Genomic DNA, 115343 nt, shown 5'->3' with positions numbered 1-115343 from the left:
CTCACCGACGCCATGGCGGAGCTGCTGGGCCTCCCGGCGGAGCGCCTCGGGGCCGCGGGCGACTTCTTCGCGGCCGGCGGCAACTCGCTCCTCGTCATCAAGCTGACGGCGCGCATCCGCAAGCTGCTCAAGGTCGAGATCTCCCCGAGCCTGGTCTTCGACCACAGCACGCCCGCGACCCTCGCGGCGGCGCTCGGCGCCTACGCCCCGCCGGACGCGATCGAGGAGACGGCGAGCCTGCGCCTGGAACTCGCCGGCCTGAGCGAGACCGAGCGCGCCGGCCTCGCCGGGGTGGGCCCGTGACCGGGGTCGCGGCGCGCGACGCGGCGCGGCGCGCGGCCCTCGCCCGCCTGCTCCGGGAGGACGCCGAGGCGGCCGACGGCATCCCGCGGCACGCCGGGGGCCCGGCGCCCCTGTCGTTCCCGCAGGCGCGGCTCTGGTTCCACCAGCGCTACGACCCGGAGAGCCCGGCCTACCACTCGGCCCGGGCCTTCCGGCTCACCGGCCCCCTCGACGTGCCGGCGCTCGAGGGCGCGTTCCGGAGCCTGATCGCCTGTCACGACGTCCTGCGCACGGCGCTGGCGGATACCGCCGACGGCCCGCGCCAGATCCTGCACCCGCACGTGCCGTTCGAACTCGAGCGCGTCCCGGCCCTCGACGGTGACCCGGGCGCGGCGCTGCGCGCCTTGAGCCGCCACCCCTTCGATCTCACCCGCGCGCCGCCGCTGCGCGCGGTCCTGTCGGAGGCGGATCCGGCGGGCGGGCGCGTCCTCCTCGTGGTGATGCACCACATCGCGGTGGACGCGTGGTCGACGGCGCGGCTCTTCCGGGATCTCGCGCAGGCCTACCGCGCGGCCCTCGCCGATCCCGCGCGGATCGGGCAGCCGCTGCCCGCCCCGCGCCTGCGCTTCGTGGATTTCGCCGCGTGGCAGCGCGCCCGGTTCGACGGCGCGGCCGGGTCCGCGGCGATCGCGCGCGGGCGCCGCTACCTCGGCGACGCCGTCCCGGCCCTGGACCTGCCCCTCGACTATCCCCGCCAGCCCCTGGCGAACCGCCCGGGCGGGCGGGTCGACTTCATCCTGCCCGCCGACCTCGCCGGCGCGGTGGCCGCGTTCTGCCAGTCGCAGGCGTGCCCGCCCTTCGTGGCGCTGCTGGCGGCGTGGCAGGTGCTGCTCGCCCGCCTGAGCGGCCAGACGGACTTCGCCGTCGGCGTGCCGAACGCCGCCCGCACCCGCCCCGAGCTGCAGGACCTCGTCGGCTTCCTCGTCAACACGCAGGTCTACCGCGTCCGCCTCGATCCGCGCGGGAGCTTCCGCGATCTCTGCGCGCGGCTGCGCGGCGAGGCGATGGCGTTCCTGGCCGAGGACGACGTCCCCTTCGAGCGCCTCGTGGCGGAGACCGGGATCGCGCGCGACGCCGCGACCACGCCGGTCTTCCAGGCGGCGTTCAACTTCCGCCCCAGCCGGGATGCCGCCCCCCTCGACCTCGCGGGGGTCGCGGCGGCGCGGATCGACGTCGACGTGGCGAGCGCCAAGTTCGACGTCGCCCTCGACGTCGCCGCCGACGGGACCGGCATCGATTGCCAGCTCGAGTACGATGCCGGCCTGATCGCGGACGCCACCGCCCGGCGCTGGCGCGACGGGTTCCTCGCCCTGCTGCGCGCCCTCGTCGCTGCGCCGGACCGGCCCCTCCACGCGGCGAGCGCGCTCACGGCCTCCGACCGGGCGGTGATCGGCTCGGCGAACGCGACCGCCCGGGCCTACCCGGACGGCGCCGGCGACGTCCTCGCCGCCTTCGCAGACCACCGCGCGCACGACCCCGACGCGATCGCGGTGACCGACGCGCGGACCAGCCTGACCCGCGCCGGCCTCGACGCCCGCGCCACCGCCATCGCCCGACGCCTTGCCCGCGCCGGCGCCCGACCCGAGCGCGTCGTCGGCCTCCTCCTCGAGCGCGCCTGCGACCTGCCCGCCGCCTGGCTCGCCGTCCTCAGGACCGGCGCCGCCATCCTCCCCCTCAACCCCGAGCTGCCCCCAGCCCGCCTCGCCGCCCTCGCCGCCGAGGCCGACCTCCTGCTCACCCAGCCCGAACTCGCCGACCAGCACCTCGCGCTCGCCGACGCCGCAGGGCGAGCGCCCCTCGTCCTGGACGCCGATCCGGATGCCGACGCGGGCGCGGACGCGAACCAGAACGAAGACGCCGCCCGGCCCTTCGTACCCTTCTCGCCCCGCGCGCCCCACCCGGACGCGCTCGCCTACGTCCTGCACACCTCCGGCTCGACCGGCACCCCCAAGGCCTGCGCCAACACCCACGCCGCCCTCGCCAACCGCCTCGCCTGGATGGCCGACCACCTGCGCGTCTCCCCCCGCGACACCGTCCTGCACAAGACCCCCGTCTCCTTCGACGTCGCCGTCTGGGAGATCCTCCTGCCCCTCGTCACCGGCGCACGCCTCGTCCTGGCGCCACCCGGTGCCCACCGCGACCCCGACGCCATCGCCCGCCTCATCGGCCGGCACGCCATCACCCTCCTGCACTTCGTGCCCGCCCAGCTCTCGGCCGCCCTCGCCGCCGGCGCCCTCGACGACACCGCCAGCCTCACCCGACTGGTCGCCAGCGGCGAGGCCCTGCCGCCCGACCTCGCCCGCGCCGTCGCCGCCCGCACCGGCGCGCGGGTGCACAACCTCTACGGACCCGCCGAGGCCGCCATCGACGTCACCGCCTGCGATGTCGCAGCCTGGGACAGCGCCTGCGATGGCGCCTGCGACGGCGCAAGCGACAGCGCCTGCGCAGATGGGCCCGCCCCCGGGCCGCGCGTGCCGATCGGCGCGCCCATCGCCAACCTGCGCCTGCACGTCCTCGACGACGCGCTCCACCCGGTGCCGGTCGGCGTCGTCGGCGAGCTCTACATCGGCGGCCTCGGCCTCGCCCGGGGCTACCGCGGCCAGCCCGGCCTGACCGCCGCGCGGTTCGTGCCCGACCCGGAGGCCGGGCGCGGCGGCGCGCCGGCCGGGGCGCGGCTGTACCGCACCGGCGACCGGGCGGCGTGGCGGGCGGACGGGCAGCTCGACTACCGCGGGCGGGCGGACGATCAGGTCAAGATCCGCGGCCAGCGCGTGGAGCCGGGCGAGGCGGCCGCCGCGCTGCGGGCGCTGCCGGGTGTCGCCGAGGCGGCGGTGGTCGCCCGTCCCGGTCCGGACGGGGGGCTGCGGCTGGTGGGCTACGCGGTGCCGGCGGCCGGCGGCGTCCTCGACGAGCCCGCGCTGCAGCGGGCCCTGGCCGACACGCTGCCCGACGCGCTGCGCCCCGCCCGCATCCTCGCCCTGCCCGCCCTGCCGGTCTCCGCCAACGGGAAGCTCGACCCAGGACGGCTCCCCGAACCCGACTGGGCGGGCGCGGGTCGGCGCGGGCCGCGCACCGCGCGCGAGGCGGCCGTGGCGCTGGCCTTCGCGCAGGTGCTCGGCCTCGACGCGGTCGGGGTCGACGACGGCTTCTTCGACCTCGGCGGGCACTCGCTGCTCGCCACGCGCCTCGTCAGCCGGCTGCGCGCGGCGCTCGGCGTCGAGCTGCCGCTGCGCGCCGTGTTCGAGGCCCCGACGGTCGCGGCGCTGAGCGGGTGGATCGCCGCGGGCGGCGACGCGGCCGGTGAGGCGGCCGGACACGTCGGCCCCGCGCGCACGCCCCTCGTCGCGCGCCCGCGGCCGGACGTCGTCCCACTCTCCGCGGCCCAGACCCGGATGTGGCTGCTGTCGCGGATCGACGGCGCGCATCCCTACACCATCCCGATCGCGCTCCGCCTCACGGGTCCGCTCGACGCCGACGCGCTGCGCGCGGCCCTCGCCGACGTGGTGGCGCGCCACGAGAGCCTGCGGACCCGCATCGTCGCGATCGACGGGGCGCCGGCGCAGCAGGTCCTGCCGCCCGACGCGGCGCGGCCCGGCCTCGACCTGCGCGCGGCGGACCCGGAATCGTGGCCGGACGCGCTGTCCGCGGCGGCGCGCGCGCCCTTCGACCTGGCCGTCGACCTGCCGATCCGCGCGCGGCTGTACCGGTTCGGCCCGGACGCGCACGGGCTCCTCCTCCTGATCCACCACGTCGCCGCCGACGGCTGGTCGCTGACTCCGCTGATGCGCGATCTCGCGGCGGCCTACGCGGCGCGGTGCCGCGGCTCGGCGCCGGAGCGCCCGGCCCTGCCGGTGCAGTACGCGGACTACGCGCTCTGGCAGCGCGACCGTCTCGGCGACGAGGCCGACCCGGACAGCCTGATCGCCCGCGAGATCGGCTACTGGCGCCCGCAGCTCGCGGGGCTGCCCGAAGGCCTCGCGCTGCCCACCGACCGGCCGCGCCCGGCGACGGCGAGCCACCGCGGGCGGCGCGTGCCCCTCGCCCTCGGGCCGGATCTCCACCGCGCGCTGGCGGATCTCGCGCGGCGCGAGCGGGCGAGCCTCTTCATGGTGCTCCAGGCCGGCCTGTCGGCGCTCCTGACCCGCCTGGGCGCGGGCGAGGACATCCCGCTCGGGAGCCCGATCGCGGGCCGCACGGACGAGGCCCTCGACGGCCTCGTCGGCTGCTTCGTCAACACGCTCGTGCTGCGGACCGACACGTCCGGCGACCCGAGCGGCCGCGATCTCGTGGGGCGCGCCCGCGCCGTCGCGCTCAAGGCCTACGCGCACCAGGACGTGCCCTTCGAGCGCCTCGTGGAGGTGCTGAACCCGCCGCGCTCGCTCGCGCGCCATCCGCTGTTCCAGGTCATGCTGGCCCTTCAGGACGGCGTGCCGGATTCCTTCGATCTGGCCGGCCTGCGCGCCGTCCCGGATCCGGTCGGCGCCGGGGCCGCGCGGTTCGACCTCGCCTTCGACCTCGTCGAGCGGCGCGGGGCCGACGGGACGGAGGCGGGCGTCGTCGGCCACCTCGAATACGCCACGGACCTCTTCGAAGAAGCCGGCGCGACCCGCCTCGCGGACCGGTTCGCGCGGCTGCTCGCGGCCCTGGCGGCCGCGCCGGACCGGGCAATCGGGGATCTCGACCTGTTCGAGGCCGGCGAGCGGCGACAGGTCGTGACGGACTGGAACGCGACGGCGCGGGCGGTGCCGCCCGAGACCCTGCCGGCCCTCGTCGCCGCGCAGGCGGCCCGCACGCCGGAGGCCGTCGCCCTGGTGGCCGGTTCGGAGGTGATGCGCTACGCGGAGCTCGAGGCCCGCGCCAACCGGATCGCCCACGCGCTCATCGCCCGCGGGATCGGACCGGAGGACATCGTGGCGGTGGCGCTGCCGCGCGGGCCGGACCTCGTCGCGGCACTGCTGGGCGTGCTCAAGGCCGGGGCGGCCTACCTGCCCCTCGACCCGGGCTACCCCGCGGAGCGGCTCGCCCTCATGCTGGCCGATGCCCGGCCCGCCGGCCTCGTGACCGTCGACGCGTGGCCGCGGCCGGACGGCCTGCCCGCCCTGGTGCTCGACGCCCCGGACGGGCGCGCGGCGCTCGCGGCCGCGCCGGCCCGCGCGCCGACCGACCGGGACCGGGCGCGCCCGCTCGTGCCGGCCCATCCCGCCTACGTGATCTACACGTCCGGCTCCACGGGCCGGCCCAAGGGGGTCGTTGTCCCGCATGCCGGCCTGACCAACCTGCTGCACGACCTCGTCGATCGCCTCGGCGTGACGCCGGCGGACCGGCTGCTCGCCGTCACCACGGTCGGCTTCGACATCGCGGGCCTGGAACTGTTCGGGCCGCTGCTCCGCGGCGCGCGCGTGGTGCTCACCGGGCGGGACGACGTGCTCGATCCCGGGCGTCTGGCGCGGCTCGTCCGCGAGGCGGGCATCACGCTGATGCAGGCCACGCCGACCCTGTGGCGCGGTCTCGCGGAGACGGACGCCCTGCGCGGCGTGCGGGTGCTGGTGGGCGGCGAGGCGCTGCCGCCCGACCTCGCGGGCGCCCTGAGCGCGCGGGCGGCGCGGGTGACCAACCTCTACGGCCCGACCGAGACCACGATCTGGTCCACGGCGGCCGAGATCGTGCCCGGCGCGGAGGCCGTCACCGTCGGCGCGCCCCTGTGGAACACGCAGGCCTATATCCTCGACGGCGGCCTGCGGCCGGTCCCGCCGGGCACGGTCGGCGAACTCTACCTCGCGGGCGCCGGGCTCGCCCGCGGGTATCTCGGGCGGCCGGGGCTCACGGCCGAGCGCTTCGTCCCCTGCCCCTTCGGGCCGCCCGGCGCGCGCATGTACCGGACCGGCGACCGCGCGCGCTGGCGCGCGGACGGGGCCCTCGACTACCGCGGCCGCGTCGACCACCAAGTGAAGATCCGCGGCGTGCGCATCGAGCCCGGCGAGGTCGAGGCGGCGCTGATCGCGCAACCCGGCGTCGCGCAGGCCGTCGTGACCGCGCGGCAGGACCGGCCCGGCGACGCGCGGCTGGTGGCCCACGTCGTCCCTGGCCCCGGGGCGGCGCTCGACCCCGCGGAGCTGCGCCGGGCGCTCGCCGCGACGCTGCCGGACGCGATGGTGCCGGCGGCCGTCGTGACGCTCGATGCCCTGCCGCTGACCCCCAACGGCAAGGTCGACCGCGCCGCCCTGCCGGCGCCGGAGCCGGTCGCCGACCCGGCCGCCGACCCGCCGCGGACCGGGACGGAGCGCCGCCTCGCCGCTGTCTGGGCCGAGGTGCTGAACCTCCCCTCGGTCGGGCGCGGCGACAACTTCTTCGCCCTGGGCGGGCACTCGCTCCTCGTCGCCCGGGTCGTCGCGCGCCTGAGCGAGGCGCACGGCATCGCCCTGCCCCTGCGCGCCGTCTTCGAGGCGCGCACCCTGGCGGATCTCGCGGTCGCGATCGACGGCCGGGACGCGGGTGGCGCGGACGCCGACATCGACGCGATGAGCGACCTCCTCGACGCGCTGGAACACGCCGAATGACTGACACCGGCCCCTCGCGGGACGACCAGCTGCGCGCCCTGGCGGCGCGCTTCTCCGCGCTGCCCGACGGCAAGCGCCGCCGGTTCGTGCAGGACCTCGCCGCGCGCGGCCTCGACGCGGACCGCCTGCCGATCCTGCCCGCGGAGGGCGGCGACGCGGGACCGCTCTCCGACGCGCAGCGCCGGTTCTGGCTCCTCTGGCAGCTCGACCCGGAGAGCCCGGCCTATCACATCGTCGGCGCGCTGCGCCTGACCGGTCCGCTCGACCCCGAGGCGCTGGACCGGGCGTTCGCCGGCGCCGTCGCCCGTCACGCGGGCCTGCGCGCGCGCTTCCCCCTGCGCGACGGGGAGCCGGTGCAGCAGGTCGACCCGGCGGGCACGTTCGCGATGGCCCGCCACGACCTGACCGGCTGCGACGCGGCCGAGGCGCGGGCGCGCCGCGCCGCGATCGAGGCGGTAGTCGAGCGGGCGCCCTTCGACCTCGCGCGCGGGCCCCTGCTGCGCGCCGCCCTGGTGCGCGAGGCGCCGGATCGGCACGTCGTCTTCCTGACCCTGCACCACATCGTCGGCGACGCCGTGTCGATGGACCTGCTGATCGACGCGGTCGCCACCGGCTACGGATCCGACGCGCCGGAGAGCGCGGCCCCCGCCATCACCTACGCGGATTACGCCGCCTGGCAGGCGCGGATGCTGGACGCGGGCGCCCAGGCCGCGAGCCTCGAGTTCTGGACGGACCTCCTCGGCACGGAGCACCCCGTCCTCGCCCTGCCCGCCGACCGGCCGCGCCCCGACGTGCCCAGCTTCACCGGGGAGACGCTGACCTTCCCGCTGCCGCCCGCGACCGCGGCGGGCATCCGCGCCCTGGCCCGCCGCCGCGGCGCGACCGCGTTCCACGTCCTCGCCGCCGGCTTCGCGATCCTGCTCCAGCGCCTCGGCGGCGAGCGCGCTCTCCGCCTGGGCGTGCCGGTGGCGAACCGCACCCGGCCCGAGACCGCGGGCGTGATCGGCAGCTTCGCCAACACCCTGGTGCTGCCCTTCGCGTTCGACCCGCTGGACAGCTTCGCCGCGTGCGTGGAGGCGACGCGGGCGCTCCTCGTGGAAGCCCAGGCCCATCAATCCGTGCCGTTCGAGCGGCTCGTGAGCGCCCTGAGCCCCGACCGGCATCCGGGCCGCAATCCCCTGTTCCAGGCGATCGTCCAGCACCTGCAGGAGCGCCCGCTCGCCACGATCCGCGTCGGCGACCTGTCGGTCGAGCGCGTCCCCCGCGCCACCGGCAGCGCCCACGTGGATCTCGGCCTGACCACGCTGGAGGAGGCGCAGGGCGGCTTCACCGCGCACCTCACCTACGCCCGCGACCTGTTCGACGCGGCCACCGTCGCGCGCTGGCGCGACCATTTCCTGACCCTGCTGGGCAGCCTCGTCGCGGCGCCGGACGCGCCGATCCACGGGGCGCCCCTGCTCACACCGGGCGAGATCGCGCGGCTGAACCCGCCCTCCGCGCCGCCCGAGGTCGACGGGCAGCCCGTTCACGTGACCATCGCGGGGTTCGCGCGCACGGACCCCGAACGGACCGCGGTGATCTTCGCCGATCGCGCCACGAGCCGCGGCGCGCTGGACGCCGAGGCGAACCGCCTCGCGCACCGTCTCGCCGAGGCCGGCATCGGCCCGGACACGGTCGTCGCCGTGATGCTGCCCCGCTCGCCCGGCCTGCTCGCCGCCTATCTCGGCGTGCTCAAGGCGGGCGGCGCCTACCTGCCGCTCGGGCTCGACCTGCCGGACGCGCGGATCGCCGCGATGGTCGCCGACAGCGGCGCGCGCGTCCTCGTCACGGATCGCGCCCATGCCGGCCGCGGGCCAGCCGGGGTCCGGCAGATCCTGATCGACGCGGACGCGCCGGACGCGGAAGCGGGGCCTCCACCCCCGGTGGCGCTCCACCCGGAGAACCTCGCCTACCTGATCTACACCTCCGGCTCGACGGGGAAGCCGAAGGCGGTGGCGGTCGCGCACGGCCCCCTCGCGATGCACGTCCGCGCGACCGCGCCGCTCTACGAGATGGACGCGGACTCCCGCGAGTTCCACTTCATCACCTTCAACTTCGACGGCGGGCACGAGCGCTGGCTGACGGCGCTCGCCTGCGGCGCCAGCCTCGTGCTCCGCGACGACGCGCTCTGGTCGCCGGCGGAGGTGTTCGCGGCGTTCCGCCGGCACGGCGTGACCAATGCCGGCTTCCCGCCGAGCTACGTCCGGGAACTGACGCGCTGGGCCGAGCAGGAGGGCGGCGCGCCGACCCTCGACCTGCTCTCCTTCGGCGGCGAGGCGATGCCGCGCGACGAGCTCGCGCGCGTCAACCGCGCCCTCGGGCCGCGCCGCCTCATCAACGGCTACGGGCCGACCGAGACCGTGGTGACGCCGCTCGTCTGGAAGGTCCCCGCCGGCACGACCTGCGACACGCCCTACGCGCCGATCGGCAGCCCGGTGGGCGACCGGACGGCCTGGATCCTCGACGACGCGCTGCACCCGGTGCCGGTTGGGGTGGTGGGCGAGCTCTACATCGGCGGCACCGGCCTCGCCCGCGGCTATCTCGCACGCCCCGGCCTGACCGCCGAGCGCTTCGTGCCCGACCCGTTCGGAAGGCCCGGCGCGCGCCTCTACCGCACCGGAGACCGCGCCGCACGCCGCCCCGACGGCGCCCTCGACTACCGCGGACGCGCCGACGAGCAGGTCAAGATCCGCGGCCAGCGCGTCGAGCCCGGCGAGGTCGCCGCCGCCCTGCGCGCACAACCCGGCATCGCCCAGGCCGCCGTCGTCGCCCGCCGCAGACCCGACGGCCCCGCGCGGCTCGTGGCCTACGCGGTGCCCGCGCCGGGCGCGCACCCCGACCCGCAGGAGCTGCGCCGCGCCCTGGCCCGCGCCCTGCCCGAGGCCCTGGTGCCGGCCGCGATCCTCCTGCTCGACGCCCTGCCGCTCTCGACGAGCGGCAAGCTCGACGCCCGCGCCCTGCCCGAGCCCGACGCGGACGTGCCCGCCCGGGACGCCGACCCGCCGCGCACGGCGACCGAGCGGCGCCTCGCCGATCTCTGGGCCGCGGTGCTCGGCCTGCCCAGGCCCGACACGCTCGCCCGGTCCGACACCTTCTTCGAGCGCGGCGGCGATTCCATCCTCGCCCTCCAGCTCGTCACGCGCGCCCGTCAGGCCGGCCTGACGCTCACCCCCCGCGACGTGTTCACCCACCAGAGCCTCGCCGCCCTCGCCGCGCACGCCGAGCGCCAGGGCGCACGCCCGGCGCTCCCCGCGCGCGACGCGGCGACCGATCCGGGCCTCGAGGCCGGCCCGGTGCCGCTGACCCCGATCCAGAGCTGGTTCCTGGCCGCGCCGATGCCGCGGCGCGCGCACTGGAACATGGCCGTGCTGCTCGTCCCGCGGGCGCGCCTCGCGGCGGACCGCGTCGCGGAGGCGCTCGCCGCGCTGTCCACCGCCCATCCGGCCCTGCGGCTGCGCTTCGCGCAGGCGGCCGACGGCGGCTGGCGGCAGACCTGCACCGCAGCCGACGCCGTCGCGGCCGCCGGGTCGCTGTGGCGCCGCGAGGCCCGGGACGCGGCCGCCCTGGCGGCGCTGGCCGAGGCCGCGCAGACGAGCCTCGACCTCGCCCGCGGGCCGGTGCTGCGCGCCGTCCTGGTCGATCCGGCCCCGGACGGCGGGCAGCGCCTCCTTTTCGTCGCCCACCACCTCGTGGTCGACGCCGTCTCCTGGCGCATCCTGGTGGCGGATCTCGCCCTGGCCCTCGCGGGGCGGACCCTGCCGGCGCCCGCGACCTCCTTCCCCGCCTGGGCCCGGCACCTCGACGCCCTGGCCCGGGATCCGGCCGAGGCCGACCGCCGCCGCGCCTGGGCCGAGGCCTGGGCGGCGCAGCTCGCGCCGCCCGCATGGGGCCTCGAACCTGCCCGGCCCGACGCCCCCAACGTCGAATCCGCCCAGACCGAGATCGCCGACAGCCTCGACGCCGACGCCACCGACGCCTTCCTCCGCCGGGCCGGCCGGCCCTACCGCACGCGCCCCGACGAACTCCTGCTCGCGGCGCTCGCGGTGGCGGTGTCGCGCCGCTGCGGCGGGCGAGCCGTGCGCGTCGTGATCGAGGGCCACGGTCGCGATGCCGACGCCCTGGCGGACAGCTTGGCGGACAGCTTGGCGGACGCGGCCGGCGAGGCGGCGCGCCACGACCTGAGCCGGACGGTGGGCTGGTTCACCACGCTGGTGCCGCTGCGGCTCGACCCCCTCGGCGGCGAGCCGGACCTGCCGCCGGACGACGCCGCCCGCGGCCACGCCCTCGGTCTCCTCCTCGGCCGCGCCCTCTGCCGGGTGAAGGAAGCCCGCCGCGCCCTGCCCCAGCCCGACCTCAGCCACGACCTCCTGCGCCACGGCCCCGTCGCGGACCTGCGCCACCGCATCGCCGCAACCCCCGAGCCCGGCATCCTCCTCAACTACCTCGGCCAGATCGACGCCGACCGCGCCGACCCCGACGCGCCCTTCGCCCTCGCCCCCGAGAGCGCGGGGCCCATGCGCGACCCCCACAGCCCCGCGGGCGCCGAGCTCACCCTCACCGCCCTCGTGCGCGCCGGCCGCCTCCACCTCGCCTGGCGCTTCAGCCCCGACCGCCACGACGCCGCCGCCATCGCCGCCATCGCCCGCGATACCCGGCACACCCTCCAGGCCCTCGTCGCCCACTGCGCCGATCCGCGAACCCCGCGCCGGCCCACCCCCGCCGACCTGCCCCTCGCCCGCCTCGACCAACCCGGCCTCGACGCACTCCTCGCCAACCACGCGCTGGCCCCCGATAGCCTCGCCGACCTCTACCCGCTCACCCCCCTGCAGGAGGGCCTGCTCTTCCACGCCCGCCTCGCCCCCGGGGACGCGGCCTACCGCAACCAGGTCCGCCTCGACCTCGAACCCCTCGATCCCGACCGCTTCGCCCGCGCCGTCCGCGCCACCCTCGAGCGCCACGACGTCCTGCGCACCGCCATCCTCGACCCCGCCGACGGCCCGCCCCTCCAGGCCGTCCTCGACCCCGTGCCCCTGCCCCTCGCACGCCTCGACTGGACCGGGGCGCCGTCGAGCCAGGATGCGCCGCACGAGGACGCCCCGGACGAGGATGCCCGCGCCGACCGCCTCGCCGCGCGCCTCGCCGACCGCCTCGCCGCCCTGGCCGCCGAGGAGCGCGCCCGGCCCTTCGACCTCGCCCGGGCCCCGCTCCTGCGCCTCGTCCTGGTCCGCACCGGACCGGACCGCCACCACCTCGTGCTCACCGTCCACCACCTGATCCTCGACGGATGGAGCACCGCCCGCCTCGTCGCCGAGGTGCTCGCCCGCTACCGCGGAGAGGAACCCGAGCCCGTCACAGGACGCTTCGCCGACTACCTCGCCTGGCTCGCCCGCCAGCCGCGGGCCGCCGCCGAGCGCTTCTGGCAGGACGCCCTCGCCGGCCTCGACGCCCCCACCCGCCTCGCCGACACCTTCGACCCACCCGGCACGCCCGGCGCCCGCGACGGACAGCGCCCGCCCGGCCACGGCGAAGTCCGGCATCACGGCGAGGTCCGGCACCGGGTGCCGCCGGCCGCCGCCGGGCGGCTGCTCGCCCGCGCCCGGGCCGCGCACCTCACCCTCAACACCTGCGTCCAGGCCGCCTGGGCCCGGCTCGTGGCCGCCCGCACCGGGCAGGCGCGGGTCGCCTTCGGCACGACCGTGGCCGGGCGCCCGGCCGACCTGCCCGGGGCCGAGACCGTGCTCGGGCTGTTCATCAACACCCTGCCGGTGGTCGTGGACCTCGACCCGGCCCAGCCCCTCGGCGCGTGGCTGGCGGGCGTGCAGGAGGCCGGTCTCGGCCTGCGCGAGCACGGCCACCTGCCCCTGGCCGCCATCCAGCGCCTCGCCGGCGCCGCGGGCACGGGCATGGGCACAGGGACGGGCACAGGGACGGGCGGCCTGTTCGACAGCCTCGTGGTGTTCGAGAACTACCCCGTCGACCAAGCCCTCGCCGCCGCGCGCCACGGACGGGACGGCGACGGAAACGGAAACGGCGACGCTGCCGACCCGCACGCCTTGCGTCTCGGCCCGGCCATCGTCGCCGAGACCACGCACTACCCCGTCACCCTGGTGGTCCACCCGGAGACCGGCCCCGACGGGACGCGGCTGGCCCTGCGCCTGAGCTACGCCGCCGACCGCCTGGGACACGCGGATGCCGAGGCGCTGCTCGCCGCCTTCGTGGCCCAGCTCGCCGCCCTGGCCGAGGCCGACCCGGCAACCCCGCTCGGGGCGCTGCCGCCGCCGCTGCCCGACAGCGACCGGGCGATGATCGGCTCGGCGAACGCGACCGCGCGGGCCTACCCGGACGGCGCCGGCGACGTCCTCGCCGCCTTCGCAGGCCACTTGGCGCACGACCCGGACGCGATCGCGGTGACCGACGGGCAGGGCGCGCTCACCCGCCGCGCCCTCGACAGCGCGGCCTCCGCGCTGGCCCGCCGCCTCGCCCGCGCCGGGGCCGGTCCCGACACTCTGGTCGGCGTCGGGCTGGAGCGGTCCTGCGCGCTGCTCGTCGCCTGGCTCGCCGTTCTCAAGACGGGGGCCGCGATCCTGCCCCTCAACCCCGAGCTGCCGCGCCCGCGCCTCGTCGCGACCGCCCGCGAGTCGGCCCTGCGCCTCCTCGTCACCGAGTCCGGCCTGGCCGCGCGGATGCCCGGGCCGGCGGAGCTTCCGGACCTGCAGATCCTCACCCCGGATCTGGCAGAGGCGGCGGACGATCCCGCCCTGCCGGCCGCGGCGGCGCACCCGGACGCCCTGGCCTACCTCATCTACACGTCCGGCTCGACCGGCACGCCCAAGGGCTGCGCCAACACCCGCGCCGCCATCGCCAACCGCCTCGCCTGGATGCGGGCCCATTTCGCGGTCGGCCCCGCCGACGTGATCCTGCACAAGACCCCGGTCTCCTTCGACGTCGCCGTCTGGGAGATCCTCCTGCCCCTCGTCAGCGGCGCACGCCTCGTCATGGCGCCGCCGCAGGCCCACCGCGATCCGGACGCGCTGGCCGCCCTGATCCGGCGGGAGGCGGTGACGATCGTGCACTTCGTGCCCGCCCTGCTGGAGGCGTTCCTGGCGTCCGGCCGGCTCGCCGCCTGCCCGAGCCTGTCCCGCATCGTGTGCAGCGGCGAGGCGCTCGCCCCCGACCTCGCGGCCGCCGTCCGCGCCCAGAGCCGGGCCGACCTGGCGAATCTCTACGGGCCGACGGAGGCGGCCATCGACGTCAGCGCCTGGACCTGCGGGCCCGAGCCGGACGCCCCGCGGGTGCCGATCGGGCACCCGATCGCCAACACGCAGCTCCACGTCCTCGACGACGCGCTGCACCCGGTGCCGGTTGGGGTAGTGGGCGAGCTCTACATCGGCGGCACCGGCCTCGCCCGCGGCTACCTCGGACGCCCCGGCCTGACCGCCGAGCGCTTCGTGCCCGACCCGTTCGGAAGGCCCGGCGCGCGCCTCTACCGCACCGGAGACCGCGCCGCACGCCGCCCCGACGGCGCCCTCGACTACCTCGGACGCGCCGACGAGCAGGTCAAGATCCGCGGACAGCGCGTCGAGCCCGGCGAGGTCGCCGCCGCCCTGCGCGCGCAGCCCGGCATCGCCCAGGCCGCCGTCGTCGCCCGCCGCAGACCCGACGGCCCCGCGCGGCTCGTGGCCTACGCGGTGCCCGCGCCGGGCGCGCACCCCGACCCGCAGGAGCTGCGCCGCGCCCTGGCCCGCGACCTGCCCGAGGCCCTGGTGCCGGCCGCGATCGTCCTGCTCGGCGCCCTGCCGCTCTCGACGAGCGGCAAGCTCGACGCCCGCGCCCTGCCCGAGCCCGACGCGGACGCGCCCGCCCGGGACGCCGACCCGCCGCGCACGGCGACCGAGCGGCGCCTCGCCGATCTCTGGGCCGCGGTGCTCGGCCTGCCCGGCCCCGACGCCGTCGCCCGGTCCGACACCTTCTTCGAGCGCGGCGGCGATTCCATCCTCGTCATGAAGCTCGTCGCCGCCGTCCAGGAGAGCCTGGGACCGCGCCTGCCGCTGCGCGCGGTCTTCGATCACCCGACGCTGGCGGATCTGGCCGCCCGGATCGACGCAGACGGCAGCACCGGCGGGGCCGGGGTGGCCGACCTCACCGACATGGAGAGCTGGCTCGACGCGATCGAGACGGCGGCAGGAGCGACGCGGACATGACCCTTCAGGCCACGCAGATCGCGCGACGCTTCGCCCGGCTCGCGCCGGAGCAGCGCCGGGCCTTCCTCGCCAAGCTCGCCGAGAACGGGATCGACTTCGCCACCCTGCCGATCGTCCCGGCGGACGGCGACAGGACGGCGCTGCCGCTCTCGGCGGCGCAGCGCGGCCTGTGGCTGACCTGGCAACGCGAGCCCCTGAGCCCAGCCTACAACCTGACCGGCATCGTCGAGATCGCCGGGACCCTCGATCCGGCGCGGCTCCAGGCCGCCGTCGACGACCTCGTGCGGCGCCACGAGCCGCTGCGCACCACCTTCGGGCTGGATCCGCAGGGCGAGCCGTGCCAGCGCGTCCACCCGGCCGCCCCGGTCCCGATCCGGGTCCGCGAGGGGCTCGGCGCCGCCGGCAGCGACGCCCTCGCGGAGGCCCTGGCCCGCACGCCGTTCGATCTGGAGGCCGGCCCCCTGCTCCGCGTCGAGCTGCACCGCCTCGGGGACGGCACCGACCGGATCCTGCTCGGCCTGCACCACATCGCCGCCGACGGGCAGTCGATCCCCCTGCTGCTGCGCGACCTCGACGCCCTGTACGCGGCCCGGTCGCGGGAGGCGGGGGCCGACGGCCTGCCGCCGCTGCTCGTGCAGTACGCGGATTACGCCCTCTGGCAGCACGGCCGGCTCGAGGCCGGGGAGGCCGAGCGCCAGGCCGCGTACTGGCGCTCGGAGCTGGGCGCGTCCCCGGCCGAGACGCCGCTGCCCCTCGACCGGCCCCGCCGCGCGGAGCGCGCCGCTTCGGGCGGGATCCACGCGTTCCGGATCCCGCCCGAAGTGAGCGAGGCCCTGCGGAGCCTCGCCCGCCGCGAGGGCGCGACGCCGTTCATGGCCGCTCTCGCGGGGTTCGCCCTGACGCTGGCCCGCTACGGCGACGGCGCGGACGTGCGCGTCGGCCTGCCGCTCGCCGACCGCGCGCGGCCCGAGACGCGCGGCATGGTCGGCCACCTGACGGGCATCGGGGTCCTGCGGGCCCGCGTCGACCCGCGCGACGGGTTCCGCGCCCATCTCCGGCAGGTCCGCGATCGGCTGCTGGCCGCCCAGGCGCACGCCGATCTGCCGTTCGACCGGATCGTCGCGGCGTCGGCGACGGAGCGCCGGCCCGGGCTCCACCCGCTGTTCCAGGTCAAGGTCACCGAGCAGGCCGCGCCCCCGCCCGACGCCCGGTTCGCCGGACGGCCGATGCGGCTGCGCGGCCTCGACGGGGGCGACGTCCACTTCGACCTCAGCCTCGATCTCGTCGATTCCGCCGAGGGCCTGTGCGGCCGCTTGGCCTTCGCCCGCGACCTGTTCGACCCCGAGACCGTCGCGGGCCTGGCCGAGGCCTTCGCGACGCTGCTCGCCGCGGCGGTGGCCGAACCCGACCGCCCGCTCTACGCGTTGGCGTGCCCCGCCCCGGCCGCGGCGACGGACCCGGCCGCGCCCGACGGGGTCGCGCCCGACGTGGTCGCGGCCTGGCGCGCCCGCGCGGCCGAGGCGCCGGAGGCGCCCGCCCTGCGGCAGGGCCGGCGCTCCCACAGCCGGGCCGAGCTGGATGCCGCCTCGGACCGCCTCGCCGCGCGGCTGGCCGCGGACGGAGCGGGGCCGGAGACGCGGGTCGCCCTCCATCTCGGCCGCGGCCCCGAATGGGTGCTCGGCCTCCTGGCGATCCTCAAGACCGGCGCCGCCTACGTGCCGATCGATCCCGGCCTCCCGGCCGCCCGCCGGGCCGACCTCGTGGCCGAGTGCGGGGCCTGCCTCGTCCTGGGCGAGCCGGTCCCGGGCGACCGGCCCGACCGGCCGGTGATCGCGGCGCGCTTCGACCCGGCCGAGGACGCAGCGGCCCCGCCCTTCGCGGCCGCGCCGCCGCATCCCGACGCGGCGGCCTACATCCTCTACACCTCGGGTTCCACGGGCCGGCCCAAGGGGGTCGTCGTGACCCGCGGCGGCCTCGCGCAGTACGTGGCCGGGATGCTCGCGCGCGTCGGCCTGCCCGTCGGCGGCCGCGTCGCGATGGCCTCGACCGTTGCGGCCGACCTGGGCAACACCGTGCTGTTCGGCGCGCTGGCCGGCGGCTCGGAACTCGACCTCCTCGACCACGAGACCGCCCTCGACCCCGACCGCTTCGCCGCCGCGGTCGGGGGGGACGCGGCCGGGGGCCGGAGGATCGACGCCCTGAAGATCGCGCCGAGCCACCTCGGCGCGCTGCTCCAGGCGGCCGACCCCGCCGCCGCGCTGCCAGAACGGCTCATCATCCTCGGCGGCGAGGCGCTGCGCTGGCCCCTCGTCGACCGGATCGCCGCGCTGAAGCCCGGCTGCCGGGTGGTCAACCATTACGGGCCGACCGAGGCGACGGTCGGCGCGCTGTGCCAGGAGGTCCGCGCGGGGGCGGAACACCGGGGCGGTGCGCTCGGCCCGGAGGACGGGGCCGGACGCTGGGCCGGCGGCGCGCCCATCGGGACGCCGCTCCCGGGCGTCCGCGCGCGCGTGCTCGACGGATTCCTCGCATCGGTGCCGCCGGGCGCGACGGGGGAGCTCTACCTCGGCGGGCCGCAGGTCGCGCGGGGCTATCTCGACCGGCCGGGCCTCACCGCCGAGCGGTTCGTTCCGGACCCTTACGCCGGCCCCGGGGCGCGCCTCTACCGGACCGGCGACCGCGTCCGGCTTCTCCGCGACGGCAGCCTCGCCTTCGTGGGCCGGGCCGACGACCAGGTGAAGATCCGGGGCCACCGGGTCGAGCCCGGCGAGGCGGCCGCGGCCCTGCGCGAGCTTCCGGGAATCCGCGACGCCGCCGTCATCGCGCTCGCCGAACCGGAGGCCGACGGGGCGGAGGGCCCGCGCCTCGCCGGCTACGTCGTGGCCGATCCGGACCTCGACCTCGCCGCGGTCGGCGCCCGGCTCGCCGAGCGCCTGCCGCCGGCCCTCGTGCCGACGAGCCTGACCCGGCTCGACGCGCTGCCCCTGACCCCCAACGGCAAGCTCGACCGGCGCGCCCTGGCTTCGCTGGAGGCGGCGCGCGGGACGGACGGGAAGGATCCGCCCCGGGACGGGACGGAACGGGCACTCGCCGCCCTCTGGGCCGACCTCCTCGGCCTGGATCCGTCCGCGATCGGCCGCCACGACGCCTTCGCCGACCTCGGCGGCGACTCGATCCTGAGCCTGAAGATGCTCGCGCGCATCCGCCGGCAGGGCGTCGCGGGGAGCAAGACCCTCACCCTCGCCCAGATCCTCGGCGCGAAGAGCCTCGCCGAGCTCGCCGAACGCGTCGCGCCGGCGGCTCCGCGCGGGCCGGAGATCGTGCATCTCCGCCGCGAGGGCGGACGGATTCCGCTCTTCTGCGTCCCCGGCCTGATCGCCAACGCCACCGAGTTCGCCGCGCTGGCCGCGCGGCTCGGCCCGGAGCGGCCGGTCCACGGCTTCGTCAGCCACGTCTACACGGAGGCGCGCTGGCAGGGGTACGATGTGCCCGCGCTGAGCGGCGCCTACGCGGAGTGCATCGCCGCGCACGCGCCGGGCGGCCGGTGCGCGCTGGTCGGCTGGTCGTCCGGCGGCGACCTCGCCTACGAGACCGCGCGCCGTCTCGACGGGCGCGTGCGCGTCGACTTCCTGGGCCTCGTGGACGTGTTCGAGTCGGTGCCCTTCGCGGCGCCGCGGACCCTGGACGCGGACGCGCGGGCGCTGGCCGCGCGGCGGCGCGCGGACTGGCTGGAGGGCTCGCGGATGGCCGAGCAGTGGCGCGGGCTGATCGCCCGCATGGACGCGGACGAGCGGGAGGCGCTCGACGCCTACCTCATCGACAACCCGGAGCTGCCCGCGGACGGGCCCGACCTGACGGCGCGCGAGTTCGAGCTGTGGGCCCTCCTGGACAAGCGCGTGCGGGCCAAGCGCCACGCCTTCGCGCCGCTGGCGCGGCCCGTGCACGTCTTCCAGGCCGCTGATTCGCTGACGCGACCGGAGCGCCTGCGCGACTGGAGCGCGCTGGCGCCGGTCGCGGACCTGAGGATCATTCCCGGCGCGCGGCACCTGGACATCCTCCGGAGCACCGCGTTCCAGGACGCGTTCGCCGAGGCCCTCGACGCGGCCGAAGCCTGATCCGGGCGCGGGCCCTTCCGCGAGGGCCCGCGTCGATCCCGACAGGACGGCGCCGATCTCTGCTCCCGCGCGCGGGACGAGGGGCCGCGGCGGCGGCGGGGACCCGGAGCGCGCGGCGCTCCCGGTCCGCGGCGGGCGCAGGGGTGCGTCGGATCAGGGATCGCGCGCCGATCCGGCCGGGATCACGGCGGCGGGGTCACGGCGGCCGTCCGACGCGGATGCCCGGGCGCGGTCCCGCCGCGTCCGGACCCGCCGCCCCGCGTGGGGCGGCCGCCGGCGAGAGGCTCACCACCGGTATGTGAGCGTCCCGAACACGTTGCGCGGCTCGCTGTACCGGCAGCCATTCACCGTGACGCAGGTGACGTAGGAATGGTCGAGGACGTTGCGGGCGTTGATCTGGGCGCGCCATCCCTTGAGGCTCGGGTCGGCGACGCCGAAATCGTAGAGCGCCACGAGGTCGAACAGGGTCGCCGCGCGCGAGTCGAAGGTCGCGCCCGAGATGTTCGAGCTCCCGACGTAGCGCACGCCGCCGCCGAGCCGCAGGCCCGGGATCCCGAACAGGCCCATGTCGTAGGTGCCGAACACGCCGGCCTGGTTGTAGGGCACGAGGTCGAGGCGCTGGTTGAAGTTCGCCGCGACCGTGGTCCGCGTCTGCCGGGCATCGGTGTACGAGTAGGAGGCGACCGCCTCCAGCGGGCCGAAATTCGTCCGCGCCTCGGCCTCGAAGCCCTGCGAGCGGACCTGCCCGGCCTGCGTGCTGAAGACCGGGTTGACCGGGTCCGCCACCAGCGCGTTCGTCTGGTTGATCCGGTAGAACGCGGCGCTGAGCAGGGTGTCGGCGCCCGGGACCTCCCAGCGCAGGCCGCCCTCGTACTGCTCGCCGAGCGACGGCTGGAAGGGATTGCCGTTCCGGTCGGTGACCGCGAAGGTCTGGAAGGACTGGCTGTAGGAGACGTAGGGCGCCAGCCCGTAATCGCCGAGATAGAGCAGGCCGAGCCGCCCGCTGAAGGCGCTGTCGTTCTGATCGAGCTGCGCGCCGGTGCGGTAGGTGAGGACCTGCGTGCGCGCGAAGTCCTGGCGGCCGCCGGCCAGGAAGACGAAGCGGTCGAACCTGACCTGATCCTGGACGTAGATACCGACTTGGTCGAGCAGGCTCTTCGAGCCGGTGTTGATCGCGTAATTGATCCGCGGGTAGGTCAGGCCGTAGACCGGGGCGTAGACGTTCAGATTGCCGACGGTGCCGTTGGTGTAGCGCTCCGAGTTCAGGAAGCTGCGGTAGTAGTCGATGCCGGTCAGCAGCGTGTGCGCGGTCGGGCCGATGACGAACTTCGTCTCGAGCGAGGTGTCCGACGCCACGCCCGTCGCGTTCTCGTTGCGCATGCTGATGCCGCGCGTCGCGACCTGCCGGTTCGCCAGCAGCCCGTTCGGGAGCAGGTAGTCCCAGTCGACCCCCGACTGGTAGTAGCGCAGGGCGTGGCGCAGCCGGACCGAGTCCGAGAAGGCGTGGTCGATCTGGTAGCCGATCGCGCCCGACCGGGAATCGAAGCGATCGAAGGCGGGCTCGCCGTAGAACCGGTCGATGGCGAAGCGGGGGAACCGGCCGTTGGGCAGCAGCGTGCCGACCGCCGAGAGCGGCGGCTGGAAGCGCGTGTGGATCTCCTGATAGTAGCCGAGCAGCGTGACGGAGGTCGCCGTCGACGGCCGCCACGTGATCGCGGGCGCGATGTAGCGCTTGTCGTCGGGCGTGTACGCGAGATAGCTGTCGCTGTTCCGGATCAGCCCGGTCAGCCGGTACGACCACGCGCCGTCGTCGGTGAGCGGTCCGGTGAAATCGCCCGACACTTCCTTGCGATTGTACTGGCCGAAGGTGACGTTCATCTCGTTGAACGGCGTCTGGAGCGGATGCTTGCTGACGGCGTTGACGATGCCGCCGGGCGAGAGCTGGCCGTACAGGATCGACGCCGCGCCCTTGAGGACCTCCAGGCGCTCCAGCCCGTACGGCTCCTGCGTCCCGTCATAGACGCCCGATTGCAGCTTCAGACCGTCGCGCAGCAGCCCCGAGTTGCCCGCCTCGACGGTGAATCCGCGGATCGTGAAACCGTCCGAGACCTTGGCGAAGCCGCCCACGGCCTGGCTGCTCAGGCCGGGCGTGTAGGCCAGGGCCTCGGCCAGCGTCGAGGCCCCCTCGTCGCGTATCTGACGGGCGCCCACGACGTTGATCGTCTGCGGCGTCTCGATGATCGGCGTGTCCGTCTTCGTGCCGGACGCGCTCGCCTTGGCGACGTAACCGTTGACCGGCCCGGTCGCCGTGTTGGGCGACAATCCTCCCTGTCCGACAACCTGGATCTCGTCGAGGGTGACAGCAGACTGCCCGCCGCTCACCGGCTGCGCGGCCAATTCGTCGGCGGGCAACGAGATACCGACGGCCGCCGACAGCAGGAGCGGCCCCCAAAACGGGAGGCGCTTCTGTGGTCGATCGGACGGAGCGGGAGCGAAATCGACGCACATGCAGGCAACTCTTGGGCGCTGCAGCCGCCGCGGTCGGATTCGGCTGCGAGACCTCCATCTGCGCGGCCGCCGTACAGGAACGCAATAGGTCAAGCTCGCCTGTGAGCCTATAACGGCAGTTCAGTTGCAGATCAGAGACAAAATCAACATGTAATAATTCTAATTTGCGAGATTTCCCCGGACCGCCCCGTCGGGACGAGTCGCGTGAGATCGGCGGAAACGAGTTGCGCGCAACCGCTCTACTGCGATGTGCTAGTCCTCGCAGGACAACCCGGCAGGGATGGCGGGATCGACGTGATCCGTGACGCGGGCGCGGGGGCCCGCCGAACATCGCCCGGCTCGGGGCCCGGCTCGGGGTCCGCTCTCAGACGGCCCAGTCCGCCGCCAGCGCGGCGGCCGCGTACCGGGCGCGCGCCGCGGCGTCGCGCGGGAGCCCGGCGCGCTCGCACCACGCCGCGAAGATCTCCGGCTCGACCGGCACGCGCACGACCTCGACGCCGCTGCGCTGCACCTCCCGTTCCATCTGCTCCGTGGCGACGCGCCAGGTCTCGTAGTCGGGGGGCAGCTTGGCGCCGTCCGCGAGGCTGGTGCGCAGGGCTGGGTACTGCTCCGGGGTGTACCAGGGCAGTCCGACGCGGCGGGGGCGGTCCATCTGGGCTCTTCGAACGGTCACGCTGAACGACCGTCAACGGTCATGGGCGGCCTCTGGTTCGAACCCGCATCGCGATCATGCCCCGGCGGCCTCGACCCTCACCGTCTCGGGCTTCCGCGTGCGGCTCGGCCGGCGCCAAGGTCCGGGATGTCCAGATCGAGGAGCGCGGCGCCGAGGCCCTTGCCGTGCGCGTCGAGGGCCAGGGAGCGGGTGACGCCGCCGCCGAGCGCGCCCGTGAGCACGAAGTTCAGCGCCCCGAGCTTCGGCAGCGCGTAGCGGGTCACGTCGCCGGTCACGATCCCGCGGAAATGCGCCCGCACCCGCTCGGCCGTGACGTGCGCCGCGAGGTGCTCGTAATCGGCCGCGTCGTAGGCGATCAGCGCGATGTTCGACGTGTTGCCCTTGTCGCCCGTGCGGGCATGGGCGAGCGTGCGCAGCTTCATCCTCGGGTCTCCCGGCTCTCAGGCTTCGACGACGTGCACGCGCGGCCGGGCGAGGGCGGCCGGGACTAGGACCGACTGCACCGCCACCACCTCGCGGGCCGATTTCCAGGCGCCGCCGCCGCCGGCCGGGCCGTTGGTGTAGAGCGTCTCGACCTCGTTGCCGATCCGCACGGCCTCGGCGTGGGTCTCGGTCCGCCCGGCGACCCGCAGGCGGACCTCGTAGGGCTCCCGCCCGCCCGACAGCGCCGCGCCGTGGAGCGCGTCGACGCCGATCAGGTCGCAGCGCAGCTCGGTCGTCGCCACGCCGGTGAGGGCGAGGCGCTCGCGCACCACCGACAGGGCGAGCCGGCCGCGGGCCAGGGCGCCGGGCCCGGCGTAGGAGATCTGCCCCTCGCCGATATAGGAATCCACGTACCCGACCGAGACCTTCAGGAGGCCCGTCGCCGGCGCGCCCGTCGCGCCGCGCACCCGGACGCGGTCGGGGCCGACCTGCTCCATCTCGACATCGGAGAAGTCGCCGACCACGTCCGGCTGGATGTAGCGCGCCGGGTCGTGCACCTCGTAGAGCAGCTGCTCCTTGCAGGTGGCGAGGCTGATCCGGCCGCCCGAGCCCGCGACCTTCGTGATCTCGACCGTGCCGTCCTCGGCCACGATTCCGATGGGGAAGCCGAGGCGCGCGAGGTCCGGTACGTCCTTGCAGCCCGGATCGGCGAAGTAGCCGCCGGTGATCTGGCCGGCGCATTCGAGGAGGTGGCCCGCGAGGGTGCCGCGGCCCAGGCGCTCCCAGTCGTCCATCGCCCAGCCGAAGGCGTGCACCAGGGGGGCCAGGAACAGGGCCGGATCGCCGACGCGGCCGGTGATGACCACGTCGGCGCCGTCCGCGAGGGCGGCCACGATCGGCGCCGCGCCGAGATAGGCGTTCGCCGAGACGACGCGGTTGCCGAGGCCGGCGACCGGCTCGCCGCTCTCCTCCAGGACGAAGTCGCCCGCCCGCACCGCGTCGAGCAGGTCGTCGCCGGTCACCGCGGCGATCCGCAGGCCGGCGAGGCCCAGCTCCCGCGCGAGCGCCCCGGCCTTCCGGGCGGCGGCGATCGGGTTGGCCGCGCCCATGTTGGTGACGATGCGGATGCCGCGGGCCCGGCACGGCCCGAGCACGGCCCGCAGGCGCGCCTCCAGCAGCGGATCGTAGCCGCCCTCGGGGTCGCGCAGCTTCGCCTGCTGCGCCAGCGCGATGGTGCGCTCGGCGAGGCACTCGAACACGAGGTAGTCGAGGTCGCCGCGCTCGGCGAGTTCGACGGCGGGCTCGATGCGGTCCCCGGCATAGCCGGCGCCGGCGCCGAGGCGGACGGTTCTCATGGCTCGCTCTCCGCTGTCAGAGGGGTTCAGATGGGGAAGACGCCGAAGACGACGCAGGCGAGGGTCATCACCACCGAGGCCGCCAGCAGGAACGGGAAGGTGAATCTCTGGTGGTCGGCGAGGTCGATCCCGGTCAGGCCGCAGACCAGGAAGGTCGCGGGCGTCAGCGGGCTGACGGGGAAGCCCGTCGTCATCTGGCCGAGCAGCGCCCCCTGGGCGACCTGCACCGGCGGGACGCCGAGCTGGTGGGCCACCTCCGCCACCACCGGCAGGACGCCGAAGTAGAACGAGTCCGGGTCGAACAGCATCGACAGGGGCATCGACACGAGGCCGAGCCCGAACGGGATGTGGCGCCCCATCTCGGGAGGCACGAAGGTGACGGCCGTCTGGGCCATGGCCCTGAGCATGCCGGTGCCCTGCATGATCCCCGTGAACACGCCGGCGGCGAGGAGGATCGAGGCCATCAGGATCGCGGCCCTGGCGTGCGCGTCGACGCGCTGCCGCTGGGCGTCGACCTGCGGGTAGTTGATGACCAGCGCGAGCGCCGTGCCGAGCATGAACATCAGCGCCGGCGGCACCTTCTCGGCCAGGAACACCATCGTCCCGAGGACCGCGGCCGTGAGGACGATGTTGATCCAGAAGCGGTCGGGCCGGCGCAGGGCCCGCTCCGCGTCGCTGAGGGTCCGGGCGGTCGTGGCCGGGCCGGGCGCGGCTCCCGCGGACCCCGTCGCCCCGGGGACGAGAGCCAGACGGCGCTCCTCCCGCAGGCCGAGCCAGTACGAGGCGGCGAAGATGAAGACGAGCCCGACCGCCTGAACCGGCACGAGGGGCGAGAAGATCTCGGGGATCGGCAGCTTGAGGGCCGCGGAGGCGCGGATCATCGGCCCGGTCCAGGGTAGGAAGTTCACGCCCGCCGCCATCGAGGCGGCGCAGGCCAGGATGCGCCGGTCGATGCCGACGCGGTCGTAGAGCGGCAGCATCGCCGGGATGGTGATCAGGAACGTCACCGCGCCCGACCCGTCGAGGTGGATCAGCAGCGCCAGCAGGGTGGTGCCGGGCACGATCCGGGTGGGGCGGGTGCCGACCCGGGCGAGGATCCGGTCGATGATCGGGTCGAGCATCCCGGCATCGCTGACGATGCCGAAGAACAGGATCGCGAACACGAACATGCCGACGACGCCCGCGAGGCTCTGCAGGCCCGCGAGGACGAACTTGCCGGTGTCGAATCCGAACCCGCCGATCAGGGCAGCCGCGACCGGGATGACGATCAGCGCCACGAGGGGCGACATCCGCTTGGTCAGGATGACGGCGAGCAGCAGCGCGATCGTGCACAGGCCGAGCAGGGCCAGCATCCGTTCCTCCCGTTGGCGCCGGCGCGGTTCGGATCCGCGCCTGTATCGGGTCAGGAAACGGCGGAATACTTCATGACACAATTGAAAAGATCGGATTGCAGCGATAGCCTGAGATGATGGATCTGAATCTGCGGCAGGTGCGGGCCTTCGTGACCGTCGTCCAGGCCGGCAGCTTCACCCGCGCGGCCGCCCTGCTGAACCTGTCGCAGCCCGCCCTGACGGTTCAGATCCAGCGCCTGGAGGAGATGCTCGACGGGCGGCTCCTCGACCGGACCAGCCGCACCGTCGCGCCGACGCGGCTCGGCCGCGAGCTGCTGCCCGTGTTCGAGCGGGTGCTGCGCGACCTCGACGCCGTGGTGGTCGACACCCGCGACCTCGCGGCACGGCGCCACGGGGTCGTGCGCGTCGCGACGCTGCCGTCCTTCGCGGCGAGCGTGCTGTCCGACGCGATCGTCCGCTTCCGCGCCGAGCACCCCGCCGTGACGTTTCGGATCAAGGACGTCATCGCGCAGCGGGTGCTCGACCTCGTGCGCGACGAGGAGGCGGATCTCGGCATCGTCGGCGGCGACGTCCGCGATCCGGAGATCGGCGTCCTGCACCGGACGCGCGACGCCCTGCACGTGATCTATCCCGCCGATCACCCGATCGGCGCGCTGCCCCAGGTCACGATCGCGGCGCTCGCCGAGCACCCCCTGATCCTGATGGACCCGGCCACGAGCGTGCGGGCGGTGGTCGACCGCGCCTTCGTTGGCTCGGGCCGCCTGCCCCGCGTGGCCTGCGAGGCCACCTACATGATGACCGCCGTCAGCATGGTCCGGGCCGGCCTCGGCCTGACGATCCTCCCGGGCGCGGCGCGGGAGATCCGGGCCGAGCCCCTGCTCCGTTCGCGGCCGATCGACGACCCGCTGTTCGAGCGTCCGGTCTGCCTGATCAAGAAGGCCGGGCGGACGATGCCGCCTGCGGCCGAGGCGTTCTGCCGGTTGGTGGCGGACCGGCTCGCGGATCCGGGCGGGACGGCCGCCGGCGCCGCGCCGGGCCCCTGACCGGTCGGCCAGCTCCTCAGGCCCGGTGCCGCACGACGCCGTCCATCATGGTCAGGGCGACCTTGGTCCGGTGGATCTCGTGCGGATCGATCGTCAGGATGTTGCGGTCGAGGACGATCAGGTCGGCGCGCTTGCCCACCTCCACCGACCCGATCCTGTCGTCCATGCGGAGCTGGTAGGCGGCGCCCATCGTGTTGGCGTGGATCGCCTCCGCGACCGTCAGGCGCTCGTCGGCGGGGCTCAGCACGGGCGCGTCCGGCCGGCCGACCAGCTGCCGCGTCACGCCGACCTGGATCGACGTGAGGGGCTCGTAGGTCGAGACGTAGCCGGCAGCCGGCCAGTCCGTGCCGAAGGAGACCCGCCCGCCCTGCTTCAGGATCGTCCTGGTCCGGTACATCCGGCTGGCGCGGTGCGCGCCGTAGCGCGCCATCATGTTCTGCAGCGTGTCGGGGTCGGCCGACGACCAGTTGGCCGAGAACTGCGCGGTCACGCCGAGCCGGGCGAAGCGGGGCGCGTCGCTGTCCTCGACATAGACCAAGTGGGCGATGGCGTGCCGCCGGTCGCGGGCCGGGTTGTTCGCCACGGCCTTCTCGATCGCGTCGAGGGCGACGCGGGCGGTCCGCTCGCCGCAGGCGTGGACGTGGACGTCGAAGCCCGCCGCGTCGACCGCGCCGACGAGGTCGTGCCACTGCGCCTCGGTGAAGGGCGACCCTCCGGTCGAGTCGGGCAGGTCGGCGTAGGGCTCGATCAGCCACGCCGTGTAGCCGCCCTGCGAGCCGTCGCCGACGATCTTCACGATGTCGACGTGCACGAGCTCGCCGGAGACCTGCCGACGCACGGCGTTGAACTGCTCGACCGTGTCGTCGATCGGCAGCGACTTCACCGAGTAGGAGGCGGAGACGCGGAACGGCAGCGTGCCGCGCTTCTCGGCCTCCACGTAGAGCGCGATGATGGCGGCCTGATCGCTGCCGACGGGCGGGACGCCCGCGTCGAAGACCGTGGTGATGCCGGCGGCCGCGGCCTTGGGCAGCCAGCCCTCCAGCAGGCTGCCCATGGCGGCGACGCTGATGGGTTCCACGGCGTTGACCAGCCCGAGGACCGCGTTGACCTCGAGCACGTAGCCGGTGGGGTCGCCCTTCTGGTCGCGCGCGTAGTAGCTGAAGCGCGGGATCGGGTCGGGCGTGTCCCGGTCGACGCCGGCCATCGCCAGCGCCTTGGAATTGGCCCACAGGCTATGCCCGTCGATGGCGAAGAAGAAGGCCGGCCGGTCCGGCAGGATGGCGTCGAGTTCGGCCCGGTTGGGGCCCTCCGGGGGAAACATGTCGACGCGCCACCCGAAGCCGCGGATCGGCCCGGTCGGATGCGCCTTCGCGTAGGCCTCGATGGCCGCGAGGACCTGGTCGAGGTTCTCGCGCTGCAGGTCGACCCCAGACGTCAGGAACGCGCCGAGGAAGGGGTGGGTGTGGCCCTCGACGAAGCCGGGCATCAGCAGCCGGCCCTGGAGATCCACCACCTGCGTGGCCGGGCCGGCCAGCGCCAGCGCGCCGGCCGCGTCACCGACATGGACGATGGTGTTGCCGCGCACCGCGACCGCCTCGGCCCAGGGGGCCGGCCCCGCTACCGTGTAGACCGGGCCGTTGTGGAACACGACGTCGGCGGGCCCCGCCGCGGCCGCGCGACCGCTCCCCGGTTCGGCGCGGGCGCCCGTCGGGACGAGGTCCAGCGCGAGCGCCGTCGCGGTGATGGCCGCGCCCGACCGCAGCACCGCGCGCCGATTGACGGCGCGCCCGCCCCCGAAGGCCTGGAAATGGGGCGCCCAGTCACACGCGACGCACATGCGAGGCTCCCTGTTCCCGGATCCGCTCCCGACGGGACCCGATCCCGCTCTTGTAAAGACTTAGCTAATATTTATTAGCGATCGACTAAGATCCGACTGGATAGATTTCGCCCGATGATCGCGCGATAGGATCGGACCGACCGGGCCGGCAGCCGAACCGGTCCGCCAAGCGATCGCTCCGAGCGCAGTCGGGACTCTATCGGCCAGTCGGATTACGGTGGATAGTGGAGCCATCCGGCTCACGACTGGACGAAGGCGGTTTCGGGAGGCGACGGATACTGCCAAGCTGTTTCACGCGCGCTCGACGACGGGAGGTACGATGACCCGAACCCTCTTCCGCTCCGCGGGCCTGGCCCTGCTGAGCCTGGCCGTCCCGGCCACCCTCGCGGCCCAGGGCCTAGCGCCCGACCAGACCGGCACGGGTGGCGGCCCGGCCACGACGATCACGGCGCCGAACACCAACAGCCTCGGCGTGACCAAACCCCCCGGCACGTCCCTCGGTCCGGGCGAGGTGCCGCCGCGCGCCGTGCAGGAGCACGAGCGCGCCCGGCTCAACAAGATCGAGCGCAGCATCTGCGACGGCTGCAACTGAGCGCGGGCGGGGCTGCCCGATCCCCGGGCCGACCGGCGCGTCGACCCGCGGGGCCTCACGCGGGCGGCGGTCCCGGTCGTTGTGCACCGTTCCGGAATATAGATCCGGGAGACAGACGCTCCGGCGGGGCAGCCACGCCATGCCCCCTCTACCGTGCGGGAGAGGGGCCCGCACCGCGGACGGCACGGGCTCGGCGATTGCCCCGTCGCGCCTCGATCGGGCGCAGCTCTAGGCGGCCCGGACCTCGTCCAGGAAGCTGCGGACGGCCCGGCTGAGCCCGTCGGACCGGACCGCGAGGGTGCGCGCGGCGTCGAGAACCTGCGTCGCGGCCGATCCGGTCTCGCCGGCCCCCTCGCGCACCGATCCGATATGGCCCGTGACCTGCCGGGTCCCGTGCGCGGCCGCCTGGACGTTCCGCGCGATCTCGCGCGTGGCCGCGCCCTGCTCCTCGATCGCCGAGGCGATGTGGGTGGCGATGCCCGACATGTCGTCGATCGTGCGGCTCACGCCGTGGACCGCCTCCACCGCGCCCCGCGTGGCGGACTGGATCGCGCCGATCCGGGCGGAGATCTCCTGGGTCGCCCGGGCCGTCTGCTCGGCCAGCGTCTTGACCTCGGCGGCCACCACCGCGAAGCCGCGGCCGGCCTCGCCGGCGCGCGCCGCCTCGATGGTGGCGTTGAGGGCGAGCAGGTTGGTCTGGCTCGCCACGCCCGAGATCAGGCCGGCCGCCGCGCCGATCCGGTCGGCGCTGTCGGACAGCTCCCGGATGATGGTGCCGGTCTCCTGCGCGCGGGCGATGGCCGAGGCGGCGATCTCGACCGAATGGGTCACCTGCCCGCTGATCTCCTGCACGGAGGCCGCCATCTCCTCGGTCGCGCTCGCGACCTGCTGGACGTTACCGGAGGTCTGCTCGGCGGCGACCGAGACGCTCGCCGCGAGGGTGTTGGTCTGCGCGGCGATCTCGGTCATCGAGGCGGCGGTCGCCTCCATCTCGGTGGCGGCGGCGGTCAGCTCGTCCGTGAGCGCCCCGGCCTCCCGCTCGAAACCGCGGGTGATGCGGTCGAGCAGCTCGGCGCGGCGCATCTTGGCGGCGTCGGCCTCGGCCTGGAGGGCGGCCAGCCGCCGCGCCTCGATCCCCGAATCCTTGAAGACCTGCACGGCGTCGGCGATCTGGCCGATCTCGTTCCGCTCGCCCTGGTGCGGGATCGCGACCGCGAGGTCCCCGGCCGCCAGCCGCCGCATCGGTTCCAGCACGGCGCGGACACTGGCGGCGATGCTCCGCACGATCAGCGCACCGAGCGCGGTCGCGAGCACGAGGGCGATGGCGCCGATCGCCAGCATGAGCCGCTTCGCGCCGGAGGCGGCGGCCGCTCCCTGGGCGATCGCCGTCTCGCCGCTGGCGTTGTTGAGCGCCACGATCTCCTCGAGCGCCTGGGAGGCCGCCTTGATGTGGGGGCGGACGCCGACCAAGCTCTCGCGTAGCGCCAGATCCTTGCGGCCCGTCCGCGAGTATTCCAGCACGGCCGGGATCGCCGCGAGGTAGCTCTTCCATTCCCGGTCGAACACGTCGAAGAGCGCGCGCTCCTTCGGACCGTCGATCAGCGGCGCGTAGTTGCGCATCGCCGCGGCCACCGCCTCCGTCTTCTTCGCCAGGGCCGCCTCCTCGGCCCGCATGTGGGCGGCCTCGGGATAGAGGATGTGGTTCACGACGCTGACGCGCACGTCGATCACGTTGCCGCGCAGCTCGCCGGCGTAGCGCACGCTGGGCAGGGTGCCGTTGCCGAGGCGGATCTGGTCCTCGGCGAGATCGCCGACGGCGTGCAGGCCCACGCCGCCGACGAGGAGCAGACAGACGATGAGCAGCCCGAGTGCTCCGACCAGCCGGTGCTGGATCGAGAGTTTCGCGAACCAAGCTTTCATTGTCCGAGCGCAGCTCCAGAGCGGGGCCACCAAGATGGAAGCGCGACGATAAGATTCCGTTACGGGATCTGTTGCTGATGCTCTCACAAGCAGATCGCCCAAATCAATTTTCAGTTGAACTCTTCGCGCCCATCATTTTGTCTGTCCGCGCATCGTCACTGCTGAACGAGATCTGACGCAGAGCTCGCGGCTATCCTCCGCGGATGGGAGCGGCTCGCTGCGGCGCCGCGCGGGCCCGCGCACGGCCGGGATCCGCGCTTCGTCGCCGCGCCGGGCGGCACGACCGGGAACGGGTCGCCCTCGGCGCGTCGTGCGCGCGGCGTCACAGGGGATAGCGCATGGCCACATTGCAGCGGGCATAGCGCCGGCCGAACCGGTCCATGATCTCCGGGTCGTGCCGGAACCCGACCTTCTCGTACAGGTGCACGGCGGCCGCGCACTTGGTGTTGGTCAGCAGGTAGAGCGTCTCGATCTCCATGGCCGCGGCGCGGGCCAGCACCGCCCGCAGCAGGTGCTCGCCGGCCTTGCGGCCCCGGGCCCGCGCGGACACGGCCATCTTGGTCAGCTCGTAGCAGCCCGCCTCCGTCCGCATCAGCGCGCAGGTGCCGACGATCCCGAGATCCGCCGACTCAACGAACAGGATGAGCCCGCCGCGGTCCAGGATCTCGCCGCGGGGATCGGACAGGATCCGGCGGTCGTTCTCCTCCAGCGCGAACATCGCCTCGATCCACTCGGCGTTGATGTCGCGGAAGCGGTCCGCCAGCGCGTCCGTGTAGTCCCGGATCGTCAGGCCCGTCGCGGCGTCGCCGGCCGCGCCGTCCTGGCGGATGCGGGCCGCGAACGGGACGGCGTCGAGCCTGCGCTCCAGGGCGGCGACCTGGTCCAGCAGGGGGCCCGACAGGCCGGCACACAGGCTCGCGACGGCCCTGTCGACGCGCGGCCAGAGCGCGTCCTTGGCGCGCGCCATCAGGGCCTCGCCCGCACCGCTGAGCGACAGCGCCTTCTGGCGAAGGTCCGCGTCCGACCGCGCCTCTTCGAGCAAGCCGAGCGCGACGAGGCTCGCCGCCGTGCGCGTGGCCGCCGGCTGGCTGACGCCGAGGGCGGCGGCGGCGTCGCCGATGGTCAGCGGCCCGTAGCGGTCGATGGCGGCGAGGAGCGGGAACTGGGCCGGCTGGATGCCGAGCCCCTCGTCCCGCAGGATCCGGGCGGCGTCGGCCTGGAAGCGGTCGGCGAGGCGCTTGAGGCGGCTGCCCAGGAACAGCGGCCCGAGTTCGTCGAGGATGTCTGCCGGCATGTCGGTCCTCCCGACACGATTTATATAACGCGTTATGCTTTACGCAAGTCCTCTTAATTCGAAGGTCGGCGCATCGCGGCACTGCCGCGATGGGACGATGGCTCAGCGGTATAGCCAGTCGCCCCTCCGGAAGCGATCGCGTCAGATCGTAGATTGTGTCCCGTGCGCACTGGTCGATCGCGCAACGTAAGGTAAAATCACTCAACCCTCGCTCATCGGTCCCGCCGTGAACGTCGTACCCCGTTCCCTCTTCACGACGGATGCCCTGCCGGAGCGCGACCGCTTCGCCGCGTGGCGCGCGCTGTTCGCAGCCCACGACCTCGATGCCGATCCGCACGGCTTCTCGGGCCGGATCGAGACGACGCTGATCGGCCCGATGGCCCTGCGCGTCATGAGCGCCGCACCGCAGGCGCCGGCCCGATCCCGCTCCCGGATCCGGCGCGACGGTCAGGACGGGTTCGTCCTGCACCTCAGCCGGCACGCCTACAGCGTCGAGACCGAACGGGGCGTGGCGGAGGTTCCGGCGGGCGCGGTCAGCCTCAACGACCTGTCGCAGCCGTACCGCCGCAGCCGGGTGCCGGAGACGGACTCGCTGATCCTGGCCGTCCCGCGCGCCTCCATCGCCACCGTGCTGCCGGACGAGGACGCGATGCACGGGCTGATCCTGACCGGCGGCGCGGGCCGCCTGCTCGCCGACCATATCCGGAGCCTGGCCGCGCATAGCGGCGCGATCACCGCGACCGACGCCGCCCCGATCGCGCAGGCCACGCTCCACATGGTCGCGGCCTGCGCGCGCCCGAGCCTGGAGGGAGCGGCCCGCGCGGCCGCGCCGCTCGAGGCCGCCCGGCTCAGGACCGCGAAGCGGCTCATCCGCGGCCAGCTCGACACGCCGCCCCGGATCGACGCGATCGCGCGGGCGCTCGGCATATCGCGCTCCCAGCTCTACCGCCTGTTCGAGCCGGAAGGTGGGGTGGCGCGTTACCGCGCGCGGCAGCGCCTCGCGGCCGTGCGGGCCGCCCTCGACAATCCGCTGGAGCCGCGGTCGATCGGCGCGATCGGGGAGGCCTACGGCTTCGGGAGCGGCGCCCAGCTCAGTCGCGCGTTCCGGGAGACCTACGGCCTGACCCCGCGCGACTACCGGGTCTCGCGCAGCGGCGGCTGACGCGACCGGGACGCCGGGACGAAGTCCGTCACGGCGTGGGTCTGCCGCGAGGGGGGCGGGACCCGCGTGTCGTCGTGGCGCCGGCGGTCAGAACCGCCCGGCGATCGTCAGGCGCACGGCCGTGGGCTCCACCGGGTGGAAGACGCGGTCGATCAGCCCCTCGGCGGGCTCGCCCGGAAGGCGCGAGACGTAGGCGTAGGTGATCTGGTCGGCCTTGCTGTTCGTCAGGTTGAGCACGTCCAGCGAGACGCTCACCCCGGTGTCGAACAGGTAGCCGATGCGGCCGTTGAGCAGGGCGGTCGCCCGGGAGCGGATCGCGTTGTCCTCGATGAGCGGGCGCGGCCCGAAATAGCGGACCCGCAGGCTCCCGAACCAGCCGAGGGGCTCGCCGAAGGTCACGCCCGCCGACGCGATGGTCGTGGGGGCCTCCGGCACCCGGTTGCCCGCCGGGTCGTAGCTGGAGAACCGGGCGTTGGTGATCGTCAGATCCCCGTCCAGGGACAGCCACGGCGTCACCGCGTAGCGGTTCGTCCACTCGACGCCGAACCGGCGGGTCGGGCGGCTCGGCTCCGTGGTGCCGGTGTCGCCCTGGAAGATGTTCTCCGAGGCGAAGTCGAGCCGGAACAGCGCGAGGCTCGTCTCCAGTCCGGCGATCGACCGGTTGCGCAGGCCCAGCTCGTAGCCCGTGGAGGGCACCAGGAAGGGCGACCGGGTGATGTTGAACAGGGGGCTCGCGGGATCGACCGTGGCGGTGACGCCGCGCGCGTCGTTCGAGTGGAAGCCGCCGCCGTAATTCACGTAGATCTCGGTGTCGGACCACGGTCCGAGCACGAGGCCGAGCTTCGGGTTGACGATGCCGTCGGTGGCCCGTCCCGAGTTCGCCGGCGTGTCCGAGCGGACGTCGGCGTAGTAGCCGTCTGCCCGCACGCCGACGCTCGTGCGCAGCCACTCGGTCCAGCGCACCCGCGTGTCGAGGTAGAGGGCGCCGCTCGATTCCAGCACGCGGTCGTCGAGCACGGTCGAGCGGTACTGGCGGAAGGCGGTGTTGAACAGGCCGACGCGGATCGAGTCCGTCCGCGTCTGGGCGCCGACCTCGACCTCCAGCGGCCGGCCGAACAGGTCGCCCTGGAAGATGTGCAGCACCTCGCCGCCGCCGAGGACGCGCTGGTCGAGCTGGTGGAACTGGTCGCCGCCGACGGGATCGTTGAGGAAGTAGGTGAAGTCGTTGAACAGGTTCATCTGGTAGCGGATCACGTAGGCCGAGGCCCGGGTGATGCCGGTGTCGTCCGTCGCGCTGAACCGCCCCGACAGGGAGAAGCGGGCGGTGTCGCCGCCATCCTTGGGGTTGAGGGTGCCGTAGCGGCCGATCAGCCCCGCGCCGACGGCCCGCTCCGGGATCTGGTTGGTGGCCGTCCAGCGGGACGCGTAGGCCATGCCGGTGACCGCGAACCCGTCCAGCGCCGTGCCCTGGCTGTAGCGGGCGACGCCGTTGAGCTTGCGCAGCGCGTCCGGGACGGTCCACGGCCCGTCGTAGACCTGCGCCTCGCCGGCCACCAGCAGGGTGCCCTCGCCCAGCGGGGCCGAGGCGATCGACAGGGCCCGCTTGTAGCCGAAGCTGCCGATCGAGGTCAGCGCGAGATTCTCCCGCACGGTGTCGAGATAGTCGATGCGCACCGAGCCCGCGGAGGCGAAGTCGCCGTCGCGCACGAAGTACGGCCCCTTGTGGTACTCCACCGCGCCGACGAGTTCGGGGATGAGGAAGTTGAGGTCGGCGTAGCCCTGGCCGTGGGCGTGGGTGCGCATGTTGACCGGCATGCCGTCGACGCTGATGGCGATGTCGGTCCCGTGGTCGAGGTTGAAGCCGCGCAGGAAGTACTGGTTGGCCTTCCCCTCCCCGCTGTGCTGGGTGGCGATCAGGCCCGGCACTGCCTCCAGCACCTCGCCGGGCCGCGTGACCGGGCGGGCGTTGAGGACCGCCCCGCCGATGAGGCCGGCGCTGGCCGCGTCGACGCTCAGCAGGGCGCCGCCGATCCCGGTGACGCCGCCGACATAGCCCGCGCTGGCGCCGGGCCCGTCCGTCGCGGGGATGACTGGAGGCGCCGCGGGGACCACCGAGATCTCGGACAGGGTGACGGCCGACGGTGTCGGGGCGCCCTCAGGCGCCGCCCAGCCGCGCCCGGCGGTCGCGACGACGAGGCCGCCCGCGGCAAGCAGCCGGGTCACGGCGCGGAGGCCGGGGGCGGCAGGCCGGTGGCGGCAGACAGGACGGGAAGTCGAGCGGGAAGTCGGGCGGGACACCGGCAGACCGGGCGAGGCGTGGCGATCCCCGGACTCTCGCACGCCGCCCGTATGATAAACATATGAAAAAGTCATACGGGCGGATTAGGCCGGCCGTGTTGCGCGTGGGGCGCAGTCGACGGGGCGCCGGATCGCGGGCGGGGGGCGCCCTCACCCCGGGCCGTCGTCGCCGTGGCCCGGATGGGCGTGGGCGTCGTCACCCTCCGGGATGAGGTGCAGGTGACCGTAGCGGACGCCGCGCTGCGTGACGACGGCGTCGGCGTAGCTCTGCATCCGGGCCACCGGCCCGCGCAGGACCGCCACCTCGAGGCACGCGTCGTGGGTCAGGTGCACGTGCAGGCTGGCGATCGAGACGCCGTGCTCATGCCCCTCGCCGGTCAGCCGGCGGGCCAGGTCGCGGGTGCCGTGGCTGTAGACGTAGCTCAGCGCCCCGTAGCAGGCCGCCGATCCGTCGGGCTCCGCGGCGCGGACCGGCGCCAGGGCGTCGCGGACGATGTCGCGCACCGCCTCCGAGCGGCTGCCGTAGCCGCGCCGCGCGCAGAGGTCGTCGACCGCCGTCAGCAGGGCGTCGTCGATGGTGATGGTGATGCGCTGCATGCCCGTCCTGCCGCTCCCGTGGCCTTCTGGTACGGGGACGCGGGGCCTGTGAACAGCCGCCGGGCCCGCATCGCCCGGCGCGGCAGAAAAAGAGCCCCGAGGGCCGCGCCTCGAGGCTCAAGTTCTGGGTCTCGGGGACATGTCCAGCGTGCGCTTGGGATGGACCGCGCTGGAACGCCTGGGCCGAAGGATCAAGGGCGTGAAAATCGACGACACAGGCGCGACCGGCTGGCATGCCGGCCGAACCATTCTGCACAGATACAGTCGACGCGCATCCGATATATGTCAGGCTTCGGGAATTATTTTGAATTAATTCGCCGCACTGGGTTCAATATACCAGTTTAATTTTATCATATCGGCTCCCGATCTCCCGGTACCGGCATGCCGGGCCGGGCCTGGTCCCGCCGCGCGTGCCCCGCGATCGAGAGCCCGGCGGCCTTCGCGGGGCCGCGGGACGCTCCGCCGCGCCGCGCGATCGTGCGGACCGCGAGCAGGAAGAGGGCGGCGAGGGCCAGCATCGCGCCGTCGAAGGCGAGGAAGACCGGCTCGACCGGCGCGTCGCCGCCGAGCCGGAGCGCGACGAGGCGCCCGACATCCGCGGCCGCGACGGCGCCGTACAACGCGGCCGCCGCCGTCAGCGTCTCCGGCCAGACCCGCCCGGCCGGGCGCAGGAGCGCCGCCACGGCGACGAGCAGCCAGACGGCGAAGAAGGCCCCGACCTCCCACTCCGCCCGCGCGGGCAGCGCGGCGGGGAGCAGCCGGTTGGCCAGGAAATAGGCGGCGACGGCCGCGGGCAGGCCGGCGATCGTCGCGACATTCAGGCCCTGGACGAGGCGCAGGCCGAAGCCCCGGGGCGCGTCCCCCTTGGGCAGGCGCGCCACCGCCCAGAGCAGCAGCCCGGTCGCCACCATGGCGCTGCCGGCGAGGCCGCACAGGAAGAACAGCACCCGCAGGGCCGGGCCGGCGAAGTGCGCCTCGTGCAGGCCGACCATCGCGGTGAACGTCTTGGTCGCCGGCCGCAGGCCGCCCGCGCGCACCTCCAGGACCGCGCCCGTCACGCCGTCGAAGGCGATCTGCGGGTGCTCGTGGGAGAGGCCGTGCGGCTCCTCGAACACCGCCACCACGGTGGCGCGCGCGTCCGCCGGGTTGACCACCGTGATCCGCTCCAGGGGTTCCGGCCGCATCGCCAGGGCGCGGACCACCAGCGGCCCGACCGGCACGAGCGTGCCGGGCTGGCCGGCGGGCGGGCGCGGCGCGGTGATCTGGCCGGACTCGGCGAAGTAGCGCTGGCTGTCGCCGCGATAGGCCGTGTTCAGGCCCCAGGGCACGTACATCACCATGAGGGTGGCGAGGCCGGTATAGGTGATCATCAGGTGGAACGGCAGGGCGAGCACGCCCGTGACGTTGTGCGCGTCGAGCCAGCCCCGCTGGGCGGACTTGTCCCGCCGGAAGGTGAAGAAGTCGGCGAAGATGCGCCGGTGGGTGACGATCCCTGAGATCAGCGCCACCAGCATGATCATCGCGCAGGCGCCGACGATCCAGCGGCCCCAGAGCGGCGGCAGATTCAGCTCGAAGTGGAAGCGGTAGAGGAAGTCGCCGCCGCGCGTCGCCCGCACCGCCGCCGGCGCGCCGCTGTCGGGATCCAGGAGGACGTGGCCGGGCGGGCGGCCCGGGCCCGTCCGCCAGAACAGCTCCAGCACCGGCCGGTCCGGCCGCGGCAGCGCGAGGAACCACGTCCGCGCGCCGCCCGCATGGGCCTGCAGGTGGGCGACGCCGCGCTCGGCCGCCGCCGCGAGCTCCGCCGGCCCGAAGGTCCGGTCGGTGCGGAGCTCGGGGCGCATCCACTGCGAGATCTCGGGCCGGTAGTAGCTCGCCGTGCCCGTCACGAAGACGGCGAACAGCACCCAGCCGACGACGAGGCCCGACCAGGCGTGGAGCCACGCCATCGACTGCCGGAAGGTCTTGCCCACGGCGGCCGCCTCACCAGCGGTAGCGCAGGGTCGCGTAGACCGTGCGCGGCAGGCCGTAATAGCAACCCGAGTAGGTGAAGCAGCCGGTCACGTAGCGCTCGTCGAGCAGGTTCTGCACGTTGATCTGCGCGCTGAGGCCGGCGAGCCGCGGGTCGAGGTGCTTCATGTCGTAGGAGGCGACGGCGTCGACCAGCACGCTCTCGGGCACCTGGAACGTGTTGGCGGGATCGCCCCAGGACGGGCCGAGGTAGCGCACGCCGCCGCCGAGGCCGAGGCCGATGAGCGGGCCGTCGGTGAAGCGGTAGTCGACGAACAGCGAGGCCGTCGTGTCCGGCACCTGCACCGGCCGCAGGCCCTGGAGCGGCACCTGCCGGCGGGTCAGGTCGTTCGTGGTGAAGCCGGTGTCGCGGACGTTGCGGATGTCGAGGAGCGAGAAGCCGCCGATCAGGCTGAGGCCCTCGGCGAGGGTGGCCCGCGCCTCGAACTCGACGCCCTGCACGCCGACCTCGCCGGTCTGCACGACGAAGCCGGGATTGACCGGGTCGGTGGTGGTGGCGTTCGAGCGGCGGATGTCGAAGAACGCGGTGGTCAGCAGGATGTCGGTGCCGGGCGGCTGGTACTTGATGCCGGCCTCGTACTGGTTGCTGGCGATCGGGACGGGGATGCGCCCGGCCGAGCCGAAGGCCGCGTCGAAGATCCGCCCGTTGACGATCGGCTCGAACGCCTCGCTGTAGGAGACGTACGGGGCGACGCCGCTGTCGAACAGGTAGAGCAGGCTGGCGCGGCCGGTGAAGGCCTCGGCCGGGACGTCCTGGATGGTCAGCCCGTTCGGCGCGAAGGTGCGGGTCGGGCCGGTCTGCCGGGCGGTGTCGTAGCGGCCGCCGAGCGTCAGGATGAAGCGGTCGAACTTCGCCTGATCCTGGAAGTACACGCCGGTCTGCTGCGCGTCGATCCGCGAGGTCGACGTGAAGGCGGGGAACCGGATCGGCAGGTCGTGGTCGGGGGCGAGGGCGTTCAGGCTCGTCGTCGCCGGGAACGGGCCGGTGACGGACCGCGTGCTGAAGGTCCGGTGGTCGACGCCGAGCAGCGCCGTGTGGGCGATCGGGCCGGTGTCGAAATCGGCGATGAAGTTGTTGTCCATCGTGTAGGCTTCGATGTCGACCTGGGTGCCGCCGACCGACCGGCCGATGATCGGGCCGCTCGTGTACGGGCCGTTGACGTCGCCGAAGGTCGTGAACACGCTGCGGTAGTCGCCGTTCGAGCGCAGATAGCGGCCGGCCGAGTGGAAGCGCAGGTTCTCGGTGATCCGGTGGTCGAACAGGTACTCGACGGAGGCCTGCGTGCGGTCGGAGCGCTCGATATTGCGGTCGCCGTCGTAGAAGTTCACCGGCAGCCGGCCGAAGACGCCGCTGCCGAAATTGCGCGGGAACACCGTGCCGACGGCCGGGAAGCCGCCGTAGAAGCCCGAGAACGGGTCGCGCTGGTAGTTGGCGATGACCGTGAGCGAGGTGTCGGCGGAGGGCCGCCACGTGAGGCTCGGGTTGATGAAGGCGCGCTCGACCTTGGTGGTCACGGCCGGGCCGTCGCCGTTCCAGCCGAGGCCGATGACCCGGTAGGCGAACTGGTCGGCGAGACCCGGGATGTCGGACGCGATCGGGCCGCCGACGTCGAAGCCGCCGCGGACCTCGCTGAAGCCGCCGCCCTGGACGAAGATCTCGCCGTGGCGGACGAATTGCGGGACCTTCGAGACTAGGTTGACGAGGCCGCCCGGACCGGACTGCCCGTAGAGGACCGAGGCCGGCCCCTTGATGATGTCGACCCGCTCCAGGCGGTAGGGATCGACGCTGGGGAAAGCGTCGCGGTTACCGGGCAGCGCCATGTTGTCGAGGAAGATCGGCGCGGTGAAGCCGCGGATGTAGAACTGCTCCAGGCGCGTCGAGCCGGCGCCGCCCCGCTGCTCGGTGGTGACGCTCGGCGTGAAGCGCAGCGCCTGGTTGATGGTCAGGGCGTTCTGATCCTCGATCTGCTGGCGCCCGATGACCGAGACCGACTGCGCCGTCTCCAGGATCGGCGTGTCGGTCTTCGTGCCGACCGTGCTGCGGCTGGCGACGTAGCCGGGCACCGGCCCGGTCGCCCCGCCGCGCCCGTACAGATCGCTGTTCAGGCTGCGCGCGCGCGCCTCGCCACTCACGCTGAGTTCGGACAGCTCGATCTCCGTGGCGGGCGCCGGCTGGACGGGCGCGGGCTGGGCGAGCGCGGGCTGGGCGAGCGCGGCCGCCCCGAGCGTGAGTATAGATGTCGACGATACAAACCCGATCCGGAGCAGCCTCTCCGCGCGATCGAACGCGCGCGACGCGGCCCGTTCATTGACATATCTCGACATTATACCGACTCTAAACAGGAATTACTGGGCGAAGATACGCACCGATGCCCAGCTATCACGGATCCGTGAGCAGTATGTGCCTCCGATGACACATCTTTAAGAAACGTATTTTGGTATTCCTCTAATGAAAATATGCTGCGGGCGGCCGAGCCGGGAGCGAACGCCCCGGGCGCGCTCGGCGCGGGGGACGGGCCGGCGAGCGTCGGCGGCGCAGCGACAGAGCGCGCGTTCCCGGCGACGGTCACCTCGGGTAAGATCAGTCGGCCGCGATCGAGGCGGCCCGGCGCGGGTGCCGCCCCGTCGGCCCTCACGCCGTGCGCCGATGACCGAGCCGATCTCCGCCGCGGCCCATGCCCGCACGATCCTCTCCGCGCACGAGCATCGCCGCCCGATCGCGCCGCTGACCGACTGGGATCCGGCCCTCGACCTGCCGGCGGCCTACCGGGTGGCCGAGGCGGTCCGGGTCCTGCGCGCGGCGCGCGGCGAGCGGCCGGTCGGCTACAAGATCGGCTTCACCAACACGACCCTGTGGGAGCGCTACGGCGTCCGCGCGCCGATCTGGGGGCACGTCTACGACACGACCCTGCGCGACCGGGCCGCGCTGTCGGAACCGGTGCCGCTCGCCGCCTTCGTCGAGCCGCGGATCGAGCCGGAGATCGTGTTCGGGCTGGCGCGCGCGCCCGAGCCCGGCATGGATGCCGCAGCGCTGATCGCCTGCCTCGACTGGGCGGCGAGCGGCTTCGAGATCGTGCAGTCGCTCTATCCGGGCTGGCGCTTCGCGGCGCCCGACACCGTCGCGGCCTTCGGGCTGCACGGGCTGCTGGTGGTGGGCGAGCGGGTGCGGATCGCCGCTGACGCGCGATCGGCCTGGCTCGGCGAGCTCGCCGGCTTCACCGCCGAGCTGCTGCGGGACGGGGCCGTCGCGGACCGGGGCGGCGGCGGCTGCGTGCTCGGGACGGGGCCGCTCGCAGCCCTGGCCCACCTCGTCGATGCGCTGGCTAACGATCCGGTGGCCCCACCGCTCGACGCCGGGACTGTCGTCACGACGGGCACGCTGACGGACGCGCTGCCCGTCGCCTCCGGTCAGCGCTGGCGCACGCGCCTCGACGGGCTGCGGCTTCCCGGCATCGACCTTGCCCTGATCTGAGAGACCCGGCACGGGTTATCGTGCCGGGTGCGTGCGGTTTCCCGGCCGGCTCCGGGTCTCAGGCATTGGTGATGGTTAGCCGACATGCCAAATGCTGGACCATGCCTGGACGCCCGCGGCGACGCCACACGACCTTCCTCGTCTCCGTCACCGCGGAGGGCGCCGGCGCGGCGCCCGGCGCCACGGTCTACGCCGTGATGAAGCCCAGCGCCGAGGAGGCGCTGGAGGCCGTCCGCGCCCTCGCCGGCCCCTCGGCCAGCCTCGCGATCGTGGGGAGCCTGTCCACCCGGATCGCCAAGGCCCTCAAGCTGAAGCCCGACACGCCGCGGGTGGTCTGAGCCGCCCGGCGGCGGCCCGCGGGCAGCTCAATCCACCGCGAGCCGGTAGCCGACGCCCCGCACGGTCTGCAGGAAGACCGGGTTGGCGGGATCGACCTCGGTCTTGCGACGCAGGCGGTTGATCTGCACGTCGACGGTGCGCTCCGCCGCCGCGCCGCCCGGACCGGCGAGCTGCTCGCGCTCGACATTGGCGCCGCCCGCCGTCGCCAGGATCGTCAGGATCTCGCGCTCGCGCTCGGTGATGCGGATCAGCTCGTCGTCCCGGCGCAGCTCGCCCCGGTCGATCCGGAACGCGAAGGGCCCGAAGGTCACGGCCTCGGCGGAGGCCGCGCGGGGCCGCACGCTGCGCTTGATGATGTTGTTGAGCCGCAGCGTCAGCTCCCGCGGCTCGAACGGCTTCGGCAGGTAATCGTCCGCGCCGATCTCCAGCCCCATCACCCGGTCGTTCGGGTTGGAGCGGGCCGTGAGCATCAGGATCGGCACGCGCGAGGTCTCGCGGACGCTGCGCGCGTAGTCGAAGCCGTTCTCGCCGGGCATCATCACGTCGAGGACCATGGCGTCGAACACGACGCTCTGGGCCCGGGCCCGCGCCTCCGCGGCGCTCGCCGCCGCGGTGACCCGGAAGCCCTGGTCGGTGAGGTAGCGGGCGAGCAATTCGCGCAGGCGGCGGTCGTCGTCGACCACGAGGACGTGGGGCGCCTCGTCGGGCAGGTCGGACCGGGCGGCGTGGCTCACGCGGGCTCCTCCGCGTCGAGGCGCCCCTCGGCCCCGCCCCCGCGCCGCGCCATCAGGCGCTGGACCGCCGGCCGGTCCTCCGGCTCGATCATCGCCATCAGGAAGTCCTCCGGGGAGCCCCGGGCATCCGGCGCCGCGAGCGCCCGGGCGAGGCGGCGGGCCTGGACCCGCGTCAGGTCGGCCGCGAGCCCGGCGCCGGCCTCGGTGCAGTACAGGAGGCGCTGGCGCCGGTCGCTGGATCCGGGCTTCTGCGCGACGTAGCCCTGCCCGATCAGGTCCTTGAGCACCCGGTTCAGGCTCTGCTTGGTGATGCGCAGGATGTCGAGGAGCTCGGCGATCGTCAGGCCCGGGTACCGGTCGACGAAGTGCAGCACCCGGTGGTGGGCGCGGCCGAACCCGTAATCGGCCAGGATCCTGTCCGGATCGCCGACGAAGTCCCGGTAGGCGAAGAACAGGAGCTCGATCAGGTCGTCGCTGCCGAGGGCGGCCGGCGCGGCGCCCGGGACGGGTTTCGGCGCGAACATCTCCTCGCGCGGGGCTGTCCGTGTCACGGCGCGGCCGCTCCCAACGGGTGATAGGTCAGTCCCCATGACGTTTCTCAAGGCGGCCGGGGCCCGTCAACCCTGGCCGGGGCGGCCGGGGCGCCGACCGCCCCGGATCCTCAAGCGTGTACCCGCGGGATTGCCCCCGGTCCGACGCCTCCGCTACGCAGGCCCTCGGGCGACGGGAGCGGACGCGCATGGCCGAGGCAGGGGAACCGGGATCGGGACGCCTCTGGATCCGCGACCCGCGCGCCGTCCTGGCCGAGGGCGCCGGCGGCGGGATCGTGGTGGCGGGCACCCGGATCGTCGAGTGCGTGCCGGCGGGCGCGCGGCCCGCCGCGCCCGTGGACGCGACCTTCGACGCGTCGCGCCACGTGGTCATCCCGGGGCTGATCAACACCCACCACCACGCCTTCCAGACGCTGACCCGCGCCCATCCGCTGGCGCTCAACAAGCCGCTCTTCCCCTGGCTGGAGGCGCTCTACACGGTCTGGGGACGGATCACCCCGGAGGCGTTCCGGCTCGCCACGCGGGTCGCCTTCACCGAGCTGCTGCTCTCGGGCTGCACCACGGCGGGCGACCACCACTACCTGTTCCCGAAGGGCCTCGAGGCGTCGATGGACATCCAGGTCGCGGAGGCCCGCGACCTCGGGATCCGGGCCGCGCTCACCCGCGGATCCCTGAGCCTGTCGGACCGGGCGGGCGGCCTGTCGCCCGCGGCCCTGACCCAGGACGACGACGCGATCCTCTCGGACTGCGAGCGGGTGCTGAACCTGTTCCACGATCCCGCCTCCGGGGCGATGGTGCAGATCGCCCTCGCCCCCTGCTCGCCCTTCTCGGTGACCGAGCGCCTGATGCGCGCGAGCGCGGAGCTCGCCGCCCGCAGGGGGTGCCGGCTGCACACCCATCTCGGCGAGACGCGCGACGAGGAGGCCTATTGCCAGCAGATGTTCGGCTGCCGCCCGGTGGAGTACCTCGAAGAGGTCGGCTGGCTGAGCGACCGGGTCTGGCTCGCCCACGGCATCCACTTCACCGATGCCGAAGTCGCGCGGCTCGGCGCGGCCGGCGTCGGTGTCTGCCACTGCCCGACCTCGAACATGACCCTGGCCTCGGGCCGCTGCCGCACCTGCGAGTTGGAGGCGGCGGGCGCGCCCGTCGGCCTCGGCGTCGACGGCTCGGCCTCGAACGACAGCTCGAACCTGATGGAGGGGGTGCGCCACGCCCTCATGATCAACCGGCTCACCTACGGGGCGGAGGCCGTGACGCATCTCGACGCCCTGCGCTGGGCGACCGAGGGCTCGGCCGCCTGCCTCGGCCGCTCCGATATCGGCCGGATCGCGCCGGGCCGCGAGGCGGACCTCGCCCTGTTCACCCTGGACGAGCTGCGCTTCTCCGGCGCCCACGACCCGCTGGCGGCGCTCGTCCTGTGCGGCGCCACCCGGGCCGACCGGGTGATGGTCGCGGGGCGCTGGCGGGTGATCGACGGGCAGCCGCTCGGGGTCGATACCGGGATGCTGCGCGAGGCGCATTCCCGGTTGGCGGTGGACTTGTTCGGGGACGCGTAGGGGCGGCCCCTGATCCGACCCGCTCCGTCATCGCGAGCGCAGCGACCCAGGGCAGCGCGCGATCTCCGGATGCGGTGTGTCCCTGGATTGCTTCGCTCCGCTCGCAACGACGAACGGCGGGGCCCGCCCGTGGGCGAGCCCCGCGCGACGTTTCTCAGAACAGCCCGTCGATCTGCCCGTTGGCGTCGAGCCGGATCGTGTCGGCGGCCGGCACCCGGGGCAGGCCCGGCATGGTCATGATCTCCCCGCAGATCGCCACCACGAAGCCCGCGCCGGCCGAGAGCCGGACGTCGCGCACGCCGACGATGTGGCCCTCGGGGGCGCCCATCAGGGTCGGGTCGGTGGAGAACGAGTACTGGGTCTTGGCCATGCAGATCGGCAGGTGGCCGTAGCCGTCCTTCTCGAAGGTGGCGAGCTTGCCGGCGGCCTTGGTCTCGATCTGGATGTCGGCGGCGCCGTACAGCTTGGTGGCGATCGCCCGGATCTTGTCGGTGAGCCGGCTCTCGGTCTCGTAGGCGTGGCGGATCGGCGCCGGCTCGGCCTGGCTGAGCTTCACCACCGCCCGGGCGAGTTCCTCGGCCCCGGCGCCGCCCTCGGCCCAGTGGCGGCAGGTGATCGCCTCCACGTCGAGCCGCTCGCGGCACAGGTCCTTGAGCTTGGCATGCTCGGCGTCGGTGTCGGCGTGGAAGTGGTTGACGCCGACCACCACCGGCAGGCCGAAGCCGCGCAGGTTGGTGACGTGACGGGCGAGATTGGCGAAACCCTTCTCCAGGGCGTCGATGTTCTCGGACCCGAGGTTCTTCTTGTCGACGCCGCCGTGCATCTTGAGGGCGCGGACCGTCGCCACCACCACCACGGCCGAGGGGGTCAGGCCCGCCTGCCGGCACTTGATGTCCAGGAACTTCTCGGCGCCGAGATCGGCGCCGAAGCCGGCCTCCGTCACCGTGTAGTCGGCGAGCCGCAGGCCGGCCCGCGTGGCGATCACCGAGTTGCAGCCGTGGGCGATGTTGGCGAAGGGGCCGCCGTGGATCAGCGCCGGGTTGCCCTCGAGGGTCTGCACGAGGTTCGGCTGCAGGGCGTCCTTGAGCAGCACCGTCATGGCGCCGGTGGCCTTCACGTCCTTGAGGGTGACGAGCTTGCGGTCGCGGGTCTCGGCGATGACGATCCGGCCGAGGCGCTCCTCCAGGTCGGCGAGGTCCTTGGCGAGGCAGAACACCGCCATCACCTCGGAGGCCACCGTGATGTCGAACCCGTCCTCGCGGGGGAAGCCGTTGGCGACGCCGCCGAGCGACTGGTTGATCGCGCGCAGGGCCCGGTCGTTCATGTCGACGACCCGGCGCCAGTGGATGCGGCGCACGTCGATGTTGAGCTCGTTCGCCCAGTAGACGTGGTTGTCGATCAGCGCGGCCGCGAGGCTGTGGGCCGACGTGATGGCGTGGAAGTCGCCGGTGAAGTGCAGGTTGATCTGCTCCATCGGCACGACCTGCGCCTTGCCGCCGCCGGCCGCGCCGCCCTTCATGCCGAAGCACGGCCCGAGCGAGGGCTCGCGCAGGCAGATCATGGTCTTCTCGCCGATGCGGTTCAGGGCGTCGCCCAGGCCCACCGTGGTGGTGGTCTTGCCCTCGCCCGCGGGCGTCGGGGAGATCGCGGTGACCAGCACGAGCTTGCCGGGCTTCCGGCTCTCCAGCCCGGCGATGTAGCCGTGGTCGATCTTGGCGATGTGCTTGCCGTAATTGTGGAGCGCGTCATCCGGGATGCCGAGCTTCTCGGCGACCTGCGCGATCGGCTTCAGGGTCGCGGCGCGGGCGATCTCGATGTCTGACGGCATGGGCCTTCCTCCCTGGGTCGCGGGCACGTGCCCGCCCGCCGGCTCTTGCCGTGCGAATCTCCTGCCGGGCGGGACGCGGCGTGGCCGCCCGCGAACGGCCACGCACTGTGCGTCAAAGCTCGCGAAAATGCGCGTCGATTTTTATGAGCTGGCGGACAAAATACTCTTGTCGATCGCGCTGTCCCCCGCTCCGACGCCGGAGCGCTCCCGGATGGTCCGTCCGAGCCCGGCCGGCGGGGGTCTTCGCGTGCCCGCGCCGCTCAGAACTTGACCAGCTCGACGCGCCGGTTCTGCGCCCGCCCCGCCTCGCTGTCGTCCGCGGCGACCGGGCTGGCTGAACCGAAGCCCTTGGCCTTCAGCCGGTCCTTCGCGATGCCGGCGCCGACGAGCCTCGCCATGACCGCTCTGGCACGGCCGTCGGATAGGGCTTGGTTATGCGAAGCGGCCCCGGTCCCGTCCGTGTAGCCGTTGATCGCGAGCCGCAGGCCGGGATCCGTCCGCAGCAGGGCCGCCACCGCGTCGATCTGCGGGGCGGAGGCCGGCAGGATCTCGGTCCTGTCGGTGGCAAAGTTGACCTGGATCACCGCCCTCCCGGTCTTGTCGAGATCCTGCTTCAGCCGCTCGGCGGGCAGGAGGCCGGCGGTCTGCACGAACGGCTTCGTCTCGAGGATCGTCCAGGCCGCGGTGAAGCTGTCGGGCACGAAATGCACCCAGATTTGCCGGTCCGGCCGGCGGATCACCCAGGTCTGGGCGGGCACGTTGTAGATGTCGCCCAGGCCCTCATACATCCCGATCCGGATCTCCTCCGGCAGCGTCTCCGTCACGGAGTTGGGGATCCGGCCGTCGGCGATCTTCCGGCCGCCGGCCTGCGTCAGCACGGCCTCGATGTTCTTCTTCAGCTCGTAGGCGGAGTAGGTCTTGCCGTCCTTGGGACCGATCAGGGACTGGAAGACCTTGCCTTCGACCTCGTGGAGCGCCGCGCCGGTCCAGAACAGGAAATGCCCGAATTCCCGCGTCTCGGGCGGGTTCACCGGCTGGTAGCCGTCGGGCAGCGCGAAGTAGGGAAAGCGGCCGAGCGGCGCGGCCGAGACGGGAACGGAATCGAGCGCGAAGGCCTTCGGCGCCGCCGCCGCGTCCTGCGCCCGCGCGGGATCGGCCCCGATCCCGGACCCCGCGCAGGCGAGGACCAGCAGGACACAGACAGGCTTCAGCGCTCTCACGTCGCACTCCGGAACGTTGCGGAGGCGCGACGATAGCGGGCGCGGATCGGTGGGCAATTAGGTCGCTCGACCTACGGCCTCCGGGCCGCAGCGCGGGCGCCCGAAGCCGCGACAGGGCGGCGGGCGCGGGCCGGATCTCGCGGCCTCGCGTCCCGAAATGGCCCGCGCATCGTCGGGACGGCGCGGCAGCCGCACCGCCCCGAGGCGGGACTTGGCGGGAGGCCTAGCCCCCCGACTTCTTGGCCTTGTCGGCGGAGCCCGGCGCCTCGTGCGGCTGGGGCGCGCCCTTCGGGAGTTCCGGGTTGTCGGGATTGTGCGGGGCGGCGACCGGGGCCGGCACCGTCTCGGCGGTGGCGGTGGGCTTCTCGATGTCGGGCAGCCCGTCCTTCAGCTTCGCGTTGATCTGGGTGAGGTCGTCCGGCTCGGGGTTCAGGTCCTTGGCGTGCTGCCACTGGAACTTGCCCTCGAGGCGCCGGCCCGAGCGCCAGTAGGCGTCGCCGAGGTGGTCGTTGATGGTCGGATCGCCGGGCTTCAGCTCGACCGCCTTCTCCAGCTCGCGCACCGCGTCGTCCCAGCGGCCGAGGCGGTAATAGGCCCAGCCGAGGCTGTCGACGATCATGCCGTCCCGCGGGCTCGCGTCGGCGGCCTGCTGCAGCAGCTTGAACGCCTCGTCGATGTTGATGTTCTGGTCGACCCAGGAATAGCCGAGGTAGTTCATCACCTGGGCCTTGGCGGCCGGCTGGTTGGCCGGCACCAGGGACAGGGCCTTCTTCAGGTCGGCCTCGGCCTTCGGCCACTGCTTGGCGCGCTCGTAGGCAGTGCCGCGGAAATAGTAGGTCGTCCAGTAGTTGGATTGCGGCCGGTTCCCGATCAGGTCGATGGCGCGGGTGTAGGTGGCCGCCGCCTCCTCGTACTTCTTGCGGGCGCGCTGCACGTTGCCCAGCGCGGTGATGACGTCGATGTCGTCCGGGTGGGCCTTCATCGCCGCGTCGAGATGGGCCAGCGCCTCGTCGCCCTTGCCCATCTGCTCCAGGTTCAGGCCGATCTGGATGTCGGCGTTGAGCTTGAGCGGGGAATTGGCCGGGATCTGCGCGTAGGCCTCGTTGGCGCGCTCGGGCTGCTTCATCCGGTCGAGCGTGTCGGCGAGCGTCAGCCGGGCCAGCGCGTGGTCGGGGGCGAGGTAGAGGGCGAGCCGCAGGTAGATCACCGCGGGCAGCTCGTCGCCCTGGGTCGAGCCGGCGGAGCCCAGCCCGTACAGCACCTCGGCGGCGCCCTCCTGGGCGGTGCCGATCAGCCGCGTGAGCGGCTTGCCGTCCTTCAGCTTCTCGAGGGCGTCGCGCACCAGCGGGTGGCGCGGCGAGAGCTGGTCGAAGTCGGAATAGGCCTGGATCGCCAGGTCGGTGCGGCCGAGGCTGGCCTCCATGCGGGCGTAGGCGTCGACGATGCGCAGGGTGTTGTGGTCGGCGTCGTAGGCGGCCTTGAGGCGGCGCTCGGCCTCTGCGTTGTCGCCGGTCACCGAGGCGATCAGGCCGGCATGGTAGTCCCGGAAGGTGTTGTAGTAGCGCTCACCCCGGAGCTTGTTGACCGTCTCCAGCGCCTTCTTGCTGTCGCCGGCGCCCGCGTAGGACCAGGCGGTGAGCAGCGTCGCGGTCAGGTCCGTGGCGGCGCCCCGGCCGCTCCGGGAAAAGTTCTGGCGGGCGGCGGCCCACTGGCCGGCCTTGATCTGGCGCACCCCGAGGGAGAGGTTGGCGAGGCCGTTGGTCGGATCGCGGGCGATCAGCTTCTCGGCGGTGCGGAACGCGTCCGGCAGGGCGCCATCGGCCAGCAGCGAGATGAAGGCGCGCTCGACGAGTTCCGCGTTGCGCGGGTCGGCCTTCACCGCCTCGCGGTAGAAGGTCGCCGCCGCCGCCGTGTCCCGCGACGCGCCCGCGATGTAGGCGGAGAGGAAGTTGCCCTCGAGCGAGTCCGCGGGCTCGTAGTCGAGCACCGGGGTCGATTCCTTCGGCTGCGCGGCGAGCACGGTCTGCGGGAGCCCGGCGGCGAGCAGCAGGGCGAGCGCCGAAACGCTCCGGCGGGCGCGTGTCATCATCATGAACCGATCGCGGCTCCTGGGCGCCGGCCCGTCGGGGGCCGGGCGCGAGAATGGCGGGGCATCCCCGAAAAAACGTTGGGGACACTGAACCCATCCCGCCAGCCCCGCAAGGCGAAAGGATGGCGCGGGGGTTGAGGCCGGGTTGGTCGGCCGTCCCGTCATCGCGAGCGCAGCGAAGCGACCCAGGGCGGCGGGACGTCTGCCCACGGAGCGGTTCACTGGATTGCTTCGCTGCGCTCGCAAAGACGTGAGCCTCGGCCCCTCGGCCGAGGGCTGACCTCACATGTTCGGGTAGTTCGGCCCGCCCGGACCCTCCGGCGTCACCCAGTCGATGTTCTGGTTCGGATCCTTGATGTCGCAGGTCTTACAGTGGACGCAGTTCTGCGCGTTGATCTGGTAGCGCACGCCGTCGCGGGCTGAAGAATCCTCCACCCACTCGTAGACGCCGGCCGGGCAGTAGCGGCCGGACGGGCCGCCGTAGACGTCGTGCTCGGAGCGCTTCTGCAGCTCCATATCGCGGACCTTGAGGTGGGGCGGCTGGTCCTCCTCGTGGTTGGTGTTCGACAGGTAGACCGAGGAGAGCCGGTCGAAGGTCAGCTTGCCGTCCGGCTTCGGGTAGACGATCGGCGTCACCTCCGAGAGCGGCTTGAGGCAGGCGTGATCCGGCTTGCCGTGGGACAGCGTGCCGAACGGCGAGGCGCCGAGGATGCTGGTCGCCCACATGTCGATCCCGCCGAGCCAGACGCCGACCAGCGTGCCGTACTTGGACCAGAGCGGCTTGACGTTGCGCACCGCCTTCAGGTCCTGCCCGATCGGGCTGTCGCGCCATCCGGCCTCGTAGGCGGTGAGCTCGTCGCCGGCGCGGCCCGCCTTCAGGGCGTCCGCGATGGCGTCGGCCGCCTGCATGCCGGACAGGATCGCGTTGTGCGAGCCCTTGATCCGCGGCACGTTCACGAAGCCGGCCGAGCAGCCGACGAGGCACCCGCCGGGGAAGACCAGCTTGGGGACCGATTGCCAGCCGCCCTCCATGATGGCGCGCGCGCCGTAGCCGATGCGCTTGGCGCCCTCGAACGTCTCGGCGATCATCGGGTGGGTCTTGAAGCGCTGGAACTCCTCGAACGGCGACAGGGTCGGGTTCTCGTAGTTCAGGTGCGTGACGAAGCCGACCGAGAGCAGGTGGTCATCGAAGTGGTAGAGCCAGGAGCCGCCGCCGGCCTTGTTGGGCAGCGGCCAGCCCATCGTGTGCTGCACCAGCCCGGGCTCGAACTTGCCGGGCGCGAGCTGCCAGAGCTCCTTCACGCCGAGCCCGTACTTGAAGTGGTCGCTGTACCGGTTGAGTTCGAACCGCTGGATCAGACCCTTGGTCAGGTTGCCGCGGGCGCCCTCGCCGAACACCGTGTACTTGGCGCGCAGCTCCATGCCGCGGGTGTAGTCCTCGCGCGGCTCGCCGGACCGGCCGATGCCGAGATCGCCCGTGGCGACGCCCGCCACGGCGCCGTTGCCGTCGAACAGCACCTCGGAGGCCGGGAAACCCGGGTAGATCTCGACGCCGAGCGCCTCGGCCTGGGCGCCGAGGTACTTGCAGACGTTCGAGAGCGAGCCGACGAAGTTGCCGTGGTTCGACATGAGCTTGGGGAAGAACACGTTCGGCAGGGTGATGCCGCTGTTCTTGGTGAGCATCATGAACTCGTCGCGCTGCACCTCCGTCTTGAGCGGCCGCTCCGGGTCCTGGCGCCACTCCGGCAGGAGCCGGTCGAGGCCGATCGGGTCGATCACCGCCCCCGACAGGATGTGGGCGCCGACCTCCGAGCCCTTCTCGACGACGACGACCGAGATCTCCTCGCCGATCTCGGCGGCGCGCTGCTTCAGGCGGATCGCGGTGGCGAGGCCGGCCGGGCCGGCGCCCACCACGACCACGTCGAAATCCATGCTCTCGCGTTCGGGCAGCGCCATCCTCGGGTTCCTTTTCTTGTTCCGGCGCCCGGTTCGTCGCCGGGCCGGCCTTCCTGATGCCGTCTCAAGCGATTCCAAGCTAGAAAGGCAAGTTGCCGACGCTCAAGCTCAAGGCAAAGTTCCCTTTGCCGCAGGGAACGGCGTCACAGCGCTGCGCCGCGCCGCGCTGTTCGGTCACGCAAGTCCTTGCCACCCGGAGCGATTCGGCGAGTTGTCCACAGGCCCCGGCGATCCCACATGCTGAGTCCCATGCCGAGCCCCACCGACGCGCAAGCCGACCTGATCGCCTATCTCGACTTCCACGTGGAGGCCGGGGCCGACGCGGCGCTCGACGAGCAGCCGCACGACCGCTTCAACGAGGCCGACACGCCCGCGCCTACCCTGCGCACGCCGCGCCGGGCGCCCCCCCGGGCCGCCGAGCAGCCGGTTAGCCCGGTCGCCAACACGCTCGTGCCGCCCCCCGGATCGGCGCCCCCGGGCACGGCCGCGCCCATCGCGGCGCCGCGCACCTTCGGCCGCGCCGCCAGCGCCCAGCCCGACGAGGCCGCGAGCGACGCCCGCGCTAGGGCGCGGCAGGCCAAGTCCCTCGACGAGCTCGAACGGATTCTCGCGGATTTCGACGCCTGCCCGCTGCGCTTCACGGCGAAGAACCTCGTCTTCGCCGACGGCAATCCCGAGGCGCGGGTGATGTTTCTCGGCGAGGCGCCCGGCGCCGACGAGGACCGGATCGGCAAGCCGTTCATGGGCCGCTCGGGCCAGCTCCTCGACAAGATGATGAAGGCGGTCGGGCTCGATCGGACGAGCGCCTATATCGGCAACATCGTGCCCTGGCGGCCGCCGGGCAACCGCAACCCGACCCCCCAGGAGGTGGCCGTGTGCCGGCCCTTCGTGGAGCGCCAGATCGAGCTCGTCGACCCGGACATCATCGTCTGCCTCGGCGCGCCCGCGACCCAGACGCTGACCGGCACCAAGGACGGCATCCTGCGGACCCGAGGCCGCCTCTTCCCGTACAAGTTGCCGAGCCGCGAGGTGAGGCTGCTCGCCACGCTCCACCCGGCCTTCCTGCTGCGCCAGCCGGTCCAGAAGCGCCTCGCGTGGCGGGACTTCCGGTCCCTGCGCACCCTCCTCGACGGGAAAGCGTGACCGCGAGCTTGACCGGAGTGACGGAACCGGCTCTCCCCTCCCGCCATTAGAGCTTCGTTCCCGCTGCTGGCGCGCCATCGGCCGGACACGACGACGCACAGCCAATCCCGGCCCGCCCGAGGCGGCCGGCGCAGCACCGATGGCGGGACCCAACCATGCGCTGGGAAGATCTACGCAGCTCCGACAACGTCGAGGATCGCCGGGGCGAGGGCGGCGGCGGTGGCGGCATGGGCTTTCCCGGCGGCGGCGCCGGCGGGCTCGGCATCGGCACCATCGTGGTGCTGCTGATCATCAGCTACTTCACGGGCATCAACCCGGCGATCCTGATCGGCGGGGCCCAGCAGATCGGCGGCGGCGGCCGCAGCCAGCAGGAGCAGGTCGACCCGCAGACCCAGGCCAAGCGGCGCCAGGCCCCGACCGACGAGAGCGGCCGGTTCGCGTCCAAGATCCTCGGCAACACCGAGGACGTGTGGAGTCAGATCCTGCCGCAGCAGACCGGCAAGCAGTACACTCCGACGACGCTGGTGCTCTACACCGGCGGCACGCGCTCCGGCTGCGGCTCGGCCCAGGCCGCGATGGGCCCGTTCTACTGCCCGCTCGACAAGAAGGTCTATCTCGACACCGGCTTCTTCAAGGAGATGGCCTCGAAGTTCGGCGTGAAGGGCGACTTCGCCTACGCGTACGTGATCGCCCACGAGGTCGGCCACCACGTCCAGGACGTGCTCGGCATCCTCGGCAAGGTCCAGCAGCGCCAGCAGCAGGCCTCCAGCAAGACCGAGGCGAATGCCCTCTCGGTGCGGATCGAGCTGATGGCCGACTGCCTCGCCGGCGTCTGGGCCAAGAACTCCAACGACAAGTACGCCGAGCTCGACAAGGGCGACATCGACGAGGCGCTGAACGCCGCCGCGCAGATCGGCGACGACGCGCTCCAGCAGCGCTCGCGGGGCTACGTGGTGCCGGATTCCTTCACTCACGGCTCCTCGGCCCAGCGCCAGCGCTGGTTCATGGCCGGCTACAAGAGCGGTCAGACCAAGTCCTGCGACACGTTCCGGACGGCCAACAACTGAAGGCGGATCGCGGCTTCGCGAGCCGCCCCCGTCATCGCGAGCGCAGCGAAGCGACCCGGAGCGACGTGACGTCGCCGGATGCGGCGCCGCTGGATTGCTTCGCTCCTCTCGCGATGACGGCGCGCGGCGATCCGGCGGGCGCGCCTCACCCCCGGCTCAGCCGCCGGGCGTTGGCCTGGACCTTCCGCCGGTAGCTGCGGATCACCTTGCCGTTCGAGGCGCCCGCGGCGAGCATGAGCGCCGCCTCGCCGGCGGCCAGCATCTTCTCGGTCACCATGAGCTGCGCCTCGGCCTGGGCCGCCGGGCCGCCGAGGGCGAACATCGCCATGCGCTGCGCGATGACGCCCTGCGCCTCCAGCCCCAGCATGGCCATGTCCATGCCCGTCATCCACCAACCGAACAGCATCGCGATCCTCATGTTGCCCAGGGCAACGGCCGAGCCTCATCCCGGGTCCCGGGATGCGCCCAGGCCTGCGCCGGACGCAAGCGTTATCCCGCACTGCGGCACCCTGCCTTTGCGCCGCGTCGGCCGATGCCGTAAGCGGCCGGGATACTCCCGGACACCTTCCGGACAGCGACCTCCCGGACAGCGCCCGCCGCCATGATACGCCTGGACAAGATCACCAAGCAGAACGGGCGGCAGCTCGTCTTCATCGAGGCCTCGGCCGCCCTCCAGCGGGGCGAGAAGGTCGGCCTGGTCGGCCCGAACGGGGCCGGCAAGACCACGCTGTTCCGGATGATCATCGGCCAGGAGCAGCCCGACGAGGGGCAGGTCGCCGCCGACCGGGGCATCACCATCGGCTACTTCAGCCAGGATGTCGGCGAGATGTCCGGGCGCAGCGTCGTCACCGAGACGATGGACGGCGCCGGCCCGGTGAGCGCGGTCGCGGCCGAGCTCGCCGAGCTCGGCGCGGCGCTCGCCGACCCGGACCGCGCCGACGAGATGGACACCCTGATCGAGCGCTACGGCGAGGTCCAGGCCCGGTTCGAGGAGCTCGACGGCTACGCGCTGGAGGGCCGGGCTCGCGAGGTGCTCGACGGGCTGAGCTTCAGCCAGGAGATGATGGACGGCGACGTCGGTGCCCTCTCGGGCGGCTGGAAGATGCGGGTCGCGCTCGCCCGCATCCTGCTGATGCGCCCGGACGTGATGCTCCTCGACGAGCCGTCCAACCACCTCGACATCGAGAGCCTGATCTGGCTCGAATCGTTCCTGAAGGGCTACGACGGCGCCCTGCTGATGACCTCGCACGACCGCGAGTTCATGAACCGCATCGTCACCAAGATCATCGAGATCGACGCCGGCGCGCTCACCACCTACTCGGGCGACTACGCCTTCTACGAGGGCCAGCGGAAGCTCAACGAGGCGCAGGCCCAGGCGCAGTACGAGCGCCAGCAGGCGATGCTGGCGAAGGAGATCGCCTTCATCGAGCGGTTCAAGGCGCGGGCCTCCCACGCCGCCCAGGTGCAGAGCCGGGTGAAGAAGCTCGACAAGATCGAGCGCGTCGAGCCGCCCCGGCGGCGGCAATCGGTGGCCTTCGAGTTCCAGCCGGCACCGCGCTCGGGCGACGACGTCGTGATGCTCAAGGGCGTGAACAAGCGCTACGGCAGCCGCACGATCTACGAGGGACTCGACTTCTCGGTGCGGCGCAAGGAGCGCTGGTGCGTGATGGGCATCAACGGCGCCGGCAAGTCGACGCTCCTGAAGCTCGTCACCGGCACCACCGCGCCCGACGACGGCTCGGTCACGGTCGGCGGCAGCGTGAAGCTCGGCTACTTCGCCCAGCACGCGATGGACCTGCTCGACGGCGACCGCACGGTGTTCCAGACCCTGGAGGATTCCTTCCCGCAGGCCGGCCAGGGGTCGCTGCGGGCGCTGGCCGGCTGCTTCGGCTTCTCGGGCGACGACGTCGAGAAGCGCTGCCGGGTGCTCTCGGGCGGCGAGAAGGCTCGGCTGGTCATGGCGCTGATGCTCTACGACCCGCCGAATTTCCTGGTGCTCGACGAGCCGACCAACCACCTCGACATGGGCACCAAGGAGATGCTGATCGAGGCGCTGGCCAATTACGAGGGGACGATGCTGTTCGTGTCGCACGACCGGCACTTCCTGGCCGCCCTCTCGAACCGGGTGCTCGAGGTCACGCCGGAGGGCATCCACCAGTACGGCGGCGGCTACACCGAGTACGTGGCCCGCACCGGCCAGGAGGCGCCGGGCCTCCGGAGCTGACGCGGTCCGCTCCGTCCTCGCGGGCGCCGCGTTCCGGCCGGGAGCCCTGCGACCGGCGCGCCGCTATCGCCCCCCGACGCCCCGCGCTAGGCTGCGCCGAAACGGCCCGGGTGAGACGCCGTGCGACGCCTGCTGAAATTCCTCCACACGATGGGGTCCGCGGGGCTGCTGGGCGCCATGGCGTCCCTGGTCGTCATGCTGAGCCTGGCGCCCGCGCCGTCCGCCCTGACGGGCTACGCGGCGATGCGGGGCGCGATGGGCGCCGTCGCCACCTGGATCTTCCTGCCCGCCCTGGCGGTGACGCTGATGTCGGGCCTGCTCGCGATGGCGCTGAACCGCGCCTTCCTCAACGCCGGATGGGCGTGGGTGAAGCTCGCCACCGGCGTCCTGATGTTCGAGGGCGGGCTGGTCTACGTCCAGGGCCCGATGAAGCAGGAGGCGGAGCAGAGTGCCCGCGCGGTGGCGGGCCTCGTCGACCCCGCGGTGCTGGCCGTCTCGCTGACCGGCGAGCGCGGCACCCTCTGGGTCCTGCTGGCGGTCGCGACCGCGAACGTGGCGCTCGGGATCTGGCGGCCGCGGATCCTGCGGATCCCCCAGTAGCGAAGCCGCGTCGGGCCCGATTCCAGCCCGATTGGTTGCCGGCTTTAAATCTATTTCCCGATGCAGAACCCGCTGAACAGCCGGTCGAGGACGTCCTCGACGCCGACATGGCCCGCGACCGCGCCGAGCGCCCGCACCGCGAGCCGCAGATCCTCCGCGGCCAGCTCCGGGAGACTGCCGGCACTCCCCGAGACGCGATCCAGATGGCCGATGCAGGCCTCCAGCGCGGCCCTGTGCCGGGCGCGGGTGATCAGCGCGTCGCCGGTGCCGAGACCATCCTCGGCCGCGGCCTGGATCGCATCGAGCAGGGCGTCCATGCCGGCGCCAGTATGGGCCGAGACCGTCACGTCCACCGGATCACCCCCCTGTTCTGAGCCGGCAAAAAGATCGGCTTTGGTACGCACGGTCAGGACCGGGCCCTGCGCCGGCCCGAGATCCGGGACCGCGCCGCCGGGGGGCACCAGGGCGACCACGAGATCGGCCATGTCGATCCGCGCCCGCGTCCGCACGATCCCCGCGGCCTCGATCGGCTCCGCGGTCTCGCGGAGCCCGGCCGTGTCGACCAGCATGACCGGCAGGCCGCCGAGGTCGAGCCGCACCTCGATGGCGTCGCGGGTCGTCCCCGGGCTGTCCGACACGATGGCCACGTCCCGTCGGCTCAGCGCGTTCAGCAGGGTCGATTTCCCGCTGTTCGGAGCCCCCGCCAGCACCACCATGAACCCGTCACGCAGGCGCTCGCCGCGCTGGCCGTCGCGCAGCGCCGCGGCGATCGCGTCGCGCAGGCGGGCGGCGCGGTCGAGCAGCGCCGCGTCGAGCCCGGCATCGTCCACGTCCCCCTCGTCGGCGAAATCCAGCGCGGCCTCCGCGGCGGCGAGGCAGTCGATCGCCTCCGCGCGCCACGCGGCCACCTGCCGGCTGAGCGCGCCGTCGAGCTGGCGCAGGGCCTGCCGGCGCTGGCCCTCGGTCTCGGCGTCGATCAGGTCGGCGACGGCCTCCGCCTCGGCGAGGTCCATCCGCCCGTTGAGGACGGCCCGCCGCGTGAAGGCCCCGGGCTCGGCGGCCCGGCAGCCCGGGAGGCGGGCGAGGGTGGCCAGGACACGCATCCGCACGGCCGCGCCGCCGTGCAGGTGCAGCTCGCCCATATCCTCGCCGCTGTAGGTGTCGGGCCCGGGAAACCACGCCACCAGCGCCCGGTCGAGCTCGGTGCCGTCGTGGGGATCCCGGAGGCTCCGCAGCGACAGCCGGCGGGGCGGCGGCAAGCGTCCGCCCATGGCGACGAGCGCGTCGCGCGCGGCCGGGCCGCTGATGCGGATCACCGCGACGGCGGCCCGGCCGAAGCCGCTGGCCGGCGCGAAGAGCGTGTCGGTATCGATCATGGTCCCACAGGGCCGCGCGAGGGGCGGAGTTTCACGTGAAACAATCGCGGCCGCCCTATACCATCCCGGCGCCGACGCGCCGCACCCGCTTGCGCCGTCGCGATCTCGAATGGGGATGCGCCATGATCGTCTGGACCCGCCGCGCCGTCGGCCTCGGCCTGCTCGCCGCGCCCCTCGCCGCCGCCCTCCCCGCGTCCCCGGTCCTGCCCGCGCGCGCCGCGGAGGCCGAGCCGGACTGGGCCGCCATCGAGCGCCGGCTCGGCGGCCGCCTCGGGATCGCGGCCGCCTCGGCGGACCGCGTCCTCGCCGCCTACCGCGCCGATGCGCGCTTCCCGATGTGCAGCACCTTCAAGGCGCTGGCGGTGGCGGCGGTCCTGGCGCGGGTCGATGCCGGCCGCGAGACCCTCGCCCGGGTCGTCAGCTACGGGGCCGGCGACCTGCTGAGCTACGCGCCCGTGACCCGGAAGGCGCTGGAGGCCGGCGCCGGGACCGGGCGGATGAGCGTCGTGGACCTGTGCGCGGCCACGCTGATCTGGAGCGACAACACGGCCGCCAACCTGCTCCTGGCGGATCTCGGCGGCCCCGAGGCGCTGACCGCGTGGTTGCGGACCACCGGCGATCCCGTCACCCGCCTCGACCGGACCGAGCCGACCCTCAACACCGCGCTGCCCGGCGACCCGCGCGACACGACCACGCCGGACGCCATGCGGGCGACCCTGGGCCGTGTCCTCCTCGGGACCGTCCTGTCGGCGTCCTCGCGCGCCCGGCTGGAGGCCTGGATGGTCGCCTGCGAGACCGGCCGGAAGCGCCTGCGGGCCGGCCTGCCGCCCGACTGGATCGCGGGCGACAAGACCGGGAGCGGCGACAACGGCACCGTCAACGATGTGGCGATCCTCCGGCCGCCGGGGCGCGCGCCGATCCTCGCAGCGGTCTACGTCACGGAATCGACCGCCTCCCCCGACACCTGCGCGGCGGCCTACGCGGAGATCGGCCGTCTCATCGCCGCGCGCGCCCATTCGACCTGACCGGACGAACCATGAAGACAGCCGCCAAGACGACCCGCGCGACGCTCGCCCTCGACAGGGCCGGCATCCGGTACAGCCTCCACGTCTACGCGTACGATCCGGACGCGCCGCGCATCGGCCTGCAGGCCGCGGAGGCGCTCGGGGTGGACCCGGGACGCGTGCTGAAGACCCTGATGGCGTCGGTCGACGGACGGACGGTCTGCCTGCTCGTGGCCTCCGACAGGGAGGTGTCCATGAAGCGGGTCGCCGCTGCCTTCTCGGGCAAGGCCGCGTCCATGCTCAAGCCGGCCGATGCCGAGCGGCTGACCGGCTACCATGTCGGCGGGATCAGCCCGCTCGGACAGAAGCGGTCCTTCCCGACCGCGATCGACGCCGGATCCCTGACCGAGCCGGCGGCCGAGATCCACGTCAACGGCGGCGGCCGCGGCTTGCAGATCCGGCTGACCGAGGGTGATCTCGCCGCCGTCTTGGACGCCCTCGTCGTGTCGCTGACGTGATCCCGCGGTAATCACTCGTTTACCCTGCCGTCGCACGGTGTCGCCTTCCGATAGAGACGAAGGCGGTGCAGGGGCGGCATGCGGGAGACGGCGCGCAGGGCGATGACGGCGCTCGGATTCGTCCTGCTGCTCGCGGCACCGGGCCGGGCGGCCGATCTCGACGTCCGCTACGGCGCCGAGGCGGGCGTGGGCGGCAGCCCCCGCTTCTTCCCGCGCAACGACGGCCTCGACCGTCGGCCGGTCTACGCGGTCCGGTCCCGTCGCGTGCCGGTGGGCTGCACGCCCCGGCGGGTGCCCGTGCCGACCAACGCCCCGGACGATCCGAGCTACGTCGGCTCCGAGTACGGCCTGGGGCATCCGAGCTATTACGGCTTCACGCCGCCGCTGGGCGTGGACGACCCCTTCGGGCGCTCCCTCCTGCCCTACTGCCCCTGACGCCGATCGCGACGACTCGGTCCGGCGTCGACTGCCGGATTCCACCGCCCCGCATCATGCTCTAGACCGGCCCTGCCCTCCCCCGGAGCCCGTGCCGTGTCCGAGTCGACCTTCCAGTCCTTCCGCGACCTCGCAGCCCTGCGCGGATGCGTGGCCGCGTGGCGCGCGGCGGGCGAGCGCGTCGTCCTGATCCCGACCATGGGCGCCCTGCACGAAGGGCACCTCGCCCTCGTGGCCGAGGCGCGGCGGATCGGCCGCCGGACCGTGGCCAGCATCTTCGTCAATCCGACCCAGTTCGGCCCGAACGAGGATTTCGCCCGCTACCCCCGCGACCTCGACGCGGATCTGGCCCTGCTGGCGGGGGCCGGCGCGGACGCCGCCTGGACGCCCGGCGCCGAGACCATGTACCCGCCGGGCTTCGCCACCCGGATCGAGGTCGCGGGCCTGACCGAGGGGCTGTGCGGGCCGTTCCGGCCCGGCCATTTCGCTGGCGTCGCCACGGTGGTGACCAAGCTCCTCAACCAGGTCCGGCCGGACGTCGCCCTGTTCGGCGAGAAGGACTTCCAGCAGCTCCGCGTGCTCCAGCAGGTAGCGGCGGATCTCGACCTCGCGGTGGAGATCCGCGGCGTGCCGACCGTGCGCGAGCCCGACGGCCTCGCGCTGTCGTCGCGCAACCGCTACCTCTCGGCCGAGGAGCGCGCCGTCGCCCCGAAGCTCCAGGCCGTCCTGGCCGAGATCGCCTCCGCCTCCCGCAACGGCACCCCGGTGGCCGGCCGGATCGCCGCCGGGCGGGCGGCGCTGGAGGCGGCGGGGTTCCGCGTCCAGTACCTCGCGGTCTGCGACGCCCGGACCCTGGTGCCGGTGGAGCGGGTCGACGGCCCGGCCCGCGTCATCGCCGCGGCCTTCCTGGGCCGGACCCGGCTGATCGACAATCGCGCCGTCTAGGCCGGCGCCGGTCCGACCACCGACGGTCGTGGCCGCCGGGCCACGACGCGCGGATTTCCGGCTTCAACTGCGCCAGGTGATTGGCGCCGCCCGGCCGACCTGCTCTCTGCTGGTCGCGTGATCGGAACGCGCACCGCACCGGCCATCCTGGCCGTGTCCCTCGCCCTGGCGGGCCCCGCCGGCGCCGGCGAGGACGCGTTCGAGGGGATGGCCGGCCCCTACGGCGAGCGCCTGCGCTACGACGCGAAGGGGTTGACGCTCACCTTCCCCGAGCCCGACGTGAAGCTCCGGATCGGCGGGCGGCTGCACATCGACGGCGGCGCGGCGGGTTTCAGCCGGCCGGACCTGCCCGAGGCCTTCCCCGACAACGTCGCCGTGCGCCGGGCCTGGATCGAGCCGACGCTCACGATCGGCCGCGACTGGGTGATCGCCTTTCAGTACGATTTCGCCGACCCGATGCTGCCGATCAACGACGCGCTGGTCGCCTGGAAGGGGCTGCCGGACACGATCCTGACGCTCGGCAACATGAAGGAGCCCTTCAGCCTGGAATGGCTGCAGAGCAACAACGACACGCTGTTCGCCGAGCGCTCGGTGGCCAACGCCCTCGTGCCGGAGCGCCGGTTCGGCTTCGCGGCCGGGCACCACGGGGCCGCCTGGACCGCGGTGGTCGGCGTCTTCGGCAACGCCGCCAGCAGCGGCATCGACGGGGACGGTGTCGCGGTGGCGGCCCGCGCCACCGTCGCGCCGATCATGGAAGGGGACGAGACCCTGCATCTCGGTCTCGCCGGGGTCTTCCGCAGCCGGTCCCGGTCGGACGGGGCCTTCAGCTTCTCCAGCCCCGCCGGCGCCTTCCTGTTCGAGCGCCCCCTGGTGGATACGGGCGACCTCCCCGACGCCGCCAGCGTGTCGCGCCTCGGCGCCGAGCTGGCCTATCGCCGCGGCCCGTTCCTGCTGCAGGCCGAGTACATCCGGGCCGCGTTGCAGCCGTTCCGCGGTCCCGGCCAGCCCGGCACCGCGCTCGATTTCCAGGGCGGCTACGTCGAGGCGGCCCTGGTGCTCAACGGCGAGGGCCGCGCCTACGCGCTGACGCCGCAGAGCGGCACCACTTACGCGACCTTCCGCGGCGTGACGGTTCCGGAGGCGCAGCGGCTCTCCCGGGGCGGGATCGGGGTGTTCGAGCTTGCGGTGCGCTACAGCGCCGTCGACCTGGACGCCCGGGGCTTCCGCGGGGGCATGGAGCAGGACGTGACCCTCGGTCTGAGCTGGTATCCCGAGCCCAACCTCCGGTTGATCGGGAACGTCGTGCACGGGCGCGTGCAGCCGGGGGTGGCCCAGGCCGAGACGCTGGGTACCCGCCCGTTCACGGTCGACACGGTGATCGCGCGCCTGCAGATCTACTGGTGACCGGGCTCGCCGGGCCCGCAGCGTGCCCGGGCGCGGCCCCTCGCACGGGCTCTCACACGGCCCTGCGCAGGACCGACCGGAACGGGCGCCGCTCCGGCTCCGGCGGGGGCGTCGGCTCCTCGGCGGGCTGGGTCGCCAGGACCTCCGCGCGCACCGGGCGCGGGGCCGCGAAGGCCGTCCCCTGCGCGAACGGCACGTCGAGGTCGATCAGGTCCGGGACGTCGGCCTCGTCGGCGACGCCCGTGGCGACGACGCGGATCCCGGCCCGGGCCAGGGCCGGCGCGGTGTCCTCCAGGGCGATGTCCGACAGGCTGCCGCGGCCCGCGCCGGGCCGGAGCAGCATCTCCGCCGGCACCTTGACCTGCCCGATGCCGAGCGCCGCGAGTTCGGCCGCGTCGAAGCGGAGGTCGTCCGGGCGGTCGAGGCTGAACCCGATCCGACCCTGCAGGGGCGCGAGCAGGCCCCGCTGGCCGGCATCGAGACGGCGCCAGCTCTCCTGCGGCAACGCGATGGTCAGGCCGGCCAGGGCCGGATCGTCGGCGGCCGTGCGGGCCAGCTCGCGCAGGAGGCCGGGCTCGAACAGCGACAGCGGCGACAGCCCGTAGGTCAGCAGGGTCTCGCTGCCGCGCCGGGCGAGGTGGCGCGCCACGATCGTGGCCCGCTGCAGCATGCGGCGGTCGAGCTCGGTGGTGCGCCCGTAGCGCTCCAGCACCGGCAGGAAAACCTCGGGCTCGGCCGGCGGCGCGCCGGGGCCGCCGATCCGCAGCCGGGCCAGCGCCTCGTAGGCCACCACCTTGCGTTGCGGCAGGGTGACCACCGGCTGCAGATGGATCTCCAGACCGTCCCCCTCGAAGGCCGCGACGATCGCGCCCTCGTCCGCGGGGGGGATCGCGGGGCGGGGCGGGATCGGCCGCGGCGGAATCGGCCGCGCCGGGACGGACGGGGCCGGGGCGAGCTGAGACCGGGGCGGGACTTGCTCGAGCGAGGCGGCCTGAACCTGCGGAGGCGGTACCGGCGCTGGCTGCGGCGACGGGGCCGCTGCGGCATCCGGAAGGGCTGCGCCGGGCACCGTGGGCAGGGGCCGGGGCGCCTCGGCGGGTGCGATCGCGGGCCCGATAACGGGCCTGATCTCGGGCGCGATCTCCGGCCTCGCCTTGAGGCCCGCGATCTCGGCATCCTGGGCGCTCACGACCGTGGTGAGGTCGCGGACGATCCCGCTGAGGAGCCCGAACTCGACGGTCAGTTCCTCGATCTGGGCGCGCAGGGCGGCCTCGGCGGTCTCGGGCCGCGGCTGGGCCGCCGCGGTCGCGGCCGCCGTCTCGACCTTGAGCAGGCGCCGGGACAGCAGATCGACCTCGCCGGACAGCTTCTCGCAGCGCGCCTTGAGGGTGGCGATACGGGTCAGGGCGAGACCGCCCGCCAGGGCGGCCGCGGCGCCGAGCGTCAGGGCACTCCAGAGCGGCAGGAACACCGCGAGCGGCCCGAGAACGACGAGCCCGAGAAGGCCGACCGTCAGCAGCCCCGCGTACCGGCCGAGGACCGGGACCATCGTCTGAACACCTGCCAGGAACGCGCGCCGGTCGCCGGGGGACATCCCGAGCGATCCCCACCGGGCGCGAACCGAATCGCAGGATCATTGGCCGCCCGCACCCCGCCCGGCAAGGCTCAGGGACCGCGATGGCGCGCCGCCGCCTGTTAATTCCGGGCGGTGTGACGCCCGCGCCCGCTGGAACGTTGCGGATTCATCACGGCGGACCCGATTGCGGGGCGATCCGGGGAGGGTTGCGCGGCTTGCGAATGCGGACGGGATGAAAAAGGATCATAAAGCGTGGCCATGACGCCCGCCCCCCCGCGTACTCCCCGATTTCGCGCCGTTCTCGGCGCCGGCGCGCTCCTCGCGACCCTCGGCACGACGGCGCCGCGGGCCGCGGATCTCGGCGCGGATCTTCCGCGCACCACGCCGACCTTCGCGATGGTCGATCCCAACACTTGGATCGTCACGCTCAGCGGCTCGATCCAGGCCGTGCCGCGCTATCCGGGCGCGAGCGACTACACGGCCGTCGGCTACCCGTCGATCGACATCCGCCGGGTCGGCGAGCCGCGCCGGTTCTCGACGCCGGATGACGGGTTCAGTTTCTCGCTCTTCGACACCGAGTCGTTCCGCATCGGCCCGACCGCGCGCTTCGTGCCGGGGCGCTACTACGGCGACGACCGGCGCCACCTGTACGGTTTCCGCGACGCCCGCTTCGCCGTGGAGCCCGGCGTGTTCGCGGAGTTCTACCCGGTCTCGTTCATCCGGACCCGCGTCGAGCTGCGCCAGGGCGTCTACGGGCACCACGGAACGGTCGGCTCGGTGGCGGCCGACTACCTGATCCCGGCGGAGAAGTTCCTGTTCTCCATCGGGCCGCGCCTCAATGTCGGCGATGCCAGCTACGCCCGGAAGTACTTCGGCGTCTCGCCGATCGAGGCTGCGCTGAACGGGCGCGTCACCCCCTACGATCCGCGCAGCTTCTACTCGGCCGGCGTGCTCGGCGGCGTGACCTACACGCAGAGCGAGACCTGGGCCTACACGGCCTATGCCGGCTACACCCGGATCCTGGGCGCCTCCGGCAACAGCCCGCTGGTGCGGCGCCCGTTCGGCAACCCCAACCAGTATCAGTTCGGCCTGCGCATCGATTACGCCTTCCGCATGCCGGCGCTGTTCTGAGCCGACACCCGGCTTGCGCTGGCCCCGCCGGGCCCCGACATCCCGGGGAGGCGGTTATGGAGGCCCCGATGGACGAGACGCGCGCCGACCTGCTGATGCGGGTCGAGGGCATGACCTGCGACGGCTGCGCCGCCGCGGTGACCCGCACGGTGAAGCGGATCGATCCCGCGGCCGACGTGCAGGTCGACCGGGACGCCGCGCGCGTGGCGATCCGCACCGACGCGCAGGCGCTGACCATCGCCGAGGCCCTGACCAAGGCCGGCTACACCGCGACGGCCATGACCGGCTGAGCCGGCTCGGCGCCCCGCGTTCGCGGGCCGCGGGAGGCACCGTGCGGCCGTCCGCGCGCGCGGTGCGGTCATCCCGGCCGGCGCGACGCTCGGCCGGGAAGCCTGGCCCGAGACGACGCGCCCCCGCTTCCCCTCAGGAGCGGCTCAGGAACATCCCGGTCAGGAGCAGGGCAAAGCCCGCGAGGCCGAACAGGCCTTCCTTGCGCCGGGTGCGGTCGAGGAAATGAGCGGCGGCGCCGGCCGCGCAACAGGCGGCGCCTAGGCCGATTGTCAGCGACGACATCTCGAGTCTCCTCCTCGCGCGTCGCTCGGCGGCGCGGCGAAAACAGTCCCTCTCGTGGGCCTGCCGGACGGCGTTGTCCGCACAGGATCGCGTCACGGCGCAAGATTTGCACGGCCCGGAGAGACTGGCAAGGCGCGACGCCCAAGTCCTCGCGGGATCCGCGACAGCAATGGGCGCGGGAACGACAGATCTTCGCGCAGCGGGCGTTCTGAATACCGCATCCAGAGGATCCGCCGCCGCCGGCGGAGGGGGCGTCGTTCCGGCGGGCGGGACGCGTTGACCGGCGCGCCCGCGCGCGCTTAGACCTCCCGGCAGATCCGCCGGTCCCGCGCCCACCCGCCGTGCACGGCCCGGGGCGCTCCTCGCACCCGCGGCGGGATGTCCGCGAAAGGCTGCTCGGTACCCGATGCTCACCCCCTCCTCCGCCCGGTTCGACGTCGCGGTCGTCGGCGGCGGCCATGCCGGCGTCGAGGCCGCCGCCGCCGCGGCGCGCTGCGGCGCGCGCACCGCGCTGGTCACCCACGATCCGGCGACGATCGGGGCGATGTCCTGCAACCCGGCGATCGGCGGCCTCGGCAAGGGCCACCTCGTCCGCGAGGTCGATGCCCTGGACGGGCTGATGGGCCGGGTCGCCGACGCGGCCGGCATCCAGTTCCGCCTGCTCAACCGCCGCAAGGGTCCGGCGGTGCGCGGCCCCCGGACCCAGGCCGACCGCAAGCTCTACGCGGCCGCCATGCAGGCGGCCGTGGCCGGGACCGAGGGGCTGACGGTCATCGCCGGCGCCTGCGAGGACCTGGCCTTCGACGCCGAGGGCCGCCTCCGCGGCCTCGTCCTGGCCGACGGCCGGACCCTCGCCTGCGGCGCGGTGGTGCTGACCACCGGCACCTTCCTGCGCGGCCTGATCCATATCGGCGAGCGGCAGATCCCGGCGGGCCGCGTCGGCGAGGCGCCGGCGGTCGGTCTGGCGCGGACCCTCGACCGGCTCGGCCTGCGCCTCGGGCGCCTGAAGACCGGCACGCCCCCGCGCCTCGACGGGCGGACCATCGACTGGTCCGGCCTGGAGATGCAGGAGGCCGACGCCGAGCCGGTGCCGTTCTCGACGCTGACCGAGCGGATCACGACGCCGCAGATCCGCTGCGGCATCACCCGGACGAGCCGGGCCGTCCACGACCTGATCCGCGCCAACCTGCACCGCTCGCCGATGTATTCCGGCGGCATCGCCAGCCGGGGCCCGCGCTACTGCCCGTCGATCGAGGACAAGGTCGTGCGCTTCGGCGACCGGGAGGGCCACCAGATCTTCCTGGAACCGGAAGGGCTCGATGATCCCACCATCTACCCGAACGGCATCTCGACGGCGTTGCCCGAGGAGGTGCAGCACGACCTCGTCCGCCTGATACCCGGGCTGGAGCGGGCCGCCATCCTGCGGCCGGGCTACGCCATCGAGTACGATTACGTGGACCCCCGGGAACTCGACGTCGGCCTTCAGGTGAAGAGCCTGCCGGGCCTGTTCCTGGCCGGCCAGATCAACGGCACGACGGGCTACGAGGAGGCCGCCGGCCAGGGGCTGGTGGCCGGCCTCAACGCCGCCCGGCACGCGGGCGGCCTCGGCATCGCGGGCTTCGACCGGGCCGAGTCCTATCTCGGCGTGATGATCGACGACCTCGTGACCCAGGGAGTCAGCGAGCCCTACCGGATGTTCACCTCGCGCTCGGAGTACCGGCTGTCCCTGCGGGTCGACAACGCCGACGCCCGGCTGACGCCGCGCGGGATCGCGCTGGGCTGCGTCGGAGGACACAGGGCGGCCCATTTCGCGGCCGGGCAGGCGGCGCTCGACGCGGCGCGCGCCCGCCTCGACGCGGTGAGCCTGACGCCGAGCCAGGCCGCGGCCCACGGGATCGTCCTGAACCGCGACGGCATCCGCCGCACCGGCTTCCAGCTCCTCGCCTACCCGGAGATCGGCTGGTCCGACCTGGCGGCGGTGTGGCCGGACCTCGCCGAGGTCGCCCCGCGGATCGCCGACCGGATGAAGACCGACGCGACCTACGCGGTCTATCTCGACCGGCAGGACGCCGACATCGCGGCCTTCCGCCGGGACGAGGCCGTGCGCCTGCCGGCGGGGCTGGACTACGCGGCGATCAGCGGACTCTCCAACGAGACGCGGGTGAAGCTCGAGACCGTGCGCCCCGGGACCCTCGGACAGGCGGCGCGGATCGAGGGCGTGACGCCGGCCGCCCTCACCCTGCTGGCCGCCCACGCGCGGCGCGGGGCCCGCGCGGCGTCGGCCCCCGCAGACCGGCTCCCGGCATGAGCGATCCGGATCGCGCCCGTATCCTCGCGGCGGCCGGTGTTTCACGTGAAACAGCGGAGCGGCTCGACCTCTACGTGGCGCAGCTGCGGCGCTGGCAGCCGATCAAGAACCTCGTCGGCCCCGCGACGCTGGCCGAGGTCTGGAGCCGCCACATCGACGACGCGCTGCAGCTCCTCGACCTCGCGCCGGAGGCCCGCACGTGGCTCGATCTCGGTTCCGGCGCGGGCATCCCGGGCCTGATCCTGGCCATTGCCGGCCAAGAGCGCGGCGTCCGGGTCGACCTCGTCGAGAGCAACGCGCGCAAGTGCGCGTTCCTCACCGAGACCGCCCGGCTCACCGGGGCGCCGGCCCGGGTGCGCAATGCCCGGATCGAGGCGGTGATCGGCGAGTACGTCGGGACCGACGTGGTCTGCGCCCGCGCCCTCGCCCCGATGGCGCAGCTCCTCGCCTGGACGGAGCCTCTGTTGAAAACGGGCACCACCGGCCTGTTTCCGAAGGGGCGGGACGTACAAGCCGAATTGACCCAGGCCGGCGCGCAGTGGAGAGTCGTTAACGACCTCGTGCCGAGCCGGACCGATTCCGAAGCCCGGATCGTGCGCGTCACTGCCCTCGCCGCCCCGAGCCACCGATGAGCGAAGCGATCCTCGGCGACCCCGCCGACAGGTCCATGGATTCATCCATGCGACGCCCTCTGCGCGTTCTGGCGCTCGCCAACCAGAAGGGCGGCGTCGGCAAGACCACGACGGCGATCAACCTCGGCACCGCCCTGGCGGCGATCGGCGAGGACGTGCTGGTCGTCGATCTCGACCCGCAGGGCAATGCCTCCACGGGTCTCGGGATCGACCGCGCCAAGCGCCGGGTCTCGACCTACGAGGTCATGGCCGGCGAGGCCTCGCTGGCGCAGGCGGTGGTCCCCACCGCCGTGCCGCGGCTGTCGCTGGCGCCCTCGACCATGGACCTCCTCGGCCTGGAGCTTGAGCTGGCCACCCTCCCCGACCGGGCGCACCGGCTGCGCGGCGTGCTGAAGAGCCTGACCCAGGCGCCGAGCCTCAGCCGGATCAGCTACGTGCTGATCGACTGCCCGCCCTCGCTCAACCTGCTGACCATCAACGCGCTGGCCGCCGCCGACGCGGTGCTGGTGCCGCTGCAGTGCGAGTTCTTCGCCCTGGAGGGCCTCAGCCAGCTGCTGCGCACCGTCGAGCAGGTCCGCGGCGCCCTGAACCCGAAGCTGACGATCCAGGGCATCGTGCTGACGATGTTCGACCCGCGCAACAACCTCTCCGCCCAGGTCGTGGCGGACGTGCGCGGCTTCATGGGCGACAAGGTCTACGAGACCGTGATCCCCCGCAACGTCCGGATCTCCGAGGCGCCCTCGCACGGGAAGCCGGCGCTGCTGTACGACCTGAAATGCGCCGGCAGTCAGGCCTACCTGCGCCTCGCCTCGGAGGTGATCCAGCGCGAGGGCCGGGTTCCGGCTGCGGCCTGACGGGTTTGAGTCCCCCTCCCGGTTCGAGGGGCGAGTGTGGAGCGTGACACGGGTGGCGATCATGGCGGAGGAGGGGGCGAAGCCTCGACTGGGGCGCGGGCTCGCGGCGCTGATCGGTGACTTCAACGAGGCCGGCAAGGCCTCGGCCAAGGCCGAGGAGCAGCGCCGGGTTCCGATCGAGTTCCTGCGCGCCAACCCGCGCAACCCGCGCCGGAGCTTCGCCGAGACGGAGCTGTCCGAGCTGGCGGCCTCGATCGGCCAGCGGGGCATCATCCAGCCGATCGTGGTCCGCCCGATCGGCGACGTGCCCGGGACCTTCGAGATCGTGGCCGGCGAGCGGCGCTGGCGGGCCGCCCAGCGCGCCGGCCTCGACGAGGTGCCGGTGGTGGTGGTCGAGATCGACGACCGCGGCTCCCTGGAATTCGCCATCCTGGAGAACGTCCAGCGCACCGACCTCAACGCGATCGAGGAGGCGTCCGGCTACGAGCGCCTGATGAAGGATTTCTCGTACACCCAGAAGGAGCTGGCCGAGATCCTCGGCAAGAGCCGCAGCCATCTCGCCAACACGCTCCGGCTGCTCAACCTGCCGCTGTCCGTGCAGGAGCGGGTCACCGCGGGCGAGCTGACCGCCGGCCACGCGCGCGCGCTGCTGGCTGTGCGCGATCCGGAGGCGACGGCGCGGCGCGTCGTGGCCGAGAGCCTATCGGTCCGGGACGTGGAGGCGATCGCCTCCGCGGAGGCAGCCCCAGCCGAGACGCCTCGCCCCGGGCGCCCGCGCCTCTCGGCCGAGCGTCCCGCGACGGTGCGCGACCTGGAACTGCGGATCCACCGGGCCCTCGGCGTCCCGGTCTCCTACAAGCCCAAGGACGCCGATTCGGGCGAGATCCGCATCCGCTACGAGACTCAGGACGAGCTGCAGGCCCTCCTCAACCGGTTCAAGGTCTCGGACGCCTGAGGAACCGTCCCGGCCAGCCCGGGGGCCCGGGCTGAGCGAGCCCGGCGCCGGCCCGGCGTGGGCCCGGTCAGCAGGCCGCGGCGCGCGGTGGTAGAGGGCGTGGTGTCTCGCTCAGGTCAGGCGGTCCGGGCCGGGCGATGGAGCACCGACATCGCGCGTCCCTGTCCGTGTCGGGTCGTGTCGCAGCCGTCTCGCCTGCGGGCCCCTCCGGCCAAGACTGTCGCGCGGTACCCCCCTCTCCGGTGCGGGAAAGGCAATCCGCGCCACCGGCGGCGCGGCCTCAGCGCCGCCGCCGCGCGCCCGCCTCGGCGACCCGCAGGAGGGCCGCCGAGGCCAGCGCGTGGGCCAAGTCGGGCTCGGCCCGCCGGCAGGCGAGGACGGCCTCCTGCAGGGCCGCCACGGCCTGCCGGAGGGTCCCGGGCGGCCACGCACCGAGTTGGCCCTCGATACTGGCCCTGCGCTTGAAATGCAGGCCCCGCCACGTCGCCACCATCGTGGCGGGTGTCTTGTCGGGATTGTCGAGGCGGGTGGTGAGCAGCGTCAGGGCGTGCCGCAGCGCCGAGCCCAGCACCACGCCCGGGTCGAGGCCCTCGTGCCGGAAGCGGCGGTAGTCGCGCTCCACCGCGTCGCGGCGGCCGTCGAAGGCGGCGTCGATCAGGGTGTTGAGCACGCTCGCCGCGACGTCGCTGGTCACGGCCTCCACGTGCTCGAGGGTCACGGTCCGGTCCCCCTCCCCCGCGGCGTAGAGGGCGAGCTTCTCGATCTCCATCAGGCTCGCCCGGCGGTCGCCGCCGAGGCTGCGGGCCAGGACCTCCCGGGCGGCGCGGTCGATGCGCAGGCCGCGCTCCTGGAGCGTGCGCTCGATCAGGTCCGAGAGGGTTCGCTCGTCGTCGGCGTAGCACGGGATCGCCAGCGCCTTCGGCGAGCGCTCGCAGAGGGTGCGGAGCGGGTTGTTCTTGGCGAGGTCGCCGGCCTCCACCACGATGCGGGCGTCGGCGACCGTCGCGCCCAGCACGGCCTCGACGGCCGGCGCGTAGTTGCGGGTGCCGGGCCGGACCCAGATCGACCGCCGGCCGCCGAACAGCCCCAGGGTCCCGGCCTCGTCGCACAGCCGGCCCGGATCAGAGGCGAGGGCGTCGCCGTCGATCCGTACCAGCGCGAACGGGTCGGCCGGGTCGTCGACGAAATCCTCGGCGAGCTTCCGGGCCCGCTCGGTCACCAAGCCGGTATCCGGCCCGAAGACCAGGATGACGGGGATGCGCGGATCGGGCCCGCGCCGGATCAGCCCCTCGATCTCGCCGGCCTTGACCGCCGTCACGTCGGATTACGGCTTCGTCGAGAGCACGGCCGCGAGGCGGCTCTTGATCTGGTCGGACAGCACGCTCGCCAGCCGGATCTCGGCGTCGCGCGCCGCCCGCTGGCTGGCGAAACGCTGGATCGAGCGGTCGTAGGTCGCCGTCGAGGTGGCGACACCCTCGGTGTAGACCTTGGTGCCGCTCATGTCCTCGAGGCTGTACTTGATGTTGGCCACCAGGGTGCCGGCCTCGGCGCGGCCGGTGGTGGAGGAGACGATCGGGGTCTGCACGATCTCGGAGCCCGAGAGCTTCAGCCGGTAGCGCTTGGTCGCCGGGTGGCCGGACCCGTCGAGGTCGAAGACCAGCTCGCTGCGCAGGTAGTGGCCGAGGCGCTCCTGGCCCTGGGCCATCGCGACGTCGTCGACCTGGACCGAGGCGAGCAGGGCCTGGACGGATTCCCCCGAGGCGGTCGGCCCGTAGAGCGGCCGGAAGCAGGCCGAGAGGCTCAGCGCCAGGCCGGTCGCGCAGGCGAGGCGGGCGATCCGCCCCGCGATGGAAACTCCCGAACCCACCATCCGCCGTCGTTCCGCCCCTGCCTGTCGGATCGTTCTAGCGCGGACACGGCGTTCCGCGCCACGACGCTACGGGGCAAACGTTACGATTCCTCTGCGGCAGGAGCGTGGTCGCCCGGTTTCCGAATGTGAGGCCGCGGCCGTCCGGAGAGCCCGGGATCGACCGGGCCGCCTAGGCGATCGCCGCGAGGTAGGCCGAGACCGTCACGACGGCCAGCACGGTCGAGACCAGCACCACGGTGGCGGTCAGGTCGGCCTCGCGCCGGTAGAACTCCGCCAGCATGAACGGCCCGGTGCCGGTGGGGAGGGCGGCCATGAGCACCGCGGTGTGCAGCAGGAGCGGGGGCAGGTCGAACAGGTAGCGGCCGAGGCCGTAGGCCAGGAGCGGGTGGAGCACCAACTTGAGGCCGACGAGCAGCGCGGCGGTGCGCCCCTGCCCGTCCCCGGTCTGGCGGGGCTGGGCCAGGAACAGGCCGAGCGCCACCAGGGCGCAGGGCGCCGCCGCGCCGCCGAGGAGCTTCAGGAACGTGGCCACCGCGTCCGGCACGGCGAGGCCGGCGCTCGGCACCAGCGCGCCCAGCACCGGTGCCACCAGCAGCGGGTTGCGCACCAGCGAGCGGCCGACCGTCCACCACACGGGCCGGCGCGCCCCGCCGCCCCTCCCCGACGCGGCCGCCTCGCGCCGCAGACCGGTCTCGATGAGCACGATCGCCACCGCGAAGACCCCGCAGACCGTGAGGATCGCCGCCACCGTGGTGGGCGCGAGCGCCTCCGGCCCGAAGGCGACGAGCGCCAGCGGGAAGCCCATGAAGCCGGTATTGGCGTAGCCGGCGTTGAGCCCGTCGACCGCGGCGTCGGCCAGCGGCCGCCCCGCCCCGCCGCGGATCAGCACGGCGAGGGCGAAGATCGCGAGGCTGCTGAGTCCGAAGGCCCCGATGAAGCCGGGCTTCCAGATGGTGCTCCAGTGGGCGTGCGCGGTCACGTCGAACAGCAGCGCCGGCAGGGCCAGGAAGACCACGAACCGGTTGAGTTCGGTGGTGGCGGCGGCCCCGAGCACGCCGACGCGCCGGGCCAGCCAGCCGGCGAAGATCAGCGCGAAGATCGGCAGCACGACCAGCAGGGTCGAGAGCATGGCGGGTCCGGGTCGGAGGACGATGCTCCGGCCTTAGGACGGTTTCCGATCCCGGCTCCAGTGCCGGGGGCGGGGACCTGCCATGCCGCGGCCCCCGCTCCCGGACATTACCAGCGGTAGATCAGGCTGCCGATGACTGTCGCGGGCGCGCCGCGGTAGCAGAACCCGGCCTGGCAGGTCGTGTAACTGCGGTCGAAGATGTTGGACGCGTTGATCTGCGCGCGGAAGCCCCTGTACTTCGGGTCGAGGGCCGCGAAATCGTAGGCGACCAGCGCGTCGAACAGGGTCACGGTCGGGTTGCGGACGGTGTTCTCGTCGTCGGCGAAGCTCGTCCCGGCGTAGCGGATGCCGCCGCCCAGTTGCAGGCCGGCCAGCGGCGAGCCGGGTGCGAACTGATAGGTCCCGAAGGCGGTGAAGCTGTCGCCCGGGATCCCCGAGAGGGCGTTGCCGTCGATCGGCCGCCCGGTGACCAGGGAGGTCTGGCGCAGATAGCGAAGGTTGAGATGGGTGTAGGACAGCGTCAGGTTGGTTCCCGGCGCGAAGTTCGCCGTCAGCTCGGCCTCGAACCCTTTCGATTCGACCGACCCGGTCGCGACCTGATTGGCGATGTTGTTCGGATCCTGCCGCAGGAGCGACGATTGCACGATGTCGAACCCTGAGAACGACGTCGTGATGTTGGTGTTCGGGATGGCCGCCTTCACGCCGGCCTCGATCTGGTCGCCGGTCGCGGCCTTGAACGGGTTCCCGTTCACGTCGACGCCGACCTGCGGCGTGAAGGTCGTGGCGTAGCTGGCGTAGGGCACCAGGAAGTCGGTGAGCAGGTAATTCAGGCCGATGCGGCCCGAGAAGGCCCGATCGGTCTGGTCGGCGACCGTGCCGGCCGTCCGGTCGCTCGTGTTCTGGAAGACCCAGTCGTGCCGGCCGGTGAGGGTCAGCACGAAGCGCCCGAGCTTGGCCTGATCCTGCAAGTAGGCGCCGATCTGATCCTGCGCCTGGCTCTGGAAGTTCGTGTAGCGCGGCCGGGCGATGACCTGCTGCCCGTAGTTCAAGGTCAGGAGGTTGAGGTCCGGCGCGGCCCCGAAACCGAAGGCGCGCGTGTAGTCGTAATGGGCGTAATCGACCCCGCCGATCAGAGTGTGCTGGATCGGACCGGTGGTGAAGCGGCCCTCGAGCTGGTTGTCGAGGGAGATCTGGCCCAGCGTGTCCAGGTAGGCGCCGGCCGTCCGCGCGCCCAGGGTCCGGGCCGGGTTCAGCCCCGTGATCGACGTGTAATCGTAATCCGCGCGGACGTCGTAGTAGCGAAAGTTCTGACGGAAGATCAGATCCGGCGAGAACCTGTGCTCGAAGGCGTAGCCGACGCGATACTGCTGCTGCTTGTACTGGTTGAGAGCCGGATCGCCGGAGTAGAAATTGGTCACCCGGAAGCCCGGATCGTTGTAGAAGAAGGACGTTCCCGGCAGGCGCGACTCGAAATACTCGCTGAGGAAGGTGAAGCTGGTGTCGGAATCCGGGCGCCACGTGAAGGACGGGGCGATGAAGGTGCGGTCGTCGTCTCCGCCGGGCAGGTAGGTGTTGGACTGGCGCTTCACGCCGGTCACGCGGTAGGCCACCGTCCCGTCGGTGCCCGCCACCGGGCCGCCGATGTCGAAATTGCCTTGGAAGCGGTCGTAGTTGCCGGCCTGAAACTGCACCTCTCCGAAGGGTACGAAGACCGGGCGCTTCGAGGTCGAGTCGACGATGCCGCCGGGCGAGCCGAGACCGTAGAGGCCCGAGGCCGGACCCCTCAGGATGGTGACCGCGTCCAGCCCGTAGGGCTCGCTGCGCGGGATCGTCAGGCCCACGGCATTGAGGCGCAGGCCGTCGCGGAAGATGCCGTTGTAGGTCGCGCTGAAGCCGCGGATGTAGAAGGCATCGTAGCGGGGATCGAAGCCGAACACGCTGCTCGACACGCCCGGCGTGTAGGCGATCGCCTGGGCCAGATCCTGCACGTTGCGGTCGTTGAGCTGCTCGCGGGTGACCACGGAGACCGATTGCGGGGTCTCGAGCAGGGGCGTGTTGGTCTTGGTCGCCGCGGGGCTCACGCGCGCCACGTAGCCGGCGACGCCGGAGGGGCCGCCGCCGCCGCCGCTGGTGGCCGCGCCGCCGCCGTCGCCGCGGCTGACATTGCCGCCGCCGACGCCGCCCGTCGGGGCCGCGGCGGGCGCCGGGCGGGCGGCCTCCACGGAGATCTCGTCGAGCTGGACGGCGGCGCCCTGCGCGGCGGCCGCCGGAACGAGGGCGACGGTGGTCAGTGCGGTGGTGGCGAGGAGCAGACCGGACGGAGCGGAACGAAACGACATCGGGGACCCACGAACGCGCCTCTACACGGCGCCCGGGGCTCCCGTACCATCGATCACGGCCGCTCGATCAAGCCGAAAACGTGTTGTAAATCACACACTTGGAAGCGTTCAAATCTACAATCGTTCGCGCCTAGAACTCGAGCGGGGGCTCCCGCAGGGCGGTCGCCTCCCGGGTGCAGGCGGCCTGATCGGGAACCGTCCCGGGGCTGGCGAGGGCGCCGCGAAGCTCGGCGCGGGCCTTGTCGAGATCGGCGCGGAAGGCCGCGTCGCCCATCAGGGCGGCGAAGACCGCGGTGCCGGTCAGGCGTCCCGCGGCCACGTCGCTGAGCCAGTGCACGCCGCAGACGATCCGGCTCTCGCCGTAGGCCCGGCCGCGGGCCAGGATCGGGGTCGCCTTCTCGGGCACCAGGGACGCGAGGATCAGCGCGTAGGCCCAGCCCTGCGTGGCGTGGCCCGACGGGTAGCTGAAGCTGTCGGCCAGGGCCTGGCTGCGCTGCACGCAGATCGGCGCCTCGTTGCCGACGAACGGGCGCAGGCGGCGGTAATGGACCTTGGGTCCCCGCGTCGCCCGGGCGAGATCCAGGCGGGCGCGCTCCAGGAGGTTGATCACCGCCGGCACCCGCGCCTGATCGATCCGGGTGCCGAGCACGCAGGCGAAGTTCTCCAGGACGGCGGCGGCGCCCTCGGACACGTCGTTGGCGGCCAGCTCCCAGCGCGGCGACCCCTTGAGGGCGCGGGTGCTGTTGAAGGCCGCCCGGTCGGCCTTGTCGAGGGGCGCGTCGTGGGCCGGCGGGGAGGGCAGGAACTGGACGGCGTCCGGCACCGCCCCGTCGGCGAGGTAGGGCTTCACGGCCGGCCTGCCGGGCTTCAGCGTGTCGGCGCCGAGGGACGGGGCCGCGGGCGTTGCCGGGGGGGCCGGGCGGGGGGAATCCTCGGCGCGGGCCGCGACGGCCAGGAGGAGGGCGAGGGCGGCCGGGGCGAGGAGGGGCAGGGACGGCGTGCGCAGCATCGGATCCGGGACTCTCTCGGATGGAATCTGCGGGGCGCGCCCGCTGCCGGAGGAACGGCTCAGCCGGCCCGTTCAGTCCCTGCACAGGCACACACGCCTGTCCAGGGCGGGGCGGCGGCGATCCGGGCCGCTTGTCACACGCGCCGGCCCGCGCGCCGCGCTCACGCCGCCCGGATCGCGGCGGCCACGGCGTCCGGATGCTCCTCGTGCGGGCTCAGGGCGCCGGGGATCGCGGCGCCGGTCACGCGGCCGCCGGCGACAAGGGCGTCCATCTCGGCGCCCGAGCGCCGCGGGGCGCCCGCGGGGCGCAGCACCAGGGTCGGCGGCAGGCCGTCGCCGAACAGGGCCAGGAAGGCGTCGCGACTGCCCACCGGGTCGAGGCCGCCGGTGACGAAGGCGGCGGTGCCGAAGCGGCCGTTGCGCTGGCGGGTGATGGCGTGCTTGTCGCGGACCACCGCCGGGGTGACCCGGGCCGCGTCGGCGTAGACGTGGGCGCGCATCATCCGGCCGATGATCGGCGGGCTGATGTTGATCCGGTAGAGCGCCTCGCCGAGGATCGGGGCCTCCACGGCCCGGCGGATGCGCGGGAACCAGTGCGCCCGCCCCGGCATCGCGGTGGGCAACGGCCCCCGCCAGGTCGGGGCCACCAGGACCAGCCGCCCGAAGGCCCCCGGGTGCCGCCGCGCCGCCGCCACGAGGTAGCCGGCGGCGTGGCCGGCCGCGACGCCGAGGGCGTAGGGGCCGGGCGCGGCCGCCAACAGGGCGTCCAGGAAGGCGTGGAAGGTCGCCGGGGCGAGGGGGACCCGCGCCCGCGGCCGGGCGCCGAAGCCCGGCCAGTCGGGGACGAGGCAGCGGTACTCCGTCCCGAGCCGCCCGGCGAGGCCGCGCATCTCGGCCCGCGCCGAGATGGTCGACAGGGCCGGGAGCAGGAGCGCGTCCGGCCCCGCCCCGATCCGGTCGCAGGGGGTCGGCACCGTCCGGCCCGCCACCGTCAGGGTCAGCTCGGACGTCTCCATCGCGCTCCCGCCAGGTCCCGGATGAATCAGGTGCGCAGCAGCTCGTTGATGGCGGTCTTGGACCGCGTGCCGGCATCGACGCGCTTGACGATCACCGCGCAGTAGAGGCCGGGGCCCGGCGTGCCGTCCGGCAGCGCCTTGCCGGGCATCGTGCCCGAGACGACCACCGAGTAGGGCGGCACCCGGCCGTACATGACCTCGCCGGTGGTCCGGTCGACGATCTTGGTGGAGGCGCCGATATAGACGCCCATGGACAGGACGCTGCCCTGGCCGACGATGACGCCCTCCGCCACCTCGGCGCGGGCGCCGATGAAGCAGTCGTCCTCGATGATCACCGGGTTGGCCTGGAGCGGTTCCAGGACGCCCGCGATGCCGGCGCCGCCCGAGATGTGGCAGTTCTTCCCGACCTGCGCGCAGGAGCCGATCGTCACCCAGGTGTCGACCATCGTGCCCTCGCCGACATGGGCGCCGAGATTGACGAAGCTCGGCATCAGCACGGCGCCGGGAGCGATGTAGGAGCCCCGGCGCACGAAGCAGCCCGGCACGGCGCGCAGGCCCGCGGCGCGGAACTCGGCCTCGCCCCAGCCGGCGAATTTCGACGCGACCTTGTCCCACCAGGGCGCGCCGCCGGGGCCGCCCTCGATCGTCGCCATGTCGTTGAGGCGGAAGGAGAGCAGCACCGCCTTCTTCAGCCACTGGTTCACCACCCAGTCGTGGTTGCCCGACTTCTCGGCGACGCGGGCCTTACCCGAATCGAGCAGCTCCAGGGCCGCCTCGACCGCCTCGCGCACCGCGCCCTTGGTGGCGGTCGACACGTTGGCGCGGTCGTCCCAGGCGGCTTCGATGGTCTGGGCGAGATCGGAATGGGCGAGATCGGAATGGGGCTTGCCGGCCTGGGACATGGGACGGGTCAGAACTCTTGCGGCGGGAGCCCGTGCTTACAAGCGGCCACCGGAGCTGTCACCTGAGGAGATGCCGTCGATGACCTCGAGCAGTTCGCGGACCTGATCGAGATCGGTCACCAGCCCGGCGAGGTCGTCCGCCAGGGTGTCGTGGACGGCCCGCGCGGCGGCGGGGAACTCCTCCAGCACGCGGCGCATCAGCATCGGGGTGATCCGCATCACCGCGGCGCTTCCCTCGGCCCGGGCCTCGGTCGGGCGCGTCCCGCGCACGAACAGGGCGAGCTGGCCGATCAGGGCCGAGCGCCCGGCCCGCACCGGCTCGGCCGTCGGAACCCGGGGCTCCAGGCGGATTGTGCCCGCCATCACCACGAAGCCGCCATCGGCCGGATCGCCGCGGGCGAAGAGCAGGTCGCCGTCCGCGAGGTCGCGCCGCTCGGCCGCGAAGGTCAGCAGGCGCAGGGCGTCCCGGTCGAGGAAGCCGAACAGCGGCGCGGCCGCGAGGATCGCGATATCGTCGTCGAGCCCCAAGAACGCCTCACCACCCTGCGCATACGCGAACCCGCCGGATCGCCTACACGTAAAGCTTCAATTCGTCAGGGCAGCAACTTGTATCCGCCGCCCTCGGTCACGAGGATCGCGGCGGTGGCGGGGTTCGGCTCGATCTTCTGGCGCAGCCGGTAGATATGCGTCTCCAGCGTGTGCGTGGTCACCTGGGCGTTGTAGCCCCAGACCTCGGCCAGCAGGGTGTCGCGGTTCACCACGGCCCGGCCCGCCCGGTAGAGGAAGCGCAGGATCGCGGTCTCCTTCTCGGTGAGCTTCAGCTTGGAGCCGCGCTCGCCGACGAGGAGCTTGGCGCCCGGGCGGAACGTGTACGGGCCGATCTGGAACACCGCGTCCTCGGAGGCCTCGTGACTGCGCAGGTGGGCGCGGATCCGGGCCAGCAGGATGCCGAACTTGAACGGCTTGGTGACGTAGTCGTTGGCGCCGGCCTCCAGCCCCTCGACGTGGTCCGCCTCGGAATCCTGGGCGGTCAGCATGATCACCGGGCCGCGGAAGCCGGCGGCGCGCATCCGGCGCACGGCCTCGCGCCCGTCGAGGTCGGGCAGGCCGACATCCATGACGGCGAGGTCGATCCGCTCCGCGGCGACCCGCCGGATCGCGTCGGTGGCGTTGGCCTCGGTGAAGACCGTGAACTCGTCGCAGAGATCGAGCTGCTCGGTCAGGGTATCGCGCAGGACCGCGTCGTCGTCGCAGATCAGCAGGCGGTAGACATTCGGCATCGTCCGGGCCCCAGTGCGTGCTGCGGGAGGGGCGAGGGCCGCCTGCCGGGTGCAGCATGCGATGATGTCAGATCTCGGCAGGATCGCGCGACGACCCTACCCAGGCTTGTGTTTCCGCATCCTTTCGCCGCCGTGACAAGCGCCCCGGCGAACGGGCTGCGGGATCGGGGGCGCGCCGCTCCGGGATCACGGCGGCGGTCCCCGCGGCGCGGCGGGGGGCTGGCGCGCTCCCGAATCCCGGCTCGGCGGCCCGGGTTCAACCGAGAGATAGAGCATCCTTTGTGGCCGGAAGTTGCCTTGTGCGCAATTTTTCACCGGTTCGAAGTACCGATCCCGGGCATAAGGCCCCGGGATTGGACGGATCGGGGAGGACGGAGATGCGGCGGCCGAGCAGAGGACCCATCCGCCTGACCCTGGGGGAGATCCGCGTCCGCGCCCTCGTCGGGGACCGGCGGCGCGGGCAGCTCCTCGTCGGCCCGGCGGTGATTCCCTGCGCCCTCGGGGCGGGCGGGATCGTCGGCGACAAGCGCGAGGGCGACGGCGGCTCGCCGCGCGGGCGCTTCCGCCTGCGCGGCGGCGCGTACCGGCCCGACCACCTCGCGGTCCGGCCGCGCACGCTGCTGACCCTACGGGCGACCCGCCCCGACGACGGCTGGTGCGACGAGAGCCGGGACCGCCGCTACAACCGGCCGATCCGCCTGCCGGCCCCGGGGGTCAGCGCCGAATCGATGTGGCGGGGCGACGGGCTCTACGACGTGGTGATCGACCTCGACTACAACCGCGCCCCGATCCGGAAGGGGCGGGGCTCGGCGATCTTCCTGCACATCGCCCGGGACGGGTACCGCCCCACGGAGGGCTGCGTCGCCCTGGCCCGGGCCGATCTCCTGCGCCTGCTCGGGCGCCTCGGGCCGCGGACGCACCTGCGGATCGGCTGAGGCCCGGGCCCAGGTTGAGGCCCGGGCCCAGCGTCAGGCCTTCCGGGTCCGGGCCCCGAAGATCGCGGTCCCGACCCGGACATGGGTGGCGCCGAGCTGGATCGCCGCCGGGAAGTCCGCGCTCATGCCCATGGAGAGGATCGGCAGGTTGTGCTCGTGGGCGAGCCGGGCCAGCAGGGCGAAATGGGCCGAGGGTGGGTCGTCCGCGGGCGGGATGCACATCAGGCCCTGGATCGCCAGCCCGTGGGTCTCCCGGCACTCCGAGAGGAGGGTGGCGAGCTGGTCCGGGAGCACGCCGCCCTTCTGCGGCTCCGCGCCGGTGTTGACCTGGATGAGCAGCTTCGGGGTCCGGCCGGACCGCTCGATCTCCTTGGCCAGGGCCGCCGCGAGCGACAGCCGGTCGAGGGAGTGGATGACGTCGAACAGCGCCACCGCCTCCCGGGCCTTGTTGGATTGCAGCGGCCCGACGAGGTGCAGCTCCACGTCCGGGAAGCGGTGGCGGAGGGCCGGCCACTTCGCGGTGGATTCCTGGACGTAGTTCTCGCCGAAGACGCGATGGCCGGCCTTCAGCGCCGGCAGGATGCCCTCGGCCGGGACGGTCTTGGAGACCGCCACGAGTTGCACTTCGGCCGGGTCGCGCTCCGAATCCTCGGCCGCGCGGGCGATGGCGGCGCGCACCTCGGCGAGCCCGGCCGCGACATCGGCCTGACCGACGGGGAGCTTGTCGGTCCTCTGTCCCATCCCGTCGGTCGGAGGGGCATTCGTGCCGGTCGTCGCGTCGTCCATGGCGTGCCTGTCCTGTCGCTGCCGGGCGTCGGTCTGCGTGGTATGAGCCTCGGCGCGCGTCGTCGTCGCGCCTGATCCCCGCCGACCTATGCGTTCGCGCGCCCCGCGCAAGCCCGAATCGCGCGCCGCGTTGACCGGCTGCGGCGCAGATATGCTATCGCGGCGCGACCGTGCCGTGGTCATCCTTCGGAATGACCGACGAGCCCCTGACGCAGCCGGATCCATGACCGCCAGCACCGCCCCCCAGCCCGTCGAGCGCTACAACGCCAAGGATGCCGAGCCGCGCTGGCAGGAGGCCTGGGCCGAGAAGCGGCTGTTCGAGACCGACAATGCCGACGGCCGCCCGAAATACTACGTGCTCGAGATGTTCCCCTACCCGTCGGGGCGCATCCACATGGGCCACGTCCGCAACTACGCGATGGGCGACGTGGTCGCCCGCTACAAGCGCGCCCGCGGGTTCAACGTGCTGCACCCGATGGGCTGGGACGCCTTCGGCCTGCCGGCCGAGAACGCCGCCATGGAGCGCAAGGTCAACCCGCGGGACTGGACCTACGCCAACATCGCGTCGATGCGCGACCAGCTGAAGGCCATGGGCCTGTCGCTCGACTGGAGCCGGGAGATCGCGACCTGCGATCCCGACTACTACAAGCACCAGCAGCGCATGTTCCTGGACTTCCTGGCCAAGGGCCTCGTCACCCGCCGCACCGCGAAGGTGAACTGGGACCCGGTGGACCACACGGTGCTGGCCAACGAGCAGGTGATCGACGGCCGCGGCTGGCGCTCCGGCGCGCTGGTGGAGCAGCGCGAGCTGACCCAGTGGTTCTTCAAGATCACCGACTTCGCCGAGGACCTGCTGACCGCGCTGGACGGTCTGGACCGCTGGCCCGAGAAGGTCCGGCTGATGCAGAAGAACTGGATCGGCCGCTCGGAGGGCCTGGAGGTTCTTTTCGCCCTGGCCCGACCGGTGGCCGGCGCGGCCGATCCGGTGCCCGTCTACACGACCCGGCCCGACACCCTGTTCGGCGCCAAGTTCCTGGCGATCGCCGCCGACCATCCCCTGGCCGCCGCGCTGGCCGAGGGACGGCCGGAGCTGCAGACCTTCATCGAGGAGTGCCGCCGCACCGGCACCGCCCAGGCCGCGATCGACACCGCCGAGAAGCACGGCTTCGACACCGGCCTGACCGTCCGCCATCCCTTGGACCCGTCCTGGGAGCTGCCGGTCTACGTGGCGAACTTCGTGCTCATGGAGTACGGCACCGGCGCGGTGTTCGGCTGCCCGGCGCACGATCAGCGCGACCTCGATTTCGCCAACAAGTACGGGCTCGGCAACACGCCCGTGGTCTGCCCGGAAGGGCAGGATCCGGCGACGTTCGTCATCACCGACACCGCCTATGTCGAGGACGGGCGGATGATCAACTCGCGCTTCCTCGACGGGATGCGCACGGACGAGGCCTTCGAGGCCGTGGCCCGGCGCCTCGAAGGGGAGGGGGTCGCCCGGCGCAAGGTCCAGTTCCGCCTGCGCGACTGGGGCGTCTCTCGGCAGCGCTACTGGGGCTGCCCGATCCCGATCATCCACTGCGACAGCTGCGGCCCGGTCCCGGTGCCGGTGGCCGACCTGCCGGTGAAGCTCCCCGAGGAGGTGTCGTTCGATCAGCCCGGCAACCCGCTGGAGCGCGACGCGGCGTGGCGGAACGTGCCCTGCCCGCATTGCGGCGCGCCGGCCCGGCGCGAGACCGACACGATGGACACGTTCGTCGACTCGTCCTGGTACTACGCGCGCTTCACCGCGCCCTGGCTGGCGGACGCGCCCACCGACCGGGCCGTGGTCGACCGCTGGCTGGCGGTGGACCAGTATATCGGCGGCATCGAGCACGCGATCCTGCACCTGCTCTACGCCCGGTTCTTCATGCGGGCGATGCGCGAGACCGGCTGGGCCGGCGTGGCCGAGCCCTTCGCCGGCCTGTTCACGCAGGGCATGGTCGTCCACGAGACCTACAAGGACGCGGCCGGCGCCTGGGTGCCGCCGGCCGAGATCCGCTTCGCCACCGAGGAGGGTGAGCGCCGCGCGTTTCACGTGAAAACTCAGGCGCCGATCGCGATCGGCCCGATCGAGAAGATGTCGAAGTCGAAGAAGAACGTGGTCGACCCCGACGACATCATCGCGAGCTACGGGGCCGACACGGCGCGCTGGTTCATGCTGTCCGACTCGCCGCCCGAGCGCGACGTGATCTGGACCGAGGAGGGCGTGCAGGGCGCTGCCCGGTTCGTCCAGAAGGTCTGGCGGCTGGTGAACGCGGCCGGACAGGCGGCGGGCGACGGCGCCGCGGACCTGACCCTGCGCAAGGCCGCCCACCGGGCGCTCGCCTCCGTGCAGGACGATATCGAGCGCCTGCGCTTCAACCGCTGCGTCGCCCACATCTACACCCTGGCCAACGCCCTGGAGGACGGCCTGCGCGGGCCGGTCTCAGCCGGTGCCGCCCAGGAGGCGGCCGGCATCCTGGTGCAGCTCATCGCCCCGATGATGCCGCACCTCGCCGAGGAGTGCTGGTCCGTCCTCGGCCGCGGCGGCCTCGTCGCCCAGGCGCCCTGGCCCGAGACCGAGGCGGGGCTCCTGGTCGAGGACGAGATCACCCTGCCGGTCCAGATCAACGGCAAGAAGCGCGCGGACGTGACCGTGCCGCGCGACGCCGACGCCCAAGCCGTGGAGGCCGCGACCCTGGCGCTGGAGGCCGTCCAGAAGGTGCTGGAGGGCAAGGCGCCGCGGAAGGTGATCGTGGTGCCGGGGCGGATCGTGAACCTCGTGGTGTGATCCGGCGTCCGGTCGATGGCATCGATCTGACCGTCTTTGCGAGCGCAGCGAAGCGATCCAGCGGCACGACGCCCACCGAGGTCGCGCTACCCTGGGTCACTTCGCTTCGCTCGTGATGACGGAGCGCGTGACGCCGGCCGAGAGACTCTTCGGGACATGGAGAAAACCCCGGATCGTGACGTTCCGCTCGATCCTCTGTCCGTCCGTAGATCCGATCGTGAGGTGCCTGCCCCGGCAGGTCTCGAAGGAGGGATCCAGTCGGCCGCACGAGCCCTGAAAGGGCTCCTTCGAAGCTCCTTCGAGGCTCCTTCCGCTCGCACCTCAGGACGAGGTGTGCGGGTTCGATGGCCGCCGATAACTCATGGCGCCGCCAGCTCCGGATCCTGTCCGCTGGCCTCCAGGCCGCGCCGCACCAGCCCGTCCCGCTTCGCCCGCGCGACGAAATCCGCGAGATACGCGGCGCCGGCCGGATGCCCGACCGGCATTCCCATCGCCTGCGGGATCTCCATGAAGTGCCCCGGCAGCAGCCGCACCTCCGGGTGGGCCGCCGCGTAGGCGGCGAGGGGCTGGTGGACGCCGGCCGCGACGTCGAGCCCGTCCCGGGCGAAGGCCGTGACCGCCTCGGCCGAGGTCGGCGCCCGCACCAGGGTCGCGTGCTGCAGCGCGCGACTCAGGAACAGGTCGTAGGCGCTCCCGCGCCCCACCGAGACGCGCACGCCGTCGCGGTCCACCGCCTCCGGGGAGCGGATCGGCGAGGCGGCCGGCACGAGGTAGCTGCCGGCGATCAGCACGTAGGGCTCCGTGAAGGCGATCCCCTCCGCCCGCTTCGGGTCGATCGCCAGGAAGCAGATGTCCCAGGTCCCGGAGCCCGCCGAGCCCGAGACCGCGCCGGCCCCCGGGAAGGTCACGAATACCACCGGCACGCCGAGCCGGGCCGCCAGCGCCCGCGCGAGGTCGACCGAGACCCCCGCGGGTCCGTCGGCGCCGCCCTGGGCCAGGACCGGGTTGCCGAGGTTGATCGCCGCCCGGAGCGTGCCGGTGGGGGCGAGGTCGTGCAGGACCATCGGATCGGGCGCCATCGGTTTCGTCTCCGCGTGGACGGCGGCGGGGAGGAGCAGGAGGAGGAGGAGGGCCGCACCGAGTCGCATGAGAATCGTTCCGCCCTCAGGCGCGCCGCGTCGGCCCGGTCGACGCAGGGGCGCCGTCCCGGGCGGGACGGCGGCGCCGGCGGGCCAGCATGTTGAGGCCCTCGACGCCGGCCGAGAAGGCCATGGCGGTGTAGATGTAGCCCTTCGGCACGTGCGCGCCGAACCCCTCAGCGATCAGCGTCATGCCGATCATGATCAGGAAGCCGAGGGCCAGCATCACCACGGTGGGGTTCCGGGCGATGAAGGCCGAGAGCGGCTCGGCGGCGACCAGCATCACCACCACGGCGACCACGACCGCCACCATCATCACCGGCACGTGCTCGGTCATGCCGACCGCGGTGATGATCGAGTCGATGGAGAAGACGAGGTCGAGGAGCAGGATCTGGCCGATCGCCGCGCCGAAGCCGATCGTGCCGCCGGTCACGCCCGGGGTCTCGGGCTCCGGATCCACCGTGTGGTGAATCTCCTTGGTCGCCTTCCAGAGCAGGAACAGGCCGCCGCCGATCAGGATCATGTCGCGCCAGGAGAAGTCCTGGCCCAGCACCGAGAAGACCGGCTCGGTCAGGTGCACGATGAACGCCACCGTGCCGAGCAGCCCCAGCCGCAGGATCAGCGCCAGCCCGATCCCGATGCGCCGCGCCCGCGTCTGATGCTCGGGCGGCAGCTTGTTGGTCAGGATCGAGATGAAGATCAGGTTGTCGATGCCGAGCACCACCTCCATCACCACGAGCGTGGCGAGGGCAGCCCAGACGGCGGGCTGACTGGCGAGCTGGAGCAGATCGGTCACGGGCGCGGTGCCTCGCTGGTCGGGAACAGGCGGCTCCCGAGGGCCGTCAGGTCGAAGGGGGCCGGTCCGCGCACCGGTTCGGGCGCCAGGACCTGCAGGATCTTCGGGAAGACCTTGAAATGGGCGGGCGTGCGCGTGGTCAGCTCGCCGTCGGTGTTCACCGGCCGAGGCCTGCGGGTCGAGAGCCGGATCTCCTGGGTGTGGAACGCCCGCACGTCGGCGGCCCGTCCATGCGTGCCCCGCCGCAGGGCGGGCAGCAGCGCGAGGAGCCGCCACCAGTGCTTGATCTCCAGGCTGTAGAAATCGAGCTTGCCGTCATCCACCGCGGCACTCTCCTCCACGGTCATGCCGCCGCCGTAGTGGCGCCCGTTGCCGACCGAGACCTGGATCGTGGTGACCTTCTCCACCACGCCGTCGTGCTCGATCGTCACCGTGAAGGGCCGGACCCGGCGCAAGACCCGGACGGCCGCCACCGCGTAGCCGAGGACGCCCCAGGTCTTCTTCGATTCGGACGTCAACTCGCCCGCGAGCTCCGCCGAGAAGCCGATGCTCGCCACGTTGAAGTAGTAGTGGCCGTTGACCCAGCCGAGATCCACCGGCCGCGCCTGCGCGGTCGGGATGAAGCGGGCCGCCGCCAGGGGGTCGAGCGGCAGGTTGAGGGAGCGTGCGAGGTCGTTCGCCGTGCCGAGCGGCAGGATCGCGAAGGGCAGGCCGCTCGCCACCAGCGCGGGCGCGGCGTAGTTCATGGTGCCGTCGCCGCCGCCCAGGATCACGAGATCGACCGCGCCGGCCCGCTCGCGGATCACGTCGCGGCAATCGGCTTCCGGCGGCGGCTCCTCCGGCTCGATGCCGCCCGCCCGCAGGATCTCCCGCACCTCGTCGAGATCCAGGGCGCCGTTGCGCGCCTTGGCGTTGCAGAGCAGCAGGGCCCGGCGCGGCTGCGTGCTCATCGCGCGCTCCCGGGAAGCGGGCCGGCGGGCGACTCGGTCTCAGGTCGGGCCAAGGGATCCTCGGTGCACGGGGGAGCGGGCAGTCTGGAACGCGGTAGGGAACCTGGGACCGGCCAAAGGCCAAGTCTGTCCCCGACTTGGTACCCAAACGCACGAACGCAACCCCATCATCCCCGCAATTCCGGGCTGGTCGCCGGCGCGGAGTTCGGCAGGATGTGGGCGCGCCCGAGCCCTTCGTGGAACCCCCGACCCACGCGGGCGCGTTCTCCATGATGCCCGCCCCGGCCGCCAGGAAGGCACCGATGTCCGCCACACGTCCCGTCCGTCCCCAGGCCCTCGCCCTCGGCATGCTCCTGCCGTTCGCCCTCGCGGGCGGTGCCGCCGCCCAGAGCGCTTGGGTCGACCCGCCGCCCCGGGCCGCCGCGCAGGCGCAGGGTTCCGCGCAGGGTCCGGGGAAGGAATCGGCGCAGGAGGCAGCGAAGGAATCGACGAAGGACGCGGCGAAAGCGCCGGTGCGCGCCGCCGAGCCGGTCCGGCAGGCCGCCAGACCCGAGCCGGGCGAGGACGCCCTGCCGAAGGCGGCGGCCACGCGGGCGCCGGGACCGAAGCGGGCGGCCGCCCTGGAGCGTCCGCCGGTCCGGGAACACCTGCACCACCCCGCGCGCCACCCGCACCGGCTCGCCGAGACGCCGGCCGCGCCCGCCCCGGTGCCGGGCGCGTCGGCGGAGCGCGTGGCCGCCGCCCGGGCGCTGACGACGAGCTACCTCGCCACCGTCTCCGGCCCGAGCGACACCATGGTCGGGGCCGCGACCCAGTACTACGCGACCCGCGTGCGCTTCTACGGGCGGCCGATCACCACGGCGGCCCTGGTCGCCGAGAAGCGCAGCTTCGTCCAGCGCTGGCCCGAGCGGCGCTACGAGCCGCGGGCGATGCGCGCCGCCTGCGACACCGAGACCTGCACGATCCGCACGATCGTCGATTTCCGCACCGCCAATCCGGGCCGGGGCGCCGTGTCCAGCGGCGAGGCTGAGCTGGTCCTGGAGGTGGGTTTCGCCGGGACGCGGCCCTACATCCTCGGCGAGACCGGTCGCGTCCTGCGGCGGAGCATCCAGGCCGGAACCCTGGCCGCCTCGCCCGGCAAGGCGTAAGAGCCGCGCGTCGCGGTCCGCCACCTCGCGGCGGGCACGGGCTCGCGCGGGGTTTGCGGCGGCCCCTACAAGAACGCCCGCAAGGGCGGCTAGAAGGGCGCCAGCGAGGGAAGCGTGCGGCGGGGCGCGTCGCGGGATCGGTCCTGCGGGTCGGGCGTTCCGTGGGGCGCCCGCGGGCGCCCTTCGTCGGGAGGCGCGATCGAGCCTCCTTCGCGCCGCGCGTCGGTGATGCCGGGATCGGGTGAATGACGTCTTCAACGGTGGTGGAGCAACAGGAGACGGAGCCGGCCCGGCCGGTTCTCGACAGTCCCGGCCGCCTCGCCCTGCGCGAGACGATCCGGGCCGAGATCGCGCGCGCGCGTCCGCGTCCCGTCGCGGTCCGGACCCTGGAGCTCCTGGCCGAGGCCGCCTGCGCCCCGGACGAGTCCGGGACCGGCCTCCGCGTCCTCGACCGCCACGGGGCCGCGCGGCGGCGGGAGGGCACCTCCGAGCCGATGACCTTGGCGGACCTCGTCGCGGAGCTGCGCGCGCGCCATCCCGCCCTGTTCCTGCCGCCGGAGCCCGAGCCCGAACCGGCCCCGGCGACCGCCGAGGAGGCCCGGGACTCGTCCCTGCTGAGCGGCGCCTACGAGATGAAGGCCGCGACCGCCCGCTTCGTCGGGACCCAGTCCGAGCGGGCGCGCTCCCTGGCGGAGCGCTCCTCCGAGCAGGGCCGCGTGCTGGCGCAGACCGCCGCCGGCCGGTTCGCCAGCCTGCGGACGAACCTGCGCGGACGCTTCGCCCGCCCGCCCGTCGACGCGGAGGCCGGGCCGGCCGCGGGCGCGGATCCGGCGGCGGCGTGGAACAGCGGTCCCGGACGGTTCGGCGAGACGCTGCGCGACGGCCTCGGCCACGTGCGCGACCGCCTCAGCCTCGGCGGGGGCGGGATCGATGACGGCGCGCGCCGGCAGCGCCGGCTGCTCCTCGGCGCCGTCGCCGGCACCCTGGTGGCGGTGCTCGCCGCGGGGCTCGTGCTGGACCGCTCCGCGCCGGAATCCGGGCGCCCCGCCGCCCCGACCGCTTCCCGCACGGATTCCCGCGCGGAAGCCCCGAGCGGCGCCGCGCCGAACGCGCGGCCCGCAGGTCCCCCGGCCTCGGCCCCCGACACGGTGACGCCGCCCCCCGAGACAGGCGGCGATCCCGAGCCCGACGCGCCGCTGCCGCCGAACGCCGTGACCGGACAGGCCCAGGTGATCGATACCGCGACCCTCAAGGTCGGCGGCAAGGTCGTGCACCTGTTCGGCGTCGAGTGGGTGCGGGGCGGCCAGGCGGAGGAGCTGGCCCGGTACATCGGCAACCGGTCGGTGACCTGCCAGCCCGCCCCCGGCAGCGCGAACATGAACTGCCTCGTGGACGGGCGCGATCTCTCCGAGGTGGTGCTGTTCAACGGCGGCGGCCGCGCCGCCCCGGAGGCGAGCCCCGAACTGGTCGCGGCCGAGGACCACGCCCGGAGCGAGCGGCTCGGCGTCTGGAAGCGCTAGCCGGATGCCGGCCGAACCGTTCGGCACGACGGCGGACGGCCGAACGGTCGGCCGCCACACCCTGAGCCGGGGCAGCCTGCGCGTCGCCGTCATCGAGTACGGCGCGGCCGTCACGGCGATCGAGGTGCCCGACCGCGCCGGCCGTCCGGCCAACGTCGTGCTCGGCCTCGACACCCTGGCGGGCTACGAGACCGTGAGCCCGAGCTTCGGCGCGATCGTCGGGCGCTACGCGAACCGCATCGCGGGCGGGCGCTTCAGCCTCGACGGGCACGACTACCGGCTGCCGGTGAACGAGCCCCCCAACACCCTCCACGGTGGCCCGGAGAATTTCGGCCGGCGCCTGTGGCGGGCGGAACTCAGCGACGCGACGCGCCTCGTCCTGAGCCGCCGCTCGCCGGACAGGGAGGAGGGGTTTCCGGGCACTCTCGACGTCCGCGTCACCTACAGCCTGCCCGCGGAGGGCGTGCTGCGCGTGGACTACGCCGCGGTGACCGACCGGCCCACGGTCCTGAACCTCACGAACCACAGCTACTTCAACCTCGCCGGCGAGGGGGCGGGCAGCGTCCTCGGCCACGTCGTGCAGGTCGAGGCGGACGCCTTCGCGCCGACCGACGCGACCCAGATCCCCACCGGCGCGCTGCTGCCGGTCGCCGGGACGCCGTTCGATTTCCGCGCGCCGCAGGCCCTGGAGGCGCGGATCCGCGCCGGGGACCCGCAGCTCACCTACGCCAAGGGCTACGACCACACCTTCGCGCTGCGCGGGGCCGCCGGGACGCTGCGGCCGGCCGCCACCTGCGTCGATCCCGGCAGCGGGCGGCGGCTCGACGTCTGGACCACGCAGCCGGCGCTGCAGCTCTACAGCGGCAACACCCTCGACGGGCGCCTGATCGGCCCGTCCGGGCGGATCTACCGGTCGGGCGACGGCGTCTGCTTCGAGACGCAGGGCTTTCCGGACGCGCCGAACCAGCCCGGCTTCCCCTCCGCGGTCCTGCGGCCGGGCGAGACCTTCGCGGCCGCCACGGAGTTCCGGTTCTCGGTCGTGTGATGGTCGTGTGACGGCCGCGGCGCGCTCAGGCCGCCGCGCGATCGAGCGCCCGGGGCGCCGGGATCGCGGCGGCCGGGGCGGCGGGATCGGGACGCCGCGCCTCGCCGAGCGCCAGGAGGGCGGCCTTCACGGCGTCGAGCCGCGACGGCTCGCCCTCGGCCATGCCCTCGGCGGCGGCGACCTCCTTCAGGTACTCGTCCCAGGCCCAGCGCCGCAGGATCTCCCGCTTGCAGCTCGGGAGCAGCCGGGGATGATCGCGCAACGCGGCCGGGGTGTCGAACACCGCGGCCGGGTTGACCAGGACGCGCTCCATGTCGGGCAGGCGCGCGGCCGCCGGGCCGGGCGGGATGGCGTTTCGGATTCCGATCGTCCCATCTTGCATGGTTGCCTCCCTGGACGGGCGCGCTCAGCCGCCGAAGAGGCCGAGGCGCGCCGCCGATTGGACGGCGAAGCTCGCCGCGAAGGACAGCAGGGCCGCGTCCCACGCGGTCAGGTGCCGGGCGTTGGCCGGCGGCCCGGCCCGCGTGATCGCCCGGCCGAGCCACGCGAAGCCCGACAGGCTCAGCAGGGCCGCCAGCACCCAGGGCAGGGCGGGCGCCGGGCAGGGCGCCGCCAGGGCGAGGCACAGGGCGAGGCACAGGGCCACGGACAGGAACCAGCGGCCGAGCACCGTGCTGTCGGTGGTCCGCGCCGGCCCTCGGCGCCGGCCGCGCCGCGACCGGGGCAGGAGCCCGTGCCCACCCCGCAGGTCGAAGGTTGCCATCACGCGGCTCCCCGGCTCAGTTCAGCAGGGGCTCCGGTCCGGCCGGACCGCGCTCCCAGCGCCGGAAGTGCGCCGCGGGGACGGGGGGCTCGGGCGGCGGGGCTGCGGGCGGTACCGAACCCTCATCGAGCGCCTGGAGCGCTTCCAGGATCGCGCTCAGCGGCACGGGCTCGGCCCGGCAGCCCGGCAGGCAGCGCAGCGTCGGGCAGGACTCGACCGCGCGGGCGTCGGAGGCCCAGGAGGCCAGGATCGCCCGCTTCTCGGCCCGCGACAGGCCGGGATAGCGCAGCACCTCCCGGGGATGCCGGAAGACGTCGCCCGGCGCCACGAAGGCCTCGAACGGCTCGACCGCCTGCGGCCTCAGGCTGGCGGCCGCCACCGGACCGACGCGCCCGATCTCGGGACGGAACGCGGGATGGACGGGGTTGAGATCGATCGGCTGCATGCGACCCTCCTCATCGTGAGCAAAGGCTGGGGTGGCCGGCACGCCCGATCGGGCCGCGCCGGCCGTCGCGTCATGCGTTCGGGTCCGTGACCGCGCAGGCGGTCACCCCCCAGGGTCGGCCCCGGGCCCGGCTCAGTGCTTGGCGGCCGGCGCGCCGGTGCCGTTGATGGCGATGCGCCGGCGGCGCTCCGGCGCCTCGGCCGCGCGCGGCAGCGTCACCGTGAGGACGCCGTTGCGGAACGTCGCCTCGGCCCTGTCCTCGTCGACCGGCACGGGGAGGGCGATCGACCGCTCGAAGCGGCCGTAGCTGCGCTCGGAATAGCCGCGGCCCGTGTCGGTGGACTCCGCGCGCTTCTCGCCCTTCAGGGTCAGGACGCCGTCCGCGATGAGCAGCTCGACGTCCTTCTCGTCGAGCCCGGGAAGCTCGGCGGAGACGCGCAGCGCACCGTCCGCCTCCGCCAGCTCGATATGGGGCCAGCCGAAGCCGCGGCCCGCGAGGCTCGGCACGCCGCCGAACCCGCCGAACACGTCGTCGAACAGGCGGTTCATCTCCCGGTGCAGCGTCAGGAAGGGGCTGGCCGGCTCCTGCGACAGGGCGGTCGGCGCCGGGGCGGGGGTGCGGTTCCAGGGAATCAGATCTCTCACGCTCATGGTCCTCGCTCCATCGAATGCGGTGCAGTCGTGGGAACGGGCCCGCGGGTCCGCGGACCCGTGAGGGATGTCATCCGTGTCGACAAGTGTGCCCGGGCGCGCCGCCCGGGACACCGGATCAGATCGTCCGATCAGGCTGCCATTCAGGCTGCCTTGGCCTCGCGGGCGATCTGCGCCGGGGCGTTGTCCTGGCCGGACGCGGCCGTCGTGCCGCCGATGGCGATGCGGCGGGGCTTCAGCGCCTCCGGCACCTCGCGCTTCAGCGCGACGGTGAGCAGGCCGTTCTCCATCGACGCGCCCACGACCTTCACGTGCTCGGCCAGATTGAACGTCTGGCGGAACGTGCGGGCCGCGATGCCGCGGTAGAGATAGTGCTTCTCACCCTCCTGGGCGGCCTTCTGACCCGAGACGAGGAGCGTGGTGTCCTGCTGGGTCAGCTCGATCTCGTCGGGCGTGAAGCCCGCGACCGCCATGGTGATGCGGTACTGGTCCTCGGCCACCTTCTCGATGTTGTAGGGCGGCCAGGCGGCCGACGGCTCGACGCGGTCGGCCTGGTTGATCAGCTCGAACAGGCGGTCGAACCCGATGGACGACCGGAACAGGGGCGAAACGTCGTACGTCCTCATAACCACATCCTCCGACGAGCAACGTGACTACAAGCAGCGCCGGACACCGTGCCCGGCGCCCTCAGAGCGAGCCCGTTTCCAGGCCTCGCACGCGCGTAACGTGCGGGCGAAGGGCCGGTTCCGCGCCGCGCGAAATTTTTCGGGTTGGGCGGGGGCTGGCCGAATACGGTGATCCGATCCGCATTGCCTCTCCCGCTGAGCTGCCGGCTGCACGCGCTCGCGGCCTCGGTTGGTCCATCCGTCAGGATGAGAGCGCGGGTTCCCTCTCCCGTGCGGGAGAGGGACAGGGTGAGGAAAGCTAATGTTCAGAAGACGGCGCGCCCCGTCCGCGCGTCAAACGCGTGCCCTGTCCGGAGACTTCCCATCCCTCACCCCAACACTCTCCCATACGGGAAAGGGGGCGCGTCGCGCTCCGCCGCAGGCCGCACCGCGAACACGTGTCGGCCGCACGGGGGAGGGGATGCCGCGAGCGCGGCAGGCCGGCGCTCTCAGCCGACCGCCTCCTCGACCAGGATCTCGCGCTTGCCGGCGTGGTTGGCCGGGCCGACGATGCCCTCGATCTCCATCCGCTCCATGATGGAGGCGGCGCGGTTGTAGCCGATCTGCAGCCGGCGCTGGATGTAGCTCGTCGACGCCTTCTGGTCGCGCAGCACGACCTGCACGGCCTGATCGTAGAGGTCGCCGCCGGCCTCGCCGAAGGAGCCCTGGTCGAACACGGCGCCGTCGAGTTCGAGTTCCGCGGCGCCGGCCTTGCCCTTGCCGCCGCCCTTCTCGGTCGCGCCCTCCTCGTCGTCGGCGGTGACGGCGTCGAGGTAGCTGGGGCGGCCCTGGCGCTTGAGGTGGGCGACCACGCTCTCGACCTCGCTGTCCGAGCAGAACGGCCCGTGCACCCGCGTCGTGCGCCCGCCCCCGGCCATGAACAGCATGTCGCCCTGGCCCAGAAGCTGCTCGGCGCCCATCTCGCCCAGGATCGTGCGGCTGTCGATCTTGCTCGTCACCTGGAAGCTGATCCGGGTCGGGAAGTTCGCCTTGATCGTCCCGGTGATCACGTCCACCGACGGCCGCTGCGTCGCCATGATCAGGTGGATGCCCGCCGCGCGCGCCATCTGCGCCAGGCGCTGGATCGCCCCCTCGATGTCCTTGCCGGCCACCATCATCAGGTCGGCCATCTCGTCGACCACGATCACGATGTACGGCAGAGGCGCCAGGTCCATCGCCTCGTCCTCGTACACCGCCTCGCCGGTGTGGCGGTCGAAGCCGGTCTGCACGGTCCGGGTCAGCACCTCGCCGCGCGCCGCCGCCTCGGCGACCCGGGCGTTGTAGCCGTCGATGTTGCGCACCGCGATCTTGGCCATCTTCTTGTAGCGCTCCTCCATCTCGCGCACGGCCCACTTGAGGGCGATGACCGCCTTCTTGGGGTCGGTGACGACCGGGGAGAGCAGGTGCGGGATGCCGTCGTAGACCGACAGCTCCAGCATCTTCGGGTCGACCATGATCAGGCGGCACTCCTCCGGCTTCAGCCGGTAGAGCAGCGACAGGATCATGGTGTTGATCGCCACCGACTTGCCCGAGCCGGTCGTGCCGGCGACCAGGAGGTGCGGCATGCGCGCGAGGTCGGCGATGATCGGCTCGCCGCCGATGTTCTTGCCCAGGCAGAGCGCCAGCTTGTGCTTGCTCTCGGCGAAGTCCGTCGAGGCCAGGAGCTCGCGCAGGTAGACCGTCTCGCGCTTGGCGTTCGGCAGCTCGATGCCGATGGCGTTCCGGCCGGGGACGACCGCGACGCGGGCCGAGACCGCCGACATCGACCGGGCGATGTCGTCGGCGAGCGCGATCACGCGGCTGGACTTGGTGCCGGGCGCGGGCTCGAGCTCGTAGAGGGTGACAACCGGGCCCGGCCGCACCGCCAGGATGTCGCCGCGCACGCCGAAATCGCCGAGGGTCGCCTCCAGCAGCGTGGCGTTCTGCTCCAGCGCGTCCGCCGAGATCAGGCTCGCCTGGGACGGGCCGCGGGGGGCCGCCAGCAGGTCGAGGGCGGGCAGGGCGTAATCCTCGGGACGGACGAGCGGCGCGGGCGCGCGCCGTGCCGGCACGGGCGCTGCGGGCGGCGGCGCCACCCGGGACGCGGTCGGCTCCGCCCGCGGCGGGACCGGGCGCTGCGGCGCCTCGAAAGCCTCCGGATCGTCCTCCGCATCGTCCCGCGCCCCCGCGGCGCGGCGGGCCGGCGCCGCGGGGGCGTCCTCGGACGTGTCGAAGACGGGCTCGCGCCGGCTCGCGCCGGCCTGCCGGCCTTCGGGCAGGTGCTCGGCCCAGGGGAGATCGGCGTCCGTGAAGGCGCGGCGGGCCGCGAGGGCGGGCGACGCGCCGTCGATCGGCTCGGCCCGGCCGGCGCGCCACGCGGCGATCCGGTCGGCCGCGGCGCCGCGCAGGCCCATCAGGCCCTGCGCCAGGGCGCCGACACCCACGAGGCCGAGGCTCGGCTCGTCGGAATCCTCGCGCTCGTCGCGGCCGGAATCCCGGCCCCGCGCCGGCGCGCGCCGGACGGGGTAGGGATCGTCGTGCAGGCTGTCCTCCTCGACGGCGCCGAACCGGCAGGCGCCGGTCAGGCTGAGGATCGCCACGGCGGCGTAGCCGAAGCCGACGAGGTGGGCCGCCGCCGACGAGACCGCGCCGACGATCACCCGCGCCATCGACAGCAGGCCGTCGCCGGCCACGCCGCCGAGGCCGGTGGGCAGGGGCCAGCGGGTCGTCGGCGGGAGCGCGCTCGCCACCGCGCTCGCGGCGCAGAAGCCGATGATCCAGAGGGCGATGCGCAGCCCGCCCTCGGGCAGGTTGCGCTCCCGCATCAGCCGGATGCCCCAGAGCACCGGCGGAAGCACGAAGGCCAGGGAACCCAGGCCCAGGATCTGCATGGCGAGGTCGGCCACGACGGCGCCCGGCTGGCCGAGGACGTTGTGGGCGGCGTGGTCGGTGGCGTGGTTGAGGCTCGGGTCGTCGATCGACCACGTGGCCAGGGCCACGGTCAGCGCGACCGCGCCGGTGAACAGCACGAAGCCGCCGAGCTCCGTCAGGCGCTTGCCCAGGAAGGGGCGAACGCTGTCGACGAAAGTCTCGTAGGGCGATGCGGGACGGCGAAGCGAGCGCATGCGGGACCGGACGCAGGACGGGGACTTACCCCCGAGGCTAGGCACGACCCCCTTAACGACCTGCTAAGGTTGAGGAAGGCTCACCGGCGCCCGGCCGCGCATCCCCAGGCTGCCGCCGTCCGCGCCCACGGGTGCAAAATCCGCCCCGCTGTGGCACAGGAGCGGCCATGAACATCGACGGCCAGCCCTACCGCACGATCTTCCCGGACCCGGACGGCCTCAGCGTCCAGGTGATCGACCAGACCCGCCTGCCCTTCGCGTTCGAGCTGAAGCGCCTCGCCACGCTGGAGGACGCCGCGGTGGCGATCCGCACGATGATCGTGCGGGGCGCGCCGCTGATCGGCGTCACGGCCGCCTACGGGCTGGCGCTCGCCATGCGCGCCGACGCGTCCCACGACGGGATCGACCGGGCGGTGGCGACCCTCGCGGCGACGCGGCCGACCGCGATCAACCTGCGCTGGGCACTGGACCGGGTCTCCACCAACCTGCGCCAGGTCGCGCCGGACGAGCGCTTCGCCCGCGCCTTCGCGGAGGCCGGCCGCATCGCCGAGGAGGACGTGGCGAGCTGCCGCTCGATCGGCGCCCACGGCGGCCAGATCATCGCCGACCTCCACGCGGCAAGGGGCGGCGACCGGCCGGTCACGGTCCTGACCCACTGCAATGCCGGCTGGCTGGCGACGGTGGACTGGGGCACGGCGCTCGCGCCGATCTACGCCGCCCACGAGCGGGGCGTGCCGGTCCACGTCCTGGTCGACGAGACCCGGCCGCGCAGCCAGGGCGCCGCGCTCACAGCCTTCGAGCTGAACGGCCACGGCGTGCCGCACACGGTCATCGCCGACAATGCCGGCGGCCACCTCATGCAGCACGGCGGCGTCGATCTCTGCATCGTCGGCTCGGACCGGACCACGGCGAGCGGCGACGTCTGCAACAAGATCGGCACCTACCTGAAGGCGCTGGCAGCCCACGACAACGGCGTGCCGTTCTACGCCGCCCTGCCGTTCTCGACCATCGACTGGACCCTCGACGACGGGGTGAAGGAGATCCCGATCGAGGAGCGCGACGGGCGCGAGGTCACCCACATGACCGGCCGGCTGCCCGACGGCGGCTTCGCCACGATCGAGGTCGTCTCCCCCGGCAGCCCGGTGGCCAACCCCGCCTTCGACGTGACGCCGTCGCGCCTCGTGACCGGGATCATCACCGAGCGCGGCATCTGCGAGGCCAGCGCCGAGGGCCTGTACGGGCTCTACCCGGAGCGCCGCCGGGCGGCGTGAGGGCGGCGTGAGGGCGGATTCTCCCGCGGCCGCGGCCGCCCGGCGCAGTATCCGGGTCTTCCCGAACGCGGTGTGACCGAAAAGGCAGCCTCGGGGGCAATTCGCGCCCCGTATCCGCGCAGCCGCTTTCGCGGCTCGACGGTGTTCGGCAGAACGGATGCCGGAGCGTCGTGGGGAAGAACAAATCTCGACGGCGGATGGACTGATCATCCCAGTCCGATCTCGACACCTTCGAGGTGGCCGCGATGGCGAAATTTCATTTCGTCGAGGATTACGAGGCGTACGTCCGCCAACTGATGCGCGACTTGCCCCTGGACGAGGCGATGAGCGTGGCGGTGGGCGGCGACTACGACCGCATCGGCGCGATCGAGTGCGAGATCCTCCAGCATTTCGGGCTCCGGGACGGCCAGTCGGTGGTCGATTTCGGGTGCGGCTCCGGGCGCCTGGCGGTGCATCTCGCCCGCACCGCGAGCGTCGCGTATCTGGGCCTCGACGTCGTCCAGGACCTGCTGGACTACGCGAAGCGCCGCTGTCCCAGGGACTACCGCTTCGCCCGGAACACGGCGCTGTCGCTGCCGGTCGCCGACGGCAGCGTCGACCTCGTCTCGGCCTTCAGCGTGTTCACGCATCTCCTGCACACGGAGTGCTACATCTACCTGGAGGAGATGCACCGCGCCCTCAGGCCCGGGGGCCGCGTCGTGGCCTCGTTCCTCGAGTTCAGCATGGCCTCGCACTGGGGCGTCTTCACCAAGACGGTCGGCGAGCAGCGCACCAGCACGGTGCCGCACCTCAACACGTTCATCGAGCGCAGCGTCTGGCAGACCTGGGCCGACCATATCGGCTTCGACAGCGTGACGTTCCTCGACGGCACGGCGGCGCCGTGGCCGTCGGGCGTGTATCTGGGTCAGTCCCTCGCGGTGCTCGGCAAGGCGCCGGCCTGAGGCCCGCTCACGGCTCCCACTGGTGGAAGACCGCGCTGTCGAAAGCGAAGACCGCCTCGCCGCGCTGGTTCACCCCGGTGTTGCGCGCGAAGGCCAAGCCCCAGCCCGGCCGCGACGCCGAGGCACGCTTGTCGGTGAGCTTGGCGCTGAACCGGACCGTGTCGCCCGCGTAGACCGGCTTCAGCCAGCGCAGGTTCTTGAACCCGGGGGAGGGGCCCGCCTCCGGGACCGGCCCGCGGGTGGCCGTGTAGGCGGCGTCCCGGGCGCGGGTCGTGAGCATCCGGTTCATGTAGGCGGCGGTCGTGTGCCAGCCGGAGGCGCAGAGGCCGCCGAAATGGCTGCGCTCGGCCGCGTCGTGGTCGAGGTGGAAGGCCTGCGGGTCGTAGGCCCGCGCGAAGGCCACGATCGCCTCGGCGCTGAACGGGTAGGCGCCCAGCTCCCGCACGGCGCCGATCTCGGCGTCCCGCAGGAACGGCAGGATCTCGGCATCCTCCGGCTCGGTGACCGGCCCCGGCACGCCGATCTCCACGGGCCGCGGGGGCAGGGGATCGGTGCCGCGGCGGGCCAGCATGAAGGTGAAGCGCTGGGTCAGCACCGTCTCGGCCCGCTGGTTGGCGAGGGCGACCTCGGCGGTCAGGAAGCCGAGGCCCGGCTTCGAGGCCGAGTCGCGCAGGCCCGCGACCCGGAAGGTCAGCGTCAGCGCGTCCCCCGGCAGGACCGGCGCGAGCCACCGCAGCTCGTCGATGCCGGGCGCGCCCAGCGACGAGCCGCCCCGGAACGGCCCCTGCTGGAGCAGGCGCATGCCCAGGGCCGCCGTGTGCCAGCCCGAGCCGATCAGCCGGCCCGCGAAGGTCGTCTCCGCCGCCGCCTCGTCGAGGTGAAAGGGCTGGAAGTCGAAATCCTTCGCGAAGCCCACGATGGCGTCGCGGGTCACCGTCAGCGGCTCCCCGACGATCACGTCGCCGACGGAGAAGTCTTCCAGGGCGGGATCGGGCATGGTGGGCTCGTCACGTTGATCGGTGGGGTGGGCGATCGGGATCGCCGTCTTCGCGAGCGGAGCGAAGCAATCCAGGCGGCGCCGCGCTCACCGGGGTCGCGCCGCCCTAGGTCGCGTCGCTGCGCTCGCGATGACGGGTGCCGGACCTCAGTTGGCGAAGCGGAAGTGCAGTACGTCGCCGTCCTGCACCACGTAATCCTTGCCCTCCAGCCGGAGCTTGCCGGCATCCCGGGCCCCGGACTCGCCGTTGAGCGCCGTGTAGTCCTTGAACGCGATGGTCTCGGCCCGGATGAAGCCCTTCTCGAAATCCGAGTGGATCACCCCGGCCGCCCCGGGGGCGCGGGTGCCCTTGGTGATCGTCCAGGCGCGGGCCTCCTTGGGGCCGACCGTGAAGTAGGTGACGAGGCCGAGCAGGTCGTAGCCGGCGCGGATCACCCGGTTCAGGCCCGGCTCGGCGAGGCCCACCGCCTCCAGGAACTCGGCCTGGTCGGCCTCCGGCATCACGGCGATCTCGCTCTCGATCTTGGCCGAGACCACCACCGCCACGGCACCCTCCGCCTTGGCGCGGGCGAAGACCGCGTCCGAGTAGGCGTTGCCCTTGTCGGCGTCGCCCTCGTCGACGTTGCAGACGTAGAGGACGGGCTTGGCCGTCATCAGGCCGAGCGACTGGAACAGCTTCTCCTCGTCGGGCTTGCGCTCCACGAGGCGGGCGGGCCTGCCGTCGCGCAGGAGCGGCAGGGCGCGGTTGACGAGGTCGAGGGTCTCCTTGGCCTCCTTGTCGGCGCCCTTGGCCTTCTTCTCCAGCGACTGGGCGCGGCGCTCCAGGCTGTCGAGGTCGGCGAGCATCAGCTCGGTCTCGATGGTCTCGATGTCGGCGGCCGGATCGACCTTGCCCTCCACGTGGGTGACGTCGCCGTCCGTGAAGCAGCGGACCACGTGGGCGATGGCGTCGACCTCGCGGATATTGGCCAGGAACTGGTTGCCCAGGCCCTCGCCCTTGGAGGCGCCGCGCACGAGGCCGGCGATGTCCACGAAGGTCAGCCGCGTCGGGATGATCTCCTTCGAGGAGGCGATCCGGGCGAGGTCATTCAGCCGCGGATCCGGCACCGCCACCTCGCCGACATTCGGCTCGATGGTGCAGAACGGGTAGTTCGCCGCCTGGGCGGCCGCCGTCTGCGTCAGCGCGTTGAAGAGGGTCGACTTGCCGACGTTCGGCAGGCCGACGATGCCGCATTTGAAGCCCATGGGTCAGTTCCGTCGCAGCGCGTCGTCGAGCGACGCGCGGAATGGGTTGATGAGAATCGGGCCCGCGAACACGACGCCGCGCGCCCCGTCCTCGGTCGAGCGCGCGCGACACCGACGCGCCGGGCCGCGGCCGCCGGGAGGCAATCGAACCGCCGACAGCCGGGCGCGACGCGCACCGCCTTCATCGGACCCTCTCGCCCGCCCCGATATCCCGTCCCCGTGTGGGCGTGTCAATTTCTGGCGCCCAGCGTCTTCACGTCGTCCCAGCCGCGGCCGGCCATGGCGAGGTGGACCTTGTTCTGGAAGCTCGCGTCCTCGCCGGCGGCGAGCAGGGCGGCGTGGTCGGCCACCGCCCGGCAGAGATCCTCGACCCAGGGCAGCTCGGCCTTGCCGAAATCGTTGAGCACGTAGGCATGGACCAGCGCCTTGTCGCCGGGATGGCCGATGCCGAGCCGCACCCGGCGGTAATCGTTGCCGCACTGCGCGGTGATCGAGCGCAGGCCGTTATGGCCGGCATTGCCGCCGCCGAGCTTCACCCGGAGCTTGGCCGGGGCGAGGTCGAGCTCGTCGTGCAGCACGATCACGTCGCCGAGCGGGATCTTGTAGAAGCGCTGCGCCTCCGAGACCGCGCGGCCGGACTCGTTCATGAAGGTCGAGGGCTTCAGCAGGATCGCCCGCTCGGTGCCCAGCACAACCTCGGCGGCCTCGCCCTGGAACCGGTGGCGGAACGGGCTCGCCCGGTGCTGTCGGGCGATCGCGTCGACGGCGAGGAAGCCGATATTGTGCCGGTTGCCCGCGTAGCGCGCGCCCGGGTTTCCGAGGCCGACGATCAGCCGCATGGTCTGCATCCCTCTCAGGCCGCGGTCTGTGCCACGCTTCGGCGCGGGACGCATCCCCGGCCGTGCCTGGGCCCGTCGCGCGCCTTCCGGCCCGCGCCGCGTCTCCCCGTGCGCCAGCGCACGGCGGCGGTCGAACCCGGGGCAGAGTATCTCCGTTGAGAGGTCACATTCGGCCAAGCAAAGCCGGAGCGATCAAGACCGCCGCCCAGCGCATCGCGACGACGATCTTCCTCACTCGACACGGTTGACCGGATGACTTCCCGCTGAAGTCATACGAAGACACTCGGAGATCATCATGACCGTTCGCATGCTCGCCGCCGCCGCCCTGGTCGCCGCGGTCGCCACGCCCGCCCTCGCGCAGGGCCTGGACTCGAAGCACTCGCCCTACCCGGCCTCGGCCTATTCGGGCTGGGTCGGCAACGCCCCCGTCCTGTACCGGGACGCCGCCGGCCCGGCCCGGCCGGCCGCCTACCGCTACAGCGGCCCGCATGCCGGCGGCCCGGCCAACGCCCTGCCGCGGTTCTGACGGGGGGCCGTCCGTCAGGACGGCAGGACGGGCTGACCGGCCCGCGCCGTGGTCCCTTGGCCCGAAGCCGGGGCCCCGCCATCGACCCCCGACGCGGCCCGGATCTCCCCGGGCCGCAGGGTTCCGACCAGAAGATCGACCTGGCTGACGAGGCGCACGAGCGACTGTCCGCGATCCAGCGCCGGCCGCTCGGGCACGGGCCTGTCCGCGCCCAGGGCCGCCAGGGTCGCGGTGATCCAGGCCCGCCAGGTCTCCGCCTCGGGGGCGGCCGCCTCCGGGGCGTGCCGCAGGACGATCAGCCGGGCGCTGATCCGGCGCAGGGTCGCGTCGGCCACCAGGGCGGATTCCACCTCCGGGTGGCTGCCGGCCCGGGGCTGCTGCAGGGCGCGGGACAGCGCCGCCTCCAGATCGTTGAGGGCGAGGCCGGCCTCGCGGCTTTGCGCCGCGATCGCGGCCTCGCGGCCCTCGCCGGGCGGCGCGCGGAGCACCGCCTCGGCGAGCCCGGCCTGGGCCTTCAGCGCCCGGCGCAGCTCCTGCCGGACCTGATCGGGCTCCCAGATCGGCCAGAGCACCAGGCAGCTCGCCACCGCGATCACGCCGCCCAGCACCGTGAAGCCGCCCCGCATGGCGACGATCTCCCAGGAGCTGTGGCCGGGCTCCAGCAACTCGACGAGCAGCACCACGAGGGGCGTCAGGCAGGTGACGAAGAACCCGTACGAGATCTGGCGCGCCGCGAAGCCGACGATGCTGAGCACGAGGATGAGCCCGGCCTCCGCCAGCGGGCTCGTGGCGTAGTAGGCTAGCCCGGCCCCCACGAGGCCGCCCAGCACCGTGCCGCCGATCCGCTCCAGGGCCCGCTGCCACGTCGCCGCGTAGAAGGGCTGCATGGTGAGCACCACGGTCATCACCAGCCAGTGCGTGAAGGCGCCCGCGTAGGTCAGGGTGGCGGCGAGCGCCGGCGCCGCGACCGCGCTCGCCCGCAGGGCGTGCCGCAGGTTGGGCGAGGCCAGGGTGAAGTTCTGCGCCAGCGGCCCGACGTAGCGGGTCCAGCGGTCGAGGCTGCCGCCCTCTGTGATCGTGCCGCCGGGCCGGTAGCCCTCCGGCGTCGACAGCTTGGCGCCGAGCCGCACGCGCCCGGCGATCCGGTCGGCGAGGCGGGCCAGGGTCGGGTCCTCCGACAGGCCCTCGGCCACCCGGGCGATGGAGTGCTCCAGGCGGGCGAGGTCGAGGTTGACGTCGTCGCGGATCGCCCGGGCGATGGTCACCAGCAGGGGGCGCAGGCGCCGCAGGAAGACCTTGGCGAGCGCCCGGCGGCGCGCGTCGGGCCGGCTGTCGATCAACTCGCCCACGGCGATCAGCGCGGCGAAGATCTGCTCGGCGCTCTCCAGGCGCAGCAGGGCCTGGGCGGTGCGGTCCGAGACCCGCTCGCGGGAGCGGGCGAGGTCGAGGATCATGGTCCGCGCGGTCTCGATGCTCGCCCGCACGCCGCGGCGGTGGCCCCGCGCGTGGCCGTCGAAGGCGGCCGTGTCGGGCTCCGGCAGGGCGACGAGCCGCTCGAGGTCGCCGCAGAGCCGGGCGAGGTTGTGCCAGACCTCCGCCACCGCCCGGTGGGCCGGTCGGTACGGGTGCAGCCGCCAGATGACCAGGGCCAGGAAGGTCGCCCAGAGACCGCCGGCGGCGAACATCGCCGCGGTGACGGCCGCCTGCGCGACGTCGAGCGGCCGGTCGAGGGCGATGCACAGGACCACCACGAGCACGTTGCCGGCCGACTGGGCCTGCACGCTCCAGACGCGCGCGTACGAGCAGGCGAAGATCAGCGCGCAGGCGACCGGGACGACCACCGGCAGGCCGAGGGGCTGGATCAGGCCGAGGCCGGCCCAGAGCAGGCCGCCGAGGAACGAGAAGGCGGTGAGGACGCGCAGGCGCGCCCGCATCGGGCCGCCGTTGTCGCAGAAGCAGGCGAGGTTGGCGGCGAGCGCCATGGTCAGCAGCGGCGACCACTGGATCCAGATGTTGAGGAGGATGACGACGCCGAACGCGAAGGCGGCGCGCACGCCCTCCACGAGCCGCACGTTCCGGAGGTCGAGGCCCGTGGGCAGGCGCCGCAGATCGCCGCCCGGCCGGCTCAGGCTGCCCCGGCCGGCGGCGAGGCGGCGGCGCCGGACACGTCCGGGGGGCGAGGCTGTGGGACTCGGCGCGGTCAAGCTCGGTCTCCCGACGGGGGCGCGGCGCCCCGGCATGAACCGCGCTCCGGCCTGACCGGATCCGCGGCGGCGCGCAACCCCGGCCCGCTCCCGGCGCCGGATCGCGAAGGCGCGTCCGGCGCATCGCCGCGGGGCAGTCTCTCCATCCTCGGCCCGATCCGGGACGCCGCGCCGGTCCTCGCCCCGCGCGCTTGACCCTCGGGCGAGCCCGTGGCTTCTGGGGCCGCCTGGCCCCGACTCCGTAGCTCAGCTGGATAGAGCAGCCGCCTTCTAAGCGGCAGGTCGTAGGTTCGAGCCCTACCGGGGTCGCCAGGATTTTACCCGTCATATCAATAACTTGGCGGGTTTTTCTTTGCCGCGGCGCCTCGTTCTAGGCTTGCAACACGCCGTAACACGAATCATGAAATTACAATGGGTTACGACGCGATCCAATGTGCTCGCGGGTGCTCGACGCAACACGAACGCAACACGAGAAGGCTGCATTCCTCTTCGCTGCGCAGGCACAATTATCCGGCCCGCAGGCCTGATCGATCAGAGGCCTGGTACATCATCAATGTCGGGGGCCGACTCTTTGTTGAGCGGGGCAGGATCGTCCTCGGGAGCCGGCGGCAGCCTCGGCGGCGGCATGTCACCGGTGTTGGGCGACATGGGCCGGCCGTGGGGCAGCTCTGATTCCGGCGGGTCGCACTCAGGTCCTTTGGCGGGGTCAGCCATCTTGTGCGCTCCTGTCGCTGCAAGAGGCGAACAGGTAGCCAAGATGGGTGTTCCACCTAACGAAGTGATGCCAGCCGCGCCGCCGCCGGTCAGCTGGCTTTCGACCAGAGCAGGAAGCCGGTAGCAGCCAACAGGAGCCACGCGGATACGCGCGCGATCCCGGCCGCGGGCGCCTGTTCTTCCTGACGTTCATGGGCAGCCTCAGCCAGGATCGCGGAGCACAGCGCGGTCTCAAGGCTCAGAACGGCAGCCAACCACTGTCACATGGTTGATCCCCACGAAAGAGGCCGGAGCCCGTAGGCCCCGGCCGAGTCTCGGAAGAAACGCCCTGTGTGTAGGAGCCATTCCCAGTTTGGAGGCACGGTTTCTTATTTGCGTCCGTGTACGTTCTAGTAGGAGGCGCTCGAGGGTTTCGTAATCGGGTGCCAAACTGCGGACCAGCTCGATTTCCTCTCTCGGCCAATGTTCTCCGGGCATTCGCGCCTCCATCGAGGTGCCCCCATGCCTGCAGGGCTCGCCGGCTCTCAGTCGGCCCGATCGATGCCAACGCCAGTTTTTTGCAGGCATTCAAAGGCTGAACCAGCAAGCAAGTGATTCGACATCCGTTCTCACGCCGTTGTCGGATGCAGCAGCGTGGTGGCTACCTCTGCTTGAGCTAAGCTGCGCTAAGAACCCGAATCACAGCCCAGCATCGCGCAGCATGAACAAGAAGCTGAAGCCGGTTTTCTCACAAGCGGAGAGTGAGGGATTTGCGATGGCTGCAAATCCCCACCAATGGCTTTTGAGCGCGAGCAATCTCCACGATCAAGCTACGGCGCTCCACGCCCAGAGAGGCCGGGGTTATTTACAGTTCACACAGCAAGAAACGGTTCGGCACACCTGGGATGAGGTTGATCGCGCAACTTTCTTGCTTTGTGCATTCGCACTCGAAAATATGATTAAATCTTTTTTGATCTATGAGCATCCAAACTGGGTCTCCGACGGATATCTTGCAAATGATATATGCTCACATAGACTTGTTCAACTTGGCGACAAATCTACCTTGATGCCGTATCGAAGACGAGATCGGTGGGTGCTCGCCGCATTTGAGGAAGGTAATGAGAGTTGGATGCGGTATCCATGCGGTTGTAGGGCAGGCGATATTAGACCCGCCGCAGATATGCACAATAAATTATGGACCGCTTATCAACGTGTAATGCGCGGCTGTGGCGCCAAGATGATAAGTTTGCTGAGCAAAGGCTGGGTTGGGCCTTACGGCTCGCCGGGGCGATGGAAATTCCAAGGAGACTGGTTCGCTTGACGTGCCTCTGATCGTCGATCTGAAAATCTGGACCGCCTTAGCCGCCCAGATTTTCAGATCAGTGCTGCACTATGTGTTCAAGCATTGATTGTAACTCGCCCATCTGTGGCTATTGTCAAGTTTATATTTGCAAGGCGATCGACGGGTTTTGTTTTTACGAAATTGTCATCGGCCTCATAAAACTTGTACCATCCTGGTTGTTGAGAGGTGTTGTGCTCTGCCACGTAATTGCCTATCGATAACTTCCCAAGGACTGCGCCGACTGAATTGCGCACCTCAATTGGCTGATCAACTTTCAGATTAATGGACGACGGCTGTATCATTGAGATCTTACCCTGAGTGGGTGGGCGGCGGGTGTGGTTATAGTGCTTCTCGCCTCTAGGCGCATCCAACCTCGCTCGGGGCGAGGGCGGCGCGGGCTTCAGGGCCCGCGGTAGTCGATAGGACGCCCAGGCCGTCGAGATAGGCCGGGGCGACCCAAGCGACACTCTCTCGTCTCCGCTCGACGCATTCAGCGACGTAATTTGGCCGTGGCTGGTAGTCCTGACGTACGTCGAGTTGTCCAACTGCCTTTTCGATCAGACCAAGGCGCTCCGCATCCGTGTGAGGGCGGAGTTGAAGAAGCGTGTGGCCGATGCCGAGGCCACTGCTGCTGAAGGGCCCATGGGAGGGATGTCGGGAGCCGAACGCGCCAATGAAGGGAAACGGGCCGTGCTGAAGGGGCAGGCTGCCTGGGAGAACTACACGAAGGTCGTGTGTGATGAGGCCGCCGCGGAGGTTGGCCGGACCGGCGGTAACGGTGGGGACCTCTCTCTAGCCAACTGCCAGATTCGCCACCTCGTGAACCGCTACAACGAACTGCGCCGCTGAGGTCGGCCGTTCACCTAACGGGAAAAGTGTCTCTCCCTAACCTTCTGTAACGCCGCGAGCCGTTGGCGACGATCCCGTTGATGTTGCGCTCGATGTGGTCATGGACCTGAGACATGCCGGCGGCGGCGCCACGCTGGATCGCAGCCTGCACCTCGGCATTCCCTGCGCGCCTCGCGCGTCGATCGAGACGGCGACCTGCCCGGGCGCGGCCTGTGCCGATGCCGGCGCGGTGGGCACTGGAGGCACAGGCGCCGAGACCTGTGGCATGGCCACGAAGGCATCGTCCGCGTAGCCCCGCACCCCGCTGATCCAGTCGAAGAAGCCCCGCCCGTACTGGCGGACCACGTTGGCCGGCATGACGTACTCACCGCGTGGACGATGCCCGCCGGCTGGTACTTCCCGCCGTCGCCCGTGTAGCCGCCATCGGCGAACCCGAAGAGCGAGCCGAGGCCGCCGCCTCCGCTCTTGAAGAGCGAGCCGACGAGCGAGTCGACGAGCCCGCTGAGCAGCTTGTCGCTGATCCGGCTGAGCGCGTTGCCGAAAGCCTTGGCCGCGTTCTCCCCGTGCGAGAGCGCCGTGGCGAAGCCGCTAGCCGCGTCCGTCAGCGTGCTCCGGGCGTCGCTCAGATACTGGTTCGACCGGGACTGGTCGATCACCGCCTGTGCGCCGGGCGAGGTCGTGTCGCCGACGGTCGAGCGCGCCCGGCTGTAGGCGGCCTGATCGTAGCGGTCGCGCCCGAGTTGCTCGCGCTCGAAGCCCGTATCGCTGGCGAACTGGACCAACTTGAGCTTCTGGGCGGCAGTCGCCGAGCTGGTCGCGAAGGAATCAATGCTGGCGCGCAGGGCGTCGGTCAGCGGCACACCCCGCGCGAGCTGATCAGACAGCATCCGGTTGGCCGTGGTCTGCGCCTCTAGCGCAAGCCCATTCCGGCCATAGAGCTCGGTGTTGAGCCGCAGGTTGTCGTTGGCGGTCTGGAGCGCCCGAGCGTTGGCATCCGCCTCCCGCACCTGCCCCAAGGTCGAGGCGTCACCCATCTGGCCAGCCCGCCGGAGCACGTCGGCGGCGTAGGCTTGGTTCGCCCCGGGGGCGCGGCTGCCGTAGTAGCTCTGCAGGGCCTTCGCGAGGTCACCGCCGGCTTGGTCGAGCTTCATGGAGAGCACGCCGCCGATACCCGCCGCACCCTGCTCCGGATCCGTCCGATCGAAACCGGGCGGGAGATATCCGCCACGGACTGCAGCCTGCGCAGTGCCAATGGTGATCTGGCCGAGGCCATAGGCAGAGGTGCTGGGCAGGCCCCGGCTATTGCGCACCCGGGTCGGACCGATGTTGGGGTTTCCACTCGACTCCTTCTCGGCCACGGCGGCGATGATGGCCGCTGGGATCCTGCCGTATTGCTCCGCCGCAGCCGTCACCTGCTGCTGGACGCTCGCGCTCAGCCGGGAGAAAGCGCCGCCCGTGGTGTTCTCGCTGAGTCGGCGGCCATGGCCGCGAGGCGCATCAGGGCGGTGCGGTCGCGTAGGGTGCGCAGGAAGCTGGTCTTGACCCGCATCACCAGCAGTGGCGGCACGCCCGCGGCAGCGTAGTGGTCTGCCGGCGCCTCCATCCCGCTCATGGCGGGGGCCAGCAGGCTGTCGATGAAGGCTTCCGTGCGCTCGCTGTCCGGGCAGTCCAGGATCGCGCGCCCGACCGCCTCCGCCACATCTCGTCCAAAGACGGCGTCGGCCTTCCGCGCATCAGCTCGTGTGCGGGGTAGGAGCTCAGCCGACATGGGCGCGCGCCACTGTGTCGGCGACCATGCGCCGGCGGGCCGCCGCGCTTGGGGGCTTCGGAAGGGTGACGAGGGCGGCGTAGGCCTCACGGATGCGGGTCTCGTACTCCCGCAATTCGATCGCCAGTTCGGCGAGACGGGCTCGGCGGTCTGGGGGCAACGCATGCCAATGGCGATCCACACTGGCGCGACCAACACCGAACCGGTCCGCGATCACCTGGAGGCTGTCGCCGGCAGCGCGGGCAAGCTCGATCTTGGCGCATGCAGGATGCGCGGCGATGCTCGGCTTGCGCCCCGGTCTTGAGCGGGTGTGGGTCTCGGCCGACATGCGCGGGCCTCCGGTGATCCGGTGAGGTGCCCGCAGCCGGCCCTGTCTCAGGCTGCCCTATGGCATGTCGCGGCGCCGGCTCAGACCAGCGGCGACCTCAGAACATATCGTGAAGCTCTAGCCCGGATCAGGCGGAGGCCTTCGAGGTAGTTGGCCAGTTTGGGTTTTGACACGCTGACGCGACACGTCCAGGTTCCCGTCATGTGGAACCCCGACCAACTCGCGCTGCTGAGAGAAGCTGGTATTGCGGGCAATTCCATTAGTGCCGGACTAGCAGCTATCCGCAAGGCGAACTACGCCACGCCAGGCCTGTACGGACATGCCTTTTTCAGTTTCAGCGTCGGCTTAGAGCGGATGCTGAAGCTTATATACATAATGGCGTATCTGATCGAGAATAAACAATTTCCCACCGACAATCATCTGAGGGACCTGAGGCATAATATCAAGACGCTGTTCGAGCACGCGCAGCAAATTCAAATTAAATATGAAGCGCCAGCCGGAGAAAGTGACGTTGTTGCCGGCAGCGTTGAAATGTTAATCGTTGAATTTATGAGCAGATTTGCGCAAGGAACACGATACTACAACCTTGACCTGCTTGTAAAAAGCAAAAAAGCCGCCGCGAGTATCGACCCCATTAAAGATTGGTTCAATACCGTTGGAGTCCCTATACTAGATCTGCACCCGACTCCCAAAAGAGAGCAAAAAATCCGCTTTAATGCTGAAATCGTACATAGAGCAACATCTGAGTTTCGTATAGTTCGTCATACTGCTGAGGACGGAACACCGCTTAATGATGTCTTTTCCGCTTCGTATCATACTGGCATTACAGAAATAACTCGTAAATATGGAAACTTATACGGAGCTCGTCTTTGTCGATATTTGTATTATACGCTTTGGCACATGCGGCATGAATGCCATAACCATGATCAAGATGTGCCTTATTTAGATGAGCTATTTTTCCCGTTTATGAACGACGATGCTTATCTTTTATCTAGGCGAACATTCCCTCCATTATCTCAATAGTTTTGGCTGGAATTACAAACCGATCTACTGCTTATTTGGGCGGAGCACTCGGTGTACCGATCCTTTGCCGATCCCGATGTGCGCGGCGATGGCGCCCATGCTCAGGCCCTGGCTGGCGAACGCCTCGATCTCAGCCGCTCTCGCCTGCACGGTCGGTTTCCGGCCCTTGTACCGACCCTCGCCCTTGGCCTTCGCGATACCCTCGCGCTGGCGCTCCAGCATCATCTCCCGCTCGAACTGTGCGACGCCGGCCGTGACGTTGAGCATCAGCTTGCCGGTGGGAGTCGACGTGTCGACGCCGAGGTTGACGATGCGCAGGCCAACCCGCTTCGCCTCGAGGACCTCGATGATCCTGCCGAGATGGGTGACGGACCGGGCGAGCCGATCCAGCTTGGTCACCACGAGGGTGTCACCCTCACGAACGAAGTCGAGCACGGCGTTGAGCTGCGCCCGGGGTGCCACCGATGACACCTGCTCCCGATACAGCTTCTCGCAGCCGAGGGTGGTCAGGTCTCGGACCTGAGCCTCCAGGCCAGCTTCCTGTTCCAGAGTGCTGACGCGGACATATCCACCGATCACGGGGCGATCCGTTCCAATAGGCTTCTAGGCGTAGTTCCCGCCCGCGTTCCAAAACGCAATTGAACTTAATTGGAACCACGAAGCCGAATTGGCGGGACGTTCCATAAGGGCTTGCCCTATTGGACCGTCCTCGCCGTTGCATCTGTTGCATGAGCTACGAGTAACTAAGCCGAAGGCGTGCGCACCGGCTGCTATAGTCGGAAGCTGAATGTCTGCTTCCAGAAAAGACCTTCATCTTAATCTTTCGCCGGCGCTTGGCCTTCAAGCGCCGGCAACAATCAATTATGCGTTTCCGCTATCGAAGCCCAATACAGCAGCAGCGCATGGTATATTGTGATCATTCAAGCTTTTGGTTGATTCCAATATCAACTTCGCGCAATCACCGATATTGTTGTTCCTATTTTGATTCGGATTGCTGCAAACCAATATGGCAAATATTGGTTGACCCAGTGGGAACGGGTCATCCGATCCTCCCATCGCACGTATTGAAAGTGGAAATGGATTATCTGAACCCCCGATAAGCATTACGCGAGTTTCTGCTGGGAATGCTCCGCTTTCGTTCTCAGCCATCGGGAATACACAATCCTTACAGAAGATTTTTTGCAGCTGAGTAAAAACCTGTTCTTCAGTTTTATTGCAGACTTCAGCTGCAATTTTTGACAGAAAATCTGTCAGTGTATCTGTGGCAACGTTCAACTTTTCCTCCTATAAGTTTATTTTGTATTCTGTCAGCTCCGGCAGAATATTAAATTATCCGAACCAAATACGTTGAATAGTATGGCTATCATTAACCTCAGTGTTCACCCGCTCTGGTCTGTAATCCAAAGTAATCATATCTCCTTGTTTGTAGTACCTGCTTAGACGTCCGCTCAACTCAGCTATGGTAGTGGGTTGAGTTCCCGCGGATGTGGCAGTGGAAATGATGTTAAGGAACGCATTTCCCATTTTATCATGATCGTCGGTGTGTAATAGTCTATTGTATGCAAACGGATCTTCGCCACTGGCGAAAGCCATCGATTGATTGGGATTGCTCCAAATCCATGGCTTGAAACCCATTGGACCCACAAAGCCGTGGAACAGCATGTAAGTGCCCATCTCATTCAATTCATAGGCATTCACACGACCTGTCATTGCACCACAAACCGCTGGGATCATCACAGGCAGAGTGCGTTCTTCCTGAGACAAAATATTTTCTGCGCCGGCGATTTTTCCGAGCTGCCCCTTCAATTCCTCCAGACTAATGCCTCTTATCTCTGGATGACACTGAAGTGTGCCATTCTCTCTGTATACCCACATCGTTTTGGTCATGTTGGTCCCCTGAGTTCAATTAGTGGGTTGTATTTTTTGTGTCTGAGCAAGTCTGGCGCGAGTCATTACCTTATCAGTTTTTCCTCAATTGTGTTTTGACTCTCTGAAAATTGGTGCCCGCGCGGTCGCGCAGACGGTGTGGCCCGCGCTCCGAGTTTCCGACAAGCGAACGGTATCTGAGGACAGCGTCGGTGAGGGCGGCTGCCCCTTCCCGGTATTGGATCTAAAAGTTCTCCACCTCGACCGTGTGATATCCGTCCGCATCGACGATCGTGACGGTCTGAAGGGTGCTGCCAATGTGGAAGGTGATTTCGGCGGGAAAATCTTGCTTTTCCACGTTCCCGAGACGAGGCTCGTAGAAGAAAAGCCCGAACATTGGCGGATAGATGAGGAAGGCGAGTTGCTCCAACCGCACCCCTGTGTTCGCGTTTGGAAGCTGACCGGAGGCCGTAATGGTCACGGTTGGACCGATCTGGTTCGCCCTGTACGTGGCCCTGCCGAGCCTCTTGGTCGAGGCCGCAGCTTCCCCCTCGCCCTGCTTCAGCTGAGCCTGGAAGTTCCAAGGCGACCTATCCCCTTCCAAAACGAAGCCGAGCGGGAATGGCGTATCTTGGCCTCCAAGATCTATAACTTCCAATTGAGCCTGTTCAGACTTGTTGAAGGGGAATGGGCAATCTCTGCAAAGAACTTTGATAAGTGTGTCATATATCTCATCCGGGCTCTTGTTAGAGATTTTGTTGGCCAGGGATCTCAGAAGCGGTATTACGGGATCCGGGTATCTCATTGCGAACTCCCAGAGTGCCGACACAGTGAGTCGGTTGGATACCTTAACGCAGTTTTCAGGGCTGGGCGCTTGTCCGAATTCGGATCTGTCTGGACAGATCGTGACAAGAGCGCCCAATTATATTGATTTCAGCTCCATCCTAATCGGGCATCTTGGCGTAGAAGCTCTTGGCGCCCGCGCTGCGGGGCTGGCGGAGGCGGCGTAGACCCCGGCGAGAAGACAGGCCTGCCGCGCGAATTGGCGGCAGTTCGCCACCTGGTGCGCCGCTCACAGGCCCGCGGCGCTCCCAGCGGCGCCGGCGCCGATCGATCCCACCTCACCGCGCACGCTGATACGCACGCGATGCCGAGCCTTTCCCGGCGGCTCGCCGGCATCAGCTTTACTCATCAAAAGGGCTGGGCACTACCTCGACACCCGCCACCCAGTGATCCGGGACGTGATGGCTGGCCTCACGCGATCCAAGGGGGTCGTACCGCGCCAAGTCGAGGCACCGACCGTTCCTCTCGGAAAGCGCGTGGTGGCGACGTGCCGGGATGGGTTGGGCGATGTCCGGGACCGGGCGCTCATCCTAATCGGGCTCGCCGGCGGGTTCCGGCCCTCTAAGAGCTTTCTGATCGAGGGATGCTGTCAGCCGTCAGCCGGCTGGCGAGGCGTTGAACCTCGCGAAGGGCATCGATCACTTCGCCGAGCCGAGCGGCTGGGATCCTGATGCCCTTCTGCGTTTCCCTCATAGGGCCACGGCCCGTAGTGCTGGCTATCCGGAGATCCGCCCCGAGCTGCCCGGCTTTCTCGCGCAGGATCACACGGACGGCCTCCCGTGCGGACTTCGGGATTTCCGCAACGATACGGTCCGGCTTATCAGGCATCGCTCACCCCCAAGACTGTGAGGCTCAACACACGGGCGAGAGTCTGGAGCTGATCGAGTTCGCGACGATGGCGGCGCTGGTACGTGGTGGATACCGGCTCTGCGGGGCGAGGCTGAGGGCCGATCTCCTCCAGCACGGCGAGGTGCCGGCGGGCGAGGCCTGCCAGGAATGGCGCATGGTCACCGGAAGGCATGCGGCGGACCGCGCGGACCTGAAGGTACGTCATGCGGTCACCGACCGCAGCAGACGAGCGATGGCTGCCGCGAGGTCGCCGAATTGTGACCGACCGGCATTCCGGTGGTGTCCCGTGCGATGATGCCAGTCCCGATCGGAATCAGGGACCCAAGGCAGACGCCGTCTCGGTAGATGTCGAACATAGGAGCCCACCTTTACGCTACTCGGCGGCCTCAAAAATAATTACACACCGTATCGCATAATCCGAATAAAAATTCAACTCAACGGAACGGCGCACCCTGATTAACCTGAAGTCGAAAAGCACCGGACTGGTTTACCGGTCGCTCAGCCAGATGCCCGACGCTGACCAAGCGGAGGCAAGGCCATGCTGCTGATCGGGATCCTGGGGTTTTTCCTGATGGTGGGAGGCGTAGCCAATGCCATCCGAGAGCATGGAGATGGCCGGGAGAACCACGTTA

General features: G+C 72.2%; 90 protein-coding genes and 1 tRNA gene (2 of these 91 only partly in view). 38 read left to right on the top strand and 53 right to left on the bottom strand.

The features are described from left to right. The 4 genes in view from ACLBX8_RS18175 to ACLBX8_RS18160 are tightly spaced (each overlapping or abutting the next) and all read left to right on the top strand, a layout consistent with a single transcriptional unit that may run on beyond the window. Nucleotides 1–303: the end of an amino acid adenylation domain-containing protein gene (locus tag ACLBX8_RS18175; protein ID WP_447715594.1), read on the top strand. It extends 2871 nt beyond the left edge of the window; the window shows 303 of its 3174 coding nt (coding positions 2872–3174); its start codon lies off the left edge, out of view; it ends in the stop codon at nt 301–303. Then, nucleotides 300–6899 carry an amino acid adenylation domain-containing protein gene (locus tag ACLBX8_RS18170; protein ID WP_447715593.1) on the top strand — a complete coding sequence of 2200 codons (6600 nt, stop codon included), beginning with the start codon at nt 300–302 and terminating at the stop codon, nt 6897–6899. The genes ACLBX8_RS18175 and ACLBX8_RS18170 overlap by 4 nt, the downstream gene beginning before the upstream one ends. Then, the gene (locus ACLBX8_RS18165; RefSeq protein ID WP_447715592.1) at nt 6896–15139 is read left to right on the top strand and encodes an amino acid adenylation domain-containing protein; all 8244 of its coding nucleotides are present in this window, start codon (nt 6896–6898) and stop codon (nt 15137–15139) included. Before ACLBX8_RS18170 ends, ACLBX8_RS18165 begins: the two co-directional genes overlap by 4 nt. Then, complete coding sequence (locus tag ACLBX8_RS18160) at nt 15136–19254, top strand: amino acid adenylation domain-containing protein (RefSeq protein ID WP_447715591.1); 4119 nt, start codon at nt 15136–15138, stop codon at nt 19252–19254. The genes ACLBX8_RS18165 and ACLBX8_RS18160 overlap by 4 nt, the downstream gene beginning before the upstream one ends. A gap of 285 nt (nt 19255–19539) precedes the next feature. On the opposite strand, the gene ACLBX8_RS18155 is transcribed toward ACLBX8_RS18160, so the two are convergent. From ACLBX8_RS18155 to ACLBX8_RS18135, 5 genes are all read right to left on the bottom strand, one after another. Continuing rightward, nucleotides 19540–21666 carry a TonB-dependent siderophore receptor gene (locus ACLBX8_RS18155; RefSeq protein WP_447715590.1) on the bottom strand — a complete coding sequence of 709 codons (2127 nt, stop codon included), beginning with the start codon at nt 21664–21666 and terminating at the stop codon, nt 19540–19542. 460 nt (nt 21667–22126) lie between these two features. Next, nucleotides 22127–22414 (bottom strand): hypothetical protein, encoded by a 288-nt coding sequence (locus tag ACLBX8_RS18150; RefSeq protein WP_020094334.1) that lies wholly within the window; start codon nt 22412–22414, stop codon nt 22127–22129. Nucleotides 22415–22512: 98 nt separating this feature from the next. Then, nucleotides 22513–22857: an AtuA-related protein gene (locus tag ACLBX8_RS18145; protein WP_447700736.1), complete on the bottom strand. Its 345-nt coding sequence runs from the start codon at nt 22855–22857 to the stop codon at nt 22513–22515. Between the two features lie 18 nt (nt 22858–22875). Beyond that, entirely contained in the window at nt 22876–24213 is a 1338-nt protein-coding gene (locus tag ACLBX8_RS18140) for an acyclic terpene utilization AtuA family protein (protein WP_447715589.1), read from the bottom strand. 26 nt (nt 24214–24239) lie between these two features. Beyond that, a complete protein-coding gene (locus ACLBX8_RS18135) occupies nt 24240–25565 on the bottom strand; it encodes a CitMHS family transporter (RefSeq protein WP_447715588.1) in 1326 nt (441 codons plus the stop codon). Between the two features lie 116 nt (nt 25566–25681). Here ACLBX8_RS18135 and ACLBX8_RS18130 point away from each other — a divergent pair, with 116 nt between their 5' ends. Next, nucleotides 25682–26608 (top strand): LysR family transcriptional regulator, encoded by a 927-nt coding sequence (locus tag ACLBX8_RS18130; RefSeq protein WP_447700741.1) that lies wholly within the window; start codon nt 25682–25684, stop codon nt 26606–26608. Between the two features lie 16 nt (nt 26609–26624). On the opposite strand, the gene ACLBX8_RS18125 is transcribed toward ACLBX8_RS18130, so the two are convergent. Continuing rightward, complete coding sequence (locus ACLBX8_RS18125; protein ID WP_447700733.1) at nt 26625–28445, bottom strand: amidohydrolase; 1821 nt, start codon at nt 28443–28445, stop codon at nt 26625–26627. Nucleotides 28446–28764: 319 nt separating this feature from the next. Between ACLBX8_RS18125 and ACLBX8_RS18120 the strand changes: the two genes are divergently transcribed. Continuing rightward, nucleotides 28765–29037 carry a hypothetical protein gene (locus ACLBX8_RS18120; protein WP_020094328.1) on the top strand — a complete coding sequence of 91 codons (273 nt, stop codon included), beginning with the start codon at nt 28765–28767 and terminating at the stop codon, nt 29035–29037. Nucleotides 29038–29265: 228 nt separating this feature from the next. Here ACLBX8_RS18120 and ACLBX8_RS18115 read toward each other — a convergent pair whose 3' ends face one another. Together ACLBX8_RS18115 and ACLBX8_RS18110 are read right to left on the bottom strand one after the other, a co-directional pair. Next, nucleotides 29266–30957, bottom strand: a complete 1692-nt coding sequence (locus ACLBX8_RS18115) for a methyl-accepting chemotaxis protein (RefSeq protein WP_447700732.1) — start codon at nt 30955–30957, stop codon at nt 29266–29268. 322 nt (nt 30958–31279) lie between these two features. Further along, nucleotides 31280–32251, bottom strand: a complete 972-nt coding sequence (locus ACLBX8_RS18110; RefSeq protein WP_427510173.1) for a bifunctional helix-turn-helix transcriptional regulator/GNAT family N-acetyltransferase — start codon at nt 32249–32251, stop codon at nt 31280–31282. Between the two features lie 226 nt (nt 32252–32477). On the opposite strand from ACLBX8_RS18110, the gene ACLBX8_RS18105 reads away from it, so the two are divergent. After that, complete coding sequence (locus ACLBX8_RS18105) at nt 32478–33413, top strand: helix-turn-helix domain-containing protein (RefSeq protein WP_447700731.1); 936 nt, start codon at nt 32478–32480, stop codon at nt 33411–33413. 87 nt (nt 33414–33500) lie between these two features. On the opposite strand, the gene ACLBX8_RS18100 is transcribed toward ACLBX8_RS18105, so the two are convergent. From ACLBX8_RS18100 to ACLBX8_RS18085, 4 genes are all read right to left on the bottom strand, one after another. Then, nucleotides 33501–35525: a TonB-dependent receptor gene (locus ACLBX8_RS18100; protein ID WP_447700740.1), complete on the bottom strand. Its 2025-nt coding sequence runs from the start codon at nt 35523–35525 to the stop codon at nt 33501–33503. Nucleotides 35526–35861: 336 nt separating this feature from the next. Further along, complete coding sequence (gene nikR / locus ACLBX8_RS18095; protein ID WP_447682426.1) at nt 35862–36308, bottom strand: nickel-responsive transcriptional regulator NikR; 447 nt, start codon at nt 36306–36308, stop codon at nt 35862–35864. Between the two features lie 350 nt (nt 36309–36658). Beyond that, nucleotides 36659–38278: a PepSY-associated TM helix domain-containing protein gene (locus ACLBX8_RS18090; protein ID WP_447700730.1), complete on the bottom strand. Its 1620-nt coding sequence runs from the start codon at nt 38276–38278 to the stop codon at nt 36659–36661. 10 nt (nt 38279–38288) lie between these two features. Beyond that, complete coding sequence (locus ACLBX8_RS18085) at nt 38289–40661, bottom strand: TonB-dependent siderophore receptor (protein WP_447715587.1); 2373 nt, start codon at nt 40659–40661, stop codon at nt 38289–38291. Between the two features lie 322 nt (nt 40662–40983). Here ACLBX8_RS18085 and ACLBX8_RS18080 point away from each other — a divergent pair, with 322 nt between their 5' ends. Continuing rightward, the gene (locus tag ACLBX8_RS18080; protein ID WP_447700728.1) at nt 40984–41808 is read left to right on the top strand and encodes a 2-keto-4-pentenoate hydratase; all 825 of its coding nucleotides are present in this window, start codon (nt 40984–40986) and stop codon (nt 41806–41808) included. Nucleotides 41809–41909: 101 nt separating this feature from the next. Beyond that, nucleotides 41910–42146, top strand: coding sequence for a hypothetical protein (locus ACLBX8_RS18075; RefSeq protein WP_056533491.1), 237 nt, complete (start codon nt 41910–41912; stop codon nt 42144–42146). Between the two features lie 27 nt (nt 42147–42173). Here ACLBX8_RS18075 and ACLBX8_RS18070 read toward each other — a convergent pair whose 3' ends face one another. Both ACLBX8_RS18070 and ACLBX8_RS18065 read right to left on the bottom strand, forming a co-directional pair. Further along, nucleotides 42174–42881: a response regulator gene (locus ACLBX8_RS18070; RefSeq protein ID WP_020094318.1), complete on the bottom strand. Its 708-nt coding sequence runs from the start codon at nt 42879–42881 to the stop codon at nt 42174–42176. Continuing rightward, nucleotides 42878–43405 carry a MarR family winged helix-turn-helix transcriptional regulator gene (locus ACLBX8_RS18065; protein ID WP_091682725.1) on the bottom strand — a complete coding sequence of 176 codons (528 nt, stop codon included), beginning with the start codon at nt 43403–43405 and terminating at the stop codon, nt 42878–42880. Before ACLBX8_RS18065 ends, ACLBX8_RS18070 begins: the two co-directional genes overlap by 4 nt. Nucleotides 43406–43620: 215 nt before the next feature. Between ACLBX8_RS18065 and ACLBX8_RS18060 the strand changes: the two genes are divergently transcribed. Beyond that, nucleotides 43621–44988, top strand: a complete 1368-nt coding sequence (locus tag ACLBX8_RS18060; RefSeq protein ID WP_447700727.1) for an 8-oxoguanine deaminase — start codon at nt 43621–43623, stop codon at nt 44986–44988. A 154-nt stretch (nt 44989–45142) separates the two neighbouring features. On the opposite strand, the gene ACLBX8_RS18055 is transcribed toward ACLBX8_RS18060, so the two are convergent. The 4 genes from ACLBX8_RS18055 to ACLBX8_RS18040 form a co-directional block, all read right to left on the bottom strand. After that, nucleotides 45143–46816 (bottom strand): formate--tetrahydrofolate ligase, encoded by a 1674-nt coding sequence (locus ACLBX8_RS18055; protein WP_020094314.1) that lies wholly within the window; start codon nt 46814–46816, stop codon nt 45143–45145. 260 nt (nt 46817–47076) lie between these two features. Beyond that, nucleotides 47077–48036 (bottom strand): OmpA family protein, encoded by a 960-nt coding sequence (locus ACLBX8_RS18050; RefSeq protein ID WP_447700726.1) that lies wholly within the window; start codon nt 48034–48036, stop codon nt 47077–47079. A 223-nt stretch (nt 48037–48259) separates the two neighbouring features. Further along, complete coding sequence (locus ACLBX8_RS18045; RefSeq protein WP_020094312.1) at nt 48260–50128, bottom strand: tetratricopeptide repeat protein; 1869 nt, start codon at nt 50126–50128, stop codon at nt 48260–48262. A 279-nt stretch (nt 50129–50407) separates the two neighbouring features. After that, the gene (locus ACLBX8_RS18040; RefSeq protein ID WP_447700725.1) at nt 50408–52081 is read right to left on the bottom strand and encodes an electron transfer flavoprotein-ubiquinone oxidoreductase; all 1674 of its coding nucleotides are present in this window, start codon (nt 52079–52081) and stop codon (nt 50408–50410) included. A 237-nt stretch (nt 52082–52318) separates the two neighbouring features. Between ACLBX8_RS18040 and ACLBX8_RS18035 the strand changes: the two genes are divergently transcribed. Both ACLBX8_RS18035 and ypfJ read left to right on the top strand, forming a co-directional pair. Continuing rightward, entirely contained in the window at nt 52319–53224 is a 906-nt protein-coding gene (locus ACLBX8_RS18035) for a uracil-DNA glycosylase (protein ID WP_447715586.1), read from the top strand. 155 nt (nt 53225–53379) lie between these two features. Continuing rightward, entirely contained in the window at nt 53380–54291 is a 912-nt protein-coding gene (gene ypfJ, locus ACLBX8_RS18030) for a KPN_02809 family neutral zinc metallopeptidase (RefSeq protein WP_447693188.1), read from the top strand. 145 nt (nt 54292–54436) lie between these two features. Here the strand turns inward: ypfJ and ACLBX8_RS18025 are convergent, their stop codons facing one another. Next, nucleotides 54437–54697, bottom strand: a complete 261-nt coding sequence (locus tag ACLBX8_RS18025; protein ID WP_020094308.1) for a hypothetical protein — start codon at nt 54695–54697, stop codon at nt 54437–54439. 195 nt (nt 54698–54892) lie between these two features. On the opposite strand from ACLBX8_RS18025, the gene ACLBX8_RS18020 reads away from it, so the two are divergent. Further along, on the top strand, nt 54893–56515 hold the full coding sequence (locus ACLBX8_RS18020; RefSeq protein WP_447715585.1) for an ABC-F family ATP-binding cassette domain-containing protein: 1623 nt from the start codon (nt 54893–54895) through the stop codon (nt 56513–56515). 120 nt (nt 56516–56635) lie between these two features. Then, the gene (locus tag ACLBX8_RS18015; protein WP_091682714.1) at nt 56636–57115 is read left to right on the top strand and encodes a hypothetical protein; all 480 of its coding nucleotides are present in this window, start codon (nt 56636–56638) and stop codon (nt 57113–57115) included. A gap of 50 nt (nt 57116–57165) precedes the next feature. On the opposite strand, the gene mnmE is transcribed toward ACLBX8_RS18015, so the two are convergent. Beyond that, a complete protein-coding gene (gene mnmE, locus ACLBX8_RS18010) occupies nt 57166–58491 on the bottom strand; it encodes a tRNA uridine-5-carboxymethylaminomethyl(34) synthesis GTPase MnmE (RefSeq protein ID WP_447715584.1) in 1326 nt (441 codons plus the stop codon). 122 nt (nt 58492–58613) lie between these two features. Between mnmE and bla the strand changes: the two genes are divergently transcribed. The 5 genes from bla to ACLBX8_RS17985 all read left to right on the top strand — a co-directional run bounded on the left by bla (nt 58614) and on the right by ACLBX8_RS17985 (nt 62797). Next, nucleotides 58614–59516, top strand: a complete 903-nt coding sequence (gene bla, locus ACLBX8_RS18005) for a class A beta-lactamase (protein WP_447715583.1) — start codon at nt 58614–58616, stop codon at nt 59514–59516. A gap of 11 nt (nt 59517–59527) precedes the next feature. Further along, a complete protein-coding gene (locus ACLBX8_RS18000; RefSeq protein ID WP_447715582.1) occupies nt 59528–60013 on the top strand; it encodes an aminoacyl-tRNA deacylase in 486 nt (161 codons plus the stop codon). A gap of 78 nt (nt 60014–60091) precedes the next feature. Next, the gene (locus ACLBX8_RS17995) at nt 60092–60448 is read left to right on the top strand and encodes a hypothetical protein (protein ID WP_447715581.1); all 357 of its coding nucleotides are present in this window, start codon (nt 60092–60094) and stop codon (nt 60446–60448) included. Nucleotides 60449–60544: 96 nt separating this feature from the next. Then, complete coding sequence (gene panC, locus ACLBX8_RS17990; RefSeq protein WP_447700719.1) at nt 60545–61393, top strand: pantoate--beta-alanine ligase; 849 nt, start codon at nt 60545–60547, stop codon at nt 61391–61393. Between the two features lie 117 nt (nt 61394–61510). Beyond that, the gene (locus ACLBX8_RS17985) at nt 61511–62797 is read left to right on the top strand and encodes an OprO/OprP family phosphate-selective porin (RefSeq protein WP_091927657.1); all 1287 of its coding nucleotides are present in this window, start codon (nt 61511–61513) and stop codon (nt 62795–62797) included. Nucleotides 62798–62849: 52 nt separating this feature from the next. Here the strand turns inward: ACLBX8_RS17985 and ACLBX8_RS17980 are convergent, their stop codons facing one another. Then, complete coding sequence (locus ACLBX8_RS17980; protein ID WP_447700718.1) at nt 62850–64391, bottom strand: EAL domain-containing protein; 1542 nt, start codon at nt 64389–64391, stop codon at nt 62850–62852. A gap of 234 nt (nt 64392–64625) precedes the next feature. Here ACLBX8_RS17980 and ACLBX8_RS17975 point away from each other — a divergent pair, with 234 nt between their 5' ends. Both ACLBX8_RS17975 and ACLBX8_RS17970 read left to right on the top strand, forming a co-directional pair. Then, complete coding sequence (locus tag ACLBX8_RS17975) at nt 64626–65504, top strand: MipA/OmpV family protein (RefSeq protein ID WP_056533515.1); 879 nt, start codon at nt 64626–64628, stop codon at nt 65502–65504. 68 nt (nt 65505–65572) lie between these two features. Next, the gene (locus ACLBX8_RS17970; protein ID WP_026605107.1) at nt 65573–65794 is read left to right on the top strand and encodes a heavy-metal-associated domain-containing protein; all 222 of its coding nucleotides are present in this window, start codon (nt 65573–65575) and stop codon (nt 65792–65794) included. A 133-nt stretch (nt 65795–65927) separates the two neighbouring features. Here ACLBX8_RS17970 and ACLBX8_RS17965 read toward each other — a convergent pair whose 3' ends face one another. Then, entirely contained in the window at nt 65928–66077 is a 150-nt protein-coding gene (locus ACLBX8_RS17965) for a hypothetical protein (RefSeq protein ID WP_020094296.1), read from the bottom strand. A gap of 406 nt (nt 66078–66483) precedes the next feature. Between ACLBX8_RS17965 and mnmG the strand changes: the two genes are divergently transcribed. From mnmG to ACLBX8_RS17945, 4 genes are all read left to right on the top strand, one after another. Further along, nucleotides 66484–68385, top strand: a complete 1902-nt coding sequence (mnmG, locus tag ACLBX8_RS17960; protein ID WP_447700717.1) for a tRNA uridine-5-carboxymethylaminomethyl(34) synthesis enzyme MnmG — start codon at nt 66484–66486, stop codon at nt 68383–68385. Beyond that, on the top strand, nt 68382–69017 hold the full coding sequence (rsmG, locus tag ACLBX8_RS17955; RefSeq protein WP_091927653.1) for a 16S rRNA (guanine(527)-N(7))-methyltransferase RsmG: 636 nt from the start codon (nt 68382–68384) through the stop codon (nt 69015–69017). The genes mnmG and rsmG overlap by 4 nt, the downstream gene beginning before the upstream one ends. Further along, nucleotides 69014–69871 carry a ParA family protein gene (locus ACLBX8_RS17950; RefSeq protein ID WP_020094293.1) on the top strand — a complete coding sequence of 286 codons (858 nt, stop codon included), beginning with the start codon at nt 69014–69016 and terminating at the stop codon, nt 69869–69871. Before rsmG ends, ACLBX8_RS17950 begins: the two co-directional genes overlap by 4 nt. Before the next feature lie 61 nt (nt 69872–69932). Further along, nucleotides 69933–70826: a ParB/RepB/Spo0J family partition protein gene (locus ACLBX8_RS17945; RefSeq protein WP_026605106.1), complete on the top strand. Its 894-nt coding sequence runs from the start codon at nt 69933–69935 to the stop codon at nt 70824–70826. Nucleotides 70827–71106: 280 nt separating this feature from the next. Here the strand turns inward: ACLBX8_RS17945 and holA are convergent, their stop codons facing one another. The 9 genes from holA to ACLBX8_RS17900 form a co-directional block, all read right to left on the bottom strand. Then, on the bottom strand, nt 71107–72144 hold the full coding sequence (gene holA, locus ACLBX8_RS17940; RefSeq protein WP_020094291.1) for a DNA polymerase III subunit delta: 1038 nt from the start codon (nt 72142–72144) through the stop codon (nt 71107–71109). 6 nt (nt 72145–72150) lie between these two features. Then, on the bottom strand, nt 72151–72696 hold the full coding sequence (gene lptE, locus ACLBX8_RS17935) for an LPS assembly lipoprotein LptE (protein WP_447682445.1): 546 nt from the start codon (nt 72694–72696) through the stop codon (nt 72151–72153). A gap of 169 nt (nt 72697–72865) precedes the next feature. Beyond that, nucleotides 72866–73825, bottom strand: a complete 960-nt coding sequence (locus tag ACLBX8_RS17930) for an AEC family transporter (protein WP_447700716.1) — start codon at nt 73823–73825, stop codon at nt 72866–72868. A gap of 107 nt (nt 73826–73932) precedes the next feature. Continuing rightward, complete coding sequence (locus ACLBX8_RS17925) at nt 73933–76164, bottom strand: TonB-dependent siderophore receptor (RefSeq protein WP_447715580.1); 2232 nt, start codon at nt 76162–76164, stop codon at nt 73933–73935. Between the two features lie 130 nt (nt 76165–76294). Then, entirely contained in the window at nt 76295–77173 is an 879-nt protein-coding gene (locus ACLBX8_RS17920; protein WP_447715579.1) for an acid phosphatase, read from the bottom strand. A gap of 161 nt (nt 77174–77334) precedes the next feature. Further along, nucleotides 77335–78189, bottom strand: coding sequence for an alpha/beta fold hydrolase (locus tag ACLBX8_RS17915; protein ID WP_447715578.1), 855 nt, complete (start codon nt 78187–78189; stop codon nt 77335–77337). Between the two features lie 26 nt (nt 78190–78215). Beyond that, nucleotides 78216–79091, bottom strand: coding sequence for a 2,3,4,5-tetrahydropyridine-2,6-dicarboxylate N-succinyltransferase (gene dapD, locus ACLBX8_RS17910; protein WP_020094284.1), 876 nt, complete (start codon nt 79089–79091; stop codon nt 78216–78218). A 36-nt stretch (nt 79092–79127) separates the two neighbouring features. Then, nucleotides 79128–79619, bottom strand: coding sequence for a cyclic nucleotide-binding domain-containing protein (locus tag ACLBX8_RS17905; RefSeq protein WP_020094283.1), 492 nt, complete (start codon nt 79617–79619; stop codon nt 79128–79130). Nucleotides 79620–79684: 65 nt separating this feature from the next. After that, nucleotides 79685–80371: a response regulator transcription factor gene (locus ACLBX8_RS17900; protein ID WP_020094282.1), complete on the bottom strand. Its 687-nt coding sequence runs from the start codon at nt 80369–80371 to the stop codon at nt 79685–79687. Between the two features lie 377 nt (nt 80372–80748). Between ACLBX8_RS17900 and ACLBX8_RS17895 the strand changes: the two genes are divergently transcribed. Next, a complete protein-coding gene (locus ACLBX8_RS17895) occupies nt 80749–81306 on the top strand; it encodes a L,D-transpeptidase family protein (RefSeq protein WP_447715577.1) in 558 nt (185 codons plus the stop codon). A gap of 33 nt (nt 81307–81339) precedes the next feature. Here the strand turns inward: ACLBX8_RS17895 and ACLBX8_RS17890 are convergent, their stop codons facing one another. After that, on the bottom strand, nt 81340–82047 hold the full coding sequence (locus ACLBX8_RS17890; RefSeq protein WP_170855234.1) for a YggS family pyridoxal phosphate-dependent enzyme: 708 nt from the start codon (nt 82045–82047) through the stop codon (nt 81340–81342). 268 nt (nt 82048–82315) lie between these two features. Here ACLBX8_RS17890 and leuS point away from each other — a divergent pair, with 268 nt between their 5' ends. Further along, complete coding sequence (gene leuS / locus ACLBX8_RS17885; protein WP_447700711.1) at nt 82316–84901, top strand: leucine--tRNA ligase; 2586 nt, start codon at nt 82316–82318, stop codon at nt 84899–84901. A gap of 359 nt (nt 84902–85260) precedes the next feature. Here leuS and ACLBX8_RS17880 read toward each other — a convergent pair whose 3' ends face one another. The 3 genes from ACLBX8_RS17880 to ACLBX8_RS17870 are packed head-to-tail and all read right to left on the bottom strand — an operon-like array spanning nt 85261 to nt 87786. Beyond that, a complete protein-coding gene (locus ACLBX8_RS17880) occupies nt 85261–86049 on the bottom strand; it encodes an ABC transporter substrate-binding protein (RefSeq protein ID WP_447715576.1) in 789 nt (262 codons plus the stop codon). Nucleotides 86050–86065: 16 nt separating this feature from the next. Next, a complete protein-coding gene (locus ACLBX8_RS17875) occupies nt 86066–86836 on the bottom strand; it encodes a TerC family protein (protein ID WP_447700709.1) in 771 nt (256 codons plus the stop codon). Next, nucleotides 86833–87786, bottom strand: a complete 954-nt coding sequence (locus tag ACLBX8_RS17870) for a lipid kinase (protein ID WP_447700708.1) — start codon at nt 87784–87786, stop codon at nt 86833–86835. The genes ACLBX8_RS17875 and ACLBX8_RS17870 overlap by 4 nt, the downstream gene beginning before the upstream one ends. Nucleotides 87787–88001: 215 nt before the next feature. Here ACLBX8_RS17870 and ACLBX8_RS17865 point away from each other — a divergent pair, with 215 nt between their 5' ends. The 3 genes from ACLBX8_RS17865 (at nt 88002) to ACLBX8_RS17855 (ending at nt 91499) form a co-directional block, all read left to right on the top strand. Continuing rightward, nucleotides 88002–88934: a hypothetical protein gene (locus ACLBX8_RS17865; RefSeq protein ID WP_447700707.1), complete on the top strand. Its 933-nt coding sequence runs from the start codon at nt 88002–88004 to the stop codon at nt 88932–88934. A gap of 245 nt (nt 88935–89179) precedes the next feature. After that, nucleotides 89180–90454, top strand: a complete 1275-nt coding sequence (locus ACLBX8_RS17860) for a nuclease (RefSeq protein WP_447700706.1) — start codon at nt 89180–89182, stop codon at nt 90452–90454. Nucleotides 90455–90458: 4 nt separating this feature from the next. Then, a complete protein-coding gene (locus tag ACLBX8_RS17855; protein WP_447700705.1) occupies nt 90459–91499 on the top strand; it encodes an aldose epimerase family protein in 1041 nt (346 codons plus the stop codon). Nucleotides 91500–91524: 25 nt separating this feature from the next. Here the strand turns inward: ACLBX8_RS17855 and ACLBX8_RS17850 are convergent, their stop codons facing one another. The 6 genes from ACLBX8_RS17850 to ACLBX8_RS17825 all read right to left on the bottom strand — a co-directional run bounded on the left by ACLBX8_RS17850 (nt 91525) and on the right by ACLBX8_RS17825 (nt 97127). After that, nucleotides 91525–91881, bottom strand: a complete 357-nt coding sequence (locus ACLBX8_RS17850; protein WP_447700704.1) for a hypothetical protein — start codon at nt 91879–91881, stop codon at nt 91525–91527. Between the two features lie 24 nt (nt 91882–91905). Then, entirely contained in the window at nt 91906–92262 is a 357-nt protein-coding gene (locus ACLBX8_RS17845) for a hypothetical protein (RefSeq protein ID WP_447700703.1), read from the bottom strand. 16 nt (nt 92263–92278) lie between these two features. After that, nucleotides 92279–92707: a hypothetical protein gene (locus ACLBX8_RS17840; RefSeq protein WP_447700702.1), complete on the bottom strand. Its 429-nt coding sequence runs from the start codon at nt 92705–92707 to the stop codon at nt 92279–92281. Between the two features lie 132 nt (nt 92708–92839). After that, the gene (locus ACLBX8_RS17835; protein ID WP_447700701.1) at nt 92840–93358 is read right to left on the bottom strand and encodes an Hsp20/alpha crystallin family protein; all 519 of its coding nucleotides are present in this window, start codon (nt 93356–93358) and stop codon (nt 92840–92842) included. Nucleotides 93359–93501: 143 nt separating this feature from the next. Next, nucleotides 93502–93984 (bottom strand): Hsp20 family protein, encoded by a 483-nt coding sequence (locus ACLBX8_RS17830; RefSeq protein ID WP_447700700.1) that lies wholly within the window; start codon nt 93982–93984, stop codon nt 93502–93504. A 488-nt stretch (nt 93985–94472) separates the two neighbouring features. Beyond that, nucleotides 94473–97127 (bottom strand): DNA translocase FtsK, encoded by a 2655-nt coding sequence (locus ACLBX8_RS17825; protein WP_447700699.1) that lies wholly within the window; start codon nt 97125–97127, stop codon nt 94473–94475. A gap of 167 nt (nt 97128–97294) precedes the next feature. Here ACLBX8_RS17825 and mtnA point away from each other — a divergent pair, with 167 nt between their 5' ends. Beyond that, a complete protein-coding gene (mtnA, locus tag ACLBX8_RS17820) occupies nt 97295–98398 on the top strand; it encodes an S-methyl-5-thioribose-1-phosphate isomerase (RefSeq protein ID WP_447700698.1) in 1104 nt (367 codons plus the stop codon). A 245-nt stretch (nt 98399–98643) separates the two neighbouring features. Then, nucleotides 98644–99339: a class I SAM-dependent methyltransferase gene (locus ACLBX8_RS17815; RefSeq protein WP_091682754.1), complete on the top strand. Its 696-nt coding sequence runs from the start codon at nt 98644–98646 to the stop codon at nt 99337–99339. 7 nt (nt 99340–99346) lie between these two features. On the opposite strand, the gene ACLBX8_RS17810 is transcribed toward ACLBX8_RS17815, so the two are convergent. From ACLBX8_RS17810 to pth, 3 genes are all read right to left on the bottom strand, one after another. Next, on the bottom strand, nt 99347–100336 hold the full coding sequence (locus tag ACLBX8_RS17810) for a MaoC/PaaZ C-terminal domain-containing protein (protein ID WP_447699777.1): 990 nt from the start codon (nt 100334–100336) through the stop codon (nt 99347–99349). A gap of 147 nt (nt 100337–100483) precedes the next feature. Beyond that, a complete protein-coding gene (gene ychF, locus ACLBX8_RS17805) occupies nt 100484–101581 on the bottom strand; it encodes a redox-regulated ATPase YchF (RefSeq protein ID WP_447699778.1) in 1098 nt (365 codons plus the stop codon). A 230-nt stretch (nt 101582–101811) separates the two neighbouring features. Next, nucleotides 101812–102420, bottom strand: a complete 609-nt coding sequence (gene pth, locus ACLBX8_RS17800) for an aminoacyl-tRNA hydrolase (RefSeq protein WP_447682468.1) — start codon at nt 102418–102420, stop codon at nt 101812–101814. Between the two features lie 295 nt (nt 102421–102715). On the opposite strand from pth, the gene ACLBX8_RS17795 reads away from it, so the two are divergent. Next, nucleotides 102716–102946, top strand: coding sequence for a hypothetical protein (locus ACLBX8_RS17795; RefSeq protein ID WP_020094261.1), 231 nt, complete (start codon nt 102716–102718; stop codon nt 102944–102946). A gap of 14 nt (nt 102947–102960) precedes the next feature. On the opposite strand, the gene ACLBX8_RS17790 is transcribed toward ACLBX8_RS17795, so the two are convergent. After that, complete coding sequence (locus ACLBX8_RS17790; RefSeq protein WP_447699779.1) at nt 102961–105186, bottom strand: FUSC family protein; 2226 nt, start codon at nt 105184–105186, stop codon at nt 102961–102963. A 199-nt stretch (nt 105187–105385) separates the two neighbouring features. On the opposite strand from ACLBX8_RS17790, the gene ACLBX8_RS17785 reads away from it, so the two are divergent. Beyond that, nucleotides 105386–105462, top strand: a tRNA-Arg gene (locus tag ACLBX8_RS17785). A 491-nt stretch (nt 105463–105953) separates the two neighbouring features. Here the strand turns inward: ACLBX8_RS17785 and ACLBX8_RS17780 are convergent. Next, nucleotides 105954–106118 carry a hypothetical protein gene (locus ACLBX8_RS17780; RefSeq protein ID WP_447699826.1) on the bottom strand — a complete coding sequence of 55 codons (165 nt, stop codon included), beginning with the start codon at nt 106116–106118 and terminating at the stop codon, nt 105954–105956. A 446-nt stretch (nt 106119–106564) separates the two neighbouring features. Between ACLBX8_RS17780 and ACLBX8_RS17775 the strand changes: the two genes are divergently transcribed. Beyond that, complete coding sequence (locus ACLBX8_RS17775) at nt 106565–107164, top strand: hypothetical protein (RefSeq protein WP_447699827.1); 600 nt, start codon at nt 106565–106567, stop codon at nt 107162–107164. A gap of 558 nt (nt 107165–107722) precedes the next feature. Continuing rightward, the gene (locus ACLBX8_RS17770) at nt 107723–108034 is read left to right on the top strand and encodes a lysozyme inhibitor LprI family protein (RefSeq protein WP_447699828.1); all 312 of its coding nucleotides are present in this window, start codon (nt 107723–107725) and stop codon (nt 108032–108034) included. A 98-nt stretch (nt 108035–108132) separates the two neighbouring features. On the opposite strand, the gene ACLBX8_RS17765 is transcribed toward ACLBX8_RS17770, so the two are convergent. Genes ACLBX8_RS17765 through ACLBX8_RS17755 form a run of 3 tightly spaced genes read right to left on the bottom strand, consistent with a single transcriptional unit; the run spans nt 108133 to nt 110130 of the window. Beyond that, nucleotides 108133–109446 (bottom strand): transglycosylase SLT domain-containing protein, encoded by a 1314-nt coding sequence (locus ACLBX8_RS17765; protein WP_447699829.1) that lies wholly within the window; start codon nt 109444–109446, stop codon nt 108133–108135. 20 nt (nt 109447–109466) lie between these two features. After that, nucleotides 109467–109733, bottom strand: coding sequence for a hypothetical protein (locus tag ACLBX8_RS17760; RefSeq protein ID WP_447699830.1), 267 nt, complete (start codon nt 109731–109733; stop codon nt 109467–109469). Between the two features lie 58 nt (nt 109734–109791). Continuing rightward, nucleotides 109792–110130 (bottom strand): hypothetical protein, encoded by a 339-nt coding sequence (locus tag ACLBX8_RS17755; RefSeq protein ID WP_447699831.1) that lies wholly within the window; start codon nt 110128–110130, stop codon nt 109792–109794. A gap of 201 nt (nt 110131–110331) precedes the next feature. Here ACLBX8_RS17755 and ACLBX8_RS17750 point away from each other — a divergent pair, with 201 nt between their 5' ends. Then, the gene (locus ACLBX8_RS17750; protein WP_447699832.1) at nt 110332–111153 is read left to right on the top strand and encodes a hypothetical protein; all 822 of its coding nucleotides are present in this window, start codon (nt 110332–110334) and stop codon (nt 111151–111153) included. 24 nt (nt 111154–111177) lie between these two features. Here the strand turns inward: ACLBX8_RS17750 and ACLBX8_RS17745 are convergent, their stop codons facing one another. From ACLBX8_RS17745 to ACLBX8_RS17730, 4 genes are all read right to left on the bottom strand, one after another. Further along, entirely contained in the window at nt 111178–111732 is a 555-nt protein-coding gene (locus ACLBX8_RS17745; RefSeq protein WP_447699833.1) for a recombinase family protein, read from the bottom strand. A 282-nt stretch (nt 111733–112014) separates the two neighbouring features. After that, the gene (locus ACLBX8_RS17740) at nt 112015–112428 is read right to left on the bottom strand and encodes a hypothetical protein (protein ID WP_447699834.1); all 414 of its coding nucleotides are present in this window, start codon (nt 112426–112428) and stop codon (nt 112015–112017) included. Nucleotides 112429–112482: 54 nt separating this feature from the next. Further along, nucleotides 112483–113040 carry a hypothetical protein gene (locus ACLBX8_RS17735; protein ID WP_447699835.1) on the bottom strand — a complete coding sequence of 186 codons (558 nt, stop codon included), beginning with the start codon at nt 113038–113040 and terminating at the stop codon, nt 112483–112485. Between the two features lie 223 nt (nt 113041–113263). Beyond that, entirely contained in the window at nt 113264–113824 is a 561-nt protein-coding gene (locus tag ACLBX8_RS17730) for a hypothetical protein (protein WP_447699836.1), read from the bottom strand. A gap of 1425 nt (nt 113825–115249) precedes the next feature. On the opposite strand from ACLBX8_RS17730, the gene ACLBX8_RS17725 reads away from it, so the two are divergent. Beyond that, a protein-coding gene (locus ACLBX8_RS17725; RefSeq protein ID WP_447699837.1) for a hypothetical protein crosses the window boundary here: on the top strand, nt 115250–115343 show its beginning. The gene runs 377 nt beyond the window's last position; only the first 94 of its 471 coding nucleotides appear in the window; the start codon lies at nt 115250–115252; its stop codon lies off the right edge, out of view.

It is taken from the genome of Methylobacterium sp. D48H, from assembly GCF_053345715.1.
Note: the sequence above shows the minus strand (reverse complement) of the source record. Positions and strands in the feature narration are given on the sequence as shown.

Excerpts from the sequence above, each read along its gene's own strand:
- ACLBX8_RS18165 (WP_447715592.1), top strand. The coding sequence starts at position 6,896 with ATGACTGACACCGGCCCCTCGCGGGACGACCAGCTGCGCGCCCTGGCG.
- ACLBX8_RS18160 (WP_447715591.1), top strand. The coding sequence starts at position 15,136 with ATGACCCTTCAGGCCACGCAGATCGCGCGACGCTTCGCCCGGCTCGCG.
- ACLBX8_RS18150 (WP_020094334.1), bottom strand. The coding sequence starts at position 22,414 with ATGGACCGCCCCCGCCGCGTCGGACTGCCCTGGTACACCCCGGAGCAG.
- ACLBX8_RS18145 (WP_447700736.1), bottom strand. The coding sequence starts at position 22,857 with ATGAAGCTGCGCACGCTCGCCCATGCCCGCACGGGCGACAAGGGCAAC.
- ACLBX8_RS18140 (WP_447715589.1), bottom strand. The coding sequence starts at position 24,213 with ATGAGAACCGTCCGCCTCGGCGCCGGCGCCGGCTATGCCGGGGACCGC.
- ACLBX8_RS18135 (WP_447715588.1), bottom strand. The coding sequence starts at position 25,565 with ATGCTGGCCCTGCTCGGCCTGTGCACGATCGCGCTGCTGCTCGCCGTC.
- ACLBX8_RS18130 (WP_447700741.1), top strand. The coding sequence starts at position 25,682 with ATGGATCTGAATCTGCGGCAGGTGCGGGCCTTCGTGACCGTCGTCCAG.
- ACLBX8_RS18125 (WP_447700733.1), bottom strand. The coding sequence starts at position 28,445 with ATGTGCGTCGCGTGTGACTGGGCGCCCCATTTCCAGGCCTTCGGGGGC.
- ACLBX8_RS18120 (WP_020094328.1), top strand. The coding sequence starts at position 28,765 with ATGACCCGAACCCTCTTCCGCTCCGCGGGCCTGGCCCTGCTGAGCCTG.
- ACLBX8_RS18115 (WP_447700732.1), bottom strand. The coding sequence starts at position 30,957 with ATGAAAGCTTGGTTCGCGAAACTCTCGATCCAGCACCGGCTGGTCGGA.
- ACLBX8_RS18110 (WP_427510173.1), bottom strand. The coding sequence starts at position 32,251 with ATGCCGGCAGACATCCTCGACGAACTCGGGCCGCTGTTCCTGGGCAGC.
- nikR (WP_447682426.1), bottom strand. The coding sequence starts at position 36,308 with ATGCAGCGCATCACCATCACCATCGACGACGCCCTGCTGACGGCGGTC.
- ACLBX8_RS18085 (WP_447715587.1), bottom strand. The coding sequence starts at position 40,661 with ATGTCGAGATATGTCAATGAACGGGCCGCGTCGCGCGCGTTCGATCGC.
- ACLBX8_RS18080 (WP_447700728.1), top strand. The coding sequence starts at position 40,984 with ATGACCGAGCCGATCTCCGCCGCGGCCCATGCCCGCACGATCCTCTCC.
- ACLBX8_RS18075 (WP_056533491.1), top strand. The coding sequence starts at position 41,910 with ATGCCTGGACGCCCGCGGCGACGCCACACGACCTTCCTCGTCTCCGTC.
- ACLBX8_RS18065 (WP_091682725.1), bottom strand. The coding sequence starts at position 43,405 with ATGTTCGCGCCGAAACCCGTCCCGGGCGCCGCGCCGGCCGCCCTCGGC.
- ACLBX8_RS18060 (WP_447700727.1), top strand. The coding sequence starts at position 43,621 with ATGGCCGAGGCAGGGGAACCGGGATCGGGACGCCTCTGGATCCGCGAC.
- ACLBX8_RS18055 (WP_020094314.1), bottom strand. The coding sequence starts at position 46,816 with ATGCCGTCAGACATCGAGATCGCCCGCGCCGCGACCCTGAAGCCGATC.
- ACLBX8_RS18045 (WP_020094312.1), bottom strand. The coding sequence starts at position 50,128 with ATGATGATGACACGCGCCCGCCGGAGCGTTTCGGCGCTCGCCCTGCTG.
- ACLBX8_RS18040 (WP_447700725.1), bottom strand. The coding sequence starts at position 52,081 with ATGGCGCTGCCCGAACGCGAGAGCATGGATTTCGACGTGGTCGTGGTG.
- ACLBX8_RS18035 (WP_447715586.1), top strand. The coding sequence starts at position 52,319 with ATGCTGAGTCCCATGCCGAGCCCCACCGACGCGCAAGCCGACCTGATC.
- ypfJ (WP_447693188.1), top strand. The coding sequence starts at position 53,380 with ATGCGCTGGGAAGATCTACGCAGCTCCGACAACGTCGAGGATCGCCGG.
- ACLBX8_RS18025 (WP_020094308.1), bottom strand. The coding sequence starts at position 54,697 with ATGCTGTTCGGTTGGTGGATGACGGGCATGGACATGGCCATGCTGGGG.
- ACLBX8_RS18020 (WP_447715585.1), top strand. The coding sequence starts at position 54,893 with ATGATACGCCTGGACAAGATCACCAAGCAGAACGGGCGGCAGCTCGTC.
- mnmE (WP_447715584.1), bottom strand. The coding sequence starts at position 58,491 with ATGATCGATACCGACACGCTCTTCGCGCCGGCCAGCGGCTTCGGCCGG.
- bla (WP_447715583.1), top strand. The coding sequence starts at position 58,614 with ATGATCGTCTGGACCCGCCGCGCCGTCGGCCTCGGCCTGCTCGCCGCG.
- ACLBX8_RS18000 (WP_447715582.1), top strand. The coding sequence starts at position 59,528 with ATGAAGACAGCCGCCAAGACGACCCGCGCGACGCTCGCCCTCGACAGG.
- ACLBX8_RS17995 (WP_447715581.1), top strand. The coding sequence starts at position 60,092 with ATGCGGGAGACGGCGCGCAGGGCGATGACGGCGCTCGGATTCGTCCTG.
- ACLBX8_RS17980 (WP_447700718.1), bottom strand. The coding sequence starts at position 64,391 with ATGTCCCCCGGCGACCGGCGCGCGTTCCTGGCAGGTGTTCAGACGATG.
- ACLBX8_RS17970 (WP_026605107.1), top strand. The coding sequence starts at position 65,573 with ATGGACGAGACGCGCGCCGACCTGCTGATGCGGGTCGAGGGCATGACC.
- ACLBX8_RS17965 (WP_020094296.1), bottom strand. The coding sequence starts at position 66,077 with ATGTCGTCGCTGACAATCGGCCTAGGCGCCGCCTGTTGCGCGGCCGGC.
- mnmG (WP_447700717.1), top strand. The coding sequence starts at position 66,484 with ATGCTCACCCCCTCCTCCGCCCGGTTCGACGTCGCGGTCGTCGGCGGC.
- rsmG (WP_091927653.1), top strand. The coding sequence starts at position 68,382 with ATGAGCGATCCGGATCGCGCCCGTATCCTCGCGGCGGCCGGTGTTTCA.
- ACLBX8_RS17950 (WP_020094293.1), top strand. The coding sequence starts at position 69,014 with ATGAGCGAAGCGATCCTCGGCGACCCCGCCGACAGGTCCATGGATTCA.
- ACLBX8_RS17945 (WP_026605106.1), top strand. The coding sequence starts at position 69,933 with ATGGCGGAGGAGGGGGCGAAGCCTCGACTGGGGCGCGGGCTCGCGGCG.
- lptE (WP_447682445.1), bottom strand. The coding sequence starts at position 72,696 with ATGGTGGGTTCGGGAGTTTCCATCGCGGGGCGGATCGCCCGCCTCGCC.
- ACLBX8_RS17930 (WP_447700716.1), bottom strand. The coding sequence starts at position 73,825 with ATGCTCTCGACCCTGCTGGTCGTGCTGCCGATCTTCGCGCTGATCTTC.
- ACLBX8_RS17925 (WP_447715580.1), bottom strand. The coding sequence starts at position 76,164 with ATGTCGTTTCGTTCCGCTCCGTCCGGTCTGCTCCTCGCCACCACCGCA.
- ACLBX8_RS17920 (WP_447715579.1), bottom strand. The coding sequence starts at position 77,173 with ATGCTGCGCACGCCGTCCCTGCCCCTCCTCGCCCCGGCCGCCCTCGCC.
- ACLBX8_RS17915 (WP_447715578.1), bottom strand. The coding sequence starts at position 78,189 with ATGGAGACGTCCGAGCTGACCCTGACGGTGGCGGGCCGGACGGTGCCG.
- dapD (WP_020094284.1), bottom strand. The coding sequence starts at position 79,091 with ATGTCCCAGGCCGGCAAGCCCCATTCCGATCTCGCCCATTCCGATCTC.
- ACLBX8_RS17900 (WP_020094282.1), bottom strand. The coding sequence starts at position 80,371 with ATGCCGAATGTCTACCGCCTGCTGATCTGCGACGACGACGCGGTCCTG.
- ACLBX8_RS17895 (WP_447715577.1), top strand. The coding sequence starts at position 80,749 with ATGCGGCGGCCGAGCAGAGGACCCATCCGCCTGACCCTGGGGGAGATC.
- ACLBX8_RS17890 (WP_170855234.1), bottom strand. The coding sequence starts at position 82,047 with ATGGGACAGAGGACCGACAAGCTCCCCGTCGGTCAGGCCGATGTCGCG.
- leuS (WP_447700711.1), top strand. The coding sequence starts at position 82,316 with ATGACCGCCAGCACCGCCCCCCAGCCCGTCGAGCGCTACAACGCCAAG.
- ACLBX8_RS17880 (WP_447715576.1), bottom strand. The coding sequence starts at position 86,049 with ATGCGACTCGGTGCGGCCCTCCTCCTCCTCCTGCTCCTCCCCGCCGCC.
- ACLBX8_RS17870 (WP_447700708.1), bottom strand. The coding sequence starts at position 87,786 with ATGAGCACGCAGCCGCGCCGGGCCCTGCTGCTCTGCAACGCCAAGGCG.
- ACLBX8_RS17860 (WP_447700706.1), top strand. The coding sequence starts at position 89,180 with ATGACGTCTTCAACGGTGGTGGAGCAACAGGAGACGGAGCCGGCCCGG.
- ACLBX8_RS17855 (WP_447700705.1), top strand. The coding sequence starts at position 90,459 with ATGCCGGCCGAACCGTTCGGCACGACGGCGGACGGCCGAACGGTCGGC.
- ACLBX8_RS17850 (WP_447700704.1), bottom strand. The coding sequence starts at position 91,881 with ATGCAAGATGGGACGATCGGAATCCGAAACGCCATCCCGCCCGGCCCG.
- ACLBX8_RS17845 (WP_447700703.1), bottom strand. The coding sequence starts at position 92,262 with ATGGCAACCTTCGACCTGCGGGGTGGGCACGGGCTCCTGCCCCGGTCG.
- ACLBX8_RS17840 (WP_447700702.1), bottom strand. The coding sequence starts at position 92,707 with ATGCAGCCGATCGATCTCAACCCCGTCCATCCCGCGTTCCGTCCCGAG.
- ACLBX8_RS17835 (WP_447700701.1), bottom strand. The coding sequence starts at position 93,358 with ATGAGCGTGAGAGATCTGATTCCCTGGAACCGCACCCCCGCCCCGGCG.
- ACLBX8_RS17830 (WP_447700700.1), bottom strand. The coding sequence starts at position 93,984 with ATGAGGACGTACGACGTTTCGCCCCTGTTCCGGTCGTCCATCGGGTTC.
- ACLBX8_RS17825 (WP_447700699.1), bottom strand. The coding sequence starts at position 97,127 with ATGCGCTCGCTTCGCCGTCCCGCATCGCCCTACGAGACTTTCGTCGAC.
- mtnA (WP_447700698.1), top strand. The coding sequence starts at position 97,295 with ATGAACATCGACGGCCAGCCCTACCGCACGATCTTCCCGGACCCGGAC.
- ACLBX8_RS17815 (WP_091682754.1), top strand. The coding sequence starts at position 98,644 with ATGGCGAAATTTCATTTCGTCGAGGATTACGAGGCGTACGTCCGCCAA.
- ACLBX8_RS17810 (WP_447699777.1), bottom strand. The coding sequence starts at position 100,336 with ATGCCCGATCCCGCCCTGGAAGACTTCTCCGTCGGCGACGTGATCGTC.
- ychF (WP_447699778.1), bottom strand. The coding sequence starts at position 101,581 with ATGGGCTTCAAATGCGGCATCGTCGGCCTGCCGAACGTCGGCAAGTCG.
- pth (WP_447682468.1), bottom strand. The coding sequence starts at position 102,420 with ATGCGGCTGATCGTCGGCCTCGGAAACCCGGGCGCGCGCTACGCGGGC.
- ACLBX8_RS17795 (WP_020094261.1), top strand. The coding sequence starts at position 102,716 with ATGACCGTTCGCATGCTCGCCGCCGCCGCCCTGGTCGCCGCGGTCGCC.
- ACLBX8_RS17790 (WP_447699779.1), bottom strand. The coding sequence starts at position 105,186 with ATGCCGGGGCGCCGCGCCCCCGTCGGGAGACCGAGCTTGACCGCGCCG.
- ACLBX8_RS17775 (WP_447699827.1), top strand. The coding sequence starts at position 106,565 with ATGAACAAGAAGCTGAAGCCGGTTTTCTCACAAGCGGAGAGTGAGGGA.
- ACLBX8_RS17755 (WP_447699831.1), bottom strand. The coding sequence starts at position 110,130 with ATGTCGGCCGAGACCCACACCCGCTCAAGACCGGGGCGCAAGCCGAGC.
- ACLBX8_RS17750 (WP_447699832.1), top strand. The coding sequence starts at position 110,332 with ATGTGGAACCCCGACCAACTCGCGCTGCTGAGAGAAGCTGGTATTGCG.
- ACLBX8_RS17735 (WP_447699835.1), bottom strand. The coding sequence starts at position 113,040 with ATGACCAAAACGATGTGGGTATACAGAGAGAATGGCACACTTCAGTGT.
- ACLBX8_RS17730 (WP_447699836.1), bottom strand. The coding sequence starts at position 113,824 with ATGAGATACCCGGATCCCGTAATACCGCTTCTGAGATCCCTGGCCAAC.